General features: G+C 64.3%; 90 protein-coding genes. 51 read left to right on the top strand and 39 right to left on the bottom strand.

The window, feature by feature from the left end:
* Positions 1-97: 97 nt before the first annotated feature.
* The 8 genes from HYH07_RS29405 to gltX all read right to left on the bottom strand — a co-directional run bounded on the left by HYH07_RS29405 (position 98) and on the right by gltX (position 9513).
* Complete coding sequence (locus HYH07_RS29405) at positions 98-865, bottom strand: SDR family NAD(P)-dependent oxidoreductase (RefSeq protein ID WP_220005732.1); 768 nt, start codon at positions 863-865, stop codon at positions 98-100.
* On the bottom strand, positions 862-1977 hold the full coding sequence (locus HYH07_RS29400; RefSeq protein WP_220005731.1) for an ABC transporter ATP-binding protein: 1116 nt from the start codon (positions 1975-1977) through the stop codon (positions 862-864). Before HYH07_RS29400 ends, HYH07_RS29405 begins: the two co-directional genes overlap by 4 nt.
* Before the next feature lie 10 nt (positions 1978-1987).
* Positions 1988-2845 (bottom strand): carbohydrate ABC transporter permease, encoded by an 858-nt coding sequence (locus HYH07_RS29395; protein ID WP_220005730.1) that lies wholly within the window; start codon positions 2843-2845, stop codon positions 1988-1990.
* Positions 2838-3713, bottom strand: a complete 876-nt coding sequence (locus HYH07_RS29390; RefSeq protein ID WP_220005739.1) for a carbohydrate ABC transporter permease — start codon at positions 3711-3713, stop codon at positions 2838-2840. Before HYH07_RS29390 ends, HYH07_RS29395 begins: the two co-directional genes overlap by 8 nt.
* 50 nt (positions 3714-3763) lie before the next feature.
* Positions 3764-5050, bottom strand: a complete 1287-nt coding sequence (locus HYH07_RS29385) for an ABC transporter substrate-binding protein (RefSeq protein ID WP_220005729.1) — start codon at positions 5048-5050, stop codon at positions 3764-3766.
* 86 nt (positions 5051-5136) lie between these two features.
* On the bottom strand, positions 5137-6315 hold the full coding sequence (locus tag HYH07_RS29380) for an ROK family transcriptional regulator (protein WP_220005738.1): 1179 nt from the start codon (positions 6313-6315) through the stop codon (positions 5137-5139).
* 308 nt (positions 6316-6623) lie between these two features.
* Positions 6624-7928: a citrate synthase gene (gene gltA, locus HYH07_RS29375; RefSeq protein ID WP_057756039.1), complete on the bottom strand. Its 1305-nt coding sequence runs from the start codon at positions 7926-7928 to the stop codon at positions 6624-6626.
* 157 nt (positions 7929-8085) lie between these two features.
* Positions 8086-9513, bottom strand: coding sequence for a glutamate--tRNA ligase (gene gltX / locus HYH07_RS29370; RefSeq protein WP_057756038.1), 1428 nt, complete (start codon positions 9511-9513; stop codon positions 8086-8088).
* A gap of 145 nt (positions 9514-9658) precedes the next feature.
* Here gltX and HYH07_RS29365 point away from each other — a divergent pair, with 145 nt between their 5' ends.
* The 4 genes from HYH07_RS29365 to HYH07_RS29350 all read left to right on the top strand — a co-directional run bounded on the left by HYH07_RS29365 (position 9659) and on the right by HYH07_RS29350 (position 14438).
* Positions 9659-11335, top strand: coding sequence for a glutamine--tRNA ligase/YqeY domain fusion protein (locus tag HYH07_RS29365; protein WP_220005728.1), 1677 nt, complete (start codon positions 9659-9661; stop codon positions 11333-11335).
* A 7-nt stretch (positions 11336-11342) separates the two neighbouring features.
* Positions 11343-11729, top strand: coding sequence for a nuclear transport factor 2 family protein (locus HYH07_RS29360; protein WP_220005727.1), 387 nt, complete (start codon positions 11343-11345; stop codon positions 11727-11729).
* Between the two features lie 78 nt (positions 11730-11807).
* Positions 11808-12041 carry a DUF2171 domain-containing protein gene (locus tag HYH07_RS29355; RefSeq protein ID WP_057756031.1) on the top strand — a complete coding sequence of 78 codons (234 nt, stop codon included), beginning with the start codon at positions 11808-11810 and terminating at the stop codon, positions 12039-12041.
* 99 nt (positions 12042-12140) lie between these two features.
* Positions 12141-14438 carry a ComEC/Rec2 family competence protein gene (locus tag HYH07_RS29350; RefSeq protein WP_220005726.1) on the top strand — a complete coding sequence of 766 codons (2298 nt, stop codon included), beginning with the start codon at positions 12141-12143 and terminating at the stop codon, positions 14436-14438.
* Positions 14439-14527: 89 nt separating this feature from the next.
* On the opposite strand, the gene HYH07_RS29345 is transcribed toward HYH07_RS29350, so the two are convergent.
* The 7 genes from HYH07_RS29345 to HYH07_RS29315 form a co-directional block, all read right to left on the bottom strand.
* Positions 14528-14962: a hypothetical protein gene (locus tag HYH07_RS29345; RefSeq protein ID WP_220005725.1), complete on the bottom strand. Its 435-nt coding sequence runs from the start codon at positions 14960-14962 to the stop codon at positions 14528-14530.
* A gap of 192 nt (positions 14963-15154) precedes the next feature.
* On the bottom strand, positions 15155-15358 hold the full coding sequence (locus tag HYH07_RS29340; protein WP_220005724.1) for a hypothetical protein: 204 nt from the start codon (positions 15356-15358) through the stop codon (positions 15155-15157).
* Between the two features lie 185 nt (positions 15359-15543).
* Positions 15544-16245, bottom strand: a complete 702-nt coding sequence (gene lexA / locus HYH07_RS29335; RefSeq protein ID WP_057756726.1) for a transcriptional repressor LexA — start codon at positions 16243-16245, stop codon at positions 15544-15546.
* 175 nt (positions 16246-16420) lie between these two features.
* The gene (glp, locus tag HYH07_RS29330; RefSeq protein WP_220005723.1) at positions 16421-17632 is read right to left on the bottom strand and encodes a gephyrin-like molybdotransferase Glp; all 1212 of its coding nucleotides are present in this window, start codon (positions 17630-17632) and stop codon (positions 16421-16423) included.
* Between the two features lie 170 nt (positions 17633-17802).
* Positions 17803-18018, bottom strand: a complete 216-nt coding sequence (locus tag HYH07_RS29325) for a hypothetical protein (RefSeq protein ID WP_220005722.1) — start codon at positions 18016-18018, stop codon at positions 17803-17805.
* A gap of 141 nt (positions 18019-18159) precedes the next feature.
* Positions 18160-18783, bottom strand: coding sequence for an HAD-IA family hydrolase (locus HYH07_RS29320; RefSeq protein WP_220005721.1), 624 nt, complete (start codon positions 18781-18783; stop codon positions 18160-18162).
* A 14-nt stretch (positions 18784-18797) separates the two neighbouring features.
* On the bottom strand, positions 18798-19925 hold the full coding sequence (locus HYH07_RS29315) for an alpha-hydroxy acid oxidase (protein ID WP_220005720.1): 1128 nt from the start codon (positions 19923-19925) through the stop codon (positions 18798-18800).
* Between the two features lie 309 nt (positions 19926-20234).
* Here HYH07_RS29315 and HYH07_RS29310 point away from each other — a divergent pair, with 309 nt between their 5' ends.
* On the top strand, positions 20235-21572 hold the full coding sequence (locus tag HYH07_RS29310; protein ID WP_220005719.1) for a S41 family peptidase: 1338 nt from the start codon (positions 20235-20237) through the stop codon (positions 21570-21572).
* 230 nt (positions 21573-21802) lie between these two features.
* Here the strand turns inward: HYH07_RS29310 and HYH07_RS29305 are convergent, their stop codons facing one another.
* Positions 21803-22057, bottom strand: coding sequence for a hypothetical protein (locus HYH07_RS29305; protein WP_220005718.1), 255 nt, complete (start codon positions 22055-22057; stop codon positions 21803-21805).
* A gap of 493 nt (positions 22058-22550) precedes the next feature.
* Here HYH07_RS29305 and HYH07_RS29300 point away from each other — a divergent pair, with 493 nt between their 5' ends.
* From HYH07_RS29300 to HYH07_RS29270, 7 genes are all read left to right on the top strand, one after another.
* Positions 22551-23774 carry an OpgC domain-containing protein gene (locus HYH07_RS29300; RefSeq protein ID WP_220005717.1) on the top strand — a complete coding sequence of 408 codons (1224 nt, stop codon included), beginning with the start codon at positions 22551-22553 and terminating at the stop codon, positions 23772-23774.
* A gap of 138 nt (positions 23775-23912) precedes the next feature.
* Positions 23913-24623, top strand: coding sequence for a Spy/CpxP family protein refolding chaperone (locus HYH07_RS29295; RefSeq protein WP_220005716.1), 711 nt, complete (start codon positions 23913-23915; stop codon positions 24621-24623).
* Between the two features lie 22 nt (positions 24624-24645).
* Positions 24646-26616 (top strand): 2Fe-2S iron-sulfur cluster-binding protein, encoded by a 1971-nt coding sequence (locus HYH07_RS29290; protein ID WP_220005715.1) that lies wholly within the window; start codon positions 24646-24648, stop codon positions 26614-26616.
* Positions 26617-26620: 4 nt separating this feature from the next.
* Entirely contained in the window at positions 26621-27325 is a 705-nt protein-coding gene (locus tag HYH07_RS29285) for an iron reductase (protein ID WP_220005714.1), read from the top strand.
* Positions 27322-28098, top strand: coding sequence for a cytochrome c3 family protein (locus HYH07_RS29280; protein ID WP_220005713.1), 777 nt, complete (start codon positions 27322-27324; stop codon positions 28096-28098). Before HYH07_RS29285 ends, HYH07_RS29280 begins: the two co-directional genes overlap by 4 nt.
* Positions 28099-28333: 235 nt before the next feature.
* Positions 28334-28744 (top strand): hypothetical protein, encoded by a 411-nt coding sequence (locus tag HYH07_RS29275; RefSeq protein WP_220005712.1) that lies wholly within the window; start codon positions 28334-28336, stop codon positions 28742-28744.
* A gap of 345 nt (positions 28745-29089) precedes the next feature.
* Positions 29090-29701, top strand: a complete 612-nt coding sequence (locus HYH07_RS29270) for an RNA polymerase sigma factor (RefSeq protein ID WP_220005711.1) — start codon at positions 29090-29092, stop codon at positions 29699-29701.
* Here HYH07_RS29270 and HYH07_RS29265 read toward each other — a convergent pair.
* From HYH07_RS29265 to HYH07_RS29245, 5 genes are all read right to left on the bottom strand, one after another.
* Positions 29698-32430: an EAL domain-containing protein gene (locus HYH07_RS29265; protein ID WP_220005737.1), complete on the bottom strand. Its 2733-nt coding sequence runs from the start codon at positions 32428-32430 to the stop codon at positions 29698-29700. The two genes, HYH07_RS29270 and HYH07_RS29265, sit on opposite strands and share 4 nt — an antisense overlap.
* Before the next feature lie 218 nt (positions 32431-32648).
* A complete protein-coding gene (gene moaC, locus HYH07_RS29260; RefSeq protein ID WP_220005736.1) occupies positions 32649-33164 on the bottom strand; it encodes a cyclic pyranopterin monophosphate synthase MoaC in 516 nt (171 codons plus the stop codon).
* A 16-nt stretch (positions 33165-33180) separates the two neighbouring features.
* On the bottom strand, positions 33181-34002 hold the full coding sequence (trpC, locus tag HYH07_RS29255; RefSeq protein ID WP_220005710.1) for an indole-3-glycerol phosphate synthase TrpC: 822 nt from the start codon (positions 34000-34002) through the stop codon (positions 33181-33183).
* A 7-nt stretch (positions 34003-34009) separates the two neighbouring features.
* Positions 34010-35023: an anthranilate phosphoribosyltransferase gene (gene trpD / locus HYH07_RS29250; protein WP_220005709.1), complete on the bottom strand. Its 1014-nt coding sequence runs from the start codon at positions 35021-35023 to the stop codon at positions 34010-34012.
* Positions 35024-35037: 14 nt separating this feature from the next.
* The gene (locus HYH07_RS29245) at positions 35038-36936 is read right to left on the bottom strand and encodes a SurA N-terminal domain-containing protein (protein ID WP_220005708.1); all 1899 of its coding nucleotides are present in this window, start codon (positions 36934-36936) and stop codon (positions 35038-35040) included.
* Between the two features lie 223 nt (positions 36937-37159).
* On the opposite strand from HYH07_RS29245, the gene tpiA reads away from it, so the two are divergent.
* The 3 genes from tpiA to HYH07_RS29230 all read left to right on the top strand — a co-directional run bounded on the left by tpiA (position 37160) and on the right by HYH07_RS29230 (position 40242).
* Positions 37160-37915 carry a triose-phosphate isomerase gene (gene tpiA, locus HYH07_RS29240; protein ID WP_220005707.1) on the top strand — a complete coding sequence of 252 codons (756 nt, stop codon included), beginning with the start codon at positions 37160-37162 and terminating at the stop codon, positions 37913-37915.
* Positions 37916-38054: 139 nt separating this feature from the next.
* Positions 38055-38444 carry a preprotein translocase subunit SecG gene (gene secG / locus HYH07_RS29235; RefSeq protein WP_220005706.1) on the top strand — a complete coding sequence of 130 codons (390 nt, stop codon included), beginning with the start codon at positions 38055-38057 and terminating at the stop codon, positions 38442-38444.
* Between the two features lie 166 nt (positions 38445-38610).
* On the top strand, positions 38611-40242 hold the full coding sequence (locus HYH07_RS29230; RefSeq protein ID WP_220005705.1) for a CTP synthase: 1632 nt from the start codon (positions 38611-38613) through the stop codon (positions 40240-40242).
* A gap of 41 nt (positions 40243-40283) precedes the next feature.
* Here the strand turns inward: HYH07_RS29230 and HYH07_RS29225 are convergent, their stop codons facing one another.
* The 4 genes from HYH07_RS29225 to HYH07_RS29210 all read right to left on the bottom strand — a co-directional run bounded on the left by HYH07_RS29225 (position 40284) and on the right by HYH07_RS29210 (position 44870).
* Complete coding sequence (locus tag HYH07_RS29225) at positions 40284-41942, bottom strand: hypothetical protein (RefSeq protein WP_220005704.1); 1659 nt, start codon at positions 41940-41942, stop codon at positions 40284-40286.
* A 133-nt stretch (positions 41943-42075) separates the two neighbouring features.
* Positions 42076-42711, bottom strand: a complete 636-nt coding sequence (locus HYH07_RS29220) for a class I SAM-dependent methyltransferase (protein ID WP_220005703.1) — start codon at positions 42709-42711, stop codon at positions 42076-42078.
* Between the two features lie 111 nt (positions 42712-42822).
* The gene (locus tag HYH07_RS29215) at positions 42823-44199 is read right to left on the bottom strand and encodes a HAMP domain-containing sensor histidine kinase (RefSeq protein WP_220005702.1); all 1377 of its coding nucleotides are present in this window, start codon (positions 44197-44199) and stop codon (positions 42823-42825) included.
* Positions 44196-44870, bottom strand: a complete 675-nt coding sequence (locus tag HYH07_RS29210; RefSeq protein ID WP_220005701.1) for a response regulator transcription factor — start codon at positions 44868-44870, stop codon at positions 44196-44198. The genes HYH07_RS29215 and HYH07_RS29210 overlap by 4 nt, the downstream gene beginning before the upstream one ends.
* Before the next feature lie 196 nt (positions 44871-45066).
* On the opposite strand from HYH07_RS29210, the gene HYH07_RS29205 reads away from it, so the two are divergent.
* The 4 genes from HYH07_RS29205 (at position 45067) to HYH07_RS29190 (ending at position 48230) form a co-directional block, all read left to right on the top strand.
* Entirely contained in the window at positions 45067-45393 is a 327-nt protein-coding gene (locus tag HYH07_RS29205; protein ID WP_220005700.1) for an NIPSNAP family protein, read from the top strand.
* Positions 45394-45509: 116 nt separating this feature from the next.
* Positions 45510-46361, top strand: a complete 852-nt coding sequence (gene kdsA / locus HYH07_RS29200) for a 3-deoxy-8-phosphooctulonate synthase (protein WP_220005699.1) — start codon at positions 45510-45512, stop codon at positions 46359-46361.
* Complete coding sequence (locus tag HYH07_RS29195; protein WP_220005698.1) at positions 46361-47572, top strand: MFS transporter; 1212 nt, start codon at positions 46361-46363, stop codon at positions 47570-47572. The genes kdsA and HYH07_RS29195 overlap by 1 nt, the downstream gene beginning before the upstream one ends.
* A gap of 190 nt (positions 47573-47762) precedes the next feature.
* Positions 47763-48230, top strand: coding sequence for a universal stress protein (locus HYH07_RS29190; protein WP_220005697.1), 468 nt, complete (start codon positions 47763-47765; stop codon positions 48228-48230).
* Positions 48231-48267: 37 nt separating this feature from the next.
* Here HYH07_RS29190 and queF read toward each other — a convergent pair whose 3' ends face one another.
* Complete coding sequence (queF, locus tag HYH07_RS29185; RefSeq protein WP_057756723.1) at positions 48268-48744, bottom strand: preQ(1) synthase; 477 nt, start codon at positions 48742-48744, stop codon at positions 48268-48270.
* Between the two features lie 112 nt (positions 48745-48856).
* Between queF and eno the strand changes: the two genes are divergently transcribed.
* The 16 genes from eno to HYH07_RS29105 all read left to right on the top strand — a co-directional run bounded on the left by eno (position 48857) and on the right by HYH07_RS29105 (position 66525).
* Positions 48857-50140, top strand: coding sequence for a phosphopyruvate hydratase (eno, locus tag HYH07_RS29180; protein ID WP_220005696.1), 1284 nt, complete (start codon positions 48857-48859; stop codon positions 50138-50140).
* Positions 50141-50188: 48 nt separating this feature from the next.
* Entirely contained in the window at positions 50189-51322 is a 1134-nt protein-coding gene (locus HYH07_RS29175; protein WP_220005695.1) for a zinc-binding dehydrogenase, read from the top strand.
* A 226-nt stretch (positions 51323-51548) separates the two neighbouring features.
* Complete coding sequence (locus HYH07_RS29170; RefSeq protein WP_220005694.1) at positions 51549-52100, top strand: NADPH-dependent FMN reductase; 552 nt, start codon at positions 51549-51551, stop codon at positions 52098-52100.
* 171 nt (positions 52101-52271) lie between these two features.
* Positions 52272-52589 carry a septum formation initiator family protein gene (locus HYH07_RS29165; protein WP_027529774.1) on the top strand — a complete coding sequence of 106 codons (318 nt, stop codon included), beginning with the start codon at positions 52272-52274 and terminating at the stop codon, positions 52587-52589.
* 187 nt (positions 52590-52776) lie between these two features.
* On the top strand, positions 52777-53736 hold the full coding sequence (locus tag HYH07_RS29160) for a GAF domain-containing protein (protein WP_220005693.1): 960 nt from the start codon (positions 52777-52779) through the stop codon (positions 53734-53736).
* Positions 53737-54001: 265 nt separating this feature from the next.
* Positions 54002-55519 (top strand): aldehyde dehydrogenase, encoded by a 1518-nt coding sequence (gene adh / locus HYH07_RS29155; RefSeq protein ID WP_220005692.1) that lies wholly within the window; start codon positions 54002-54004, stop codon positions 55517-55519.
* 159 nt (positions 55520-55678) lie between these two features.
* Entirely contained in the window at positions 55679-57058 is a 1380-nt protein-coding gene (locus HYH07_RS29150) for a glycerophosphodiester phosphodiesterase family protein (RefSeq protein WP_228749819.1), read from the top strand.
* A 254-nt stretch (positions 57059-57312) separates the two neighbouring features.
* Positions 57313-58335 (top strand): pyruvate dehydrogenase (acetyl-transferring) E1 component subunit alpha, encoded by a 1023-nt coding sequence (gene pdhA / locus HYH07_RS29145; RefSeq protein ID WP_220005691.1) that lies wholly within the window; start codon positions 57313-57315, stop codon positions 58333-58335.
* Positions 58336-58363: 28 nt separating this feature from the next.
* Entirely contained in the window at positions 58364-59746 is a 1383-nt protein-coding gene (locus tag HYH07_RS29140) for a pyruvate dehydrogenase complex E1 component subunit beta (protein ID WP_220005690.1), read from the top strand.
* 3 nt (positions 59747-59749) lie between these two features.
* On the top strand, positions 59750-60052 hold the full coding sequence (locus HYH07_RS29135; protein WP_008547332.1) for a DUF5076 domain-containing protein: 303 nt from the start codon (positions 59750-59752) through the stop codon (positions 60050-60052).
* 2 nt (positions 60053-60054) lie between these two features.
* The gene (locus tag HYH07_RS29130; RefSeq protein ID WP_057755887.1) at positions 60055-60507 is read left to right on the top strand and encodes a nucleoside deaminase; all 453 of its coding nucleotides are present in this window, start codon (positions 60055-60057) and stop codon (positions 60505-60507) included.
* A gap of 62 nt (positions 60508-60569) precedes the next feature.
* Positions 60570-61922, top strand: a complete 1353-nt coding sequence (locus HYH07_RS29125) for a pyruvate dehydrogenase complex dihydrolipoamide acetyltransferase (RefSeq protein WP_220005689.1) — start codon at positions 60570-60572, stop codon at positions 61920-61922.
* Between the two features lie 10 nt (positions 61923-61932).
* Positions 61933-62580 carry a hypothetical protein gene (locus HYH07_RS29120; protein WP_220005688.1) on the top strand — a complete coding sequence of 216 codons (648 nt, stop codon included), beginning with the start codon at positions 61933-61935 and terminating at the stop codon, positions 62578-62580.
* Complete coding sequence (gene lpdA / locus HYH07_RS29115; RefSeq protein WP_057755883.1) at positions 62581-64002, top strand: dihydrolipoyl dehydrogenase; 1422 nt, start codon at positions 62581-62583, stop codon at positions 64000-64002.
* A 222-nt stretch (positions 64003-64224) separates the two neighbouring features.
* Positions 64225-65466, top strand: a complete 1242-nt coding sequence (locus HYH07_RS29110) for a threonine synthase (RefSeq protein WP_220005687.1) — start codon at positions 64225-64227, stop codon at positions 65464-65466.
* Between the two features lie 87 nt (positions 65467-65553).
* Positions 65554-66525, top strand: a complete 972-nt coding sequence (locus tag HYH07_RS29105) for a tripartite tricarboxylate transporter substrate binding protein BugD (RefSeq protein ID WP_220005686.1) — start codon at positions 65554-65556, stop codon at positions 66523-66525.
* Between the two features lie 9 nt (positions 66526-66534).
* Here HYH07_RS29105 and HYH07_RS29100 read toward each other — a convergent pair whose 3' ends face one another.
* The 3 genes from HYH07_RS29100 to HYH07_RS29090 all read right to left on the bottom strand — a co-directional run bounded on the left by HYH07_RS29100 (position 66535) and on the right by HYH07_RS29090 (position 69664).
* A complete protein-coding gene (locus HYH07_RS29100) occupies positions 66535-66921 on the bottom strand; it encodes a response regulator transcription factor (protein WP_220005685.1) in 387 nt (128 codons plus the stop codon).
* 95 nt (positions 66922-67016) lie between these two features.
* Positions 67017-67676 (bottom strand): response regulator transcription factor, encoded by a 660-nt coding sequence (locus HYH07_RS29095; protein ID WP_220005734.1) that lies wholly within the window; start codon positions 67674-67676, stop codon positions 67017-67019.
* 8 nt (positions 67677-67684) lie between these two features.
* Positions 67685-69664: a PAS domain S-box protein gene (locus tag HYH07_RS29090; protein ID WP_220005684.1), complete on the bottom strand. Its 1980-nt coding sequence runs from the start codon at positions 69662-69664 to the stop codon at positions 67685-67687.
* Positions 69665-70718: 1054 nt separating this feature from the next.
* Here HYH07_RS29090 and HYH07_RS29085 point away from each other — a divergent pair.
* Positions 70719-70907, top strand: coding sequence for a hypothetical protein (locus tag HYH07_RS29085; RefSeq protein ID WP_057755864.1), 189 nt, complete (start codon positions 70719-70721; stop codon positions 70905-70907).
* On the top strand, positions 70904-71245 hold the full coding sequence (locus HYH07_RS29080; protein ID WP_220005683.1) for a hypothetical protein: 342 nt from the start codon (positions 70904-70906) through the stop codon (positions 71243-71245). The genes HYH07_RS29085 and HYH07_RS29080 overlap by 4 nt, the downstream gene beginning before the upstream one ends.
* A gap of 69 nt (positions 71246-71314) precedes the next feature.
* Here the strand turns inward: HYH07_RS29080 and HYH07_RS29075 are convergent, their stop codons facing one another.
* Entirely contained in the window at positions 71315-73510 is a 2196-nt protein-coding gene (locus tag HYH07_RS29075; protein WP_220005682.1) for a lytic transglycosylase domain-containing protein, read from the bottom strand.
* A gap of 326 nt (positions 73511-73836) precedes the next feature.
* On the opposite strand from HYH07_RS29075, the gene HYH07_RS29070 reads away from it, so the two are divergent.
* The 8 genes from HYH07_RS29070 to HYH07_RS29035 all read left to right on the top strand — a co-directional run bounded on the left by HYH07_RS29070 (position 73837) and on the right by HYH07_RS29035 (position 78672).
* Complete coding sequence (locus HYH07_RS29070) at positions 73837-75573, top strand: adenylate/guanylate cyclase domain-containing protein (RefSeq protein ID WP_220005681.1); 1737 nt, start codon at positions 73837-73839, stop codon at positions 75571-75573.
* 106 nt (positions 75574-75679) lie between these two features.
* Complete coding sequence (locus HYH07_RS29065) at positions 75680-75856, top strand: hypothetical protein (protein WP_220005680.1); 177 nt, start codon at positions 75680-75682, stop codon at positions 75854-75856.
* Positions 75857-76074: 218 nt separating this feature from the next.
* Positions 76075-76287, top strand: coding sequence for a hypothetical protein (locus HYH07_RS29060; protein WP_057755855.1), 213 nt, complete (start codon positions 76075-76077; stop codon positions 76285-76287).
* Between the two features lie 128 nt (positions 76288-76415).
* Positions 76416-76673: a hypothetical protein gene (locus HYH07_RS29055; protein ID WP_057755853.1), complete on the top strand. Its 258-nt coding sequence runs from the start codon at positions 76416-76418 to the stop codon at positions 76671-76673.
* Positions 76674-76821: 148 nt separating this feature from the next.
* Positions 76822-77400 carry a hypothetical protein gene (locus HYH07_RS29050; RefSeq protein WP_220005679.1) on the top strand — a complete coding sequence of 193 codons (579 nt, stop codon included), beginning with the start codon at positions 76822-76824 and terminating at the stop codon, positions 77398-77400.
* A complete protein-coding gene (locus HYH07_RS29045; protein WP_220005678.1) occupies positions 77397-77687 on the top strand; it encodes a hypothetical protein in 291 nt (96 codons plus the stop codon). The genes HYH07_RS29050 and HYH07_RS29045 overlap by 4 nt, the downstream gene beginning before the upstream one ends.
* A 3-nt stretch (positions 77688-77690) precedes the next feature.
* Positions 77691-77897, top strand: coding sequence for a CbtB domain-containing protein (locus HYH07_RS29040; protein ID WP_220005677.1), 207 nt, complete (start codon positions 77691-77693; stop codon positions 77895-77897).
* Between the two features lie 10 nt (positions 77898-77907).
* Positions 77908-78672 carry a CbtA family protein gene (locus tag HYH07_RS29035; RefSeq protein ID WP_220005676.1) on the top strand — a complete coding sequence of 255 codons (765 nt, stop codon included), beginning with the start codon at positions 77908-77910 and terminating at the stop codon, positions 78670-78672.
* On the opposite strand, the gene HYH07_RS29030 is transcribed toward HYH07_RS29035, so the two are convergent.
* Positions 78660-78878 (bottom strand): hypothetical protein, encoded by a 219-nt coding sequence (locus HYH07_RS29030; RefSeq protein WP_220005675.1) that lies wholly within the window; start codon positions 78876-78878, stop codon positions 78660-78662. The genes HYH07_RS29035 and HYH07_RS29030 overlap by 13 nt on opposite strands.
* A 4-nt stretch (positions 78879-78882) precedes the next feature.
* Positions 78883-79317: a hypothetical protein gene (locus tag HYH07_RS29025; protein ID WP_220005674.1), complete on the bottom strand. Its 435-nt coding sequence runs from the start codon at positions 79315-79317 to the stop codon at positions 78883-78885.
* A gap of 91 nt (positions 79318-79408) precedes the next feature.
* Between HYH07_RS29025 and HYH07_RS29020 the strand changes: the two genes are divergently transcribed.
* Positions 79409-79810 (top strand): MerR family transcriptional regulator, encoded by a 402-nt coding sequence (locus HYH07_RS29020; RefSeq protein ID WP_220005673.1) that lies wholly within the window; start codon positions 79409-79411, stop codon positions 79808-79810.
* A gap of 396 nt (positions 79811-80206) precedes the next feature.
* Positions 80207-81094 carry a DUF1259 domain-containing protein gene (locus HYH07_RS29015; RefSeq protein WP_220005733.1) on the top strand — a complete coding sequence of 296 codons (888 nt, stop codon included), beginning with the start codon at positions 80207-80209 and terminating at the stop codon, positions 81092-81094.
* A gap of 12 nt (positions 81095-81106) precedes the next feature.
* On the opposite strand, the gene HYH07_RS29010 is transcribed toward HYH07_RS29015, so the two are convergent.
* The gene (locus tag HYH07_RS29010; RefSeq protein ID WP_220005672.1) at positions 81107-82177 is read right to left on the bottom strand and encodes a nickel/cobalt efflux transporter; all 1071 of its coding nucleotides are present in this window, start codon (positions 82175-82177) and stop codon (positions 81107-81109) included.
* Between the two features lie 4 nt (positions 82178-82181).
* The gene (locus HYH07_RS29005) at positions 82182-82460 is read right to left on the bottom strand and encodes a metal/formaldehyde-sensitive transcriptional repressor (protein ID WP_063706516.1); all 279 of its coding nucleotides are present in this window, start codon (positions 82458-82460) and stop codon (positions 82182-82184) included.
* 530 nt (positions 82461-82990) lie between these two features.
* Here HYH07_RS29005 and ilvD point away from each other — a divergent pair.
* Together ilvD and HYH07_RS28995 are read left to right on the top strand one after the other, a co-directional pair.
* Positions 82991-84715 carry a dihydroxy-acid dehydratase gene (gene ilvD / locus HYH07_RS29000; RefSeq protein WP_220005671.1) on the top strand — a complete coding sequence of 575 codons (1725 nt, stop codon included), beginning with the start codon at positions 82991-82993 and terminating at the stop codon, positions 84713-84715.
* Complete coding sequence (locus tag HYH07_RS28995; RefSeq protein WP_220005670.1) at positions 84702-85526, top strand: tetratricopeptide repeat protein; 825 nt, start codon at positions 84702-84704, stop codon at positions 85524-85526. The genes ilvD and HYH07_RS28995 overlap by 14 nt, the downstream gene beginning before the upstream one ends.
* A gap of 213 nt (positions 85527-85739) precedes the next feature.
* Here HYH07_RS28995 and xth read toward each other — a convergent pair whose 3' ends face one another.
* Entirely contained in the window at positions 85740-86537 is a 798-nt protein-coding gene (gene xth / locus HYH07_RS28990) for an exodeoxyribonuclease III (RefSeq protein ID WP_220005669.1), read from the bottom strand.
* A 134-nt stretch (positions 86538-86671) separates the two neighbouring features.
* On the opposite strand from xth, the gene HYH07_RS28985 reads away from it, so the two are divergent.
* Positions 86672-89002 carry an ATP-binding protein gene (locus HYH07_RS28985; RefSeq protein WP_220005668.1) on the top strand — a complete coding sequence of 777 codons (2331 nt, stop codon included), beginning with the start codon at positions 86672-86674 and terminating at the stop codon, positions 89000-89002.
* Between the two features lie 60 nt (positions 89003-89062).
* Here HYH07_RS28985 and HYH07_RS28980 read toward each other — a convergent pair whose 3' ends face one another.
* Positions 89063-89536, bottom strand: a complete 474-nt coding sequence (locus HYH07_RS28980) for an Lrp/AsnC family transcriptional regulator (RefSeq protein WP_057755818.1) — start codon at positions 89534-89536, stop codon at positions 89063-89065.
* A 128-nt stretch (positions 89537-89664) separates the two neighbouring features.
* Between HYH07_RS28980 and HYH07_RS28975 the strand changes: the two genes are divergently transcribed.
* Complete coding sequence (locus HYH07_RS28975; protein WP_220005667.1) at positions 89665-89898, top strand: DUF6356 family protein; 234 nt, start codon at positions 89665-89667, stop codon at positions 89896-89898.
* Between the two features lie 31 nt (positions 89899-89929).
* Here HYH07_RS28975 and fdxA read toward each other — a convergent pair whose 3' ends face one another.
* The 3 genes from fdxA to HYH07_RS28960 all read right to left on the bottom strand — a co-directional run.
* Complete coding sequence (gene fdxA, locus HYH07_RS28970) at positions 89930-90268, bottom strand: ferredoxin (protein WP_220005666.1); 339 nt, start codon at positions 90266-90268, stop codon at positions 89930-89932.
* A 16-nt stretch (positions 90269-90284) separates the two neighbouring features.
* Positions 90285-91061 carry an enoyl-CoA hydratase-related protein gene (locus HYH07_RS28965; protein WP_220005665.1) on the bottom strand — a complete coding sequence of 259 codons (777 nt, stop codon included), beginning with the start codon at positions 91059-91061 and terminating at the stop codon, positions 90285-90287.
* A partial coding sequence (locus HYH07_RS28960; RefSeq protein WP_220005664.1) for a CoA transferase occupies positions 91058-91344 on the bottom strand: 287 nt, incomplete at its 5' end. The genes HYH07_RS28965 and HYH07_RS28960, both read right to left, overlap by 4 nt.

The raw sequence follows: 91344 nt of genomic DNA, 5'->3' as shown, positions 1-91344 counted from the left end.
CCTTGGTTTCCGCGGTGGCAGAGGTGGCGGGTTACGCCGCGCAGATGCGCTTCGCGCAGCTGCAAAGCTAACCCACCCTACGACACTTCCCGTGCCGTTAGGCCAAGCCGCCATCGACCCGGAAGCACTGGCAGGTGATGCGCTGGCTGGCGTCGGAGGCGAGGTACAGCGCCATATTGGCGATATCGTCGGGCGTCACAGCATCGGGGAGGGCCTGGCGCGTGCGCATCTCGGCGATCTGCCGCTCGTCCGGATACCATAGCTTGCGCTGCCGTTCGGTGATCACCATCCCCGGCGCGATGGCGTTGACGCGGATGCGGTCCGGACCGAACTTGCGGCCGAGCGAATTGGTGAACCCGACAATTGCCGCCTTGGCCGCGGCGTAGACCGGTAGCCCCGGTGCGCCGCGCATCCAGGCGATCGAGGACATGTTGATGATCGAGCCGCCGCCGCGCGCCTGCATCTGCGGCACCACGGCTTGCGCGGCAAAGAAGACATGCTTGAAATTGACGCCCATCATCCAATCGAATTCCGACGGCGTCACATCTGATAGCACCTGGCGCTGGTCGTTGGCGGCGTTGTTGACAAGGACCGCGGCATCGCCAAGCGATGCGTGGATTTTCGCCAGCGCGGTGCGCAGCGCGTCGATATCGAGGAGATCGCAGGGCACGAACAGCGGTGCCGTGCCGGAAGTCTTGGCCGCTTCCTGCACCAACGCTTCGCCCGCCTGCGTGTCGATGTCGAGGAACGCGACGCGGGACCCCTGGGCGGCGAATGCATGCACGAAGGCCGCACCAATGCCGCTGGCACCTCCGGTAATCACCACCACGCGATTGGCGAGGTCGGCATAGGTCGTCTGGCTCATGCGATCAGTCGCTCCGTCTCGGGGTCGAACAGGCAAATGCGCCTGATATCGAGGGCAAAGGAAAAGGTCGCGCCCGGCGTCGGGCGGATGTCCGGCGAGATGCGCGCCTGTGCAGGCTCGCCGCCAAGCCGCAGCAGGACGATGGTCTCGGCCCCCGTGGGCTCGACCAGCTCGACTGGCGCGGTGACGATGACGGGCGGGCCCGCGGCACCTGAGAACACGCGATCGCCTTCGGCGATGCATTCGGGCCTGATCCCGAGCACCACCTCGCGGCCGATATAGGAGGCCGCAGCCTCATAGCCCTGCAGGTGGAGACGGACCTCGTCCGGCCGGCCAGCGCCGATCACGGCCACCGCGCCGCCGCCGTCGGCTTCGAGCCGCGCCGGCATCGTGTTCATCGGTGGCGAGCCCATGAAGCGGGCGACGAAGAGGTTGGCGGGATAGCGGTAGACGGTGTCGGGGTCGGCGAATTGCTGCACCACGCCGCGATGCATCACGGCAATGCGGGTCGCCATCGTCATCGCCTCGATCTGGTCGTGGGTGACATAGACGATGGTGGCGCCGATGCGCTGGTGCAGCCGCTTGATCTCCATGCGCATCTCCACGCGCAGCTTGGCATCGAGATTGGAGAGCGGCTCGTCGAACAGGAAGAGCAGGGGATCGCGCACCAGGGCGCGTCCCATCGCCACGCGCTGGCGCTGTCCGCCTGACAATTGCGACGGTTTGCGGCCGAGCAGCGGCTCGATCTGGAGCAGCCTTGCGACGTTCGCCAGCGCCTTCTCCTGCTCGACCTTGGCAACGCCGCGGCATTCCATGCCGAAGGTGATGTTCTGGCGCACCGTCATCGAGGGATAGAGCGCATAGGACTGGAACACCATGGCGATGTCGCGGTCCTTGGGCGGGACGTCATTGACAATCCGGCCTCCGATCTCGATCGTGCCATCGCTGGCGCGATCGAGCCCGGCGACGATGTTGAGCAGCGTGGACTTGCCGCAGCCGGACGGCCCCACCAGCACGGTGAACTCGCCGCTCTCGATGTCGAGGTCGATGCCCTTCAGCACCTCGAGATTGGCGTAGCGCTTGGACAGGGCGCGAATGCTCAGTGCTGCCATGACACATCCATCATTTCACGGCCCCGGCAGTGAGGCCGCGTACAAAATATCTGCCGCCGAACAGATAGATCAGCAGAGTCGGCAGGGCTGCGATGATCACCGCGGCGCTCTGCACACCTTGCTTGGGGATATCTGCAACTGGTGTAGACAGTGCGATGAGCGCGGCCGTCACGGGCTGCTGCTGGCCCGTCGTGAAGGTCACGCCATAGAGGAATTCATTCCAGATATGGGTGAACTGCCAGATCACGGTGACGATCAGGATGGGTGCCGAGAGCGGCAGGATGATACGCCAGAAGATGCGGAAGAAGCCGGCGCCATCGATGCGTGCGGCCCGGATCAGCTCGTGCGGAATGGCGATGTAGTAGTTGCGGCAGAACAGAACCGTGAAGGAAAGACCCTGGATGGTGTGGATCAGCACGAGACCCGTGAGCGTGTTGATGAGCCCGATGTCCCGCAGCACGATGGTCCAGGGCAACAGGCGCATCTGCTGGGGCAGGAACAGGCCGAGGGTGACGATGCCGTAGATCCAAACGTCGCCGCGAAAGCGCCAGAGCGACACGGCGTAACCGGCGACAGCACCGAGCAGGGTCGAGAAGATCGTTGCCGGGATCGTGACGAGCGCCGAGTTCAGCATGTATGGCCGGATGCCGGCGCAGGTCTCGGCGACGCAAAAGCCGCTCCAGGCCAGGGCATAATTGCCAAAGGCCCAGTGTTGCGGCCAGCCGATCATCGAGCTCTGCGCGATCTCCTCATTGGTCCGGATCGAGTTCAGGATGACGACGACCAGCGGCGCAAGGTAGGCGGCCGCGAACAAGGTCACGATCAGATAGATCAGAGCCCGGCTTGGGGCGAAGCTTCGGTCACGCATGGGCCGCCCGCCGTTGCCGGACATAGCGCCACGCCGCATAGGGCAGCAGCACTGCAAGAAGGATGAGCAACATCAGCACCGCCGCCGCCGCGCCCCGACCGAGCTGGCTGCGCTGGAACATCAGATCATAGACAACGAGCGCCGGCAGCTGGGTCGCGATTCCCGGCCCGCCATTGGTGAGTGCGCGGACGAGGTCGAAGGCCGAGATCGCAAACTGCAACTGGACAACCACGACCGTGACGGTGATCGGCCAAAGCGTCGGCAGAATGACGCGCCAATAGGTTCTGACAGGCCCGGCACCGTCGATCTGTGCCGCCTTGATGATATCGGAATCGACGGAGCGGAGGCCGGCCAGGAACAGCGCCATGGCAAAGCCCGAGGATTGCCAGATCGCGGCGATGACAATGGTCCAGATCGCCATGTCGCGGTTGACCAGCCAGTCGAAGTGGAAGGAGGTCCAGCCGAGATCATGGACGAGCTTCTCGATGCCGATGCCGGGATTGAGCAGCCAGCTCCACACCGTGCCTGTCACGACGAACGAGACGGCCAGGGGATACAGGAAGATGGTCCGCAGCACGTTCTCGCCGCGAATGCGCTGGTCGAGCAGGATCGCGAGCAGCAGGCCGGTCGTCAAACTGAGCAGCACGAAAGCGATGCCGAACAGCAGCAGATTGTCGAAGGCGATCTGCCAGTTTCGCGACGCCAGGACCGAATTGTAGTTGCGCAAACCGACCCAGCCCGTAACGGGAACGAGGGTGGAGGGCGTGAACGAAATCCAGATGGTCCAGATCGAAAACGAGATAAGGTGCGCTGCTGATAACAGCAGCGGCACCCAGATCATCAGAAATTCGGGCAGCCGGCGCACCATCTCGGAGGCCGCCGACCGGCCCGGCCGTGTTGCTGTCGAGACGAGTTCGGTCAACGTGCGCCCTCGACGGCGTCGGCGAGGCGGCTGACCGCCTCCTCCGGCTTGATCGTCTTGTTCTTCACATACTCGGTGATGACGTCGATCATCGCGGCGGTCAGGCCGTTTTCCTGGGCCATGTTGTGCGCGAGGCTGAGGACGGCCTGATTGTTGCCCATGGCATTCTTCAGTGCGGCCGCTGTTGTCCGTTGACCATCCGACCAGCCCTCGCCGGACAGGTCGACATCGGTGCGCACCGGGATCGATCCCGTGATTTGCGAATACATGGTCTGGATCGCCGGATCCATCACGAGCTGTGCCATCAACATCTGGCCGGCCTGCAGATCAGCCTCCTTGCGCTGCCAGAAGATGAAGGCATCGGCATTCAACAGGAAGACAGGCTTGCCGTTGTCACTGGGGCCGGGGGTGATGACGTAGTCGTCGAACTTGAAGCCGGCGTTTTTCAATACGCCCTGCGCCCAGCCGCCCATGATCAGCATGCCCATGTCGCCGTCGACGAAGCGCTTCAAATTGGTGGCATAGGGTTGGACGCCGACATTGGGATCACACCATTCGGAGATCTTGCGCGTCTGTGCGAAGGCTGCCTTCATCTCGGGGCCCTCCAGCGCCTTCTTGTCGAGATTCATGCAGGCGGCGCGGTAGGCCGTCGGGCTGATGCCGGCGAGCGACGCCTCGAATTTCTGCCCGTCGTCGGCGCGGGTGCCGCCGTTGGCAAGGGGGTAGGCCATTCCGGCCGACTTCATTTTCTCGGCAAGCTCATTGAAGTCAGCGAAAGTGACGGGGACCTTGTCAGCCTTGGCCTTGTCCATTCCGCGCTTGGAGAGAAACAGCATATTCGTGCTGTAGATCTGAAGCGGCAGTGCAATCCACTTTCCGGCCGGCTTGTGCAGCTTTGCAAGATCCGGCGCGACGACCTTCTCGTAGCCGGCAGAGGCGACCACGGCGTCGAGATCGACGGTCGGCGCAATCTTCGACCAGGCGGCAATCTCGGGGCCCTTGAGCTGCGAGCAGGCCGGCGGATCGCCAGCGATGATCTGCGCACGCAGCTTGTTCATCATATCCGTGGTGAAGCCGGGAACAGGCGAATGCTGCCAGACGCCGCCTTTCTCCTCGAATTTCTTGCCGAGCGCGGTGATGGCGGCACCATCGCTGCCTGCGGACCATTGCGAGATGGCGGTGAGGCGCGGCTTGACCGCGCCTTGCGCGCGGGCAAAGGCCGGCAGCGCCAGCGCAGCAGCAGATCCAGCGAGCAGACGGCGCCTTGTTGTTGTGATCGGCATGGCTAGTTCCTCCCGGGTGTGAAGTTCTTTGCGCCGTTCCGGCGCTGATGTTGGCGTACGCGAGCCGCACGCGGCTTTAAGTCATGTCAGGCGGCCTCCGTCGATGCGGCGGGCATGCCGCCGGATCTCGCCAGGCAGAAGGCGGCGAAGGCGAGGGCGGCCTGCGGGTCGTTGCCGGTCGAGGGTGGCACGAAGGCGAGCGACACCTGCGCCAGCTTCCGGCCGCCGAGCAGGCAGGAATCGATGCCGTCGCTCACGGCTTTTCGATCGTCTTCCGCAAGAAGCGATGGCCAGCCGCTGACGACAACGCCGCGACATGGTTTGACGTTCAACGTGTTGCCGATGGCGAGGCCAAGACGAAACAACCGCTGGCGCAATTCCTGGCGCAGCCGCGCCGTGAGCGGGACGTTTGTGATCCAGTCGGGGCCAAGCCGGAGCAACTCTGCTTCGGTCATGCGCAGCAGCTTGGCCAGCGCCGGCAACGACGTGTAGGCTTCGACGCAGCCCTGATGTCCGCAGCGACAACGGGGCCCGTCGGTTCCGAACACCATGTGGCCGAGCTCGACCGGCTCGAGTGCGTCGTCCTCGATCGGATCATCGATCCAGGCGCCCGCGACACCCTGGCCGACAAAGACGAACAGATGCGCGTCGGTGAACGGATAGTTCTCGTTGCGGCAGCGGTGAAAGGTGGCGTGCGCCACCACCGAATTGGTGAAGGCAACAGGCACGCCCGCGAACATCTCGACGAACATGTCGCCGATACCTCCGACATCGCAGGGAATGATCGGATTGCCAAATTCACTCAGACGGCCGAGGCCTGGAACGGTTACGCCAATTTGTGCGAGCCTGATCCGGCGGCGGCGCGTCCAGTCGCGCAGCACGTTCAGAGCTTCGCGGAATACCCGGCTGACTGTTTCGACGGTCGGCTTCCGCGGCAGCGGCACACGTTCGATGTCATGCAGCTCGCCGGACAAACCACCAACGCCGACGCTGAGCCATTCTCCGGTGAGCTCAAGGGCGCCAAGCGCCACCGTGGGATCGAGCGAGACGAGACCCGTCGGGCCGCCGACATAGGGGGCAGGGCGCCTGACTTCCTCGATCAGGCCTTCGGCCTTCAGGTCGAACAGGATGCGCGACAGGCTTGCTTCGGACAAGCGCACGGCTTTCGCCAGCGGCGGCCGGAACGAACCGCCGGACTGAAGCAAGTGAGTCAAAATGGCAGCGCGCGTCTGCCGCCGACTTCTCGGCTGCTCCGGCATTTCCATCCCTGTCGTCATTCTTACTTAGTGTAAGAATTTGCGCGCGGAGCGTTTCAACTGTCAAGCGCTCGTCGGTGTGATGCGCCGACTTGTTGTTGTGCGGGGCAGCAAGAGGCGCGGTCGGTCTCGTAGGGTGGATTAGCCCTGCAGATGCGCGAGGCGCATCTGCAGGGCTAATCCACCACGCGTCCGCATTCGCGGAACGAAGTTGTGGTGGGTTACGCCTTCGGCGAACCCACCCTACGGCACCTGCGCAAAACGAAAACGGCGCCATCTTGCGATGGCGCCGCTTCGAAAGCCGTATCGGCGAAGACTTACTTCCGATCCTTGATCGCGACGTAGTCGCGGCGGGTGACGCCGGTGTAGAGCTGGCGCGGACGGCCGATCTTCTGCTGCGGATCCTCGATCATCTCGCTCCACTGGCTGATCCAGCCGACGGTGCGGGCGACCGCGAACAGCACGGTGAACATCGAGACCGGGAAGCCCATCGCCTTCAGCGTGATGCCCGAATAGAAGTCGACGTTCGGGTAGAGCTTGCGGTCGATGAAGTACTGGTCGCTGAGCGCGATCTTCTCGAGCTCCATCGCCACCTTCAGCATCGGATCGTCGCCATGGCCGGTCTCCTTGAGCACGGCGTGACACATCTTCTGCATGATCTTGGCGCGCGGATCGTAGTTCTTGTAGACGCGGTGACCGAAGCCCATCAGGCGGACCTCGGAGTTCTTGTCCTTCACCTTGGCGATGAACTCCGGGATCTTGTCCACGGTGCCGATCTCGGCGAGCATCGCCAGCGCGGCTTCGTTGGCGCCGCCATGCGCCGGGCCCCAGAGGCAGGCGATGCCGGCGGCGATGCAGGCGAACGGGTTGGCGCCGGAGGAGCCGGCGATGCGCACCGTCGAGGTCGAGGCGTTCTGCTCGTGGTCGGCGTGCAGGATGAAGATCTTGTCCAGCGCGTCAGCGAGCACCGGGTTGATCTTGTACTCCTCGCAAGGCACGGCGAAGCACATGTGCAGGAAGTTCTCGGCGAACTTCAGCGAGTTCTTCGGGTACATGAAGGGCTGGCCGATCGTGTACTTGTAGGCCATCGCCGCCAGCGTCGGGATCTTCGCGATCATGCGCATGGAGGCGATCATGCGCTGCTTGGGATCGTTGATGTCGGTCGAGTCATGATAGAACGCGGCGAGTGCGCCGACCGAGGCCACCATGACCGCCATCGGATGGGCGTCGCGGCGGAAGCCCTGGAAGAAGCGGGCCATCTGCTCGTGCACCATCGTGTGATGGATCACGCGGTCGTCGAAATCCTTCTTCTGCGCGGCGGTCGGCAGCTCTCCGTAGAGCAGCAAATAGCAGGTCTCGAGGAAGTCGCCGTGCTCGGCGAGCTGCTCGATCGGATAGCCGCGGTATTCCAGCACGCCCGCGTCACCGTCGATATAGGTGATCTTGGACTGGCAGCTCGCGGTCGAGGTGAAGCCGGGGTCGTAAGTGAACAGGCCGGACTGGCCGTACAGCTTGCCGATATCGATGACATCAGGTCCGACGCTACCGCTGTGAATCGGGAGATCGTAGTTCTTGTTTCCGACCGTCAGCGTGGCGGTCTTATTGCTCGATTTTGCGTCCATCAGAGGTCCCCGATGTAAGGTGAAACGGGCCGGACCCGGAAGGCCCCGAAGACGTGGTGGGGCAGGCCGGATATTCCAGAAGGTACGGCCAAGATGGGTATATTATTGCTGTGTGCGCTGCAAGATGGCGCCACGCAAGGTGGACTTACGTCGTAGCCTATTCCTTGGCCTGGTCTGCAAGCCGGGCGAGGCTTTCCTGGCGTCCCAGCACGTCCAAAACCTCAAATATACCGGGCGAGGTGGTGCGGCCGGTCAGGGCCGCCCGCAAAGGCTGGGCAACCGCGCCGAGCTTGAGACTATTTTCCTCGGCAAAGGCGCGTAGCGCGGCCTCCGTGGTCGCACCGCTCCAGGTCTCGACTTTCTCCAGCGCGGAATGAAGCTGGCCGATCAGCTTGCGATTGTCAGCCGTCAGCAGGGCCGCCGCCTTCGGGTCGAGCTGCAGCGGCCGGTCGGCGAAGATGAAATAGGCGCCGTCGATCAGCTCGAGCAGCGTCTTGGCGCGCTCTTTCAGGGACGGCATGGCCTTGAGCAGCTGGGCGCGCGTGGTGTCGTTTAACTTGGCTTTGATCTCGTCACGCGCGGGCACGACGTGGTCGAGCACGTCCTCGAACATTTTCACGAGTGATTGATCGTCGGCGTGGCGGATGTAGTGGCCGTTGAGGTTCTCCAGCTTGGCGAAGTCGAAGCGGGCGGCGGCGCGGCCGACATTGGCGAGGTCGAACGCCGCGATCATCTCCTCGGTCGAGAAAATCTCCTGGTCGCCATGGCTCCAGCCGAGACGGACGAGGTAATTGCGCAGCGCGGCCGGGAGGTATCCCATGGCGCGGTAGGCATCGACGCCGAGCGCGCCGTGGCGCTTGGAGAGTTTTGACCCGTCCGGACCGTGGATCAGCGGGATGTGGGACATGTTCGGCAGCGCCCAGCCCATCGCATCGTAGATCTGCTTCTGGCGGGCGGCGTTGATGAGGTGGTCGTCACCACGGATGACGTGGGTGACGCCCATGTCGTGGTCGTCCACGACCACCGCGAGCATGTAGGTCGGGTTGCCATCACCGCGCAGCAGGACGAGGTCGTCGAGGTTCTCGTTCTGCCAGACCACGCGGCCCTGGACCTGGTCCTCGATCACGGTCTCGCCGGTCTGCGGCGCGCGAAGGCGGATGGTCGGCTTGACGTCAGCAGGCGCGGTGGCCGGATCGCGATCGCGCCACATGCCATCATAGAGACGGGTGCGCCCTTCCGCGCGCGCCTTCTCGCGCATGGCGGCGAGCTCCTCGGCGGTGGCGTAGCAGCGATAGGCCTTGCCGTCGGCGAGCAGCTGCTCGGCGACCTCGCGATGGCGGGCGGCGCGGCTGAACTGATAGATGACGTCGCCATCCCAGCCGAGCTCCAGCCATTTCAGCCCGTCAAGAATCGCGCCGATCGCGGCCTCGGTGGAGCGCTCCCGGTCGGTGTCCTCGATCCGCAGCAGCATCTTGCCGCCGTGCTTCTTTGCATAGAGCCAATTGAACAGCGCCGTGCGGGCGCCCCCGATATGGAGGAAGCCGGTTGGGGAGGGAGCAAAGCGGGTGACGATGGGATCAGTCATTCGTGGCAGGGCCTATGCATGGGAGGCGGTGGTATATAACAGGACCGGAGCATAACTAAAGCCCGGCAGCGGATGCCTTAAGCTCTTGGCTCAGCCACGCGAATTTGGCAGAAGGACCGCTGATTTCCCTACAGGATTTTTCGTAATGACAGAACCGGTGGCGACTGAGGTTGGGCGCGATTTCATTCGTGACATCATCCAGGCCGACCTCGATCAGGCCAAGTACAAGGAGATCGTGACCCGGTTCCCGCCGGAGCCGAACGGCTACCTGCATATCGGCCACGCCAAGTCGATCGCGCTCAATTTCGGCATCGCCCAGGAGTTTCCAGGCCGCTGCCATCTGCGCTTCGACGACACCAATCCGGTCAAGGAAGAGCAGGAATATATCGATTCCATCCAGGCCGACGTGCACTGGCTCGGCTACGACTGGGGCAAGAACCTGTTCTACGCCTCGGATTATTTCGACCGCCTGTATGAATGGGCGGAGAAGCTGATCCGCGACGGGCTCGCCTATGTCGACGACCAGTCCCAGGAGGAGATCCGCCTCTCGCGCGGCACGCTGACCGAGCCCGGCAAGAACTCGCCGTTCCGCGACCGCAGCGTGGAGGAGAACCTCGACCTGTTCCGCCGCATGAAGGCGGGCGAATTCCCCAACGGCGCGCGCGTGCTGCGGGCCAAGATCGACATGTCCTCGGGCAACATCAATCTGCGCGATCCCGTGCTCTACCGCATCCTGCATGCGCACCATCCGCGCACCGGGACCAAATGGTGCATCTATCCGAGCTACGACTATGCCCATGGCCAGTCGGACGCGATTGAAGGCATTACGCACTCGATCTGCACGCTTGAGTTCGAGGATCACCGGCCGCTCTACGACTGGTTCATCGAAAAGCTGCCGGTGCCGTCCAAGCCGCATCAGTACGAAATGGCGCGGCTCAATCTAACCTACACGCTGCTGTCGAAGCGCGTGCTGACCCAGCTCGTCCGCGACGGCCATGTCGCCGGCTGGGACGATCCACGCATGCCGACCATGGCGGGGATGCGCCGCCGCGGCGTGCCGCCGGCGGCCTTGCGCGAATTCGTCAAGCGGATCGGCGTCGCCAAGGCCAACAGCGTGGTCGATGTCGGCATGCTCGAATTCTGCATCCGCGAGGAGCTGAACCGTACGGCGCAGCGCCGCATGGCGGTGTTGAAGCCGCTCAAGATCGTGATCGAGAACTATCCGGAAGGGCAGACCGAGGAGCTCGAGGCGATCAACCATCCGGATGATCCCTCGGCAGGGACGCGGAAGATCACGTTCGGGCGCGAGCTCTATATCGAGCAGGACGACTTCATGGAGAACCCGCCGAAGAAGTTCTTCCGCCTCTCACCCGGCAACGAGGTGCGGCTGCGCTACGCCTATTTCGTCAAGTGCACCGGCGTGATCAAGAACGACAAGGGCGAGGTGGTGGAACTGCGCTGCACCTACGATCCCGCGACCAAGGGCGGCAACGCGCCTGATGGCCGCAAGGTCAAGGCGACCATGCACTGGCTGCCTGCGGCCAATTCAGTGCCGGCGGAAATCCGCATCTACAACCAGCTGTTCGCCAATCCGAGCCCGGACGCCTCGAATTTCGCGGCCGATCTCAATCCGAACTCGCTGGAGATCCTCAGCGATGCCCTGGTCGAGGCCTCGGTTGCCGCGAGCAATTCGAGCGAGCCGATGCAGTTCGAGCGCCAGGGCTATTTCGTGCGCGACAAGGACTCCACGCCCGGCAAGCCGGTGTTTTCACGCACCATCGGCCTGCGCGATACGTTCGCGAAGGAAGTGGCCAAGGGCTGACAAACGAATGAGCGGTGAGGCCGATGCCATCGTTTCCGCCACCATCGCGAAATGGTGCGCCGGCTTCGCAACGCTCGATGCGGTCGCGCTCTCATCGCTCTATTCGAAGAACACCTTTTTCTTCGGCTCCAACCCAAAGCTCTATCGGGGCAGGGATGGCGTCACCGATTATTTCAACGGCCTGCCGCGCTGGCGCGAGCCGAGCGCGGCATTTTCCGACGTGCAGGCGGCGCAGGCCGGTTCTGACCTGATCAACATGGGCGCAACCATCACGTTCAACTTCGCCGGCGAACGCTCTGATCTCGTCGTCAAGATGAGCTGGGTCATCATCCGCGAGGACGGCGACTGGAAGATCGTCAATCACCACGCCTCGGCGAAGGCGCCGTTGATCTGACGCACGGCATCGTCATTCCAGCGATGGAAACGAACGTGCTGTCGCCGCGTTGAGGCGGATCCATCAGAGGATCCCGCCATGCAAAACATCGCAGAGCATATGGAAGTCATCGGCGCCGACGGCGTCCATGTCGGCACGGTCGACAAGGTCGAGGGCAACCGCATCAAGCTGACCAAGAAGGACAGCGGTGAGGGCAGCCACCGGGGTCACCACCATTTCATCGACAAGGGCCTCGTCGCCGGTGTCGAGGGCAACAAGGTCCGGCTGTCGGCCAAGGCGGACGTCGCCGTGACGATGGAAGAGGAAAAGTAGGGGCGCGGCCCTTTCGTTCTCGATCCGTACCGCTATTCGGCGGCCTGCACGTTCCGGTAGCCTCTGCGCCCGTCTGATATCGCAGGGGTTGCCAAGGGAATGGCGGAGCCGGGCCGGCCGCAGCGTCTGTCGCAAGGCATTGCCGGGACGCCGATCGCAGGGACTTGGCCGACGGGCCGGGCCGCGTCGGCCGGCGGGTTCGTGCCGGCGGGGTCGGGCGTCTGGCCCGCGGTCGTCGGGCAGCTGCGCGAATGGGCCAAGGCCGAGGCTGGTGCGGGCCGGCTATTTCCCTGGATGCCCGTCGCCTTCGGCTGCGGCATCGCGCTTTATTTTGCCGCCGACCACGAGCCGCTGCTTTGGGTCACGATTGCGACGGCGACCGCGCTCATGGCTGGCGCCGTCCTGTTGCGGCGAAGCCGCCTGTTTGCGCCCGCAATCATGATCGCGGCGGTCGCGGCCGGCTTTGCCGCGGCGACGTGGAAGACGGCACGCATCGCGCATACCGTGCTCGCAAAGCCGCTGTATTCCGTGTCGCTGTCGGGCTTCGTCGAGACGCGCGACATCCGCGAACGCACCGACCGTTTCGTGCTGCGCGTCACGGCAATGGAGGCGCAGCGCAGCGACGTGAAGCTCGAGCGCGTCCGCCTCTCCGTGCGCAAGGGAACCGCGCCCGATGTCGGCAGCTTCGTGCAGCTGAAGGCGCGGCTGATGCCGCCGCTGTCGCCATTGCGTCCGGGCAGCTACGATTTCTCGCGCGACATGTTCTTCCAGGGCATCGGCGCCTCCGGTTTTGCGATGGGGGCGATCACGACTGTGACGCCGGCCGTGTCGGGCGGATTGCAGCTACGCTATGCCGCGATCATGCAGGGCCTGCGCGATGCGATCGACGCGCGCATCCGCGCCACGCTCGACGGCGATAACCGCGCCATCGCGACCGCGCTGCTCACCGGCCGCCGCGATGCGATTACGACGCCCGTCAACGACGCCATGTTCATCTCGGGGCTCGGTCACGTCCTCTCGATTTCGGGCTATCACATGGCCGTCGTCGCGGGGGTCGTCTTTTTCGCGGTCCGCGCGCTGCTGGCGCTCATCCCGGGACTGGCAGCGGGCCTTCCCATCAAGAAATGGTCGGCCGCCGCCGCGTTGGTTGCGTCAGCGTTCTATCTGCTGCTCTCGGGCGCCGAAGTCGCGACGCAGAGATCGTTCTTCATGACCGCGGTGGTGCTGATCGCTGTCATCGTGGATCGCCGCGCGATCACGTTTCGCACCTTGGCCGTGGCGGCGCTGATCGTGCTCGCGGTCGCGCCGGAAGCGCTGGTGCATCCAAGCTTTCAAATGTCGTTCGCGGCAACGCTCGGGCTCGTTGCCATGGTGCAGATCGGCATGCCGAGCCTGTTGGCCTCGCCCGATCATTCGGCGACCGCGCGCATCGCGCTGTGGGGAGGCCGCGAGATCGCGATGCTGTTCATGGCCTCCATGATCGCGGGACTTGCGACCACGCCTTACGCCGCCTTCCATTTCCACCGTGTCACGCCTTATGGCGTGCTCGCCAATCTTGGCGCGATGCCGGTGGTCTCGGCGTTGGTGATGCCGGCCGGGCTGCTCGGATTGCTCGCCGCTCCCTTCGGGCTGGACGGCGTGTTCTGGTGGCTGATGGGGATCGGCATCGACTGGATGATTTTCGTCACGCGCTGGGTGGCGGCACTACCGGGTGCGGTCGGTCATGTCGCGGCCTTCGGCACGGCGCCGCTGATCGCTGCGAGCTTGGGCCTGATCCTGCTGGGTCTTTTGCGCACGCCGCTGCGCTGGTCGGGAGCATTCGTGCTGATGGCGGCGACCGTCTGGAGTCTTTCCGTCCGGCAACCCGATATTCTGATTGCCGGTGACGGTCAGAACGTCGCGGTGCGCGCCAGGGACGGTCAGCTGCACCTGATCAGGGCGAAGAAGGACAATTTCCTGCTGAAGGAGTGGCTTGCAGCGGACGCTGATCCACGCGATGCGGCGAGCAGCTCGCTCGGCGACGGCGTGTCGTGCGACGATGCCGGCTGCGTGACGCCGCTTGCCGACGGCCACATGGTCGCGCTGGCGCTCCGCATCGACGCGCTGGCTGATGATTGCAGTCGCGCGGCCCTGGTGGTGACGGCAAAGCCTGCGCCGCCGGATTGCACCGGGATGGTGATCGATCGGCCGCGTCTGGCGAGCCAGGGCGCGCTAGCGCTGACACGTCGCGGCGATGGCTTTGCCATTGCGGCGGCGAGGGCGAGAGGCGCAAACCGCCCCTGGTCGCCGGCGGCGGCCGGCGATGGAGATTTCGAAGGGACCCTCATGCCGCGGTCCGCAGCTCCGCGCGCCAAGGACGCAACACCGTCCGAGGCCGATCTTCAGGCCGAGGATTGAGGCATGATCCGGAAAAGTCTGTAGCGGTCCTCCGGCGCGACAAACGCGAAAACGCGTTTGCGCGGAGATCATGCCCAAATTAGGCCGGTTCAACCGATCGGCAGGACCGGAGGTGTCGGCTGTCTGTCGGCGGCAACTTGCGGCTTGTGCTCGCGCTCACCGAGCGGCTGGGTCACCGGCAGTTGCAGCACGGTTGCGCGCTGGCCTTCGACGAGCTGGGTCACCAGCACGTATTTGCCATCGGGGAATTCGATCGCGTCGTGATGACGATCGGGAATGTGCGGATCGACCTTGCCGAACTTGCCGACGCGCGAATTGATAGTGCGCGTCCAGATCCACCTGTTGTCGTAGCGGACGTTGTCGGCGAAGGCGAGCTCCGTTCCCGGCAGCAGGCAGACCGCGACCGACATGTCGGCTTCGGAGGCGAAGCCGCGCGTCGAGGTGCCGCGGAAGGTTGTCGTGACGATCGTCTCGCCGACTTCTGCGGGACGCGTCGCGACGGCATGCAAGCTATAGTCACACATCGGGTGCTCCTCATCAGCGATAGAGCACCCGCGCCTCTTCTGAGGCGCAGGCCTCTATCAGAGTGGAAGCCTGCGATCATATGCCATGTTGGGGGCAAATCTGCGGCTTGAGTCTGCAGGCTGCCATCACAATTTCTTTTTCAGATGTCCGAGGAACAAAGGCTGCTTCCGTGCATTCCGAGAGCTTCTTCGTTAGCGCCCAGCCGGTGCCGACCAACCCGAATAAGGCCAGGCCGGCTGCGCCTGTTGCCCGACGGCGTTGCGGGCATTGCGGAATTGTTCGTTCGTCGCCTGTGGCGACCTGCGAACGTGATGCTGCGGCTGCGCAGCGAAGGTTTGCGACGCTGATATTGCGATCAGCGCCATCGCGACGGTACTCAGAATGATCTTACGCATGGCGGTCTCCTCGGTCTCGCAAGGCCTGCGAAGCGATGCGTGCTTCGTCATGGCGTGCCGGGGATGTAGCGCGGGAGAGGTGGCCGGATAATCTGGAGAAAACCAGAAAAACTATCCAGCCGGAGCGGACAATCGTCCGCTTCAACCTTGAGGGCGCGCTTGCCAGGTGGCGGCGTGCGCCGCGTTCAGTATTTGCGGTACAGCCCGATCAGCTTGCCCTGGATCTTGACCCGGTTGGGCGGCAGAATCCGGACCTCGTAGGCGGCGTTTGCCGGCTCGAGCGCGATCGAGGCGCCGCGGCGGCGGAAACGCTTGAGCGTGGCTTCCTCGTCGTCGATCAGGGCCACCACGATATCGCCGGTGTCGCAGCTCTCGTTGCGCTGGATCAGCGCCATGTCGCCGTCGAGAATGCCGGCATCGACCATGGAATCACCGCGGACTTCGAGCGCGTAGTGCTCGCCCGCGCCGAGCATGTCGGGCGGGACGCTGATGGTGTGGCTGCGCGTCTGCAAGGCCTCGATCGGCGTACCGGCCGCGATCCGGCCCATCACGGGAACTGCGACAGGGCGTTCGCCCTCATCGACGGGCGGGCTCGACATCGTGCGCACCTTGCCGAGATTGCCCTCGATGACGCTCGGCGTGAAGCCGCGACGGCTGCCGGCAGCCGCCTGGAGTTCAGGCAGCTTGATCACTTCGATGGCGCGGGCCCGGTTGGGCAGGCGGCGGATGAAGCCGCGCTCCTCAAGCGCGGTGATCAGGCGATGGATGCCCGACTTGGAGCGCAGGTCGAGCGCATCCTTCATCTCGTCGAAGGAGGGCGGCACGCCGCTTTCCTTCAATCGCTCGCTGATGAACCGCAGGAGCTCGTATTGTTTGCGCGTTAACATCTCGACCAAAATCCCCCTGACGATGTCGCTCGATTCCGAGACGCTGAATTCAGCAGTAAGCCGCTACATGCTCGAAACAAATCATGAACGGACCCTATATGTTCGATACATGTTCCGCAACTGCTTAATTTACCGTGAACGCGACAAAGTTCGCGGAACAGTTGCGTCGGCGCGCTCACTCCGGCAGTCGCAAGACCTCGCAAGGCGTGCCGGAAGCGGCCTTCGCTGCGAACGGCGCGCGCACGAGAAGTGCCTGTGCCGCAGCGAGATTCGCCAACAGTGAGGAATCCTGGTGGTTGACGGGAAGAGCGACGAGCGTGCCGTCGTCCCGCGTCTCCAGACGCGCACGCAGATAATCCTCGCGCTGGTCATTGGCCCCGAGGTCGCGACCGAGCACGGCGCGTTCGCGGCGATGATGAATCATTGAGCGGCCCGACAGCGCGCGAATCAGCGGCACCAGAAACAGGAAGCCGCAGACGTAGGATGACACGGGATTGCCGGGCAGGCCGATGACGCGCATCGGCCCGAGCTGCCCGTTCATCATCGGCTTGCCCGGCCGCATCGCGATCTTCCAGAACGCCATCGAGATACCTTCGTGCCGAAGCGCCTGCTGCACCAGATCGTGGTCACCGACAGACGCTCCGCCGGTCGTGATCAGGATGTCGGCGCCGGATTCGCGGGCGCGGCGGATGCCCGAGGTCGTGGCGGCAAGCGTGTCGGCGGCGACGCCGAGATCGATGGTGTCGGCACCCTCGCTGCGGGCGAGGGCGTGCAGGGCGTAGCCATTGGAATAGACGATCTGGCCGGGGCCGGGTGTCGAGCCCGGCATCACCAGCTCGTCGCCGGTTGCGAGAATCGCGACCTTAGGACGGCGATGAACGCTCAGCTGCGGATGGTTCATGCCCGCGGCGAGCGCAAGGTCCCGATCGGTGAGCCGTGCGCCCTTGCGCAGGAGCACGTCGCCCTCGCGGAAGTCGATCCCGGCGGGGCGAATGTGCCGCCCGGCGACGGCGGCTTCCTTGATCGTGATGCGCTTGCCGTCCGCGATGGTGTCCTCCTGGATCACGACCGCATCGGCGCCGGCGGGAACGACGCCGCCGGTGAAGATCCGGACGGCTTCGCCGGCACCGACCGTTCCCGCAAATGGGCGGCCGGCTGCAACCTCGCCGACCACCGTGAGCTGCGCATCAACCTTCGCAGCATCAGCCGCGCGAACGGCATAACCATCCATCGCTGACATCGCCTCGGGCGGCTGCGTCCGCCGCGCCGAGACGTCCCGCGCGAGCACGCGATGGAAGGCCTGATCCAGAGCGATCATTTCCTCAGCCAAAGGCTCCGCACCGGCGAGCACGGCGGCAAGCGCATCGGAAACCGGCATCAGTGCCACGGCGAACTCCCGCAACGAGATCAAGGACTCGGTCGGGCAAGGTTCTAGCCGAGCGGGAGGGCCGACGCAAAAAGGGCTATACTGCTGCGAAGCTTACGCTTCGGGCACTAGGGCTCATGTCCAGCATGATCCGGCAGACCGGTCCGACGGGGGCAGAACTGTGGGCAGCGTCACGCCCGCGTTATGGGATTTCCCCTTGCCGCGTTTTCCACTTCAGCGACGTCGGGCGCCTTGGGGCCCTGATCCCGGTCGGGCATCGGATCTGCCTGAGATTTCAGATCGGCCGCTTTGCTCATCAGCTTGGCAGAAAGCTCGGCGTCCGAAGTGGTCTTGGCGAATTTGACCAGCAGCGAGGCCTGCTTGGTGAGGTATGTTTTGCCCAACACGCGATATGTCCGTCCATGGAAGTCCCAGCGGACTCAAGAGTCCGGAAGGGGGCATTCCGTTCCCGGAACTCCGTACAAAAATGCACAAAGAGCTTTGGTTCCTCGTCTTCGGGCGAAATTGTTCCGGAAATTGCCGCCCGATCAGATTCCCAGCGCCTTCAGCGCGACGCCGACGTCGTGGTGTGAGGTCACATGGACCGCGGTGAGGCCGCGGGCGCGCGCGCCTTCGATGTTCTCGGCGAGGTCATCGAAGAACACGATCCGGCTCGCCGGTACGCCCATCGCGGCCACGACGTGGTCGAACGCTTCCGCATCCGGTTTGCGCAGGCCGATGCTGGAGGACAGGTACAACTCGCGGAAATGGCCGAGCAGGTCGGCATATTCCCTGGAAAAATAGTCCACATGCGGGCGGTTGGTGTTGGAGAAGGCGTAGACCGGCATCTGCCTTGCCGCGCGCGGCAGCAGCTCGCCGATGCCAGGCATCTCGCCCGCGAAAATCGCGTTCCACCCCTCGAGGAACTGGACATCCGAAATGGAGATTCCGAGCGAGGAGCGCAGCGAGGCAAAATAGTCTTCATCGCTGATCTTACCGACCTCGTGCAGGCGGTAGGCCTCGTCGCGCACATAGCGGGCGACGATGGCTTCGGGCTCGCAGCCGGCATGTCCCGCCCAGCAGGCGATCGCCTTGGAGAAATCGATGTCGAGCACGACGCGCCCGAGATCGAACAGAAGCGCATCTGCGCTGCCGGGAGAGAGCGAGGTCATTGCATCCTTTCGGGTCAGTATCGGTAGGGCTCGTGGTCGAATAGCGGGAACGCGCTGAACACGCTCGGTACATTGGTTGCGGTGGCCGGGTGCAGGCAGGACTTGTCGACCTCGGCGAAGGAGGTGGCACCGAGCAGGCCGAGGCAGCGCAGCACCTCGTCCTCCAGCAGTTCCAGCATCCGCGTTACGCCGGTCTCGCCGGCTGCGGCCAGCGCCCAGCATTGCAGCCGGCCGATGCCGACGAGGTCGGCGCCCGCCGCGATCGCCTTGACGATGTCGGTGCCGCGGCAGAAGCCGCCATCGACCATGATCTTGGCGCGGCCTTTCACGGCGTCGACGATCTCGGGCAGCACATGCATGGCGCCGCGGCCGTGATCGAGCTGGCGGCCGCCATGGTTGGAGACGTAGATCCATTCGACGCCGTGATCGAGCGCGATCAGGGCATCCTCGGCGGTGGCGATGCCCTTGAGGATCAGGGGGATCTTGAATTTGTCCTTGATCATCTTCACGGTCCGCCACTCCAGCCCCTTCTGGTAGTCGCCGCCGGTGGCGCGCAGACGGCTCTCGCGAACATAGCGCTTGGCGATGTCGCGTTCGCGACGGCTGTAATGGGCGGTGTCGACGGTCAGGCAGAAGGCGGCATAATTGGCCTTCTGCGCCCGGCTGACGACGTCCGCGACGAACGCGTCATCGCCACGGACGTAGAGCTGGTACAGGCGCAGCGCATCGGGCGCGGCCTCCGCGGTCTTTTCCAGACCCGGCTCGGACACGGAGCTGAGCATGTGCGATGCGCCGAAAGCACCGGCGGCGCGCGCGACACTGGCTGCGCCAAGGGGATCGAAGATCTCCAGCGCGCCGACGGGGGCGAGCACCACAGGCAGTCGCATCTTGCGGCCGAACTGCTCGACCGAGCCGCTGACCTTGCGCACGTCGCGCAGCACGCGGGGGCGGAACGCGATCTCGTCCAGCGCCATGCGGTTGCGGCGCATCGTGGTCTCTGTCTCGGCCGCGCCGACGATGTAGTCCCAGGCGTTCTGGTTGAGATTGGAACGCGCCTTCCGGATGAATTCGTGCAGGTTCTGGAACGGCTCGTTGCTGGCGCCGAGTTCGACGTTCCGTTCCGGCCGGAGTGCTTCGTTCATTGTTATCCTCCCGAGAATTTGAAGCAATTGTGCCATCGCCTATCCCGTCCGGCGCTCCAAGACCATCCTAAAATGGCATAGCTGCGAGGCGCCGTCCGGTCGACTGATTCCCGCTGGAAACGGGGCCGATCTTGCGAACGTTGCCAAATGTTTAGGCTTAGGCGAAGGGATTTTTACCGCGTACCCGCCGGCGTGGCAGGCCGGCCTTGAAGAAACCAGAATGATATTGTGAGAACCGGGCTGGATCGCCACTTGCATGGCGGCTGCCCAGCCTCAATAGAACCGCTCAGCGAAAAGGCCACCCATTCCATGCGGAAAACCCTGCTCTTCCCCCTGGGCGCGCTCACCGGAGCGTGCCTGACCCTCCTCGTATCAGGTCCGCAGGGCGGACCATGGGCGGCTCGGGCGGCGGCAGGCGCGGATGATGCATATTCCCAGCTCAACCTGTTCGGGGAAGTTTTCGAGCGGGTGAAGGCGAGCTACGTCGAGAAACCCGACAATGCCAAGCTGATCGAAGGCGCCATCACGGGCATGGTGACCTCACTCGATCCGCATTCCCGCTACATGAACGACAAGGCCTGGACCGAGATGCAGGAGACGACCTCCGGCGAGTTCGGCGGCCTCGGCATCGAGGTCACGATGGAAGAGGGCCTGGTCAAGGTCGTTTCCCCGATCGACGACACGCCGGCGTCCAAGGCCGGCATCATGTCCGGCGACCTCATCAGCAAGATCGACGGCGAAAACGTGCAGGGCATGACGCTCGAGCAGGCCGTCAACAAGATGAAGGGGCCGGTCGACACCAAGACCAAGCTGACCATCGTGCGCAAGGGCGCCGATGCTCCGCTCGATGTCGCGATCACGCGCGAGATCATCCATGTCCGCCCGGTCCGCTTCCACGTGGAGAACGGGGACATCGGCTACATCCGTGTCACCTCGTTCAACGAGCAGACCACCGACGGCCTGAAGAAGGCGATCGCCTCGATCTCCAAGGACGTCCCGCAAGACAAGCTCATTGGCTATGTGATGGATCTGCGCAACAACCCGGGCGGCCTGCTCGACCAGGCCGTGTCGGTATCGAGCGCGTTCCTGCAGCGCGGCGAGGTCGTCTCGACCCGCGGACGCAATCCGGAAGAAACCCAGCGCTTCACTGCGCATGGCGGCGACCTCACCAAGGGCAAGCCGCTTGTTATTCTGGTCAATGGCGGCTCGGCTTCGGCGTCGGAAATCGTGGCGGGCGCGCTGCATGATCACAAGCGTGCTACGATCATCGGCACGCGCTCGTTCGGCAAGGGCTCGGTGCAGACCATCATTCCGCTCGGCACCGGCAATGGCGCGCTGGCATTGACCACGGCGCGCTACTACACGCCGTCTGGCCGCTCGATCCAGGCTCAGGGCATCGCCCCCGATATCGAGATCCTCCAGGACGTCCCGGCCGAGCTGAAGGGTCGCGTCGACACGATCGCCGAATCGCAGATGCGCGGCCATCTGCAGGCCGCCGACGGCACCGAGCAGACGGGCTCCCAGTCCTATGTCCCGCCGGAAGAGAAGGACGACAAGGCGCTGCACGCGGCCTATGACTTCCTGCACGGCGTCACGGTGAATGCGGCTGCCGCGAAACCGGCGCCGAAGACGACGGTGCCGAACTAGAGCGAGAAGCCGACGGATACAGCGCCCGGGTGCGGATGAACCGCTCCCGGGCGAATTCGTCTTGGGCGCTGTCGTCAAGTCCGGGCAACTCAACGTCTCGGCCGCAGGCTTGACCAGTGTCGCTGCGTCGGGCTTCCGCCGTAGCGACAACGAGGACACACTGTTTCCCCGTTGCGTTGCCTGGGAGATGTGATCCGCGTCTTGCGCGCGGCGGGATCACCGTCCGATCGTCATTGCTCCTTCTTCGGGCCCATGTGATGCGGGACCTCGGTCTTTGGTCCGCCGCCGTAATGGTGGCTGCCGCCAGACCCGGTGGTCGGTCCGCCATCGCTGTCCTTCTTGCCCATGTGGTGCAGGACCTCGGTCTTCGGCCCGCCCGTGTAGTGGTGGCCGTTCTTCTCATCGGTGGTGCTCGTCTGCGCCATGGCGGGCAGCGCGACGAACGACATGATCGCTGCAGCAGCGATCAGCTTGCGGTGGCTCATTCTGGTTTCTCCTGTTTGATCTTGTCGAGTTGGTGTCATCAAGTCCCGATGGCTTGACTGAGAGGCAACCAAACCCGGAGTGAGAACGTCGAAGTTGAGCAAGATCAATCGTCGACGTGCACGCTTGCGAGCGCCGACGCGTGGATCGTCGAATTGCAGCGGGCGACGCAAAGCATCGATCTTCTTACAGAAAAAATTTTGCATCGATTGCGTGAATTCGATGGCTTCTTGTCATGCCGTCGACTACCTGCGGCGCTGTCGAGAGACTTCGCCGGGGGATGACGCCGTCGATCGAAATGACTCGAGGACGACAGACGATTCAATTCATTACATGCCTGCGCGACAAAAAGATTTGGCCGGCGCGTCGTTCGAGTTTGATGTCTGTCAAAGGAGCATCAACGACGCGACCTAGCGTGCCGGCGCGAATGAGTGGCGGAAGCATCGCGAAGCGATAGCGATCCGCAGCGCATCGCGCAGAAATGGGAATACACTGTTGATTGACGATACGATCCAGGTGCCCGGTCGGCCCTTGCGAGTTGCGTTTCTCTTGCATCGTCGGCTCTGGGAGACGATCACGATCAGATCCGTGCTGGCCAGGCCCCGACGCGACGTTCGGCTGGATCTGTTTCGCGGCCTGGCAAACTGGCTGATCTTCCTGGGACACGTTCCGGATTCGGCGCTCGTCTGGTTTACGACACGGAATTACGGCTTCAGCGATGGCGCCGATCTGTTCGTGCTGATCTCCGGCTACACGGCGACGTTCGTGTTCGGGTCGATGATGATGGAGCGTGGCTTCGTTATCGGAGCAACCCGGCTGCTGCGGCGGGTATGGCAGCTCTATGTCGCCCACCTGCTGCTGTTCTTCGTCTATCTCACCGCCGTGCACTATCTCGCGCACAGCTTCGATGACCTTCACCTGATGGATCAGTTCAACGTCGCGCCGTTGATGACCTTTCCCGTCGAAACGCTGTCCGAGGGGCTGATCCTCAAGTTCAAGCCGCTCAATCTCGACGTCCTGCCGCTCTATATCGTTTTGATGGCAGCGTTTCCGGCCGTGCTCTGGCTCATGCTGCGATGGCGCAACGCGGTGATGATCGGTTCGCTGGGCCTCTATCTGGCCGCCCGCCATTACGGCTGGAATTGGCCGTCCTATCCGGCGGGAGTCTGGTATTTCAATCCGTTCGCCTGGCAGCTGCTCTTCGTATTCGGCGCCTGGCTCGCATTGGGAGGCGCCGCGGCAAGCCGGTGGCTATTGTCGTCCCGCACGCTGCTCGTCGCTAGCTGCGGCTTCCTGCTCTTTGCGTTTGCGATGACGCTGGCCGAACGTATCCCCTCGCTGCGGGATTACGTTCCGGAGGGGCTCACCGCCATCTTCATTCCGAACGACAAGACCAATCTTGGCCCGTATCGCGTGATCCATCTGGCGAGCCTCGTGCTCATCGTCGTCTCGCTCGTTCCAAGCGATTGGCCCGGCCTGAAGTCGCCCTTCCTCCAACCGCTGATCCGATGCGGCCAGCAATCGCTGTCCGCGTTCTGCGTTGGCCTCTTCCTGTCGTTCGTCGCGCATTTCGTGATCGAGAGCGGGGCGGAGGGAATATGGGCGCAGCTCGTGGTCGGCGCTGCGGGGCTCTGGGTCATGACGATCGTCGCCTATTACCGGACGTGGTCGAAGGATGTCGACAGAAGCCCTTCGTCCGGCCGGGAGGCGGGCGAATGATAACCGCTGAAAGTCTGCACGCACCAACGCGTAAGAGTCGCGGGCACTTCGCGTCTATATGGCCTGACCCGCACATCGCTGTCTCATCGCCGACGTCGGCGAGCAGATAACCAGCCGAATCGAACCTGGAGAACGACCATGAATCGTCCGAGAAATCTTGTCGTGAGCGCCGCCGCCTTGGCTGTCTTCGTGCTGGGGCCGATTGGGCCGTCGTCCGCAATCGCCGCAGCTGATCTGAACCGGATCGCGATGATGGATGACGACAAGATGTCAAAGACTCCCGACCCGTCGCTATCCGGCAGCAACACCAATATGGGCCAACCGGCAGGCCAGCCGCAGAACATGGGTGGCGGCCGGATGAACGACGACAAGATGAAGATGCCGCCACAGGGCCAGATGCGGGACTGTCAGGGCGCTGGCTGCGAGGACAAATCCAGCACGATGCCGATGATGCCGATGATGGAAAATATGATGCGCGGCCAGATGAGTTCGTCCGGCAGCGGCAGTGCGATCAGTGGCCCGGCTGACGTGACCGAGCGGCTCGAAGGGCGGATCGCATTTCTGAAGGCGGAGCTGCAGATCAGCGACGGGCAGGCTGCCGACTGGAATAACGTTGCAGATGCCTTGCGTGCGAGCCGGCGGCATTTGCTGGAAGCGCGCAAGATGCTTGCAACGGACGAGGGGCTTGGTAGCGCCGACCGTCTGGAGCACTACGAGCGGCACTTGTCCGAGCGTCTGGACGCAATCAAATCGGCGCGTCTCGCCTTCACGCGTCTCTATGCGTCGTTGAACCAAAGCCAGAAACAGACCGCAGACACGATCCTGCTGCCCCTGCTCGCGTCATTCTGAACACCGCGGCGAGGGCAGGATCATGTTCGGTGGGCCGCTTCGATGTCGATCCGGCGTGGCTGCGCTCGTCGTCCTGACGAGCCAGCTCGTCGGGAATGCCGTGCTCGCCTCGGACCTGGCAGGGCAGTTCTTTCAGCGCAAGGAGCTGGCCCAGGCAGAGAGCGATCACGCGGCGCATCATCCAGCACCGTCCGGCGGCGCCGGCGATGGCGCGCCGCCGGACGGTTCAGCAGGCTTGAGCGGTCGCGATGCTGTTCGCGTTCCGACCGGCAGGGCCGCCTCCGGGATGATGGGCGGAATGGACGACATGATGGGGCGGCCGCGCAAGGAGTTTTATCCGGCGTTGATGGACATGCCGGCGCTGTCCGCCGAGCAACGCAATAATCTGGGGGCTCAGGCGCGCGAGCGGATCGGCGCGGAGGCCGATCGCCTGGCGGGAGCCGGAACGGACCTGCGGCATGCCATCGCCGGAGGCGATCTCGTTGCCGCCGATCAGGCGTCGCGGCGGCTTCGCGGGGCCCTGAACGCGGTCCAGAGTGGCGTGATCGTGCTGCGATCACTTCAGGAGGGCCAGCCACCGCAGCAGATTGCGCAGGCCTGGTTCAAGTCGCAGATGAATCTCCTGCCTCACCGAAGCGTCACGGTTGCCGATGACGGGGCTCCGGGAGTCTCCTGGTTTCACGTGTCGACCATGGCGCTGCTGGTGCTGTTCTCGCTCGCGATGCTGGCCATCTATGTCGCGCGCATGCGCCGGGCGAACGCACTGGTGGACCGGCTGACTCGCGCAGCAGTCGCTCCGGCTCCTGCCGCAGCACCTCCCGCGGCCGCGACATCAGTTAGTCAGCCGGGCAGGGCTGAACCGACACCTTCTCAGGGAAGGGATCGCGATCCTCCGCGGGTCGAAGCGAACCGCTCCTGGAAAGGCAAGCTGAGGATCTGTGCGATCTATCAGGAGACGCCGAACGTCAAGACCTTCCGTCTGCAAGCGCCGGGCGGCGGCGCGATCCCATTTGCGTTCCTGCCCGGGCAGTTCCTGACCTACGCCATCGAGATCGACGGAAAGACCATCAGGCGCTCCTATACGATCGCGTCGTCCGCTGCCCAGACTGCCTACGTCGAGACCACGATCAAGCGCGAAGATGGCGGGCTTCTTTCCGACTACATGCATGACCACGTGAAGGAGGGTGACCTCCTTGAGGTCGCAGGCCCTTTCGGCGCCTTTACGTTCACGGGCACGGAAGCCGACAGCGTTGTCCTGATCGGAGGCGGCGTCGGCATCACGCCGCTGATGGCGGCGATCCGGTACCTCTCTGACATCGCGTGGCCGGGCCAGATCTATCTCGTCTATGGCGCGCAGACGACCGAGCAGTTCATCTTCCGGGACGAGCTGGAACATCTCCAGCGCAGGATGAACAATTTGCACGTTGCGGCCACCATGCTGCGGGCCGCGGGCACGTCGTGGATGGGAAACGAAGGGCAGATCACAGCTGATTTCCTGACGCAGGCCGTGCCCGAACTGGTCAAACGGCGTGTTCACCTGTGTGGTCCACCCGGAATGATGGACGCGCTCAGGAAGACGCTGATCGGACTCGGCCTGCCACGCGAGCAGATCAAGACGGAGGCTTTTGGGCCCGCCCGCGGAGCCGTTCCGCCCCCCGGCAAGGCCGTCGTCGAAGCGCCGCCGCCGGAAGGTGAGGCGCGTCATCAATTGGCCGCGGCGATCGGGCCCGCGACGGCCACCATTCGTTTTGCGAGATCGGACAAGGTGGCGGCGCTGCCCCCCGACAAGAGTGTCCTTGAAGTGGCCGAGAGCGCCGGCGTGTCGATTGATTATTCGTGCAGGGCCGGGGTCTGTGGTGTCTGCAAGACGCACCTGCTGCAAGGTAACGTCACGATGGAGGTCCAGGACGCCTTGACCGCCGATGACAAGGCGAACGGCCTCATCCTGGCCTGCCAGGCGAAATCGGTCGGAGATCTGGTCGTCGAGGCCTGACAAGATGAACCGCAGAGAGCGTCTGATCGCGGATATCGTTCTGGCGGCCCTGTTGCTGTTGGTGCCGGCTTTCCTGCTTCACTCTGACGGCAGGTTCGCTGGAAGCCTCGCGGGCTTTGTCCTCGGGGCCGGTGCGGCCGTGCTGATGGTTCTCCTTCTTGTCTATCCGATGACGAAATACAGCCTGGGTCTGAAGACGCTGGTCACGCGATGCGTGTCGATGCCAACGCTCCTGGCATTTCACGCCTATGCCGGAATCGTCGCGGCGTTCTTCGCGCTTCTGCATACCGGACACAAATTCCAGAGCCCGCTTGGGATCGCCCTGGTGACCAGCATGCTGATCGTCGTCGTCACCGGATTTGTCGGGCGCTACTACCTGCCGCAAACGGCAACGGAGCTTCGCCGGCAGCAGTCGGATCTGGCGACCTTGAGGTCGGCCTATGAGCACACTGCTGCGGCTCTGTCGTCGCCCGATCGGATGGCGCATGAGGAGGCCGCCATGCCTGCGCCGGCACTCCGAAACGTGCCGTTGCTGCAACTCGTCGATAGTATTTCCGACTTCGAAGCAGCGATCGGATCGAGCGAAACGGTCAAGAAGATCTTCATGCCGTGGATCGGGCTGCACGTCGTGACCGCGATCGTGATGTATGCGCTGCTCGCGGTGCATGTGGCAGCCGAGGTCTATTACGGGCTGCGGTGGCTGGCGTGACGATCAGGGGCGCGCTCTACGTCGTGGTCGCGACGCTGGCCCTCGCAAGCGCGGCCGTTACGTCGATTGCTCTGTATCGGGGCAGCTCCGAAGTCGTCCCGGGCTGGACAAGCTTCGTGATGCCCGGGCCGCTCTCGGGGAAGCACGCATTTCTGTCCGACAGATGCGAGAGCTGCCACACGCCGACCAAGGGCGTTGATGCTGCGGCCTGCATCGCCTGTCATGCGCCTTCTGCGGGCGATCTCGGCAAGCAGTCGACGGCGTTTCATGCTGCGGCGGGCGGTCAGTGTTCCGGCTGCCATCGTGAGCACATTGGCGGGCCGCGGCCGATCAGGATGGACCACGCTTCACTGCTGCAAGTTGCGATGCCTCTCGCAGGCGGGAACTTGTTTGACAGGACGGCCGATCGCTTGGCGGAGGACTTGAAGGAGTTTCTCGGACTGCCAAAGTCCGAGAGGCGGGAAAAGGCAGAGCTCGATTGCGCCAACTGCCACAGCAACCGGCAACCGCACCGGGAGCTGTTTGGACGGCAATGCTCGAATTGCCATGGTCTCGCGTTTTGGACAATCGTCGGTTTCCTGCATCCTTCGCCAACGTCGAAGGACTGCGCCCAATGTCATCAGGCGCCGCCGAGCCACTACATGGGTCACTTCGTCATGATGGATCGGGTGATCGCCGGACAGGAGCATGCATCGGTCGATCAATGCTTTCTGTGTCATCGGACCGACTCGTTCAACGACATCAAAAGTGTCGGCTGGATGAAGCATCACTGACCGGGGGCGTGCGACGCAGATGGGTGCTCTATATTACGGGAGCCGACGAAAAAATCAGGACGTTCGTTTTCGCACGGTATCCGGCGGCCGATAGGCCGCGCCGGACCCCAAATTCCCGCACCGTGCAATTCGTCTATCGCAGCTCTCGCATTGTCTAATTTGTGCGTGCTGTTTTCTATTGGCCGTCACTGCAACCGGGGCTATATGTTCCTCGGTCGTGATAGCAGGTGCGGAAATGATTGGCTTGCGAAAGCCAAGGCGAAGATGGTGGGGATGGCTTGTCGCCATCGCTTACCTGTTCGCATCGATGACGCCGTCTCTTGCGATTTCGATCCCCCTCGACTCAGTGATGCAGGATGAGTACCAGGTCGATCAGCCTGCGGATTCGTACGCGCATGACGACGCGGTCGGATCGTCGGTTCATTCGCATGACGTTGCGATGGCTGGGGATTGTGATGACGACCAGGATCGACCTTGCGACCGGCATACGACCTGCTGCGGCTCGGTCCTCTGCTTCACCGCCGTGTCGCCTCATGCGCCCGAGATTGGGGAGTTCGTCGTGCCGCGCTCGCGTTGCGAAGCCCAGCCTGACGTGATCGGCGACGAAGGCACGTTCCGTCGCCACTATCGGCCTCCCATCACCTGAAATAGCTCCCGACGACCAGGCTGACTCGCTCCAGATTGGAGCGCGGGTCGACACATCGGCAATGGGCGCGATGCCCAGGCGGATGACGGCGACGCGCGCCAAGGCCTCGCGCAGCGAGCGACATGATCGGCCCTGGTCGGCGCCCGCGCGCGCTGCGCGTTGAGCAGAAGAATGCCCGCATCGCGATCGTCGGCTCAGGGGCAATCCCGTGTGCGCCGCTGTAGCGGCGAGCCCCTCGCGACCTGTGCTCGGGCGGCTGCCGCATTTGCGAACAGAGCGTGTCCGATTTGACGCGTTCGCGCTCAATCCAAGCGATCTACCGAACGTCATGCAAGGACTGTGGTCATGAAATCGCCGAACGAGAGCCGACCGGCGCGGAGAGCCGGCTCCTTGGAAGCGCAGGAGAGCGTTGTTCGGACTGCTCTCGTTAGCAGTTACGATCGCCTTCGCAGCTATCTACAGCGACGATTTGGCGGGAGGGCGGAAGCGGAGGAAGTGCTCCAGGCGTTCATGTTGCGCGCACTGGAGCGGTCGGGCGACATTCGTGATGCGGACTCGGTTCGAGGTTGGTTGAGCAGGGTCCTGGCAACGACCATCGCCGACTTTCACCGTCAGAGATCGAAGAGCAGGACGCGGGAGATGCCGTTTCCGCACGAGCTCAACGACCGTCTTGCAGCCGACCAGGATGCCGCGGCGAATACCGTGGTCTGCGAGTGTCTTCATACCCATCTGACCCTGCTGAAGCCCGAGCACGCCGAAGTCATCAGGAGGATAGATCTTGCCGGTGAACCGCGGGAGCTGGTTGCCGCCGATCTGGGCGTGACCGTGAACAATCTGACCGTTCGTCTTCACCGCGCGCGAAATGTCCTGAGGGAGCGTCTCGAGCAGACCTGCGTTGTATGTCTTGAGGAGAGCTTCTGGGAATGCCGCTGCGCCGGCAGCCGAACTCCGCCCTAGCCAGCCTCGAGGCGGCGCCCCTCGCGGTCGTCGCGCTGGGCGAGCCGGCTGCGATGGAGCGCGAACAATTCCACGACCTTGTCGGCCGGCTTTGCGGCGCTGAACAGATAGCCCTGCATCTCGGTACAGCCGAGCGTGCGCAGCAGCCGCTGCTGTTCCTCGGTCTCGACACCTTCGGCCGTGGTTGCCATGCGGCGGGCGCTGGCGAGATTGACCACCGCCTGCACGATGCTGGCGGAGCCGTCGGGACCGGCGACGTCGTTGACGAAGCAACGATCGATCTTGATCTTGTCGAACGGGAAGCGGTGCAAATAGCTCAGCGAGGAGTAGCCGGTGCCGAAATCGTCGAGCGCAATGCGCACGCCAATGGCGCGGAGCTGGTGGAGGATCGCCAGCGCGGTGTCGTCGTCGCGGATCAGCACGGCCTCGGTGATCTCGAGCTCGAGCCGGCTGGCCGGCAGGCTGGAGGCGGCCAGCGCTGCCATGATCTTCATCGCCAGCGTGCCGCTCTTGAACTGAACCGGCGAGACGTTGACCGCAAGGCGAATGTCGTCGGGCCAGGTGGCTGCCTCACGGCAGGCGGTCGACAGCACCCATTCGCCGATCTCGTTGATCAGCCCGGTATCCTCGGCGATCGGGATGAACTCGGCCGGCGAAACCATGCCGCGCTCGGGGTGGCGCCAGCGCACCAGCGCTTCGCAGCCGGTGATGCGATCGTCCTTCAGGCTGACGCAGGGTTGGTAATAGACCTCGAGGCCGCCTTCGCACCCGCCTTGGGCGATGGCGTGGCGCAGGTCGATCTCCAGCAGGCGCCGCTCGCGCACCCTGGCGTCCATCTCCGGCACGAAGAAGCGATAGGTGTGACGCCCGGCAGATTTGGCGGCGTACATCGCCATATCGGCGTTCTTCAGGATCTGGTCGAGCGCGTTGCCGTGTCGCGGCGCCAGCGCGATGCCGATGCTGGCGTCGGTGGTGAGGTGATGGCCCATGCAATCGAACGGCGTGCGGATCGCGGCGAAGATCCGGGCAATGAGCTCGTTGACCTGGTCCTGCGAGGTCACCGCGCCCTGCACGATCGCGAACTCGTCGCCACCGAGCCGGGCAACGAAATCGTTTGGCCCGGCGCAGCGACGCAGGCTCTCCGCCACGGACTTCAACAGCTCGTCGCCGACGAGATGGCCGAGCGCGTCGTTGACGCCCTTGAACTCGTCGATGTCGATGCAATGCACGGCGAGCTCTTCGTCGCGGCCGATGGCGGCCAGCTCTTGGCGCAGATGTTCGTGGAATTTGGCGCGGTTGGGCAGGTCGGTCAGTGCGTCGTAGTGGGCGAGGTGGGTGATGCGCTCCTCGCTGCGGCGCCGCTCGGTGATGTCCTCATGGGTCGCGACCCAGCCGCCGTCGGCGAGAGGCTCGTTGACGATCTGGATCGAGCGGCCGTCGCTGGTGTCGACCACCATGGAATTGCGCACGTGGATGTCGCGCAAAACGCGCGCGGTATACTGGTCGACATCGCCCGTGAACGAGCCCGTCTCCTTGCGATGCGCAATGATGTCGCGGAAACTGTAGCCGGGTCTGACGATGTCGGGCGACAAGCCGTACATCTCGATATAGCGCTGATTGCAGACCACGAGCCGCCGCTCGGCATCGAACAGCAAAAGGCCCTGGGTCATGTTGTTGACGGCGCGATCGAGACGCTGCTTCTCCAGTGTCAACCGTTCCCGGGACATGCGGTGCTGCTCCACCAGCTTGCGCACGATCGCGGTCAACACGCCCGCGATCACAAGCGCGGACGCGCCGGCGACCGAAATCAGGATTCCGATCTGTTCCCGCCAGTCGGCCAGCGCTGCCGCGCGCGTTGTCGTCGCCATCATCAGGATCGGGAAGTGGGGGAGGGTGCGCGCCGAGGCCAGCCGGTCCTCGCCGTCGATCGGACTCACGATCCGCCCGGCGAAATGGTCCTGCGTGAAGATCCTCTGCTGCTCGAACGAGCCGTTCCTGAAATTGCGTCCCATCATGTCGCTTGATTGGGGAAAGCGGGCAAGCAGGGTGCCGTCCCGATGCAGCATCGAGATCGTGGCGCTATCGCCGAGCATGAGGGTTTCGAAGAACTTCTCGAAATTAGCCGGCTCGATGCCGCGTCCGACGGCACCCATGAACTCGCCGTGTGGCCCCATGATCCTGCGCAAGATCAGGATGGTCCAGGCGCCGGAGATGCGGCTGTGAACCGGTTCGATCAGCACGTCGGGCGCCTGCGGATCGTACCGGAACGTGCGGTAATAGGCGCGGTCGGCAACGTTGACCTTCGGAGCCGGCCATGCCGTCGAGGAATTGATCACATTGCCGTCGGCGTCGATGATGTTGACGCCGCCCATGTACGGCAGCGCCTCGATCTTCGAGCGCAGCATCCGGTGCACGTCCTCGCCGGAGAGGCGCTTGCGGAAGTCGTCCGCGGTCAGGATTCCGCTGAGGCGGACGTGGTCGACGAAATCCTTTTGGATGACCACGAAATCCTGCAATTGCTGATCGAAATGATGGGCGAGCAGCAGCACGGTGTTTTCCAGCTCGCGACTGGAGTTGCGCAGCGCGCGCTCGCGGAAATTCTGCGCCATCAGTACCGCGCCGACGGCGATCGCCGCGATCAGCAATGTGCCGCCCACCACGAGCAAGCGGATCGGTCCGCTGCGCACGAAGGCCTGGTCGAAGAGGCGGCTGCCGTATCTTGTCATCATGTCGATCGCTGCCATCCACACGTCAGGGTGAGTACTTGATCCCCATGACATCCTTCGGTTTACGGGATCGATGTGGAGGCGACGTTAGGAATCGCGGTTAACGCGACATAAACGGATGCGCACAAATGCAATCGATACGCACGGCGCCGGTATCGCACTTGCTGTCATCAGGGTCCTGAGCGGCCTGGCAGTAAGCTCAACGCCGATATGGCACCGGATCAGGCGCGGTAATGGCCCGACTTGCCGCCCAGCTTTTCGATCAGATGGATCCCCTCGATGCGCACGCCGCGCTCGACCGCCTTGATCATGTCGTAGATGGTGAGGCAGGCGACCGTCACCGCCGTTAGGGCTTCCATCTCGACGCCGGTCGGGCCAGTCACCTTGACGCTGGCGCGGACCACGCAGCCCGGCAGCTTCGCGTCGGGCTCGATGTCGACCGTGACCTTCGACAGCGCCAGCGGATGACAGAGCGGAATCAGCTCCGAGGTCCGTTTCGCGGCCATGATTCCGGCGATGCGTGCGGTGCCGAGCACATCGCCTTTCTTGGCGTTGCCTGACACGATCAGGTCGAGCGTTGCCTTCTCCATGACGACACGGCCTTCGGCAACGGCGAGCCGCTCGGTCGCGGCCTTGTCCGAGACGTCGACCATCCGCGCCTCGCCAGTGGCGCCGATATGGGTGAGGGCAGGGGCCGCCTTCTTCGAAGGCCTGGTCTTCGCAGGCTTGCGCGCCAGAACCTTGCGCACCATGTCAGCGCGCGCCCGTGGCGCTGGCCTTGGTATCGCGCGCGAGCAGCGTGCGCGTGGCGGCAGTGACGTCGGCCTGCCGCATCAGGCTCTCGCCGACCAGAAAGGTCGACATGCCCACGCGCTCGAGCCGGGCGAGGTCTGCGGGCGTGAAGATGCCGCTTTCGCCGACCATCAGCCGCCCCTCGGGGATCAGAGGCGCCAGCATCTCGCTGGTCGCCAGCGACGTCTCGAAGGTGCGCAGGTTCCGGTTATTGACGCCGATCATCGGCGAACGCAGCTTCAGTGCGCGATCGAGCTCGGCACGGTCGTGGATCTCGATCAGCACGTCCATGCCGTAGGCGATCGCGGCATCTTCGAGATCCCTGGCCGTCGCGTCATCCAGCGCGGCCATGATGATGAGGATGCAGTCGGCGCCGTGCGCCCGCGCCTCGACGACCTGATAGGTGTCGAACAGAAAATCCTTGCGCAGCACAGGCAGCGAGGTCGCTGCGCGTGCCGCCACCATGAAGTCGAGATGGCCCTGGAACGAGGGCGCATCGGTCAGCACCGACAGGCAGGCCGCACCGCCCGCTTCATAGGCCTTGGCCAGCAGGGGCGGATCGAAATCTTCGCGGATCAGCCCCTTGGAGGGCGAGGCCTTCTTCACCTCGGCGATCAGCGCGTAATCGCCATCGGCATGCTTGGCCTTGATTGCGCGCACGAAGCCGCGCGGCGCGCCTTGCGCCCTGGCCTGTGCCTCGACCGCCGAGAGCGGCTGCGCGCGCTTGGCTGCCGCGATCTCCTCGCGCTTGTAGGCCTCGATCTTGGTCAGGATATCGGACATGACGGGTTCAGCTGTTCGAGACCGCGATCAGATGTTTCAGTCGCGCATTCGCAGCGCCGCTGTCGAGCGATTTCGCACCGATCGCGACGCCTTCCTTGAGGTCCTTGGCACGGCCGGCGACGACCAGCGCCGCGGCGGCGTTGACCAGCGCGACGTCGCGATAGGGGCTCGGCTTGCCGTCGAGCACGCTTTGGAGGGCCATCGCATTGGCGTCGGCGTCGCCGCCCTTGAGCGCACCGGTCTCGCAGCGCGGCAGGCCGACGTCCTCGGGCGTCACCTCGAAATTCCTGATCTCGCCATTGTGGAGCGCCGAGACGAAGGTCGGGCCGGCGAGGGTGATCTCGTCGAGGCCGTCGGAGCCGTGCACCACCCAGGCGGATTCGGAGCCGAGATTCTTCAAGACCTGCGCCAGCGGCTGCACCCATTGCCTGGAGAATACGCCGACCATCTGCCGTTTCACGCCGGCCGGGTTGGACAGGGGACCAAGCAGGTTGAAGATCGTCCGCGTTGCGAGCTCCACCCGGGTCGGGCCGACGTTCTTCATGGCCGGATGATGGGCCGGTGCGAACATGAAGCCGATGCCGCATTCGCGCACGCAGCGGCCGACCTGCTCGGGCTTGAGGTCGATCTTGACGCCGAGCGAGGTCAGCACATCCGCCGCGCCCGAGCGCGAGGAGAGCGCGCGGTTGCCATGCTTGGCGACGGGCAGGCCGGTGCCCGAGACGATGAACGAGGCGCAGGTCGAGACATTGACCGAGCCGGAGCCGTCGCCGCCGGTGCCGACGATGTCGACGGCGTCCGCGGGCGCATCGACCGTGAGCATCTTCGAGCGCATCGCCGTGACCGCGCCGGTAATCTCATCCACGGTCTCGCCGCGCACGCGCAGGGCCATCAACAGGCCACCCATCTGCGAGGGTGTGGCCTCGCCGGACATCATGGCATCGAAGGCGGATGCGGCTTCCTCACGCGACAGGCTGGCACCGGTCGCCACTTTTCCAATGATCGATTTCAGGTCGTCCATCGCGTGCTTTCAACTCACTGGTTCGCGCCGGTCACTTGCGCGAAGGCGGCCTGATTAATGGTGGTTCCGATCTCGGTTTCAAGCTTGTTGACGTAGGAGGCGACCAGTTCGTCGGTCAGCGACTTGCCGACGCTCTCCTTCAGCTTCTTGACGGCATCGGAGGCGGTGTCGACCGCGGGATCGACGATGTCGGTGACGCGGAAGACGATGACTTCGGTGCCGCCGGTCACGGGCGCCTGCCCGACGCCGTCCTTGGCGGTGCGGAAGGCGGCCGCAACGATGTTGGCGGGCACGCCGGCCGGAGTGTCGTCGCGCTTGAAGCCGCTGGCAGTCTCGACCTTGGCGTTGACCGCTGCGGCCTCGTCGGCGAGCTTGCCGCCCTGTTCGAGCTTCTGCACCATTTCGGTCGCCTTCGCCTTCAGCTTGGTGGCGATCTGGTCCTGGCGCCAGCGCGCCTCGACCTGGTCGCGGACTTCGTCGAGATTGCGGTCGCGCGAGGGCGTGATGGCGAGCACGTCGTACCAGACGTAGCCGCCCTTGAACGAGATCGGGTCGTTGTCGACGCCGACATCGCTGTTGAAGGCCTGCGACACCACATCGAGGCCCGGGGGAATGTCGGCGACCGGCTGCCCGTTCGGCGCGCGGCCGGAGCGGTCGACGGCGTCGATGGTCACGGCCGTGAGCCCGAGCTTCTGCGCGGCGTCGGCGACGCTGGTGCCGGCACCGCGTTCGTCCTCCATCTTGTCACGAAGCTCGCCGACCTTGGCGCGCGCGCGCTCGGTCGCGATGGATCGCTTCACGTCGGCGGCAAACTTGGCGTAGTCGGCCTCGGCGCCGGGCTCGATCTTCTCGACCTTGACGATCGAGACGCCAATCGGGCCCTGGATCGGCTGGCTGATCTCGCCAACCGGAAGCGCGAAGGCGGCATTGCCGACGGCGGGTTCGAGCGAGGATTTCGTCACCAGCCCGAGGTCGACGTCGGGGGCCGTCAAGCCGCGCTCTTTGCCGAGATCTTCAAAGGACATCCCGCCGACCAGACGCTCGCGCGCGGCCTGCGCCTGGGCGGCATCAGGAAACACGATCTGCTTGATCTGGCGCTTCTCCGGTGTGGAGAGCTGGTTCTTGCGCTGATCGAACAGTTTTTTCGCGTCATCGTCGGAGACGTCGCTCCACTTGGCGATCTCCTCAGGCGAGATCATGGCGAAGACGATCTTGCGGTACTCGGGCGCGCGGAACTGGACCTTGTGATCCTCGAAATAGGCGGCGAGTGCCTCGGGCGAGGGGGGATCGATGGTGCCGGCCTGCGCCGTATCGAGCCTGACGAACTCGATCGAGCGTTGCTCGTTCTGGAAGCGCGTCGCCACTTCGAGCATGGTTTTCGGCGGCTCGAGGCCAGCACCGATCGTGCCCGTGATCTGCCGGCGCAGCGCTACCTTGCGCTGCTCGGCCACGTAGCGCTGCTCGGTGTAGCCGAAATTACGGATCAGCCCCTGGAAGCGGTTCGCATCGAACTTGCCGTCGACGCCCTTGAAGTTCGGGTCGTTCATGATGAGCTGGCGGACCTGTTCATCGGATTGGCCCAGCCCCATCTGTCGCGCGTTCTCGTCGAGAGCGGCTTCCGCAATTGTCTGCTGCAGCACCTGGCGGTCAAGGCCGAACGCGCGCGCCTGGTCCGGCGTGAGGGGCCGGCCGAACTGGCGGCCGATCTGCTGCAGGCGGTCGGTGTAGATCTGGCGGAACTCGTTCAGCGAAATCTCGGTGTGGCCGACCTTGGCCAGCGTGGACTGCCCGAAGCCGCGGAAAATGTCGGCGATGCCCCAAATGCCGAAGCTGATGATCAACACGCCCATCACGACGGCCATGATGGTCTTGCCGACCCAGTTTGATGAGGCCTTGCGCATTCCTCGAAGCATTTGGTCCAACTTGTCTTGATAAGGAGGGGAACGGGAGCGCGTCTTAATGCAGATTCCGCAAAAGCGCGTCACCAAATTGATATGCCATCATAAAGTGGCGGCTTTCCCCCCGCAACCTCGCCTCAGGCCGGCCCTCGAAGTTGCGGTTAGAGGTGTCTGGTCTCTGGAACTGCCACGGCGCCTCTGCTAGCGCTGCACAAAACTCATTCTGCTGGACATTGACATGACCGAAGCCATTCGCCCCTTGATCGCCGGCAATTGGAAAATGAACGGCCTGAAAGCCCAGGCCGCCGAATTCGACGCCATGCTCAATGGTGCGGCAGAGGTATCAGGCAAGGCCGACCTGCTGGTCTGCCCGCCGGCGACCCTGATCTCGGCCTTTGCCGAGAAGGCGCGGGGCAAGAAGGTCGCGGTGGGAGCCCAGGACTGCCATCCCAAGGCCTCCGGCGCCCATACCGGCGATATCGCGGCCGAAATGCTCGCTGACGCGGGCGCGAGCGCCGTCATCGTCGGCCATTCCGAGCGTCGCGCCGACCATGGCGAGGGCGATGCCCTTGTCAGGCAGAAGGCAGAAGCCGCCTGGCGGGCCGGACTGGTCGCCATCGTCTGCATTGGCGAGACGCAAGCCCAGCGCGATGCTGGCCAGACCCTGGACATCGTCCGCGGTCAGCTCGACGGCTCGTTGCCGGATGGCTCCACGGCCGCCAATCTGGTCGTGGCCTATGAGCCGGTCTGGGCGATCGGCACGGGCCTCACCCCCACGGCCAAGGATGTGGAGCAGATTCATGGGTTTATCCGGGAATTCCTGAGCTCAAGGTTCAAGGCGGAGGGGACGAAAATGCGGATCCTCTATGGCGGCTCGGTCAAGCCGTCGAATGCGGCTGAGCTGATGGCGGTCAAAAACGTCAACGGCGCGCTGGTCGGCGGCGCCAGCCTGAAGGCGGCCGACTTCCTTGCGATTGCGAAGGGCTGCCCCTAGCTAACCCAAAGCTTTGGTTCGGGACCGATCGGGGGTGGCAATACCCCCTCCGATCGTGTAACACCGCGCAACTTCAGGAAAACCCGCGAAGCGCGATCGGCCGCCGTCAGGCGCCGCCCGCTTGTGACGGAAGGATAGCATGCAGACCGTTGTCATCGTCATCCACCTCATGATCGTTGCCGTCATGATCGGCGCCGTGCTGCTCCAGAAGTCGGAAGGCGGCGGCCTCGGCATGGGCGGCGGTGCGGGCTTCATGTCGAGCCGTGGCACTGCGAATCTCCTGTCGCGAACCACCGCGGTCCTCGCGGCGGGCTTTTTCCTGACCAGCCTGTTCCTGTCCTGGTACGCCGGTTACAACCGCGCGCCGTCCTCGATCATCGGCCAGCCCGCGTCACAGACCCAGCCGGGCGGCGCCAACCCGATCACCGCGCCGACGTCGGGCGGTATTCTGGACACGCTGAAGAAGGCGGACGAGCAGCAGCAGGCTCCGGCGGCACCGAGCGGCCCGCAGGTGCCGCGCTCGCAATAAAGCAGGGGGGCCATGCAGGACGATGGCTAGCGTCCTGCATCAACAATCCCCATCAAGGCTCTGTCACCATTCTTCGTTTTGGCTCACCCACAGGCCCGCAGATTCTTTGGGGCTGAATACGAATCGCTTTGGCGAATCGGGTTTGAGGGATTAGAGGTTAAGTCCCATGGCGCGGTACATATTCATCACCGGCGGCGTGGTTTCTTCGCTCGGCAAGGGTCTGGCTTCAGCGGCACTCGGTGCATTGCTGCAGGCCCGGGGCTACAAGGTCCGCCTCCGCAAGCTCGACCCCTATCTCAACCTCGATCCCGGAACGATGTCGCCGTATCAGCACGGCGAAGTGTTCGTGACCGATGACGGCGCGGAGACCGATCTCGATCTCGGTCACTACGAGCGCTTCACCGGACGTCCTGCGACCAAGCAGGACAACATCACGACCGGGCGCATCTACCAGGACATCATCTCGAAGGAGCGCCGCGGCGATTATCTCGGCGCGACCATCCAGGTTGTGCCGCACGTCACGAACGCCATCAAGGAGTTCGTGCTGTCAGGTAATGACGAGTACGATTTCGTGCTGGTCGAGATCGGCGGCACGGTCGGCGACATCGAAGGCCTGCCGTTCTTCGAGGCGATCCGCCAGCTCAAGAACGAGCTGCCGCGCGATCACGCCGTCTACATCCACCTGACGCTGCTGCCGTACATCCCGAGCGCCGGCGAACTCAAGACCAAGCCGACGCAGCATTCGGTGAAGGAACTGCGCTCGATCGGCATCCAGCCGGATATCCTGCTGTGCCGAACCGATCGCGAGATACCGAAGGAAGAGCGGCGCAAGCTCGGCCTGTTCTGCAACGTGCGCGAAAGCGCCGTGATCGAGGCGCGCGACGTCGACAACATCTACGCCGTCCCTGAGGCCTATCACAACGCCGGCCTCGACGATGAAGTGCTCGCCGCCTTCGGCATCGGCTCGCGGATTCCGCCGGCGCTGCAGAGCTGGCAGAAGATCAACGAGCGCGTCCGCAACCCCGAGGGCAACGTCACCATCGCCATCGTCGGCAAGTACACCGGCATGAAGGATGCGTATAAGTCGCTGATCGAGGCGCTCTCGCATGGCGGCATCGCCAACAAGGTGAAGGTCAATCTCGACTGGATCGAGAGCGAGATCTTCGAGAAGGAGGATCCGGCGCCGTTCCTCGAGCACGTCAACGGCATCCTGGTGCCGGGCGGCTTCGGCCAGCGCGGCGCCGAAGGCAAGATCAAGGCGGCGCAGTTCGCGCGCGAGCGCGACGTGCCGTATTTCGGCATCTGCTTCGGCATGCAGATGGCCGTCATCGAAGCGGCGCGAAATCTCGTCGGCATCGAGGACGCCAACTCCACCGAATTCGGCCCGACCAAGGAGCCCTTGGTTGGCCTGATGACGGAATGGCTGCGCGGCAACGAGCTCGAGAAGCGCTCGCTGGCCGGCGATCTCGGCGGCACGATGCGCTTAGGGGCCTATCCCGCTGCGCTCAGCCGCGGCAGCCGCGTCTCGCAGGTCTATGGCGGCGCGACCGAGATTTCCGAGCGCCACCGCCATCGCTACGAGGTCAACACCGCCTACAAGGACCGCCTCGAGCAGCATGGCCTGAAATTCTCCGGCTTGTCGCCCGACGGCGTGCTGCCTGAGATCGTCGAATACGAGGATCACCCCTGGTTCATCGGCGTCCAGTTCCATCCCGAACTGAAGTCGCGGCCGTTCGAGCCGCACCCGCTGTTCGCCTCGTTCATCGAGGCGGCGGCGAAGCAGAGCCGGCTGGTGTAACCGGCTCAGCCGATTCCGTTGATCCCGGCTCGCGCGGTCGCTTACGCGGCCGCCATGTCCATCCTGCGACAGAAGCAGGATGCCTTGATCGGCACCTCCGCCCGGGCCTGGGCGAGATCGAGCCGCTGCTTGATCAGCGGCGTCTCGGCCTTGTCGCCGCGCCGCACCAGGCATTCATGCAATCCGTGAAGTGACCACAGATTGTCGGGATGCTGGCAGGCACGGCTTAGCTTTCCATCGAGGCCGAGATCGGAGCGGTACACCGCCTCGGCTTCCTCGATCCGTCCCTGCTCCAAAAGCAGTGCGCCGAGCGCGTGGCGCGGTGGCTGCATCCATCCCCAGGGCTCGTCATAGGGCAATGCGTCGCTGAGTGCGACCGATCTGCGCAACTCGGCAAAGGCCATGTCGTAGTTGCCCTTGCGGTATTCCAGCTCCCCATTCAGCATGGCTTCGGCCACACCAAGCAGGTTCACGACCTTGTTGTTGTGCACCAGCCGGCTTTCGGGCACGCGGGTCTTTGCCTGCGCGAACAGCGCCTTTTCGGTTTCGGCCTCAGTGACGTGGCCAAGCGCCGAATGAGCCACCGCCTTGGCGTAGTGGATCATGGCGGTTACCGAGCAGTACAACTCGCGATCTTCCGGCAGCTTTTGCGCGATAGTCTCATTCCATTTGCCGAAGCGCACGAGCACGTGCTGCTTCATCGTCAGGTAGCCTTCCAGGAAGTCGGCCATGGGTGGCGATTGAATGCGCAGCACCGGATCGGGTACGGTCGCAATGAGCTCCTCGGCTGCCGCAATGGCGGGAGCATATTGGCCCAGGAACATCGCGCCGTAGATGGCGAAGTGGAAATTATGGATGACATAGACCAGGTAGACACCTGGATCGTCGGAGTAAGCGAGGAACTTTCGATCCGTTGCCAGCGCCTTCTGATTGTACAGCAGGACGTCGTTGTATTGTCCGCACAGCACATCGAGATGGGTCGGCATGTGGATCAGATGTCCGCTGTCGGGCGCGATCTCGCGCAGCCGGTCGCCGGCTCGCATTGCTCGTTGCGGAAACGGCGACATCTCCATGAGATGGACGTAGAGATGCAGCAGCCCCGGGTGATCCCATGCCGCCGGCATCCTGTCGAAGGCCTGTTCGAGAACCGTCCTGCATTCCTCGGTGCCGGCCCCCGCCGTCGGTTTTCCAGAGGTCAGGTCCCACATCAGCCACGGCGTCTCGTTCATGATCGCCTCGGCAAGGATGGCCCGGACATCGAGATCGTCTGAATATGTCGCGAAGACCTTGCGCATCTCCTGCGTGAAAGCCTTGTCCCACGCCGCCATGTCCTCGATGGCCTCGCGCTGGGGATAGCGCGCAGGCAACGCACGGATCAGCGCGCGCTCGACCGGGCCGGTCTTGTCCGCATGCGCGAGAGCGTCCTGCGTCGCATCGTAGGATGCCGCGAGCGCCAGCTGACGGCCGTGCGGGTCATAGCGAACCCAGGGAAGGTTGTAATTGGGGCCAGCGGCGTAGGCGATGCCCCAGTGCGCCATCGCACAGTTTCCGTCGTACGCGAGCGCTTTGCGAAAACACTTGATCGCTTCCCCGTGGTTGAACCCGAACACCCAGTTGAGCCCTCGGTCGAACCAGAGCTGGGCCTCGGGCGACGAGGTGGTGATTTTGCGGCTGTAAGGGCCGAGATCAAAATAGGTCAATGTCTTGCCTCCTCTGATCGCGTTGGCCGCAGCGCGTCACCGGCGGCTCATCCGCAAGATCGAGCCGCGACAATACCAAGAAGAGTGCCCGAGCGCTATTGTGCCCGTGCTCGCAATGAGAGAGGCGGTTGGTCTAACAATCCGCTTCCGCTGCGACCGGTGTCGAAGCCTCCTGCGCCAGCGATCCCGCAATCAGCGTCATTTGCGGTCGCCGGGTCAGCTTGTAGACGGCGGCCGGCGGCACGTTCAGGAAGGCCCGGTCCACCAGCGTTGCGCGCAGGCCGAGACGGTCGAGGACCGGCCGCGGGATCGGGCAACTCATGCCATAGGTGAACTGGTAGAAGGCGCCGCCGGGGCGGACATAGCTGAATGCGCCGCTGAGGATCGAGACGACCTTGCGTGTCGACATGTTGAGCAGCGGCAGGCCGCTGACGACCGCGCCGACGGGCGCACCGTCATAGAGACGCTCCGTCGCCAGCCGCGCTGCATCCATCCACAGCACGCGCGCGCCGGGAAAGCGCATCTGCAACAGCTTCATGAAATCCGAGCCGTATTCGATCAGCGTGAGATCCTGCTGCCTGACGCCGCGCGTCAGCAGCTTGTAGGTGAATGCGCCGGTACCGGGACCGAGCTCGAGGATCGGGCCGGTCTTCTCGGTAATCTCGCGCGTGATGAGATCGGCCAGCGCCGCACCCGATGGTGCGATGGCGCCGACCTGGCGCGGTGAGGACATCCAGGACAGGAAGAAGGAGAGAAAATCGTTGGGCATGCGCACTCCGGCATTTCGGTTGCACCTCATGAGACCAGAGGTGATGCGAATGCACCGTTGCGCCGTTGGATTGCGACAGCATTGCGCTGCGAGCTGCGGATGCAGATTGAATCAATTCTGCCGGTGTGGGGGCAGCGTCATTCTGAAGCAGGTGCCGCCGTCCGCGCCGTCGGTGACCGTGACCTGGCCGCCATGCAGCAGCACAATCTCGCGCACCATGTTGAGACCAAGGCCGGCGCCACGGTCGAGCGGGGTGAGCCGATAGAACGGCTCGAAGATCTGCTCGCGCTGATCTTGTGGAATGCCGGCGCCTTCGTCGGTGACCTCGATGCAAGCGGGCTTGCTGACGCGAATGCCGATCGTGCCGCGGCGCGGGCCGTGCTGGATCGCATTCTGCACGAGATTGGTCAGCGCCCGTTCCAGCGCGGCTGCGTCACCAATCGTCTCGACCGGCGTTGAGGGCGCATCGAGCGCAAGCTCGTAGCCGGCGGCAATCGCCAGCGGCGCGAGGTCGGCGGCCGCGCTTTGCGCGACCGCGACGAGATCGACGCGCGCAAAGGGATGGCCGCAGCGGTCGAGCCGCTGGATGTCGAGCAATTGCTCGGCCAGCGTCGCCAGCCGCGCAGTATCCTCCAGCAGCCGGGTCTTGTCTGGACCAGAGGGCAGCGATTCCAGCCGCGTATTGAGGATCGCGATCGGCGTGCGCAACTCGTGCGCGGCGTCAGCAACGAAACGCTTGTGCCTGATATAGCCCTGGTCGAGCCGCGCCAGCGCATCGTTGACTGCGGTGACCAGCGGCACGACCTCCAGCGGAATCTGCTCCACTGATAGCCGCGCCCCCCGCTGATGAATGTCGATGCGGCGCGCCTGGTCCGCGGTTGCATCCAACCCCCGGAAGGCGCGCTGCACGATCATCGGCGTCGCGATGAAGGTCGCGGTACCCATGATCAGCAGGCCGGGCAGGGCGATGCCCAGAAACGCCAGCGAGGTCATGAACAGCGCCTTGGCGCCGGTCAGCCGTCCCTGCGTCGCGGTGATGATCTGCACATTGCCGGCATCGGTGTTGACGCGCTTCAGCCGCGCCGCCGGCTTGCGCGGATCATCCTCGAACATCTGCCAGCCGAGCCGCGCCTGGCTGACATGGTCGAGACCGCTGCCGATCGCTGCGAATTCCGCCGGCACGGCGCCTTCGGTCAGCGAATGTCCTTGCCGGTCGCGGACCAGGAACCAGAGGTCCGGCGTCTCGGAACGCAACTGTGTCAAATCGGGCGTCGACCGCAGAATCAGGCCACCAACTGCGTCGCGTGCAAGCGCGCGCTGCACGACGTCGATGACGCGGTCCTCGTCGCGCTCCGCCAGCACGAAGCCTGAGGCGCAGAGCGCACCGACGATCACGCCGACCAATGCCAGCAGCAGCGCGGCCTGGAGCGCGAGCAGGCGCCAGCTCAATCGCGAGCGCAGGCAATAGGGATCGTCGTGCCTGCTCATGTCAGCTTCTTCAGGAGATAACCGACGCCCCTGATGCCGTGGATCTCTACGCCGGCGTCGGCCTCGGCAAGCTTGCGGCGCAGCCGCGAGACATGCGTGTCCAGCGCGTTGGACTGGATCTCGTCGTCGAAATTGTAGACGGCTTCCTCCAACGCCGCGCGCAGCACCGTGCGGCCCATCCGGCGGATCAGGGCTTCCAGCACCAGCAACTCGCGGCGGGGAAGCTCGAACGGCTGGCCGTCGATGCTGGCCTCGCGATGGTTTGGGTCGAAGGCGATGCGGCCGGCGCGGATGACGTCCGGGGACAGGCCCGCGGGCCGCCGCAGCACCGCCCGCAATCGTGCCAGCAGCTCTTCGACCGCGAACGGCTTGGCGAGATAGTCGTCGGCACCGCTGTCGAGCCCGGCGATGCGGTCGGCGAGCTCGCCGCGCGCGGTCAGAACGATGATCGGCACGCCATCGGCGCGCGCCCGCAACTTTGGGATCAGCGTGAGGCCGTCGCCGTCGGGAAGCTGGCGGTCGAGCAGGACGGCGGCATGGACGTCGGCGGAAATCGCTTCTTCCGCCTCCGCAAGCGTCGGGGCGTGATCCACCACCATGTCGTAGCGTTTCAGTGCCGACGAAAGGGCGCCGGCCATCTCGACTTCATCCTCGACAAGCAAGATCCGCATGCGACAGGTACCCTAACTGAAACCGAGCCATTCTAGCGGCCCGATCATTGCGGCAGCATTGCGGGAACAGGCGCTGCGCGTTGTCCGGTCCCGTCCAGCCATGCGCGAAACGCTGCGGGGGGTGGCCGGGCAGGGCTCAAGACACCCCCATGGCCGATCGCTATAACCGCCGTACCCTTCCAGGGAGGAAACGAGAATGATCTACGAAATGCGCCAGTATCGCTGCGTGCCCGGTCGCCTGCCGGCATTGCTCAAGCGGTTCGAGACTGCCACACTGAAGATCTGGGAGAAGCACGGTATCAGGCAGGCCGGGTTCTTCACCACGCTGATCGGCGAATCCAACCAGGAGCTGACCTATTTCCTCGCCTGGGAGTCGCTGGCCGAGCGCGAGAAGAAGTGGGGCGCGTTTGTGGCTGATCCAGAATGGGCGGAAGCGCGCGCCAAGTCCGAAGCGGATGGCCAGATCGTCGCCAATATCGTCAGCCAGATTCTGGCTCCGACTGCTTTCTCTTCGGTCAAGTAGCCGTCGTTCCGGACAGGTGGCCGTGGCGCAACCCTGATATTCAAAGGTCAGGGCCGAATGGGGTTGATCCCGCCCATTCGGCCGCTATGGTCGCGCCGAAACAGGGATTTTGTGTCTTGAGCACCAGTCAATCTGCAGCGCCGGTCGTCAGCGTCGGGTCGGTCAAATTCGGCAATGATCTGCCGATCTCGATCATTGCAGGTCCCTGCCAGCTCGAAAGCCGTCAGCATGCGCTCGAGGTGGCCTCCGCGCTGAAGGAGATCGCCGCACGGCTTAAGATCGGTCTCGTCTACAAGACCTCCTTCGACAAGGCCAACCGCACCAGCGCCTCGGCCGCGCGCGGCCTCGGCCTCGCGCAGTCGCTGCCGATCTTCGCCGAGATCCGTTCCTCGCTTGGCCTGCCGGTGCTGACCGATGTGCACGATGCCGCGCAATGCGCCGAGGTGGCGCAAGCCGTCGACGTCCTGCAGATCCCGGCCTTTCTGTGCCGGCAGACCGATCTGCTGCTGGCCGCAGCCGCAACCGGCAAGGTCGTCAACGTCAAGAAGGGGCAGTTTCTTGCGCCCTGGGACATGGCGAATGTCGCTGCCAAGATCACCAGTGCTGGCAATCGCAACGTGCTCGTCACCGAACGCGGCGCCTCCTTCGGTTACAATACGCTGGTCTCTGACATGCGTTCGCTGCCGATCATGGCGCGCACCACCGGCGCGCCCGTGATCTTCGATGCCACCCATTCGGTGCAGCAGCCGGGCGGGAAGGGCGCGTCCTCCGGCGGCGAGCGCGAGTTCGTGCCGGTGCTGGCGCGCGCGGCCGTCGCCGTCGGCGTTGCCGGTCTGTTTATCGAGACGCATCCCGATCCAGACAGCGCGCCGTCGGACGGACCCAACATGGTGCCGCTGCGCGAGTTCGAAGGGCTGATCGCCAGGCTGATGGCATTCGACGCGGTGGCCAAGGGCCAAGCGCACTGATGCACGAGCCCGTGGCAAGGCCGTCGACCGACCAGAAGTTTCCGCCTGCGATCAACATCATCGCGCTCGCGAGCTTCTCCGCCGCGTTGTCGACCCGCGCGCTCGATCCGGTGCTACCGCATGTTGCCGAGGAGTTTTCGATCAGCATCACGACGGCGGCAAGCATCGCGGCCGGCTATGCGCTGATCTACGCGCTGATCCAGCCGATCGTCGGTGCGGCAGCCGATCTGTTCGGCAAGGCTCGGCTGATGACGTTGTGCCTGGCGCTGCTCGGTGCCGCCTGCATTCTGGGCGCGCTCTCGACCACCTTCTCGGGCCTGTTCGCCAGCCGCATGCTCGCCGGTATCGCCTCGGGCGGCGTGTTCCCGGTTGCGCTCGGCCTGACCGCCGACCTGGTCGCGCCGGCGAAGCGGCAGGTGGCGATCGGCCGCACGCTGGCTGGCTCGATGACGGGCAACCTGCTAGGTGCGACCGCATCGGGCATCATCGGCGACCTCGTCGGCTGGCGCGGCGTGCTGGTGATCATCGGTGCGCTCGGGCTGATCGCGGCCGTCGCGGTCGCGGCGGGTTTTCGCGGTGCCGCGCTCACGGCGCGGCCGAAGAGCGATCTGAGGACCTTGCGGCAGGGTTATCGCACCATTCTCGCCAATCCGAACGCGCGCTATTGCTATTCGGCCGTGTTCGTCGAGGGCTGCTGCGTGTTCGGCCTGTTTCCCTTCATCGCCGCGCTGCTGTTCGATCTCGGCGAGACCTCGCTGTCGATCGCGGGCATCGTCATCGCGGGCTTCGCGGTCGGCGGGCTGTTCTATACTTTCACGGTCTCGCGCTTCCTGCCGCGACTGGGTGTCAAAGGGATGATGATCGCAGGCGCGAGCCTCGTCGCGCTTCAGCTCGCAGCGCTCGCCCTTGGCCCCGGCTGGAAGGTCCAGTTCGCCATCATGCTGCTGATGGGCTGGGGCTTCTACATGATCCATGGCTGCCTGCAGGTGTTCGCCAGCGAGCTGTCGGTCGAGGCGCGGGCAACAGCGATGTCGCTGCACTCGTTTTGTTTCTTCATGGGCCAGACCGTCGGTCCGCTCGCCTACGGGTTCGGCCTGGCGCATGCCGGCAAGGCGCCGACCCTGGCCGCAAGCGCCGTGCTCATGGTGCTGCTGGGCCTTGCCTGCGCCGCGCTGCTGAGGCCGCGGGCGCCGTCCGACGCGCGAGCCTGATCCAGGGCCGCGACCGGCGTGCCGAAGGCGGAGGCCGATCTGTCGAGTCGGTCGACCTCGCTTAATAGGCGAGGGTGGACGGCTTCGTCACCAGGGTGCGTAAAAGCGATTGGACCGGCGGCGAGGATCGGATCATATTCGCCGGGGCATCAATTGCGAGGGCATGCGGGGCGCGCAACAAGGAGCCGCAATGTACGCCAATCTTCTCTTGAGCACCGATGGCTCGGACGTCGCCACAAAAGGCCTCGAGCATGGAATTGCGTTGGCGAAAGCGTTGAATGCCAAAGCGACGATCATCACCGTGACCGAACCGCTGCCAATCGATTACGGCGGAGGATTTGACTCGGGATGGGTGCCTTCGCAGGAAGAGGCCGACAATTTTGACGCGGCCTGCAGGGAACGCGCCGGCAGGGTACTCGATCGGGCACGAGCCATAGCCGAGCAGCGCGGGATGTCGGTCGAACTCCTGCACGTTCCGAATTCGCACCCGGCCACGGCGATCGTCGAAACTGCAAGATCCAGACGCTGCGATTTGATCGTCATGGCCTCTCATGGGCACCGCGGCCTCAGGAAGCTGTTTTTGGGAAGTCAGACCTCCGAGGTCCTCGGGAACGGAAGCGTGCCGGTCCTGGTCGTGCCGCCGGACGTAACGGCGTGACTATGTCGCGCCTGAAGTCATCGTCAGGGCTCTCCCACTAGCCCCGGCCGCGATACGGCGCGACACCCTGCTCGGGCACCCACAGGCCCTTCGGCACGCGGCCGGTCTGCCAGAACACGTCGATCGGAATGCCGCCGCGCGGATACCAATAGCCGCCGATGCGCAGCCATTTCGGCTTGATCTCGCGCGCGATGCGCTTGCCGATCATCACGGTGCAATCCTCGTGGAAGGCGCCGTGATTGCGGAAGCTGGCGACGTAAAGCTTGAGCGATTTCGACTCCAGCAGCCACTGGCCGGGCGCGTAGTCGATCATCAGATGGGCGAAATCGGGCTGTCCCGTGACCGGGCAGAGCGAGGTGAATTCCGGCACGGTGAAACGGACCAGGTAATCGGTCCCTCCTTGCGGATTGGGCACGCGATCGAGCTGAGCTTTCTCAGGCGCATCCGGCCATTCCACCGCGCGACCGAGTTGCAGGCTGGGTGAGGTGTTCGATTTGCTGGGTTTTTTCGACATGCGGCCCTCATAGCCAATCATTCGGCGGCCGTCACCCGGCCTTTTCCGCCTCGATGCATTGCGGTAGAAGCAGCCGCGAACTGCCCCCTTTGTTCCCGGAAAAGAGGCCCTCATGACCGCCATCATCGACATCATCGGACGCGAAATCCTCGATAGCCGCGGCAATCCCACCGTCGAGGTCGACGTTGTGCTGGAGGATGGCGCGCTTGGCCGCGCCGCGGTGCCATCAGGCGCCTCCACCGGCGCCCATGAGGCGGTCGAACTGCGCGACGGCGACAAGGCCCGCTATCTCGGCAAGGGCGTTACCAAGGCGGTCGGCGCCGTCAACGGCGAGATCTTCGAGGCGCTGAGCGGCCTCGATGTCGAGCAGCAGGCCCAGATCGACCAGATCATGATCGATCTCGACGGCACGCCGAACAAGAGCCGGCTGGGCGCCAACGCCATCCTCGGCGTCTCGCTCGCCTGTGCCAAGGCCGCGGCGAATTCGCTCGACATGCCGCTCTATCGTTACGTCGGCGGCACCTCGGCGCGGTTGCTGCCGGTGCCGATGATGAACATCATCAATGGCGGCGTGCACGCTGACAACCCGATCGACTTCCAGGAATTCATGATCCTGCCGGTCGGTGCGTCTTCCTTTGCCGAAGGCCTGCGCTACGGCGCGGAAGTGTTCCACACGCTGAAGTCGGAGTTGAAGAAGGCCGGCCACAACACCAATGTCGGCGACGAGGGCGGCTTCGCCCCGAACCTGCCGTCGGCCGACGCCGCGCTGGAGTTCGTGATGAACGCGATCGGCAAGGCCGGCTTCAAGGCAGGGGCCGACATCGTCCTCGGGCTCGACTGCGCCTCGACCGAGTTCTTCAAGGACGGCAAGTACGTCTATGAAGGCGAGGGCAAGACCCGTTCGGTCTCCGAGCAGGCCAAATATCTCGCCGACCTGGTCGGACGCTATCCGATCGTCACCATCGAGGACGGCATGTCGGAAGACGACATGGACGGCTGGAAGGAGCTCACCGACCTCGTCGGCAGGAAGTGCCAGCTGGTCGGCGACGATCTCTTCGTCACCAATGTCAAGCGCCTTGCCGAGGGCATCAAGGCCGGCCGCGCCAATTCCATCCTGATCAAGGTCAACCAGATCGGCACGCTGACCGAGACGCTTGCTGCCGTCGAGATGGCGCACAAGGCCGGCTACACCTCTGTCATGTCGCACCGCTCCGGCGAGACCGAGGATTCCACCATCGCCGACCTCGCGGTCGCCACCAATTGCGGTCAGATCAAGACCGGCTCCCTTGCGCGTTCCGATCGCACCGCCAAATACAACCAGCTGCTACGCATCGAGCAGCAGCTCGGCAAGCAGGCGCTGTACGGTGGCAAGGCGGCGCTGAAGGCGCTGGCATAAGCCGGCGTCACCGCGGGAAAGAGCGAAACGAGGACAGGGGAGATCGACATGAGCGACGGCAAGACCGGACTGCAACTGCGTTCGCTGATCAAGAACAGCGGTGAGCTGGAGATCTCGCTTCTGCAGGTGCCGACCCCCGAGCCCGCGGACGACGAGGTCGTCGTCCGCATCGAGGCGGCGCCGATCAACCCGTCCGACCTCGGCCTGCTCGTTGGCGCTGCCGACATGAGCACGGCCAAGGCGTCCGGCACGAAAGAAGCGCCCATCATCACCGCGAAGGTGCCTGACGGAGCGATGCGCGCGATGGGGGCGCGGATCGATCAGTCGCTGCCTGTCGGCAATGAGGGCGCCGGCGTCGTCATCAAGACCGGCTCGTCGGAGGCCGCGAAGGCGCTGATGGGCAAGACCGTCGCGATGATTGGCGGGGCCATGTATGCGCAGTATCGCACCTTGAAGGCGAGAGACTGCCAGGTGCTGCCTGAGGGCACCAGTGCGGCGGAGGGCGCCTCCTGGTTCGTCAACCCGCTCACCGCGCTCGGCATGACCGAGACGATGCGGCGCGAGGGCCACAAGGCGCTGGTGCACACCGCGGCCGCCTCCAATCTCGGGCAGATGCTGAACAAGATCTGCATCAAGGACGGCATTCCGCTGGTCAACATCGTGCGCAGCAAGGAGCAGGCGGAGATCCTGCGCAAGATCGGCGCCAAATATGTGGTCGATTCCAGCGTGCCGAGCTTCCTCGACGACCTCACCAATGCACTGGTTGAGACCGGCGCCACCATCGCCTTCGATGCCATCGGCGGCGGCAGGCTTGCCGGCGACATTCTCAACTGCATGGAAATCGCAATCAACAAGACCGCGAAGGAATACAGCCGCTACGGCTCCAGCGTGCACAAGCAGGTCTATGTCTACGGCGGGCTCGACGTTCGTCCGATCGAACTGCCGCGCGGCTTCGGCATGGCCTGGGGCGTCGGCGGCTGGCTGCTCACCCCGTTCCTGCAGAAGATCGGACCTGCCGATGTGGGACGGCTGCGCCAGCGCGTCGTGAGTGAATTGAAGACGACCTTTGCCAGCCACTACACCAAGGTGGTGTCGCTGCAGGAGACGCTCGATCCCGCCAACATCGCGGTCTACGCCAAACGTGCCACCGGCGAAAAATTCCTCATCAACCCAAATAAGTAATCGCGATTTGGGACGGCAGATCACCATCTGATCTCATTTTGCAGATTTGCACGAAAGATCGGGCCGCCGCTTGGCGGCCCGGTTGTTTTCGGCGACCGTCTGCTTCTAGGAAACCCAGCGTTTCCAAACCAGCGCGGTCCATGCACTTGCATCCTTTGCTCCGGATCGCTTAAGTGCCGGCGGCACTTCCCCTTCAAGGTTTCAAAGACAAGCCAAGGATAATCTGATGGCCTACAATATCGTCGTGATCGCCGGCAGCCTGCGCAAGGACAGCTTCTCGCTCAAGATCGCCAACGCGCTCGCCAAGCTCGCACCTAGCTCCCTCAAGCTCGAGGTGATCACCCCCGCGGGCATTTCGTTCTTCAACCAGGACCTCGAAGGCGCGCCGCCGGCCGACTGGCTGGCCTTCCGCGAGAAGCTGCAGAAGTCCGACGGTGTCATCTTCGTCACGCCGGAATATAACCGCGCCATCCCGGGCGTGCTGAAGAACGCCATCGACGTCGCCTCGCGCCCCTATGGCAAGAGCTCGTTCAACGGCAAGCCGGTCGGCATCATCTCGAACTCGCCGGGCCCGCTGGGCGGCGTCAGCGCCGCCAAGACGTTGCAGAACATCCTGCCGGGCATCGCCGGCCCGATCATGCAGCAGCCCGAGACCTATCTGAACGGGGTCGGCGACGCCTTCGATGCCGAGGGCAACCTGACCAAGGACTCGCTGAAGGGCGTGCTCCAGGCTTACCTCGACGCGTTTGCCGCGCACGTCGCCAAGCATCACGGGTAAGCCGCTCACTTCGTCATTCCAGGGCGATGCGAAGCATCGAGCCCGGGATCCATTTCCCGACGGAGGTTGTGGCCTGATGGATTCCGGGTTCGCGCGGCGCGCGCCCCGGAATGCCAACGACCGGGACCGGGCGTCAATACTCCCTTAACCAAGCTGGCCCATCTTGCCATCATGGTCTCCCGCGCCCGCCTCAAATCGATCCTGACCGGCCTTGCCCTCTATGCGATGGCGGCGGCCATCGTCGGCTATTTCGGCGTCAACGCCTATACCGGCAAATACGGCCTCAACGCGCGCCAGGAGCTCGACCAGGAGATCATCGCGCTGACCAGCGAGCTGGCCCAGCTCAAGCGCGAGCGTGCCCGCAGCGAGCAGCGCGTGTCGCTGCTGCGCACCGAGAAGATCGACCCTGACATGCTGGACGAGCGGGCCCGGTTCCAGCTCGACTATGTCAATCCGCACGACCTGGTTCGCATGATCCCGCAGAACTAGTGCTTTCCAGTATCCGAAACTGACGGCGAAAGCCGCCGCCGACTATTCCGAAGGTCGTAGGACCGCCGCCTTGACGCCGCCGGGGCGAGAGAGGCATTGCTTGTCCGCGCGCGATGCCGCCGCGGATTGACGGAGATCAATCGGGCTCGCGAGGCGCCGCCTAGACTGCTTTCCGGAGGAAACGGTGATGGATGGGTCAATGCCCCGGCATCACGCGGCTCGTGTCGAAGCCGCCATTGCATCAGGCCAGGCGGCTCGGTCCGCACTCGTGGCCTCGTGGCGCCGTTCGTCCCGTTTGCATCATCTCGACCCTTCCGGCCGCAGCGCGCCGCTGCGGCTGAGTGACGTCGAGCTGAGACAGGCGCGCGAGCGCATCGCGCCGCTGCTCGCCGCCGCGCAAGGCGCCATGGACCGGCTCTATCAGGCAGTTGGCGCGGCCGGCTGTTGCGTGCTGCTTGCCGATGGCGACGGTGTACCGGTCGACCGCCGTGGCACGCCGGCGGATGATGCAACATTCCAATCCTGGGGCCTGTGGACCGGCGCGCTCTGGAGCGAGGAGCACGAGGGCACCAATGGTATCGGCACCTGTGTCGTCGAGCAGCGGCCGCTGACGATCGATCGCGACCAGCACTTCTTCACCCGCAACACGCTGCTCAGCTGCACCGCCGTTCCGATCTACGATCACGAGGCGGCCTTTGCCGGCGTGCTCGACGTCTCCTCCTGCCGTGCCGACCGCACCGACGCGTTCTCCAGCCTGATCGCGCTGGCCGCGGCCGAGGCGGCGAGGCGCATCGAGGCTGATTTGTTTCGCCGCGCCTTCGCCCATGCCCGCATCGTGCTGACACAAGGACCGGACGGCCAGTCGATCGGACTCGTCGCTGTCGATGCGGACGATCTCGTGATCGGCGCGACCCGCACCGCCCGGGCCGGACTCGGGATCGTGCCGGGCAGGGCGCTGCGGCCGGTTCCCGCGGCAGACCTGCTCGGCGGCGAGCCCGCACAGGATCATCTCGCCGGCGGCCAGCGCGCGGTGCTGCAGCGGGCGCTGCTCCGCGCCGGCGGCAACGTGTCGGCCGCCGCCAAGGCCCTCGGCGTCAGCCGCGCCACGCTGCACCGGAAGCTGAAGCGGTTCGAGCTGAAGCACTGAGGCCGCTGCTTCCTCATTGGTCATTGCGAGGAGCCCTTGCGACGAAGCAATCCAGTGTCCCCAAGCAGGGATTCTGGATTGCTTCGCTGCGCTCGCAATGACGACGTGGAAGCAGAGCGTATCACCCACGACTGTCGCAGTTCTGCGACAGGTCCGCTCCACCTTCGCATCCACCCGGGCTGACAGAAAGCACCTCCCGCGAGATCGTTGGCGCAAGTCGTGAACACACGACGATTGGCGCAAACATCAACATCGGGAGTGATCAATGAACAAGGTTGAATTCCTCGGCGTCACCCAAAGCCCGTTCGCCGAACGCTACGACAATTTCATCGGCGGCAAGTTCGTGGCGCCGATCTCGGGCAAATATTTCGACAACGCCTCGCCGGTGACCGGCAAGATCGTCTGCAAGATCGCGCGCTCCGACGCACAGGACGTCGAAGCCGCCCTCGATGCGGCCCATGCCGCCAAGGCAGCCTGGGGACGCACCAGCGTCGCCGAGCGCGCTGCGATCCTCAACAAGATCGCCGATCGCATGGAGGAGAATCTCGAGCGCCTCGCGATCGCCGAGACCTGGGATAACGGCAAGCCGATCCGCGAGACCCGGGCCGCCGACCTGCCGCTCGCCATCGATCATTTCCGCTATTTCGCCGGCGTCGTCCGCGCCCAGGAAGGCTCGATCGGCGAGATCGACCACGACACGATCGCCTATCATTTCCACGAGCCGCTCGGTGTCGTCGGCCAGATCATCCCCTGGAACTTCCCCCTCCTGATGGCGTGCTGGAAGCTCGCGCCGGCGCTTGCCGCCGGCAATTGCGTGGTGCTCAAGCCCGCCGAGCAGACCCCGGCCTCGATTATCGTGTGGGCCGAGATCATCGGCGATCTCCTGCCGCCGGGCGTGCTCAACATCGTCAACGGCTTTGGCCTGGAGGCCGGCAAGCCGCTCGCCTCCAGCCCGCGGATCGCAAAAATCGCCTTCACCGGCGAGACCACGACCGGCCGGCTGATCATGCAATATGCCAGCCAGAACCTGATTCCCGTGACGCTGGAGCTCGGCGGCAAATCGCCGAACATCTTCTTCAAGGACGTCACCGCCGAAGACGACGATTTCTTCGACAAGGCGATCGAAGGCTTTGTCATGTTCGCGCTGAACCAGGGCGAGGTCTGCACCTGTCCGAGCCGGGCGCTGGTCCACGCCGATATCTACGATCGCTTCATGGAGCGGGCGCTGAAGCGCGTCGCCGCCATCAAGCAGGGCGATCCGCGTGCGGCCGACACCATGATCGGCGCGCAAGCCTCCAGCGAGCAGCTCGCAAAGATCCTGTCCTATATCGACATTGGCAAAGAGGAGGGCGCGAAGGTGCTGGCCGGCGGCGGACGCGCCGAGCTCGGCGGCGACCTCTCGGGCGGCTTCTACGTCCAGCCGACGGTGTTCGAAGGCCACAACAAGATGAGGATCTTCCAGGAGGAGATTTTTGGCCCCGTGGTCTCGGTCACGACCTTCAAGTCCGACGACGAAGCGCTCGCGATCGCCAACGACACGCTCTATGGCCTCGGGGCCGGCGTCTGGAGCCGCGACGCCAACCGCTGCTACCGCTTCGGCCGGGCGATCCAGGCCGGCCGGGTCTGGACCAATTGCTACCATGCCTATCCCGCCCATGCCGCCTTCGGTGGCTACAAGCAGTCGGGCGTCGGTCGCGAGACCCACAAGATGATGCTCGATCACTATCAGCAGACCAAGAACCTCCTGGTCAGCTACAGCCCGAAGAAGCTCGGCTTCTTCTGATCGACAGGTCTGATTGAGAAGGCACAGGCGGCGTTGGAAGGGCGCCGCCTGTGCACATCCGTGACCGCCCGACCCGCCGTCATCCGTCTGTCAGATTATTGAGACAAGACGACAGCCGATCGCGACGACGCGATGCGAGGCACAGAGGGAGGCGCGGCCATGACGAACAATCTCTTGCGGCGGAAGATGCATGTCAGAGCGATGCTGCTCGGCGCGGCCTTGGCGTTGCTGGTGCCGTCGATGGCGGTGGCCCAGTCTGCGCCATCGGGTGCCAAGCCGTTTCTGACCGTCGACGGAAAGGCGCCGCTGATCCTCGGACATCGCGGCGTGCCGGGGCTGGTGCCCGAAGAGACCGAGGCCTCCTACGAGCTCGCGGCCGCGCTCGGAACCGACGCGCTCGAAGAGGATCTGCACCTCACCAAGGACTGCGTCCTGGTCGCGCGTCACAACCCCTGGCTGGCCGACAACACCAATGTGGCCGACGTGGCGAAGACCAACACAGCGGTCGCAGCCCGCAAGCGCACAGTATCAGGTGTGCGCGTCAAGGCGCCGGCCGCCGCCGGCACGCCGGCCGACTATCTCACGGATCTCACCGATCCCTCCGATCCCAAATCGGTGCTGAAGTCATTGATCGTCGACGGTGAGGATCACACCAATGATTGGTCGCTCACCGACTTCACCATGGCCGAGCTGAAGCAGTGGATCCGCGGCACCACCTACGATGCGGCCAATGAGCGGCCGAAGATCTTCAACGGCAAATTCCCCGTCATCAGCTTCCAGGACATCCTCGATATCGCCAAGGCCAAGAGCAAGGAGACGGGGCGTCCCATCCTGGTCTATCCGGAAACCAAGAATCCGACCTGGAACAATGCCCAGGCAATCGCAAACGGCTGCGGCGCGCCGGGCAGCCGTCCGTTGGAAGATGCCCTGATCAAGATCATCAACGACAACGGCCTCAACACCAAGGACGCGCCCATCCTGGTTCAGAGCTTCGAGCCCGGCAGCCTGAAATATATGCGTAACCATGGCCTTCAGACCCGGCAGGTGCAGCTCATCGACGGCAACGGCATCGACTTCAAGACCGGCAAGGTGCTGCTCGACAACATCACCAATTCACGTCCGTTCGACTGGACGGTGGCGGGCGATGCACGCTTGTATGATGCGATGCTGACGCCTGAGGGCCTCGCCGAGATCAAGACCTATGCCGAAGGCATCGGTCCGTGGAAGCCCTATATCGTTCCGCTTAAGGTCGCCTTGTGGAAGGACACCAATGCCGACGGCACGCCCTACAAGGGATCGACACCGGCAGCTTCGACCCAGGAGGCGACCGGCCTGATTGCCGATGCGCACAAGCTCGGCCTGTTCGTCCACGTCTTCACGTTCCGTAACGAGAAGAAATATCTTGCAGCCGACTATCACGCCGATCCGGCCAAGGAATATCTCAAATTTTTCCGGCTTGGCGTCGATGGCGTCTTCACCGACTTCACGCACACTGGCGTTGCCGCCCGCGCTGCGTATTTGCGCGAGCTGGGCTGGTAGGTCCGGCGGTTCGAATCGGACACGCCGCGGGGCTCGGCACCCGAGATATGCGTGTCCGATGTCGTCGCCGCGCTTGTGTGCAGAGCTCTCGCAGGCGCGGAGCTAATGTTGCCTGATCCAGCGCCAAAAGTTTTGCAAAATTTCGGCCACGCTGCAGTGCGGCATAATGAAAGTCGTCCTATGCCGCTGCGGTGCTTTCACACCCGATTGAGTTAGGTTAGAGAGGACCTAGATTTCTCTGACCCGGAATTCCCATGGCCGCACCCAAGAAAGCCGCCGCAAGCGCTGAGCACGATAAAACCAACGGCGGTTCGCCCCCGGAATTCACCAGGGAGCAGGAGCTGAAGGCGCTCCGCGACATGCTCCTGATCCGGCGGTTCGAGGAAAAGGCCGGCCAGCTCTACGGCATGGGTGCGATCGGCGGCTTCTGCCATCTCTATATCGGCCAGGAAGCCGTGGTAGTTGGTATGCAGATGGCCCTGAAAGAGGGCGATCAGGTCATCACCGGCTATCGCGACCACGGCCATATGCTTGCCACCGGCATGGAGGCCAATGGGGTGATGGCCGAGCTTACGGGACGCCGCGGCGGCTATTCCAAGGGCAAGGGCGGCTCCATGCACATGTTCAGCAAGGAGAAGCACTTCTATGGCGGCCACGGCATCGTCGGTGCGCAGGTTTCGCTCGGCACCGGTCTTGCCTTCGCCAACAATTACCGCAGCAACGGCAATGTCAGCGTCACCTATTTCGGCGACGGTGCGGCCAACCAAGGCCAGGTCTATGAGAGCTTCAACATGGCGGAGCTCTGGAAATTGCCGGTGATCTACGTCATCGAGAACAACCGCTACGCCATGGGCACTTCGGTCTCGCGCGCCTCGGCGCAGCAGGACTTTTCCAAGCGCGGCGTGTCCTTCAACATCCCCGGCAAGCAGGTCGACGGCATGGACGTCCGCGCCGTCAAGGCCGCGGGCGAGGAGGCGGCGGCCTGGTGCCGCGCCGGCAAGGGCCCCTACATCCTTGAGATGCAGACCTACCGCTATCGCGGCCACTCGATGTCCGACCCGGCGAAATACCGCACGCGCGAGGAGGTCGAGAAGGTCCGTCACGACCAGGATCCGATCGAGCAGGTGCGTAACCGCCTGTTGGCGGCCAAGGTCAGCGAGGCCGATCTCAAGGCGATCGATGCCGAGGTGCGGGACATCGTCAACGCCTCCGCCGACTTTGCCCAGCATGATCCCGAGCCGGATGCCGCCGAGCTCTGGACCGACGTTTACCGCTAAGGGCGCGCAAGCTTTCTTTGGAGTCGATATGCCAATTCAAGTGCTGATGCCCGCGTTGTCGCCCACGATGGAAAAGGGCAACCTCGCCAAATGGCTGAAAAAAGAGGGCGAGACGATCAAGTCCGGCGACGTCATCGCCGAGATCGAGACCGACAAGGCCACCATGGAGGTCGAGGCGACCGATGAGGGCACGCTCGGCAAGATCCTGATTCCCGAGGGGACAGCCGACGTTGCCGTGAACACGCCGATCGCGACCATTCTCGCCGATGGCGAGAGCGCCGCCGATCTGGCGAAGGCGCCTGCACCGGCGGCGAAGGCCGCGGAGTCCGCGCCGCCCGCCGCTGCCAAGGCCGAAGCACCCGCGCCGAAGGCTGCTCCAGCGCCACAGGCTGTCGCCGAACCCGATCCGGAAGTGCCCGCCGGCACCGAGATGATCACACAGACCATCCGCGAAGCGCTGCGCGACGCCATGGCTGAAGAGATGCGCCGCGATCCTGATGTCTTCGTGATGGGCGAAGAGGTCGCCGAATATCAGGGCGCCTACAAGGTCACGCAGGGCCTGCTGCAGGAGTTCGGCGCGCGGCGCGTGATCGACACCCCGATCACCGAGCACGGTTTTGCCGGCGTCGGCGTCGGCGCTGCCATGACCGGGTTGAAGCCGGTCGTCGAGTTCATGACCTTCAACTTCGCCATGCAGGCGATCGACCAGATCATCAACTCCGCGGCCAAGACGCTCTACATGTCGGGCGGCCAGATGGGCTGCTCGATCGTGTTCCGCGGCCCCAACGGCGCCGCCGCGCGCGTCGCCGCCCAGCACAGCCAGGATTATTCGGCCTGGTACTCGAACGTTCCGGGTCTCAAGGTCATCGCGCCGTACTCGGCCGCCGACTACAAGGGCCTGCTCAAGGCTGCGATCCGCGATCCCAATCCGGTGATCTTCCTCGAGAACGAGGTGCTCTACGGTCACACCGGCGAAGTGCCGAAGCTCGACGACTTCATCGTGCCGATCGGCAAGGCGCGCATCGTGCGTGCGGGCTCGCACGTCAGCATCATCTCCTGGTCGAACGGCATGACCTATGCGCTGAAGGCCGCCGACGAACTCGCCAAGGAGGGCATCGAGGCCGAGGTGATCGACCTGCGCACGCTGCGTCCGATGGACACCGAGACCATCATCAACTCGGTGAAGAAAACGGGGCGTGCCGTGACGGTGGAAGAGGGCTGGGCCCAGAGCGGCGTCGGCGCCGAGATCGCCGCGCGCATCATGGAGAACGCCTTCGACTATCTCGACGCGCCGGTCGCGCGCGTTGCCGGCAAGGACGTGCCGATGCCCTACGCCGCGAACCTGGAGAAGCTCGCGCTGCCTTCGGCGGCTGAGGTCGTCGAGGCCGCCAAAGCTGTCTGCTACAGGTAGACCATGGCGGGCCCGAAGGAGCAGCCACTGCCGCCCGACGTCATGACCCGCGACGACGCGGTCGAGATCCTGCGCGTGTTCGTGCTGGATGGCGGGCTGTCGATGGCGTTCCAGCGCGCCTTCGAGGAGCCCGACATGTGGGGCCTGCTGCTGGTCGATCTCGCCCGCCACGCCGCGCGCGCTTATGCGCGCGAGAGCGAATATACCGAGGAGGACGCGCTGAACCGGATCCTCGACATGTTCCAGGCCGAGATCGAGCGTCCGACCGACACTGGCACGACGACGCCGCGGGGAAAGGGACACTGACCGTGACGATCGAATCCTATCATTACGATTTCATGCTGGAGGCGATCCGCGAAGCGGAGGCCTCGATCGCACAGGGCGGTCTGCCGATCGGTGCCGTGCTGACGCGCGACAACAAGATTATCGCCCGCGGCCACAACAACCGCGTGCAGGAGAACAATCCGATCCTGCACGGCGAGATGAGCTGCCTGCGCGAGGCCGGCGCGATCTCGTTCCACGACACGGTCATGTACACCACGCTGTCGCCATGCTCGATGTGTGCGGGCGCGCTCGGTCTGTTCAAGGTCAAGCTTGTGGTGATCGGGGAATCCGTCACCTTCGAGGGCTCCAAGGACATTCTCGACAAGTTCGGGATTCCCTGGATCGACCTGGCCGACGACCGCTCCATCACCATGATGAAGAATTGGCGCTCCATCCCTGCCAATGAACGCCTCTGGCAAGGCGACATCGGCAACTAAACCTGGTCTGTTCGTCTTCACTTTCGGAGGCGACGTTTTGAGAAGTTCTTCGTGAGGTCAGCATGCCCATCAACATCCTGATGCCAGCTCTTTCGCCGACGATGGAGAAGGGCAACCTCGCCAAGTGGCTGAAGAAGGAAGGCGACAAGGTCAAGTCAGGCGACGTCATCGCCGAGATCGAGACCGACAAGGCGACGATGGAGGTCGAAGCCATCGACGAGGGCACGATCGCCAAGATCCTGGTGCCCGAGGGCACCCAGGATGTGCCGGTCAACGACGTGATCGCGGTGCTCGCCGGCGAAGGCGAGGACGTGAAGGCCGCGGGCGCTGCAAAGCCGAGCGCGTCGGCCGCCCCGCCCAAGGCGGCCGAGGCTCCCGCTGCTGCACCGGCACCCGCGCCCGCCGCGCCCAAGGCTCCACCGGCTCCCGCCGCAGCACCGGCGCCGCAGGCTGCCGCACCGGCTGCGCAGGGCAATGGCCATGCCGGGCGCGTGTTCTCATCGCCGCTGGCGCGGCGTCTCGCCAAGGAAGCCGGCATCGATGTCTCGATGGTCACGGGCACCGGCCCGCACGGCCGCGTGGTCGCGCGCGACGTCGAGCAGGCCAAATCAGGCAAGGGCCTCAAGGCGCCCGCTGCGGCTCCGTCCGCCGGGACGCCGTCGATCGCACCGACCATGTCGGACAAGCAGATCCTGTCGCTGTTCGAGCCGGGCTCCTACGACATCGTCCCGCATGACGGCATGCGCCGCACCATCGCGCAGCGCCTGACTGCGTCGATCCAGAACGTCCCGCACTTCTATCTCACCATCGACTGCGATATCGGCAAGCTGCTCGCCGCGCGCGAGGAGATCAACGCCGCGGCTCCGAAGGACAAGGAGAAGAAACCTCTCTACAAGATCTCGGTCAACGACTTCGTCATCAAGGCGATGGCGGTGGCACTGCAGAAGATCCCGAACTGCAACGTCAGCTGGACCGAGTCAGGCATGGTCAAGCACCATCATTCCGACGTCGGCGTTGCCGTGGCGATGCCGGGCGGCCTGATCACGCCGATCATCCGCAAGGCCGAGACCAAGACGCTTTCGACCATCTCCAACGAGATGAAGGATTTTGCCGCGCGCGCGCGGTCCCGTAAATTGAAACCCGAGGAGTACCAGGGCGGCACCACGGCCGTCTCCAACCTCGGCATGTTCGGCATCAAGGACTTCACGGCGGTGATCAACCCGCCGCATGCCACGATCCTTGCGGTGGGCACCAGCGAGGAGCGGCCGGTGGTGCGGAGCGGCAAGATCGAGATCGCAACCATGATGAGCGTGACGCTGTCCTGCGATCACCGCGCCATTGACGGCGCGCTCGGCGCCGAGCTGATCGGCGCCTTCAAGCAGCTGATCGAAAATCCCGTCATGATGATGGTCTAGCGCGCGGAGCGTGGCGATGCCGAACTCGCACGCATTTGCGGCGGCAGGTGGTGCAGCGCTCGGCGTGGCCTGGCTGATCGCGCTGCAGCTGACGCTGAGCTACCGGACGACCGAGGAGTTCGGCGTAGTGGCGAGCGCGATTGCGGTCGCTATCGTGCTGGCTGTCGCGGCGTTCGCCCTCGTGCTGCAGAAGTCGGGACGCGAACGCGACATGACGCTGGCCGCGCTGGTGCTCGCGGTAGCGACGCTATTGTTTTCCGGCTGGTCGATGTGGATGAATGCTGTCGATGCGCGCTCGACCAATCCGTTTCCGAGCGACCATCGCGATGCGCAGATCGTACTGGAATTCCTGTTGCCGGGCCTTATCGGCTTGATGGTGGTCTGGCGCATGCTGGTGCGCTCGCACCGGATTGCGACTGGTCGCGATCCGCGCACATGCTGGCCGTGGATCACGATGAGTTTGGGGCTGGCGCTCGTGTTCAATCCCGCCGGCATCGAGCTGGTCGGCTCGGCGGTCGCGCCCTCCGGCAGCGACTGGCTGGCCGGTCTGTGGCGCATCATCGTCGGGGTCGCGGCCGCCGTGCTTGCTGTCCTCGGCATCATCGAATACGCGCTGCGTGCGCGTCGTTTACGTTTACCGGTTCAGGCGGAGGTTTGAGTGGCCGACACGTCTTTCGACATCATCATCATCGGCTCCGGTCCCGGCGGCTATGTCACCGCGATCCGCGCCGCCCAGCTCGGCTTCAAGACGGCGATCGTCGAGAAGTCCTATCTCGGCGGCATCTGTCTGAACTGGGGCTGCATCCCGACCAAAGCGCTGCTTCGTTCGGCCGAGATCTATCACTATATGCAGCACGCCAAGGACTATGGCCTGTCCGCCGAGAAGGTCTCGTTCGATCCAAAGGCCGTGGTGCAGCGCTCGCGCGGCGTCTCCAAGCGGCTGAACGACGGTGTCGGCTTCCTGATGAAGAAGAACAAGGTCAGCGTGATCTGGGGCGCCGCCTCGATCGACGCGCCCGGCAAGATCACCGTGAAGAAGTCCGACGTCGAGGGTCCCAAGGGTTCGCTGGGCGAGGGCACCTATCAGGCCAAGCACATCATTGTCGCGACCGGCGCGCGGCCGCGCGTGCTGCCGGGCCTCGAGCCCGACAAGAAGCTGGTCTGGACCTATTTCGAGGCGATGGTGCCGGAGCGGATGCCGAAGTCGCTGCTGGTGGTCGGCTCCGGCGCGATCGGCATCGAGTTCGCCTCGTTCTTCCACACCATGGGTTCTGACGTCACCGTCGTCGAGGTGCTGCCGCAGATCCTCCCCGTCGAGGACGCGGAGATCGCGGGCCTTGCGCGCAAGCGGCTGGAGAAACAGGGCATCAAGATCATGTCCTCCACCAAGGTGACGAAGCTCGAGAAGAAAGCCGACAGCGTTGTCGCCACCATCGATGACGGCAAGGGCAAGCCCATCACATCGGAGTTCGAGCGCGTGATCTCGGCGGTCGGCGTCGTCGGCAATATCGAGAATCTCGGCCTCGAAAAGCTCGGCGTGAAGACCGAGCGCGGCTGTATCGTCATCGACGGCTACGGCAAGACCAACGTCCCAGGCATCTACGCCATCGGCGACGTCGCGGGCCCCCCGATGCTCGCCCACAAGGCCGAGCATGAGGGCGTGATCTGCATCGAGGCGATCAAGGGCCTGCATCCGCATCCCATGGACAAGAACATGATCCCGGGCTGCACCTATTGCCATCCGCAGGTCGCGTCCGTCGGTCTGACCGAAGCCAAGGCCAAGGAGAGCGGCCGCGAGATCCGCGTCGGCCGTTTCCCCTTCGTCGGCAACGGCAAGGCGATCGCGCTCGGCGAAGACCAGGGCCTGGTCAAGGTGATCTTCGACAAGAAGACCGGCCAGCTCCTGGGGGCCCACATGGTCGGCGCCGAGGTCACCGAATTGATCCAGGGCTATGTCGTCGCCATGAACCTGGAGACGACGGAAGAAGAGCTGATGCACACGGTGTTCCCGCATCCGACCCTGTCGGAGATGATGAAGGAAGCCGTGCTGGATGCTTATGGACGGGTGTTGAATATTTAGCCGCGGGCGAGGACGGCACCATCCCCGTCCCGTCATCCTGAGGTGCGAGGTCAGCGGTGCAAAGCACCGTTGGCCGAGCCTCGAAGGATGAACGGCCGAGATGTAGCAGCCGGGCTCGTCGCCCTTCGAGGCTCTCCACACGGCGCGTTGCGCCGCATGAAGAGCACCTCAGGGTGACGGGTCTGATAGCGAAACATGAGAACAAGAAGAGGGATTGACCCCATGCACGACAACGACAACCTCACCATCGAGCGCCCGACCTTCGTCACGCATCTCGAATGCGCCATGGAAGGCGATCATTACGCCGCCGATCAGGTCCACAATCTCTCCAAGGCCGGCAAGCCGCTGCTGGTGCGCTACGACCTTGCCGGCGTGAAGAAGGCGCTGACGAAAGACGCGCTAGCCCAACGTCCCGGCGACATGTGGCGCTACCGCGAGCTGCTTCCCGTGCGCAAATGCCAGGACATCGTCTCGCTCGGCGAGGTCACGACGCCGCTGATCCGGCTGCCGAAGCTCGGCAAGAAGCTCGGCGGCGGCGAAATCATCGTCAAGGACGAAGGGCGCCTGCCAACCGGCTCGTTCAAGGCGCGCGGCCTGGTCATGGCGGTGTCGATGGGCAAGGCGCTCGGCATCAAGCACATGGCGATGCCGACCAACGGCAATGCCGGCGCGGCGCTCGCGGCTTACGCGACGTCCTGCGGCATCAAGACCACGATCTTCTGCCCGGCCGATACGCCCGAGGTGAATGTCAGCGAGATCGAGCTGCAGGGCGCCACCGTCTACCGCGTCAACGGCTATATCGACGATTGCGGCAAGATCGTCGGCGAGGGCAAGGCGAAAGTCGGCTGGTTCGACACCTCCACCTTGAAGGAGCCGTACCGCATTGAAGGCAAGAAGACGATGGGCCTGGAGCTCGCCGAGCAGCTCGGCTGGGACGTGCCCGACGTGATCTTCTATCCGACGGGCGGCGGCACCGGCCTGATCGGCATGTGGAAGGCGTTCGACGAGCTGGAGAAGATCGGCTTCATTGGTTCAAAGCGCCCGCGCATGGTCGCGGTGCAGGCCTCCGGCTGCGCGCCGATGGTGCGGGCCTATGAGGCCGGCACCGAGCACGCCACGCGCTGGGAGGACGCCCACACCATCGCTTCAGGCATTCGCGTGCCGCAGGCGATCGGCGATTTTCTGATTCTGCGCGCCGTGCGCGAGAGCAAGGGTTTTGCCATTGCGGTCGACGACGACAAGATCTCGTCGGCGCTGAACGAGGTCGCGCGCGAGGAGGGGCTCTTGCTCTGCCCAGAGGGCGCTGCAACCTACGCCGCCTACAAGGAGAGCCTTGCCGACGGCCGCGTTTCGAAGGGCGACCGCGTCATGCTGTTCAACTGCGCCACCGGCCTGAAATATCCGCTGCCGCCGGTCACCCGCACGCTCGATCGCCACAAGCCGATCGACTATTCGCAGTTCTGAGGCGTCATTTCGTCTCTTCACGAACGATCGCTCTTCCCGTACGCGGGAAGAGACTGAAACAAGAACGATATCGTCGAGGAGACCACAATGAACAAGGCCGTCTGGGCCGGGCTGATCGGTATTCTCGCTCTCGCCGGCCTCGCGCGCGCCGACGAATATCCCTCGCATCCGATCACCATCATCGTTCCCTTTGCAGCCGGCGGCCCGTCTGATGCGATGGCGCGGGTGCTCGCCGAGCGGATGCGCCAATCGCTCGGCCAGGCGCTGGTGGTCGAGAACGTCACCGGCGCCGGCGGCTCGATCGGCGTGGGGCGCGCCGTGCATTCGCCGCCTGACGGCTACACCATCTCCTTCGGCCATCTCGGCACCCACGTCGCAAACGGTGCCGTCTACAAGCTCAACTACGACCTCGTCGCCGATCTCGAACCGGTGGTGCTCTTGCCGAGCAACCCGATGATCGTGGTCAGCAAGAACGCCGTGCCCGCGAAATCGCTGAAGGAGCTGCTGGACTGGCTGAAGGCGCGGCCGACGCCGCCGACCGCCGGGACGGCCGGCGCCGGCTCGGGCAGTCACATCGCCGGCGTCTATTTCGAAAGCGTCTCCGGTATCAAGCTGCAATACGTGCCGTATCGCGGCACCGCGCCGGCGTTGAACGATCTGATCGCCGGCCAGATCGACATCATCGTCGACCAGACCTCCAATTCCATCAATCAGGTCCGCGCCGGTACCATCCGCGCCTACGCCGTCACCGACGACAAGCGCCTCGCCTCGGCGCCCGACATCCCGACCGCGGATGAAGCGGGCCTGAAAGGCTTCAACATGACGCTGTGGTCCGGCATGTGGGTGCCGAAGGGCACGCCGAAGGAGATCGTCGCCAAGCTCAATGCCGCCGCCGTTGACGCGTTGAACGATCCCGCCGTGAAGAAGCAGCTTGAAAGCCAGGGCCTCGAGATGACGCCCAAGGATCAGCTCACCCCGGAGGCACTCGGCATCAGGCAGAAGGCCGAGATCGCGAAATGGTGGCCGATCATCAAGGCGGCGAAGATCTCGGTGGAGTGAGGCGGAACGTCACTCCGTGACGTCGTCACCTGCTGCCAACGCCCACTGCAGGCATTTCATCAGGTCGGCGGGGACGAACGGCTTGCGGAGACAACAGATTGCTCCGGCTTCGAGCGCCCGGATGTGAAGGCTCTCATCCGGGAAACCTGTGATCAAGATGAACGGGGTGGCCGAACCCTGCGCGCGCATCTGCGTCAACAAATCGATTCCGGTCTGGGACGGCATATGCATGTCGGCGACGATGCAGGAGGTGCGCTTGGAATCGCTCGAGCTCAAGAATTCTTGGGCCGAGGCGAATGTGTGGACCATATACCCGCGCGACCGCAAGAGATTGTTGATCGCCTCCCGCACGTAGGGGTCATCATCAAGTACCGAAATGACCGAAGCCGCTGACAAGACGTCCGCTCCTCGCCCGGGATTACGCTTGCCGTCGCGACGGCCCAATCTAAACACGCAGGGTGGACCTGCCACTCGCCATTGCAAACTCATACTTAGGTTTGTACGTCGGGCCGGCCGGGCCGAATGCCGAGCGCCTCACTCATTCTCACGAGGTCGGCCAGGGACTTCGCCCCCATTTTGCGCATGATCTGGCCGCGATAGATCTTCACGGTAATTTCGGCCAATCCGAGTTGGGCGGCCACTTGCTTGTTCATCAGGCCGGACGTCACCAGAGCCAATACGTCCCGCTCGCGCGAGGTGAGTGACTCGAAGCGTGATCTGACGTTCGAGACCGTCTTGTTGAGATCGCGCCGCTTGCGGTCTCGCTCGATCGCGGCCTGGACTGCGTCCAGGATATCCTGGTCGCGGACCGGCTTGGTCAGGAAATCGATCGCGCCGCCTTTCATGGCCCGTACGGTCATGGGAATGTCAGCGTGACCGGTGATGAAGATGATCGGCGTGTGGATGTTGGCCTTGGCCAGATCGGACTGCAGCTCAAGGCCGCTGACTCCGGGCAGGCGGATGTCAAGCACCAGGCAACTCGGCACCTGCGGTGGCTTGGCCTGGAGGAGCTGCGGCGCCGAGCCAAACGCTTCGACCTTGAGGCCAACCGATTCGAAGAGGTTGGTGAGCGCACGGCGCATGGAGGCGTCGTCGTCGACGACGTAGACAATCGGCTGATCACCGTTCTCATGGGGCGGCGAAGGCGCCATGCGATCGCTCACGATGCTTCCTCTCGATAGAGGGGCAGGGTGATCTGAAACGTCGCGCCGCCAGATTGGTTCGACGCGGCGGAAAGTCGTCCGCCGTGGATCTCGATGATGGAGCGGCAGATCGGCAGCCCCATCCCTATGCCGCCGGATTTCGTGGTGAAGAACGGGGTGAACAGGCGGTCTACCGCCTGTTCGTCGATGCCGACGCCGCAGTCGGCGACGCTCACCACCATCGCGTCGTCGCCATCCGCCGCCGAGCGGATCGTCAGCTTGCGCGGACGGTCACGGACGTCTTCCATGGCCTCGATCCCGTTCATGATCAGATTGATCAGGACCTGCTGCAGCTGGATCCGATCGCCAAAGATCTTGGGCAGGGCCGACGACAGCTCCATCCGCACCGACACGGCATGGTTGGCCATCTCGCGCTGGACGAGTGCGACGGCCTCGCGCACGATCAAGTTGGGGTCGAGCGGACCCATTTCGATTTCGGTTCGTTTGGCGAGCGCCCGAATGTGACGGATGACGTCGCTGGCACGCTTGCAATCCTCGGTGATCCACTCCACGGAGCGGCGCGCCGCCTTGAGATCGGGCGGATTGCGCTGCAGCCACGCCACACAGGCGTCGGCGTTTGCAATCACGGCAGCGAGTGGCTGGTTGATTTCATGGGCGATCGAAGCAGTCAGTTCGCCCAGTGTCGTGATGCGCGCGACATGAGCCAGCTCGGCTTGGGCCTTGCGCAGCGCCTCTTCGGCCTGGTCGGCGCGGATGGCCGCAGTCACGTCGGTGCAGACGCCACGATAGCCGAGAAAGTTTCCGTCGGCATCGAAGAACGGCTTGCCACTGGTCCGAACGTAGATGGTCTGCCCGTTGCGGTCCCTGCTGCGATACACCAGGTCGCGGAACGGGATGTGGGCGTCGAGTGCCGCGCGATGTTGTCGCCATTTTTCCGGCTCGAGATCGGCGTCCGGCGCAATGTCCCAACGGGTAAGCCCAATCACGCCCGCCGGGGCGGTGGTATCTGAGTGTTCCGATATAAGGGTCACGCGGTGGTCTGGCCCCGTCTCCCAGAACCAGTCGGATGCGGTTTCGGCATAATCGCGAAAGCGCTGTTCGCTCTCGCGCAGCTTGCGCTCTGCCTCTTTGGTCGCCGTAATGTCGCTCACCGACCCCACGAACTCGACGTGGCCGGCAGAATCTCGTGTAGCCCGGGCCACCGCTCGGACGTACTTGATGGAGCCATCGGGCATCACGAGCCGGTATTCGTGGTCGTAGTCCTTTCCCTCGCGCGCTGCCTGACCTGTGGTCCGCTGCACGGCGAGGCGGTCCTCCGGATGGATCCGCTGGAGCATGACCGGGATCTGCGGCTTGGAACCCTCATCGCACTGGAAGATGCGATACGTCTCCCTGGACCATGTGATCTCGCGGGTTGCTGCCTTCCAGCCGAAACTGCCGGTGTGGCTCAATTCCTGCGCCTGAGCGAGATAGGCTTCGCTCTGCCGCAGAGCATTCTCCGCTTCCTTGCGCTCAGTGATGTTCTCGCAGGCGACCAACACGACCGGCGAGCCGTCGGCCCGCAGCATGGTCTTGGCGTTCTCGCGGACCCAGAGTACCGAGCCGTCCCTGCGAACCTTCCGGATCTCCCAGGTGTGGGACTGATCGACGGTCTCGAGGCACAGCGCAACACAGGCGCGGACAAAATCGCGATCCTCGGCGAAGAAGACATCCAGTACCGATCGGCCGATCAGCTCTGCGGCCGTGTAGCCCAGTTGCGCGGCGCCGAACGTGTTCACGTTGATAACGGTTCCGGCCGGATCGACCATGAAGTACATGACCGGATTGTGCTCGAAGACCTGCTGCCATTGTTTGACCGCTTCGAGCTGGCCATCATCGGGCTCGGCGCGCGGCTTAGTGGCGACAGCTTGCCTGACGCAGTCGACGAGGAATTGCGCGGCTGACTTCCCGAACGTGGCTGCCTGGCCAGGTTTCATCGCAGACGCTCCCGGCACTCTCTGCGTGAACACGAGTAGAGCACGTTGGCGCAAGAGGAGCAATTCCGGCCAAAGCCGGATGGCCGTGATGAAGTTCGTCCTTGAATTGACCTGTCGCCGCTTCGGCTATCCAGGCAGATCAGGTAGCCGCGTCAGCAGGGGTTTTCACCGTGACCGTGCAGCCGGAGCATTTTGCGCCGTCTCGTTGAACAAGAATGAGCGCGGAAGCCCCGGGCGAATACGGACAAACGTAGGTATAGCTCTTCCAACCCTAGTCATGTCGGTCATTTACCTCCGTACAGTTGAGCACTTCATGCCCGGCTGACTACCCTCACGGCCAATCGGGAGTGTCGACCAGCCAGTCGCGGCGAGCGCAACCGCAAGCAACAGAGGGAGACAACAATGTGTCATGCATCCGTACTTCCCGAGGTTGGCCAACCTGTCTCCAGACCGTGCTCTTCTGCCAACGGCTGTGCGGTGTGTGGCGGTAAATTTGGCTTGATCCGCTACTACTCGTGGCGCACTGCGCTCTGCTCAAAAATGTGTGTCGATCGCTTCCGATCCCGCCGCGAACGCGACCGCCGGTGGTTGTTTCGGGCTCAGTTCGCGCGAGGCTGAACTAGAGAGCTGACATCATTCCGCAGGCCTGATCCGGAGCCCATGTCTTGAACCGCTCATGCAAGCTCTTGTGCTCAATCGTTCTCTGCTGCTCCACCGCGACAATCCAGGCGCAGGAGAGCGGAAACGGTGCCGTCCATCGCCGGCATCCGCCCCAGGACCAGGCCCTGCACGAGAAATTCTACTCGACCTGGCGCATGCCGGATAACCCGAGCCTCAGTTGCTGCAACAGCGCCGATTGCTATCCAACCGATATCAAGTACGTCGACGGCCAGATCTATGCGCGGCGGAGGGAGGACGGAAGATACATCCGGGTCCCGCCGCAGAAGGTGGAGCAAAACAGGGATAATCCAGACGGCCGAAGCCATCTTTGCGCTCCACCGCCCGCACTGTCTCCGTTGGACAGCGTTTACTGCTTCGCTTTGGGAGGTGCCACGTGAGATTCGCCTTCGTGCTGGTGAACGATCGGACGCCGTTCCGGCAGGCGTGGTGCATGCAATGCTGCGAGCCGATCAGCGGCAGCTATCTTCGCGAGATGGCGACCCGTCTGCCGTACTGCGACTATCAATGTTACGCGTTGTTCTGCGAGGCTCTTGCAGAAGATCGCGTGAGGGTGGCCTCATGAACTTCGTGCTGGTCAATCACGAGCCTCCGCCAAGCGCGGCGACGTGCGGCACATGCTCGCGGTCGATCCGATCAGGCTATGTCCGGCATGTACGGACACAGCGCCATTACTGTGACTATGATTGCTATCGTCGAGGCGAGCTTTTGACGCTGTGGATGCCATGGTCGATGCCTGGGCGCAGCGCGACGGCCACCGGGAACATGATCGAGATGTTGGTGATGCTGAGCGCCGTCTCGTGCTGGACCTGCACGATGCAGTTCTGGACCATCGCGAGAGCTTTGACCGGCGCATATCTGGACGGGCGCGATCTGATCACGACGGAAGGAGGTGACACCTAGCTGCGCGACTCGCGCGGAAGCCGCAGCAACGTGACCTCGTCGGCGCCCCTTCAGCCCCGGTGGCGCCGGTTAGGGAGCGGGTGCTGCGGCTGCCACGGGTGCCGTTGCGTTGAGTTCCTGCGTCACCACGCGCTGATCGGTCTTGCCGGCGACAGCGCCGCTGCCTTCGAAGCGGGCGCGATACACCAGCACGTTCTCCATCACCCGCTGCACGTAGTTGCGTGTCTCGGACAGCGGGATGCGCTCGACCCAGTCAACCGGATCGATCTTGGGATCTCTGGGGTCGCCATGCGCCTGCACCCATTCACGCACGCGGCCGCGGCCGGCATTGTAGCCGGCGAAAGTCATGATCTGGTTGCCGCGATATTCGGACAGCAGCGCGCTGAGCTCGGCCGCACCCATCTGCGTGTTGTAGACGGGGTCGGAGACCATTTTGTCCCAGTCATAGGTCACGCCGAAGCGCCTGGCCGTGTCGCGGCCGGCTTCCGGCGTCACCTGCATCAGGCCGACCGCATTGGCGGACGACTTGTCGCGCTGGTTGAACGAGCTCTCGGTGCGCGCCACCGAATAGATCACGCTGGTCTCGATCGCAGGCGCGACCTGCTTGTGCTCGGGGATGCCGATGGTCGGGAAGGCGTAGTGGTCGAGCGCGAGGCCGTGGGCCAACGCCGACTTGCCGACCTCCAGCATCACGCGCGCATCGTTGCGCTGGCCGGCGAGCTCGCCAAGTGCCGCGAGCGCGGCGGCGTCGGTGCTCTCCCGGGCGAAATCTTCGGCGTAGTAGAACACCATATCGCGTTCGCCGATGGCGTAGAGCATGTCGGCGGCGCGCACGCGCTCATCTGCAGCCTGCGTGTCGGCGGCGGCCAGCACGGGCGAGGGGGCGCGCAGCTCCAGCCCCTCGAGGCCGAGCCGCGCACGGGCGAGCTGGCCGTAATAGGCGGTCGGATAGCGCGCGGCGGCCTTGTAGCTCGCTTGCGCGTCGGCGACGGCTCCCATGGCTTCAGCCGCACGGCCGCGCCAGTAATGGCCTCGCGACAGCGCCAGTGGATTGGGCGATCCCTCGTCGATGGAGGCGAAGTGCATCATCGCGGTTTTGGGATCGTCGAGATAGCGCAGCGCGATCCAGCCGCACATGAAGTGATAGTCGACGCGGTAGACTTCCATCGCCGGCACCGCGGCTGCGCGCACCACGTCGTAGGCGGCCTGGAACTTGCCCTGGTCGAGCAGCTTTCGCGCGAGCAGGCGGCGCTCGCGCCACCATGCGTCTGTGTCCTGCGCCGCCATCGTCTCGGGCGCGGCGGCGAGGATCACCTCGGCTGCATCGTCGATGTGATCCTTCTGCAGGTGCCATTGTGCGCGGCACAGCACGTAGCCGAGATCGCGGCGCGCGTCTTGAGGCACGTCCTCGAGATAATCCTTGGCCTTGTTCTCCTTGCCGTTGACGGCGGCGCAGGCCTTGACGATCGCGAGGGAATCTTCGCCAAGACGTTTTGCGGCGCGCCTTGCGCCGGCATAGTCCTTGGCGCCGAGGCGCTTGTCCATCCGGGCGCGATGGTCTTCGGGCCGCAACAAATCGTGGAACGCTTCGTAGGAATCCTCCTCGCTGCGCTCGGACAGTTCGTCCGAGCGCCAGGCTTCGCGCACGAGGCGCGTCGCCCCGTCGTTGTCGCCCTCGGCGAACAGCACCCGCGCGAGCGCGAAATTGCCTTTGGCGCTGATCGGCCGGTCCATCGTGAAGGCGTGGACGGTTGCCGCGTCGCTCTTCTCCTGCCACAGCCGGGCCTCGGCGCGCTTGCGCAGCAGCACGGCGCTCGGCCAGTCCGGATTGGCGGCGAGGAAGGCGGCGTAGCGCTTGAAGGGGGCGGTACTCTCGGAATGGCGCAGCATGAACCAGTCGGCGAGCTTTTGTCCGGCGGGATCGGCAATGCGGTCGCGCGCCGCTGTCGCATCGTCGGTCTTGCCCTTGCGTGCGAGGTCGATCGCATCCTTCAGCGCGGCGAGGTCGCCGGTCAGAGCCGGCGGCGCGGGCTTGTCCGCGGGCTCGTCCCGCTTCTTCGACCTGCGCCTGGCCTCGGCATTTTTGCGGTGCTTGCCGGATGCAGCATGCCGTTGCTTGCCGGTTTTCGCTTCGTGCGTCTTCTTGGACGCAGACGATTTGGACGCGGATGATTTGTGACCGCTCTTCGCCGCCAGCCCGGTGGGAAGGAGGGTCAAAGCGGCCACGGCAACGACACACGCGAGCGAGCGTAGGCACTGGTTCATTCGATGGTCCCCCTGCGAAACCACTACAAACCAAGGTCCGCGACGACATGCGGCTTGAGAATCAAGAACAACATCAAAACGATGCCATGACATCGTTTCGCATTCCGCACGCTCGTTCAACAATGCGGCAAAATACGGATTGGAACTCGCGGAACTCAGAAACGGCGGAAGTGGTGGTTCCTTAACCTTTATTATAACGAAACGGGACTCGCGCGACGGTTGCGCGCAGCCTTGGGCGCCAAACCGGCCCGATTGCGCGTGTTCCCGGCGAAAATCCGGTGTATTGAGGGTTCCATAGATCCTTCTTCAGCCTTTGCCCGCATCTCATGCCGCTTTTCAATCAGTCGATCCGGCGCAAGATCGTCGGCATTGCCCTCGGATTGATCGTCCTGATGGTGATCACCTCGATCCTGTCGATGGTGATGTCGAGCCAGGTCGGCATTCTCCTGGACGAGCTGACCGGCCGCTACATCCCGGCCTATGGCGATCTGGCGCGGGCCAACATCCGCTCGCTGGAGCGGTCGGTGGCGTTGCGGCGGATGGTCATGGCGAAGATGCAGGATTCCTCGGACGAGCAGGCCTATGCGGCCCGCCTGAAGGAGTTCGAGGAAGCCGACCGCAAGATCGAGGAAGAGACGTCGGCCGCGCAAAAGCTCATCAACGCGATCATCGAGGATCCGAGGACGCCGTCGGACAATGCCGCGCTGGCGCGGATCGACACGCGCATCGAGACAGCCGTGACCGAGCTGCGCCAGGGCATGAACGAGGACCACGCCAAACTCCTCAAGCAGATCGACGCCAAGCAGATGCCGGAGGCACGCAGCACGCTCGAGCACATCGATGCGCTGCGCGATCAGTTCAACCAGCGGATCGATGCGGTCCGCACCGACATGCTCAAGCAGGTCTATGCGAGCACCTCGACGGTGGTCGGCCACCAGCGACAGGCGATCATCATCTCCGGCGTCGTAACGCTGCTCGCCGCGGTCGTCGGATTTGCCTTTGCGCTGCTTGTCTCCGGCGGCATCACCCGTCCGGTGCGGCTGCTGCTCGCGGGTGCCCGGGAGGTCGAGGCCGGCCGCTTCGACAAGAGCATCACCGTCTCGACTCAGGACGAGATCGGCGAGCTCGCCGCCGCCTTCAACCGCATGATCGAGCAGCTGCGCCACAACGAGCGGATCCGCGAGACCTTTGGCCGCTACATCGATCCCAAGGTGGTGCAGGGCCTGATCGACCGGCCGGAGGTCGCCATCGACGGCCAGCGCCGGGTGATGACCATCATGTTCTGCGACATGAGCGGCTTCACCGCGATGAGCGAGGGCATGACCCCGCGTGGCCTCGTCAAGGTCATGAACCACTATTTCACGTTGATGTCCGCTCCGATCCGCAACAACCGCGGCGTCATCGACAAATATATCGGCGATGCCATCATGTCCTATTGGGGCCCGCCCTTCATCGAGGAGGACGAGCAGGCGCTGCTCGCGGGCCTGTCCGCCATCGACATGGCCGACCAGGTGCCCGCGCTGCAGAAGCAGCTGCCGGACCTGCTCGGCATCCGGGCCATGCCGGTGGCCTGCGACCTGCGCATCGGCATCGCCACCGGCGAGGTCCTGACCGGCAGCATCGGCTCCGAGCTGATGATGAGCTTTACGGTGATGGGCGATGCCGTGAACCTTGCCTCGCGCCTCGAGGCCGTGAACAAGATCTACGGTACCCGAATCCTAATCTCGCAGGCGACCGCCGCGGCGATTGGATCCCGGCTCGAATTGCGCGAGATCGACCGCCTCGCGGTGGTCGGCCAGAGCGTGCCGCAGCCGGTGTTCGAGGTGATGGGCCGGGCAGGCGCGCTCACCGCCTCGCAGGAAGGGCTGCGCGCGCACTACGCCGAAGGCCTTGCCGGCTATCGCGCCTGCCGCTTCACCGAGGCACGCTCGGCATTCAACGCGGCGCTGCAGAGCGTCCCCAGCGACGGCCCGTCGCTGGCGATGCTCGCGCGCATCGTGCAGTTCGAGACCGCGCCGCCGGCGGCCGATTGGGACGGTGCCTGGCGCATGGACAGCAAATAACTGTCCGCGCCGGGAATAATTTATTCTACCTTATAACGATGTTGGCCGTGACCCATTTTCCGGGCTTAGGTTTGTTGTCCCTCAGGCGTTTGACGGGGACACGCCGATGACAGAACTAGAGGACAGGCTGGAGCGTTTCGAGACGCTCAACGCCGAATGCGAGCTGATTGCCAAGCTTGCGACCGACAGCCACAAGCGCGAATTCTACCTGAAGCTTTCGGAGCAGTACCGTCAGCTTGCGGTCGACATGCGCCTGGCGATCGCGGCCAAGGCTGCCGCCTGACGCCCGGGCGGAGCTTGCGACCAGGAACGAGGCACGATGTTCCGCATCGTTGTCTTACGAGAGGTCGTGCAATCGCAATCCGTTCTTAATAATTGAGACCCATCCTTGATGAGGTCCGGGGATTCGCGCGTTGCGGTTCCCGGCGATGGGAATGCCTGGGGCAAGGTTGCCATGCAATGTTGCCCGCGAACGTCACTCGTCCTATGGTTGGACATCCCATGCGTCTGCTTGCGGTCGCCCTGTTCGCGCTTTTGACGGCAGCCTGTGACCAGGAGCAGGACGTCACTGGCTCGACCCCGCTCTGCCCGATGCGCAGCTACAGCTCCTACAATCCCCGCGACATGAACCAGTGTGTGGCCGCCTGCAAGGCCTGCGACCACGGCAACACCGTCACCTGCACGACCGCCTGCACGCTCCACGGTGCGCGCTAAAGCAAGGGCGCGGCACCTCATATGATCCGGCCGGTTGGGGAACCAAGGGGCTGACGGTGCCTCCGCACCGGAACGATTCACATGGGCTAATCATTAGAGGAGGGCGGCAGGACGCGGAGACCTAAGGAATGGGTATGCTCGATCCCGGTCGGTTTCTGGTGTCGTGCTCGCATTGCGAAGCATGGCCGATGGCGGCCAATGTCAAACGTTCGAGCTGGTCGGCGCAGCCGCACGAGGTCAGCTTTGTCTGCCCGCGCTGTCGCCGCGAGGAAACCGCCATCATCTCCGCCTCCGGTGAGCTCACTCCCATCAAGCGGATCGACGCTCCGCCGCGCGACGTCACCACGGCCTGGGCTCAAGCCCAGCGCCCGAGAGGGCGTGCGTAGCGCGCCCGTCTTCAACTAAATGAGAGGGCGTGCGTAGCGCCCGTCTTCAACCAACGCGAGGGCGAGCATAGGGCGTCCGTGCCACGGCTTGGGGCCGGTTGGCGGAGTTGTCCGACAATGTGGTAGGATCGCTGCCGGGAGATTGTCCATGGCCCTCACCAACCTGCCGCCGCATTCCGACCATGTCAGGCTTCACCCCGTCGCGCCGCATGGTGTCGCTCTGTTCTGCCTTGCGCTGCTGACTGTGTCCTGCGCGCTGGCGAGCTTTGCGCTTGCTTGTGCGACGCCGTTTGCGGCGTTCGCGGTCGTGGCTGTGGCCGCGCTGTCGCAGCGTCAGGCGCTGCTGGTTGTCACCGCCACGTGGCTGGCGAACCAATGCATCGGCTTCGGCGCGCTGCACTATCCCCTTGATGCCGGCACCATCGCCTGGGGCCTTGTGATCGGCGCCGCTGCGCTTGTTGCGACCGCCGCCGCATCGACGATGCTTCGCATCCTGGCACAGCTTCGAACGCCGCTGACGCTGGCCATTGCCCTCGTCGCCGCCTATACGGCCTATGAGCTTGCGCTGTTCGCCGCGACGCCGTTCCTTGGCGGGCAGGGCGCCTTCACGGCGGCCATCGTCTCGCGGATCGGGCTCACCTGCGCGATCTGGCTCGCGGGCCTCGTCGCCGTCTGCGAGTTCGCCCGCCTGATCGGCTCCCTCGGGCGGGGACGCGCAACCGCTTGAGCAGCGAAGCCCGTTGGCGCGACGATATCGCCTCACTGGTGTTTCCCGTGGCCGGACACGGCGCAATCTGCGCCGTGCACCGGGGCGCTTTCCGGACGCTGCTCGGCACCGAGCCCACGCCGGAGGCCTGCCTCGGCTATTTCCGGCGATTTGAGGCCGCCTTTCGCACGGCCGCCGACGCCAAGATCGCCCGCAGGGACATTTTGCCCGGGACAAGCCTGCATCTTACCAGTCGCGATATCGCCCGGAAGCTGCTAGAAGAGCCGCAAATCGCCAATGGAGAATAGACCATGAGCCAGTCCCAGCTCGCCAACGCGCAAGTCCCGGCCCAGATCACGCTTCCGGTCGCCGCAGGGCAGGTGGGACGGCTGTCGCAGGCGCTGATGGCCATGGTGCTCGGCGCGTTCGTGATCGGCATGGTCGGCTTCTCCCACATCGACGTCGTCCACAACGCCGCCCACGACGTGCGGCACTCGAACGCGTTCCCCTGCCACTAACCTTGATGGCATGAGCACGTTTCGCGCGATCGTCTTCGCGTCGGTCATCTCGGGTTTCGTCGTCGGTCTCCTCGTCACCGTCGTCCAGCAGTTCGGCACCGTCCCCCTGATCCTGAAGGCGGAAGTCTTCGAGAAGGCGGCGGGCGCGCACCAGCACGACGCCGTGGCGCAGCCGGTCGCGGCCGGGCATGACCATGCAGCCCACGCCCATGGTGACCATGACCATGGCGCCGGCGACCATGACCATGCCGGCGCCTGGGAGCCGCGCGACGGGTTTGAGCGCAACGCCTACACCGCCGCCGCCAACGTGCTGACCGCGATCGGCTTTGCGCTGCTTCTGGCCGGCTTTTTCGCCGTGCGCAGCGGCGCGACCGGCGCAAGCGTGTCCTGGCACGAAGGGCTGCTGTGGGGCCTCGCGGGCTTCGCTGTCTTCACCCTCGCACCTAGCCTCGGCCTGCCGCCGGAGCTGCCCGGCGTGCCCTCAGCGCCGCTGCTGTCGCGGCAGATCTGGTGGCTCGCCGCCGTGCTGGCGACGGCAGGCGGGCTCGCCTTGATCGTCTTCCGCCGCACGGTGCCGGCGGCGATATCAGGCGTGATCCTCTTGATCCTGCCGCACCTGATCGGCGCGCCTGATCTCGCCAATGTCGAGACCAACGTGCCGTCATCGCTGTTGCATCAGTTCGTCACCGCGGTGACGGTGACGAGCCTGGTGTTCTGGACCCTGCTCGGCGGCCTGACCAGCGCAGTGTTTGCGCGTTTCGATCAGCGCGCCTGAAGCTTGCGCCATCGCCGCAACGCGACAGCCGTCCACACCGTCTCGACAAGGCCGAACGGCCAGGCGCCCTGGAGAAAGCCGTAGACCGCGCTAAGCGCGCAGGCAGCCGCGAAGGCCAGTACGTAAGGTGGGCCGCGCGGCTCGAGCGCGTAGAACAGCAGCATCGCGCTAACCGACAGCAGCCCGAAGATAGTGAGTCCGTCCATCAGCTCACCGGGCCCTCGGCTTCTTGGCAACGCCGAGCGCGTGGAAGGCGGCATACTCCATCACCGGCCAAAGGGCAGCCGTTGCCGTCATCACGGTCGCGGCGCACATCGCTGCCAGCACCGACGATCGGATCTTCGTGCCCGTCGTTCGCGATCGCCACCCGATCCAGCCCCAGGCGCAGAGCACAACGGCGATCGACAGCATTGTCATCAACCCATGCGCATGGTCGAGCACCGCGATCACGCTGCCCGCGCTGGCGAGCACGACGGGAGGCAATGTGAAGGGCAGCACACAGCAGGCCGCGCATGCCGCAGCCGCAACAGCCGTTGCGACTGCCATGCCCGCGGCCTTGCCGCCACCCGGCTCGGTCTTCGCCGTGCAGCCGCATCCGGCCGACGTCTCGGAGGGAGGGCTGCACGACGGTCCGATAACGCTCATGTGATTCGCCTCATGCTTGTGCGTCCAGGACCCGATCGCTACGCCCTCAAGCCACTTGAGGTTCAAGCGAAAAGTGAGAGTGAGCGCTTCCATGAGAATCGGCGTCCTCGCCAAAGCAGCCGGCGTCTCCGTCCCCACCGTCCGCTACTACGAGAGCATCGGCTTGCTCACGAGGCCAGCGCGACAGGGCGGTCAGCGCGTCTACAGCACCGAAGACGTCAAGGCGCTCAGCCTGATCAGGCATTGCCGTGATCTCGACTTCTCGCTCGACGAGATCAGCGACATCCTTGCGTCAGTGCAGCGGCGCTTGCCCTGTAGCGAGACGAAGGCGTTTGCGGAGCGACATCTCCGTTCGATCAGAAAGAAAATTGCCGAGCTGTGCGCGCTGGAGGCGACGGTGGCCGCACTCGTGAGCGGCTGCGAAACGACATGCAGCGGCAGCGCCGCGCCGGACTGCGTGATCCTGCAGCCCGGCCAGCCATGTTGCGGTTGAACGCCACCGGCGCCTCATCGGGGATTACAAAGCGTGATCTCGCCACGATGCGGCTTTCACGCGAGAGACCCACCAGCGATTTCGTTCCAATGAGTCTGAGAAATCTTTTTCCTGGCTCGACTGAATCCACGCGTTGACAGCCTGGACCCACGGGCTTCAAGTTCAGGCATCGGGGATATGCGGTCTCCCCGCGAGGCGACATGCCCAAGCATCGCGTCCTGATCACCAAGGGCGCAGCATGTCCACTTCATCCATCTCAATTTATCAGCCAGATCGGCTCACGCGACGCGCATCCGCGCGCGCTGCGGATGCCTGAACCCGAATACGGATTCGACCTGGGGCAGCAGCACAGGGAGAACGATCATGCGACTACGTACACTGTATCACGCGGCCCTTATGCTGGCCGCCGCCTTGGGAGCCGTCCTGGGTGCCGCGCAATTCATCGCGCCGGCCCGGGCGGAAGACGTCAATTGGCAGGCCATCGACCAAACGCTCGGCCGCAAGGCCGCCGTCACGGATGATGTCCACCGCTACGGATTCCCGCGCAGCGATCTGTCCGTGACTCTGGACGGGATCGCGATCAAGCCGGCGCTGGCGCTCGGCGGCTGGGTGGCGTTCAAGCCGGCGCATGGCGGCGCCATGGTCATGGGCGACCTCGTGCTGCTCGAGACCGAGATCAATCCGGTGATGGTGAAGATGATCGCGAGCGGTCTGGAGATAACGGCCGTGCACAACCATCTGCTGCGCGCGAGCCCGGCGACGTTCTACATGCATGTCGCCGGACATGGCGACCCCGTCAAGCTGGCCGCCGCGATCCACGATGCACTCGCCGCAAGCAAGACGCCACTGACCGCTGCCGCACCGGCGAGCCCGCCGCCCGCGGTCGATCTCGACACAGCGAAGCTCGACGAGATCATCGGCACCAAGGGACAGGCGAATGGCGGCGTCTACCAGTTCAACGTCAAGCGCCGTGATCCGATCACGCAACAGGGCATGGCGCTCACGCCCGTCGGGCCGATGGGCGTCGCCATCGGCATCAATTTCCAGCCAGCGGGCGGAGGCAAGGCTGCCATCACCGGCGACTTCGTTCTGTCTGACAATGAGGTGAACCCGGTGATCGCGGCGCTGCTGGAGAACGGCATCGAGGTGACGGCGCTGCATAGCCATATGCTGGACGAGCAGCCGCGGCTGTTCTTCATGCACTTCTGGGCCAACGACGACGCGATCAAGCTCGCCAAAGGCCTTCGCGCCGCGCTCGACAAGACGGCGAGTGCGAAAGGCTGATCGCCAAGGCGGTCACGTCATCAGTTCGTGCAGGCCGGTCCAGCCGGTGTAGAGGCCGACGAAGACGATCAGGGCCGCCGAGACATAGGGCGCCCGGTGGGCATAGCGGCTGAAGCCGCCCCAGTGACGTTCGACGTGGCGCAGGCTGAGTGCAGCCACAACGCCTGCCGACACCATCGTGATCGCAAGCCCGATGCCGAAGGACAGCACCAGGACGAAGCCGAGGCTGAACTGCTTCAGCTGAAGGCAAAGCAGCAGCACGGTGATCGCGGCGGGGCAGGGGATCAGCCCGCCGGTGAGGCCGAACAGGATGATCTGCGCCGTGCTGACGGTGCGCCCGGCAAAGCGCTTGCGGATGTCTGCGGCGTGGGCGCGCGCATGCGCGTCGTCCTCGTCGCCGAGGTCCATGTGGTCGTGATCGTGCTCCTCGAACAGAAGCTCGGCGGAATCGCCGGCGAGGGTGACGCGGGCCTTGAACGCATGTGGCTCGGGAATTTCATCGACGCTTTCGAGGTAGCCGTTGCCTGCGGTGAAGGCGAAGGTCTGCTCCGAGCCGTCCTCGCGGATGGTGGTCACCCTGATGTCGCCATCAGCGGGAAGCGCGGCCGTCTCGCTCCGGATCCGCCAGCGCGGCGGCACGCCGTCTTCGAACACCTCCAGCAGCAGCGCGAGGCCGGCGAGCGAGATCGATTGCGGCTCGTCGTGGTGGTGGTGATGGTCATGATCGTGTTCGCGGTTCTGGTCCCGCCAGGTGCGCCAGACCATCCAGGTGGCGATGCCGATGATGATCGCGGCGGAGACCAGTTGCAGCCAGGCCTCGCTGCGTTCGCCTGATAATTCCTGGCCGAAATAAAGGCCCGCGAGCGCGACCGCCCAGACAATAGCGGTATGGGAGATGGTCGCCGACAGGCCGAGCAGCACGGCCTGGAGCACGGTGCCTCTGATAGCGATGATGAACGCGGCCATCATCGTCTTGGAATGGCCGGGCTCGAGGCCGTGCAGCGCGCCGAGCAGGATGGCGCTGGGCACGAACAGCCATGCGTGCGCGCTGCTCTGCTGGAGCAGGTGAGACAGGTCGGTCATCTCATCACTTCAAATAGGTTCGGACGACGTCGATGAGGTCGGCGGCGCCCTTGGCCTTCTCCGGATCCTTCTCGTGCGCGGGATCCACGACATGATGGCGGATGTGGTCTTCAAGCAGCTCGGTGGTGAGACCGCTGATCGCACCTTTCACCGACGCCACCAGCATCAGCACGTCGGCGCAGCCGATCTCCGACTCCAGTGCGCGCTCGACGGCTTCAAGTTGACCCTTGATGCGCCGGACGCGGCCGATGAGCTTCGACTTGTGCTTGATGGTATGCGACATCCGGGTAAGATAGGGGGGTACCCTATAGGAGTCAATGCGCGCTCGCGCTCCGTCATTGCGAGCGCAGCGGAGCAATCCAGAATCCCGCCGCGGAAAGACTCTGGATTGCTTCGCTGCGCTCGCAATGACGCCGCTGGGGGCAGCTTCCCACACACTCGGCGAATCCCGGCTCAGTCGCAATCCTTGCATTACCGCCGCAAGATGGGTCGTGCAGGTCGCATCATGAAATCACAGATTGCGAGATGTCATCTTCGCGAGGGTATCAGTGTAAGCGAACTCGTGTCTTCCCGGTAACGACTGTGCTGCCTGAGCAACACAGGTTGTGGATTCAACCCCGATCATTGGTCGTTCGCAGCGGCGCCGCTTTTTGGCCACACCCGAACATGAATAAAATCACTGGAATGTTTGAGGGGCTGGGCTGGTCCCTTGCTGGCGGCAGGAAATCCCAAGGTCGATTCAAATCTTGGCTCTGATGTTTCCTGAACTGACAAGGGTTAGCCAGGAAACTGGATCTGAGGAAACTGGTCGCGATGGGCGCCAAGGCCAATATCAAGCAGAGGCTGCCGAGCCGTCACGTGACGGAAGGTCCTGCGCGCGCGCCCCATCGTTCCTACTTCTACGCCATGGGTCTGACCACCGAGCAGATCCACCAGCCCTTCGTCGGCGTCGCCTCGTGCTGGAATGAAGCCGCGCCCTGCAATATCGCCCTGATGCGCCAGGCGCAGGCGGTGAAGAAGGGCGTCGCATCCGCTGGCGGCACGCCGCGCGAATTTTGCACCATCACCGTGACCGACGGCATCGCCATGGGCCATGACGGCATGCGCTCCTCGCTGCCGTCGCGCGAATGCATCGCCGACTCCGTCGAGCTGACCGTGCGCGGCCACGCCTATGATGCGCTGGTCGGTCTGGCCGGCTGCGACAAGTCGCTGCCGGGCATGATGATGGCGATGGTGCGCCTCAACGTGCCGTCGATCTTCATCTATGGCGGCTCGATCCTTCCGGGCAATTTCCGCGGGCAGCAGGTCACGGTGCAGGACATGTTCGAGGCCGTCGGCAAGCACTCCGTCGGCGCCATGTCAGACGAGGACCTCGACGAGATCGAGCGCGTGGCGTGCCCCTCGGCGGGTGCCTGCGGCGCGCAGTTCACCGCCAACACCATGGCGACGGTGTCGGAGGCCATTGGCCTCGCGCTGCCTTACTCCGCCGGTGCTCCCGCACCGTACGAGATCCGCGACGCGTTCTGCACGACCGCGGGCGAGAAGGTGATGGACCTGATCGCGTCCAATATCCGTCCGCGCGACATCGTCACCCGCAAGGCGCTCGAGAATGCCGCTGCCGTCGTCGCGGCTTCTGGCGGCTCGACCAATGCTGCGTTGCACCTGCCGGCGATTGCGCATGAGGCCGGCATAAAGTTTGACTTATTCGACGTCGCCGAAATCTTCAAAAAGACACCTTATGTCGCGGATTTGAAGCCGGGTGGCCGTTATGTCGCCAAAGACATGTTTGAAGTAGGTGGCATACCGCTTCTGATGAAGACGCTGCTCGACAACGGATTTCTCCACGGCGACTGCATTACGGTCACCGGTCGAACGATCGCCGAAAACCTCAAAAGCGTGAAGTGGAATCCGCACCAGGACGTGGTGCACCCGGCAGACAAGCCCATCACCGTGACAGGCGGTGTGGTCGGTCTGAAGGGAAATTTGGCGCCAGAAGGTGCGATCGTGAAAGTCGCGGGAATGTCCAACCTCAAGTTTACCGGTCCGGCCAGGTGCTTCGACCGGGAGGAGGATGCTTTCGAGGCGGTCCAGAAGCGCACCTATCGCGAAGGCGAAGTCATTGTGATCCGCTACGAGGGCCCCAAGGGCGGCCCCGGCATGCGGGAGATGCTCCAGACCACTGCAGCGCTGACCGGCCAGGGCATGGGCGGCAAGATCGCGCTCATCACCGACGGCCGCTTCTCCGGCGCCACGCGCGGCTTCTGTATCGGCCATGTCGGGCCGGAAGCCGCGGTCGGGGGCCCGATCGGGCTGCTCGAGGACGGCGACATCATCGAGATCGATGCGGACGCCGGTACCCTTAACGTAAAATTGAGTGACGCTGAGCTGGCTCAGCGCAAGACCAAATGGAGCGCTCGCGCGACTAATCACACGTCGGGTGCGCTCTGGAAGTATGCCCAGCAGGTTGGACCAGCGGTCGGGGGGGCAGTGACCCATCCGGGCGGCGCGCACGAGAAACAGTGCTATGCGGACATCTAGGCGTGCCATCGTTGCGTTTGTGTTGGGGGCTACCGCGCTGGCCGCGCCGGCGCTCGCCTTCGACGGCGCGCCGGTTAACCCCAAGGACGCGACCATCCCCGTCGTGACCACCTTGCCCGGCGCCGCCGGTGCAGTGCGCAAGTCTGTGCCGCCCGTTGCGCCCCAGGAAAGCTCGCTCACGGCCCTGCAATACGCCGCCGAGGGCGGCCACCCGATTGCGCAGTGGAAGCTCGGCCGCATGTACGCCAGCGGCGACGGCGTGGCCCAGGACGACGTTCGCGCCTTCGACTATTTCACCCGGATCGCCAATGCGCATGCCGAGGACAGCCCGTCGGCGCCGCAGGCGCAGGTCGTGGCCAATGCCTTTGTCGCGCTCGGCCGTTACTATCTGAGCGGTATCCCGAACTCCAAGATCAAGGCCGATCCTGACAGGGCGCGGGAGATGTTCTCCTATGCCGCCTCCTATTTCGGCAATGCGGATGCGCAGTACGATCTTGCCCGGCTCTATCTGAAGACGCCGGACGCCTCGCGGGAGGATTTCCGCTACGGCGCCCGCTGGCTTGGCCTTGCCGCCCAGAAGGGCCAACACGAGGCCCAGGCGCTGCTCGGGCAGATGCTGTTCAACGGCGATCGCCTGCCGCGGCAGGCTGCGCGCGGCCTGATGTGGCTCACGCTGGCGCGTGACAGCGCCGGCGCCGACGAGACCTGGATCAAGGAAAATTACAACCGCGCCTTCGCCAAGGCCTCCGACGACGACCGCGCCATGTGCCTGCAAATGCTGGAACAGTGGGTGCAGGGCCGCCACGAATAAGGGCGGCGACCTTGGTCCCGTAGGGTGGGCAAAGGCGCAAAGCGCCGTGCCCATCATCCGAATCCAACAGTGCCGTAGGGTGGGCAAAGCGAAGCGTGCCCACCACCTGTTTCGATCGCGACGAGATGGTGGGCACGGCGCGCGAAGGGCGCGCCTTTGCCCACCCTACGGCAATTGCGATTGCCGCTCGCTCCGACCAACTCCGCGCAAAGCCTACGCCGCCTCCAGATCCAGATCCGCCCAAACCGGCACGTGATCCGACGGCTTCTCCCAGGCCCGCACGTAGCTGTCGATGCCGACATTGGCGAGCCTGTCGCTCGCCTGCGGCGACAGCAGCAGATGGTCGATGCGCAGCCCCTGGTTCTTCTGCCAGGCCCCGGCCTGGTAATCCCAGAACGTGTAGAGACCAGGCTCGTCGGTGACGGCCCTTAGGGCGTCGGTCAGGCCGAGGCCGAGCAGGGACTGAAAGCTCTCCCGCGTTTCGGTCTTGAACAGGGCGTCCTCGGTCCAGGCGGCGGGATTGTGGACGTCGCGGGCATGCGGGATGACGTTGAAGTCGCCTGCGAGGATCAGTGGCTCCTCGGTCTTAAGACGCTCCTTCGAATACTCAAGAAGCCGCGACATCCATTTGAGCTTGTAGGGATATTTATCGGTGCCAACAGGATTGCCGTTGGGCAGATAGAGGCAGGCGATGCGCATCACGCCCTGCTTGAGCGTCACCACGCCCTCGAGGAAACGGGCATGCGTGTCCTCGTCATCGCCGGCAAGTCCTGACTTGGTCTCGTCGAATTTGAGCTTGGAGAGCAGGGCAACGCCATTGAACGTCTTCTGCCCGTGGGTCACCACGTTATAGCCGAGCGCTTCGATCTCGAGCCGCGGAAACGCCTCGTCGATGCATTTGATCTCCTGCAGGCAGACGATGTCCGGCTGGCATTCCCTAAGCCAGGTCAGCAGGAGATCGATCCGCTGCCGGACCGAATTGACGTTCCAGGTGGCAACTCTGATGGGCATGGGGCGGGCTCCGGGCAGGGGTCATGGTTAGAACAAACCGCTAACGCCCCCGTCAAGGACGCCGCAAAATCTCCCACAAAATTAACCCGGTTGAAGCCGGTCCTAGGCCATTGATACGGAAAAGGTTCCTCGGAATGGGATGGCGGGACAAATCCACAGCATTGACTGAGCAGCACGACGGTTTCGTCGGCGCTTTCCCGTACTGGCTCGGCGGTTTCGAGATCGAAGACGGCCTGATCGCCGATCTCAGCGAGCGCGAGCTGCGCCGCATCCGCGCCAAGCAAATCGACGCGGTGACGCGGCTGATCCCCGTGACCATGGCCGTCACTATGCTCAACGTCGCTATTGTTCTGATCCTGTTCTGGGGCAGGGGCTGGAACGACTTCCTGGCGATCTGGGGCGCAACCCTCACGGCCGTCGCTTCGGTCGCCGTGCGCGCATGGCAGCGCTCGCATCTGAACCCGCCGCAGGAGGCTTCGCCCCGCACGGCGCGGCAGATGCTGCGGCAGGCGTTCTTCCTCGCCGCGATCTGGGGCACGCTGCCGCTGGCGCTGTTCAGCCGGGTCGGGCCGACCAGCCAGCTCATCCTGGCCTGCCTGATGGTCGGCATGATGTCCGGCGGCGCCTTCACGCTGTCGACCTTCCCGCGCGCCGGCCTCGTCTACCTCGCCACCATGACGGTCGCCTGCGCGGGTTCGCTGCTGCTGTGCGGCACCGGGCCGTATCTGGTGACGGCGGTGTTTCTGTTGCTGTTCGCGTTCTTCATGGCGCGCAACATCGTCTCGCAGGGCAATCTGTTCCTCGGCAATCTCAAGGCCCAGCTCGACCTCGAGCGGCAGACCGAGATCATCTCGCTGCTGCTGAAGGACTTTCAGGAGAACGCCAGCGACTGGCTGTGGCAGACCGACGCTGAAGGCCACCTCGTCGACGTGCCGCAACGCTTCGCCGACGTCGCGCAATTGCCGCTTCCGCTCCTGAAGGGATCGCATTTCGCCGACGTGCTCGACATGCTGTGCCCCGAGGACAAGGCGGCCGCCTACAACATCGTCGGCCTGATGGAGCATACCGAGCCGCTGCACGAGATGAATTTGAAGGTCGTCGCCGGCGGCGAAGCGAGGCTGTGGTCGCTGACCGCAAAGCCCGCCTACGATCGCGACGGTCAGTTCCTGGGCTATCGCGGCTTCGGCCGCGACGTCACCGAGCGCTGGCGCGCGGAGAAGGCCGAAGCCGAGAACCGCGCCAAATCGGACTTCCTCGCTGTCATGAGCCACGAGATCCGTACGCCCATGAACGGCGTGCTCGGGCTTGCCAGCATGCTGCTCGAAACCGATCTGGATGCGGAGCAGCGCGAGGCCGTCATCACGATCCGTGAATCCGGCGACAATCTGCAGCGCATCCTCAACGACATCCTCGATCTCTCCAAGCTCGAGGCCGGACGCTTCCAGTTCGAGGCAATCGACTTCGCGCCGCAGGCGCTGGTCGAGACGGTTGCGACCGTCGTGCGCGCGAGCGCCAAGGGCAAGGGTATCAGCCTCAAGATCGAGCTCGATCCGAACCTGCCGCCGACGCTGCGCGGCGACGTCGCGCGCATCCGCCAGGTGCTGCTCAATCTTGCCTCCAACGCGGTGAAGTTCACCGACGCGGGTGAGGTGACGATCAAGGCCATGTGCCTGGCGCGGCGCGACCTGCTCGCGACCGTCGAATGGACCGTGACCGACAGCGGCATCGGCATTGCGCCGGACAAGCTCGGGCAGCTGTTCAGCGACTTTGCGCAGGCCGACGCCTCGATCAGCCGCCGCTTCGGCGGCACCGGCCTTGGCCTTGCGATCTCAAGGCGCATCATCGAGCAGATGGGCGGCACCATCGGCGTCACCTCGACACCGGACGAGGGCTCGACCTTCCGCTTCACGCTGGTGCTGCCGTGGAGCCAGGCCCAGACATCGGATCAGGACGCGGGCCGCGAGGAATCCGACGATCTCAAGGCCCGAATTGCCGGCCTCGACCGGCCGCTGAAGGTGCTGGTCGCCGAGGACGATGCCGTCAACCGCTTGGTCGTGAGCAAGATGCTCGCTGCCTTCGACGTCGAATTGCGCGTCGTCACCGACGGTGTCGAGGCCGTCACGGCCGCATCGGAAGGCGACTACGACATCGTGCTGATGGACGTGCGTATGCCCGAGATGGACGGGCTCGCCGCGACGCGCGCGATCCGCGCGGGAGGAGGGCGCTTTGCGGCCTTGCCGATCATCGCGCTAACGGCCAACGCCTTCCCCGACGACGTCAGGATCTGCCGCGAGGCCGGCATGTCGGACTTCCTGGCCAAACCGTTGCGCAAGCCGGTGCTGGTCGCGGCCCTGCTGCGCGCGCTGGACGGCCACGTGATGACCGAGGAGGCGCCGCTCCAGCCGGAACTGGCGCCTGATGAGGTGGAGTGGACGGACGAGGAAAGGCAGACGACGGGCGCGTAAGGCGGCGCCGGTCATGGTTTTCCATAGATGCGCGCGGCGAGCGCCTTCGGGGCTCCGACCTCACCCGCGCCGCTCCGGCGCATAGTCGAGCGGCAGCACCGTCGTCGCCTTGATCTCCTGCATGACGAATGACGACGAGACGTCCGCGAGCGTGATCCTCCCGATCAGGCGCTGGTAGAGCCTGTCATAGGCGGCGACGTCAGGGATCACGGCCTGCAGCAGATAATCGACATCGCCGGTCATGCGGTAGACGCCGATGATCTCTGGAATGTCGCGCACCGCGTTCGAAAACTGCTTGAGCCAGCTGGCGCTGTGCTCGGTGGTGCGCAGCGCGATGAACGCGGTCAGGCCGACATTGATGCGGCTGGCATCGAGCAGGGTCACGCGGCCCTTGATGATGCCGTCATCCTCCAGGCGCTTGATGCGGCGCCAGCAGGCGTTGCGGGAAAGTCCCGCCCGCTCGCTAAGCTCGTCCAGCGACAGGGCGGCGTCATGCTGGATCAGGTTGAGGAGTTTGCGATCTGTTTCATCCATTATCCCAACAATACAGGAGACCTTCGTCCAAATTCAACCGGATTGGGGTCGATGGCGTGATATTTGGGACATCTTCTTGATCCGAATCCCCTAGGGATTGCAGGCGAACCGCGTCCCTGGAGCCCCGCATGCAAACCACCCTGCACCGGCTGTTTCTGTCCCATCCTGAGAGCGTCGATGAATCCTACGGCGAGCATTTCCTGTTCGCGCTCGGCTTTTCGGCGCGCCTGTTCGGCGCCGCCTTGGCGGCGCTGGTCCACGCCGTCATTCCCTGCCTGTTCGAGACCACCGCCAGCCGCATGATCCGGCAGATGCACGAGCGCATTGCGCGTCGCGGCCACGCGCTGCAGCCCGCCGAGTAGCCAGCGGCGCGATCGCCGCAAGTGAAAGGCGCTAATCGGAGGGCCCCGGAATCTTGTGCGCGGCCACGAGCGGATGATCGAGCGTGCTGATGTGCCGCGCATCCGCACCGCCGGGCGAGCCCCAGCCGGTGACCGAGCTTGCAAAAAATTCGGCGTTGGCGCGCATGAAATCACGCTCGTGTTCAGGCAATTCATCCTGCGCGTAAATCGCCGAAACCGGACAGACCGACAGGCACAAGCCGCAGTCGATGCATTCGTCGGGCTGAATATACATCATACGTCCGCCTTCGTAGATGCTCTCGACCGGGCAGACATCTTGGCAGGCCCCGTCCTTGACGTCGATGCAGGTCGAGACGATGACGTAGGCCACGAGGATCTCCTGATGGTCAGCGTCCGCGCCAGTTCGGCGCACGCTTCTCCTGGAAAGCGCGCACGCCTTCGTCCTGGTCGGACGATTGCAGCGCTTCGACAAGCGCCGGTAATCGCAACATCTGCGCGTCCGTCGGCGACAGGCGCTGACCGGCCCGCACCATCTGCTTGATGGCCCGCACCGACAGCGGCGCGCAGGCGAGAATATCCGTGATCCAGCGCGTGACCGCGTCGTCGAGCGTTTCGGGGGCGACCACCTCGTTGACGAGCCCGAACCGCAACGCGTCCGCCGCACTGATGCGACGTCCCGTCAGCAGCATTCCCATCGCCCACACATGAGGAATGCGACGCGCGAGCAGGGCGATGCCGCCGTCGAGCGCAAGCCGGCCGACCCGCGGTTCCGGCAGACCAAAGGTCGCGTTATCAGAGGCGATGACGATGTCGCAGCCGAGCATCATCTCCATGCCACCGCCGAGCGCGTGCCCGTTGACACGGGCGATGACGGGGATGTCGAGCGTCTCCCGCAGCGCGATGCCGCCGAAACCGCCCGGACGCGCGGCCGCCCAATAGTCGAGCCCGCTGGAGCCGGATCCGCCCTTCATGTCCGCGCCGGTGCAGAAAGCACGCTCGCCGACGCCGGTGAGCACCACCACGCGAATGTCGCGGTCGCGCTCGATCGTCTCCCAGATCCGGATCAGTTCGGCCTCGGTCGCCTGATCGACTGCGTTGAGGCGATCTGGCCGGTCGAGCGTCACGCGCGCGACATGGTCCTGCACTGTGAATTGCACGCTCATGCGACGATCCCCTGCGCCTTGAGTTCAGCGATGCGCTCTGCGGAGAACCCGGCCTCGGTGAGCACGGCCGTGCCATCGGCGCCCAGTGCGGGCGGCGGGCGGCGAAGCTGGAAGGCATCGGGAGCCATGGTCAGCGGCGTGCCAATCAGCGCCATGGTCGTCGCGCCACCGCTCAGCGTCACCACCGTGCCGTTCAGCTTGGTCTGTTCATGACCGAGCGCTTCCGCAAGCGTCAGCACGGGCGAGCACAACAAATCCTGCTCGTCGAGCCGCGCCAGCCAAT

Source organism: Bradyrhizobium sp. BR 10261, assembly GCF_019455395.1.
GTDB lineage: Bacteria > Pseudomonadota > Alphaproteobacteria > Rhizobiales > Xanthobacteraceae > Bradyrhizobium > Bradyrhizobium manausense.
The sequence above is the reverse complement of the archived record's forward strand: the minus strand, read 5'-3'. Positions and strand labels throughout refer to the sequence as shown.

Excerpts from the sequence above, each read along its gene's own strand:
- HYH07_RS29405 (WP_220005732.1), bottom strand. The coding sequence starts at position 865 with ATGAGCCAGACGACCTATGCCGACCTCGCCAATCGCGTGGTGGTGATT.
- HYH07_RS29400 (WP_220005731.1), bottom strand. The coding sequence starts at position 1,977 with ATGGCAGCACTGAGCATTCGCGCCCTGTCCAAGCGCTACGCCAATCTC.
- HYH07_RS29395 (WP_220005730.1), bottom strand. The coding sequence starts at position 2,845 with ATGCGTGACCGAAGCTTCGCCCCAAGCCGGGCTCTGATCTATCTGATC.
- HYH07_RS29390 (WP_220005739.1), bottom strand. The coding sequence starts at position 3,713 with ATGGTGCGCCGGCTGCCCGAATTTCTGATGATCTGGGTGCCGCTGCTG.
- HYH07_RS29385 (WP_220005729.1), bottom strand. The coding sequence starts at position 5,050 with ATGCCGATCACAACAACAAGGCGCCGTCTGCTCGCTGGATCTGCTGCT.
- HYH07_RS29380 (WP_220005738.1), bottom strand. The coding sequence starts at position 6,315 with ATGGAAATGCCGGAGCAGCCGAGAAGTCGGCGGCAGACGCGCGCTGCC.
- gltA (WP_057756039.1), bottom strand. The coding sequence starts at position 7,928 with ATGGACGCAAAATCGAGCAATAAGACCGCCACGCTGACGGTCGGAAAC.
- gltX (WP_057756038.1), bottom strand. The coding sequence starts at position 9,513 with ATGACTGATCCCATCGTCACCCGCTTTGCTCCCTCCCCAACCGGCTTC.
- HYH07_RS29365 (WP_220005728.1), top strand. The coding sequence starts at position 9,659 with ATGACAGAACCGGTGGCGACTGAGGTTGGGCGCGATTTCATTCGTGAC.
- HYH07_RS29360 (WP_220005727.1), top strand. The coding sequence starts at position 11,343 with ATGAGCGGTGAGGCCGATGCCATCGTTTCCGCCACCATCGCGAAATGG.
- HYH07_RS29355 (WP_057756031.1), top strand. The coding sequence starts at position 11,808 with ATGCAAAACATCGCAGAGCATATGGAAGTCATCGGCGCCGACGGCGTC.
- HYH07_RS29350 (WP_220005726.1), top strand. The coding sequence starts at position 12,141 with ATGGCGGAGCCGGGCCGGCCGCAGCGTCTGTCGCAAGGCATTGCCGGG.
- HYH07_RS29345 (WP_220005725.1), bottom strand. The coding sequence starts at position 14,962 with ATGTGTGACTATAGCTTGCATGCCGTCGCGACGCGTCCCGCAGAAGTC.
- HYH07_RS29340 (WP_220005724.1), bottom strand. The coding sequence starts at position 15,358 with ATGCGTAAGATCATTCTGAGTACCGTCGCGATGGCGCTGATCGCAATA.
- lexA (WP_057756726.1), bottom strand. The coding sequence starts at position 16,245 with ATGTTAACGCGCAAACAATACGAGCTCCTGCGGTTCATCAGCGAGCGA.
- HYH07_RS29320 (WP_220005721.1), bottom strand. The coding sequence starts at position 18,783 with ATGACCTCGCTCTCTCCCGGCAGCGCAGATGCGCTTCTGTTCGATCTC.
- HYH07_RS29315 (WP_220005720.1), bottom strand. The coding sequence starts at position 19,925 with ATGAACGAAGCACTCCGGCCGGAACGGAACGTCGAACTCGGCGCCAGC.
- HYH07_RS29310 (WP_220005719.1), top strand. The coding sequence starts at position 20,235 with ATGCGGAAAACCCTGCTCTTCCCCCTGGGCGCGCTCACCGGAGCGTGC.
- HYH07_RS29305 (WP_220005718.1), bottom strand. The coding sequence starts at position 22,057 with ATGAGCCACCGCAAGCTGATCGCTGCTGCAGCGATCATGTCGTTCGTC.
- HYH07_RS29295 (WP_220005716.1), top strand. The coding sequence starts at position 23,913 with ATGAATCGTCCGAGAAATCTTGTCGTGAGCGCCGCCGCCTTGGCTGTC.
- HYH07_RS29290 (WP_220005715.1), top strand. The coding sequence starts at position 24,646 with ATGTTCGGTGGGCCGCTTCGATGTCGATCCGGCGTGGCTGCGCTCGTC.
- HYH07_RS29285 (WP_220005714.1), top strand. The coding sequence starts at position 26,621 with ATGAACCGCAGAGAGCGTCTGATCGCGGATATCGTTCTGGCGGCCCTG.
- HYH07_RS29275 (WP_220005712.1), top strand. The coding sequence starts at position 28,334 with ATGATTGGCTTGCGAAAGCCAAGGCGAAGATGGTGGGGATGGCTTGTC.
- HYH07_RS29270 (WP_220005711.1), top strand. The coding sequence starts at position 29,090 with ATGAAATCGCCGAACGAGAGCCGACCGGCGCGGAGAGCCGGCTCCTTG.
- HYH07_RS29265 (WP_220005737.1), bottom strand. The coding sequence starts at position 32,430 with ATGATGACAAGATACGGCAGCCGCCTCTTCGACCAGGCCTTCGTGCGC.
- trpC (WP_220005710.1), bottom strand. The coding sequence starts at position 34,002 with ATGTCCGATATCCTGACCAAGATCGAGGCCTACAAGCGCGAGGAGATC.
- trpD (WP_220005709.1), bottom strand. The coding sequence starts at position 35,023 with ATGGACGACCTGAAATCGATCATTGGAAAAGTGGCGACCGGTGCCAGC.
- HYH07_RS29245 (WP_220005708.1), bottom strand. The coding sequence starts at position 36,936 with ATGCTTCGAGGAATGCGCAAGGCCTCATCAAACTGGGTCGGCAAGACC.
- tpiA (WP_220005707.1), top strand. The coding sequence starts at position 37,160 with ATGACCGAAGCCATTCGCCCCTTGATCGCCGGCAATTGGAAAATGAAC.
- secG (WP_220005706.1), top strand. The coding sequence starts at position 38,055 with ATGCAGACCGTTGTCATCGTCATCCACCTCATGATCGTTGCCGTCATG.
- HYH07_RS29230 (WP_220005705.1), top strand. The coding sequence starts at position 38,611 with ATGGCGCGGTACATATTCATCACCGGCGGCGTGGTTTCTTCGCTCGGC.
- HYH07_RS29220 (WP_220005703.1), bottom strand. The coding sequence starts at position 42,711 with ATGCCCAACGATTTTCTCTCCTTCTTCCTGTCCTGGATGTCCTCACCG.
- HYH07_RS29215 (WP_220005702.1), bottom strand. The coding sequence starts at position 44,199 with ATGAGCAGGCACGACGATCCCTATTGCCTGCGCTCGCGATTGAGCTGG.
- HYH07_RS29210 (WP_220005701.1), bottom strand. The coding sequence starts at position 44,870 with ATGCGGATCTTGCTTGTCGAGGATGAAGTCGAGATGGCCGGCGCCCTT.
- HYH07_RS29205 (WP_220005700.1), top strand. The coding sequence starts at position 45,067 with ATGATCTACGAAATGCGCCAGTATCGCTGCGTGCCCGGTCGCCTGCCG.
- HYH07_RS29195 (WP_220005698.1), top strand. The coding sequence starts at position 46,361 with ATGCACGAGCCCGTGGCAAGGCCGTCGACCGACCAGAAGTTTCCGCCT.
- HYH07_RS29190 (WP_220005697.1), top strand. The coding sequence starts at position 47,763 with ATGTACGCCAATCTTCTCTTGAGCACCGATGGCTCGGACGTCGCCACA.
- queF (WP_057756723.1), bottom strand. The coding sequence starts at position 48,744 with ATGTCGAAAAAACCCAGCAAATCGAACACCTCACCCAGCCTGCAACTC.
- eno (WP_220005696.1), top strand. The coding sequence starts at position 48,857 with ATGACCGCCATCATCGACATCATCGGACGCGAAATCCTCGATAGCCGC.
- HYH07_RS29175 (WP_220005695.1), top strand. The coding sequence starts at position 50,189 with ATGAGCGACGGCAAGACCGGACTGCAACTGCGTTCGCTGATCAAGAAC.
- HYH07_RS29170 (WP_220005694.1), top strand. The coding sequence starts at position 51,549 with ATGGCCTACAATATCGTCGTGATCGCCGGCAGCCTGCGCAAGGACAGC.
- HYH07_RS29165 (WP_027529774.1), top strand. The coding sequence starts at position 52,272 with ATGGTCTCCCGCGCCCGCCTCAAATCGATCCTGACCGGCCTTGCCCTC.
- HYH07_RS29160 (WP_220005693.1), top strand. The coding sequence starts at position 52,777 with ATGGATGGGTCAATGCCCCGGCATCACGCGGCTCGTGTCGAAGCCGCC.
- adh (WP_220005692.1), top strand. The coding sequence starts at position 54,002 with ATGAACAAGGTTGAATTCCTCGGCGTCACCCAAAGCCCGTTCGCCGAA.
- HYH07_RS29150 (WP_228749819.1), top strand. The coding sequence starts at position 55,679 with ATGACGAACAATCTCTTGCGGCGGAAGATGCATGTCAGAGCGATGCTG.
- pdhA (WP_220005691.1), top strand. The coding sequence starts at position 57,313 with ATGGCCGCACCCAAGAAAGCCGCCGCAAGCGCTGAGCACGATAAAACC.
- HYH07_RS29140 (WP_220005690.1), top strand. The coding sequence starts at position 58,364 with ATGCCAATTCAAGTGCTGATGCCCGCGTTGTCGCCCACGATGGAAAAG.
- HYH07_RS29135 (WP_008547332.1), top strand. The coding sequence starts at position 59,750 with ATGGCGGGCCCGAAGGAGCAGCCACTGCCGCCCGACGTCATGACCCGC.
- HYH07_RS29125 (WP_220005689.1), top strand. The coding sequence starts at position 60,570 with ATGCCCATCAACATCCTGATGCCAGCTCTTTCGCCGACGATGGAGAAG.
- HYH07_RS29110 (WP_220005687.1), top strand. The coding sequence starts at position 64,225 with ATGCACGACAACGACAACCTCACCATCGAGCGCCCGACCTTCGTCACG.
- HYH07_RS29105 (WP_220005686.1), top strand. The coding sequence starts at position 65,554 with ATGAACAAGGCCGTCTGGGCCGGGCTGATCGGTATTCTCGCTCTCGCC.
- HYH07_RS29095 (WP_220005734.1), bottom strand. The coding sequence starts at position 67,676 with ATGGCGCCTTCGCCGCCCCATGAGAACGGTGATCAGCCGATTGTCTAC.
- HYH07_RS29090 (WP_220005684.1), bottom strand. The coding sequence starts at position 69,664 with ATGAAACCTGGCCAGGCAGCCACGTTCGGGAAGTCAGCCGCGCAATTC.
- HYH07_RS29080 (WP_220005683.1), top strand. The coding sequence starts at position 70,904 with ATGAACTTCGTGCTGGTCAATCACGAGCCTCCGCCAAGCGCGGCGACG.
- HYH07_RS29075 (WP_220005682.1), bottom strand. The coding sequence starts at position 73,510 with ATGAACCAGTGCCTACGCTCGCTCGCGTGTGTCGTTGCCGTGGCCGCT.
- HYH07_RS29070 (WP_220005681.1), top strand. The coding sequence starts at position 73,837 with ATGCCGCTTTTCAATCAGTCGATCCGGCGCAAGATCGTCGGCATTGCC.
- HYH07_RS29065 (WP_220005680.1), top strand. The coding sequence starts at position 75,680 with ATGACAGAACTAGAGGACAGGCTGGAGCGTTTCGAGACGCTCAACGCC.
- HYH07_RS29060 (WP_057755855.1), top strand. The coding sequence starts at position 76,075 with ATGCGTCTGCTTGCGGTCGCCCTGTTCGCGCTTTTGACGGCAGCCTGT.
- HYH07_RS29055 (WP_057755853.1), top strand. The coding sequence starts at position 76,416 with ATGGGTATGCTCGATCCCGGTCGGTTTCTGGTGTCGTGCTCGCATTGC.
- HYH07_RS29050 (WP_220005679.1), top strand. The coding sequence starts at position 76,822 with ATGGCCCTCACCAACCTGCCGCCGCATTCCGACCATGTCAGGCTTCAC.
- HYH07_RS29040 (WP_220005677.1), top strand. The coding sequence starts at position 77,691 with ATGAGCCAGTCCCAGCTCGCCAACGCGCAAGTCCCGGCCCAGATCACG.
- HYH07_RS29035 (WP_220005676.1), top strand. The coding sequence starts at position 77,908 with ATGAGCACGTTTCGCGCGATCGTCTTCGCGTCGGTCATCTCGGGTTTC.
- HYH07_RS29030 (WP_220005675.1), bottom strand. The coding sequence starts at position 78,878 with ATGGACGGACTCACTATCTTCGGGCTGCTGTCGGTTAGCGCGATGCTG.
- HYH07_RS29025 (WP_220005674.1), bottom strand. The coding sequence starts at position 79,317 with ATGAGCGTTATCGGACCGTCGTGCAGCCCTCCCTCCGAGACGTCGGCC.
- HYH07_RS29020 (WP_220005673.1), top strand. The coding sequence starts at position 79,409 with ATGAGAATCGGCGTCCTCGCCAAAGCAGCCGGCGTCTCCGTCCCCACC.
- HYH07_RS29015 (WP_220005733.1), top strand. The coding sequence starts at position 80,207 with ATGCTGGCCGCCGCCTTGGGAGCCGTCCTGGGTGCCGCGCAATTCATC.
- HYH07_RS29010 (WP_220005672.1), bottom strand. The coding sequence starts at position 82,177 with ATGACCGACCTGTCTCACCTGCTCCAGCAGAGCAGCGCGCACGCATGG.
- HYH07_RS29005 (WP_063706516.1), bottom strand. The coding sequence starts at position 82,460 with ATGTCGCATACCATCAAGCACAAGTCGAAGCTCATCGGCCGCGTCCGG.
- ilvD (WP_220005671.1), top strand. The coding sequence starts at position 82,991 with ATGGGCGCCAAGGCCAATATCAAGCAGAGGCTGCCGAGCCGTCACGTG.
- HYH07_RS28995 (WP_220005670.1), top strand. The coding sequence starts at position 84,702 with ATGCGGACATCTAGGCGTGCCATCGTTGCGTTTGTGTTGGGGGCTACC.
- xth (WP_220005669.1), bottom strand. The coding sequence starts at position 86,537 with ATGCCCATCAGAGTTGCCACCTGGAACGTCAATTCGGTCCGGCAGCGG.
- HYH07_RS28985 (WP_220005668.1), top strand. The coding sequence starts at position 86,672 with ATGGGATGGCGGGACAAATCCACAGCATTGACTGAGCAGCACGACGGT.
- HYH07_RS28980 (WP_057755818.1), bottom strand. The coding sequence starts at position 89,536 with ATGGATGAAACAGATCGCAAACTCCTCAACCTGATCCAGCATGACGCC.
- HYH07_RS28975 (WP_220005667.1), top strand. The coding sequence starts at position 89,665 with ATGCAAACCACCCTGCACCGGCTGTTTCTGTCCCATCCTGAGAGCGTC.
- HYH07_RS28965 (WP_220005665.1), bottom strand. The coding sequence starts at position 91,061 with ATGAGCGTGCAATTCACAGTGCAGGACCATGTCGCGCGCGTGACGCTC.